At 60.9% G+C, this 113647-nt stretch carries 102 protein-coding genes (1 of these 102 only partly in view); 53 read left to right on the top strand and 49 right to left on the bottom strand.

The genetic code is table 11. The features are described from left to right. Positions 1-27: 27 nt before the first annotated feature. Complete coding sequence (locus AACH39_RS11605; RefSeq protein ID WP_215779501.1) at positions 28-1347, top strand: hemolysin family protein; 1320 nt, start codon at positions 28-30, stop codon at positions 1345-1347. A 163-nt stretch (positions 1348-1510) separates the two neighbouring features. Here the strand turns inward: AACH39_RS11605 and AACH39_RS11600 are convergent, their stop codons facing one another. Both AACH39_RS11600 and AACH39_RS11595 read right to left on the bottom strand, forming a co-directional pair. Next, on the bottom strand, positions 1511-2479 hold the full coding sequence (locus tag AACH39_RS11600; protein WP_338620057.1) for an NAD-dependent epimerase/dehydratase family protein: 969 nt from the start codon (positions 2477-2479) through the stop codon (positions 1511-1513). Continuing rightward, positions 2476-3213: a glycosyltransferase family 2 protein gene (locus tag AACH39_RS11595; protein WP_252346127.1), complete on the bottom strand. Its 738-nt coding sequence runs from the start codon at positions 3211-3213 to the stop codon at positions 2476-2478. Before AACH39_RS11595 ends, AACH39_RS11600 begins: the two co-directional genes overlap by 4 nt. A 524-nt stretch (positions 3214-3737) precedes the next feature. On the opposite strand from AACH39_RS11595, the gene waaC reads away from it, so the two are divergent. After that, complete coding sequence (gene waaC / locus AACH39_RS11590; protein ID WP_338620055.1) at positions 3738-4700, top strand: lipopolysaccharide heptosyltransferase I; 963 nt, start codon at positions 3738-3740, stop codon at positions 4698-4700. Continuing rightward, the gene (waaA, locus tag AACH39_RS11585; protein WP_338620053.1) at positions 4697-5950 is read left to right on the top strand and encodes a lipid IV(A) 3-deoxy-D-manno-octulosonic acid transferase; all 1254 of its coding nucleotides are present in this window, start codon (positions 4697-4699) and stop codon (positions 5948-5950) included. The genes waaC and waaA overlap by 4 nt, the downstream gene beginning before the upstream one ends. Here the strand turns inward: waaA and thiE are convergent. Further along, positions 5920-6636 carry a thiamine phosphate synthase gene (gene thiE / locus AACH39_RS11580; RefSeq protein WP_338620051.1) on the bottom strand — a complete coding sequence of 239 codons (717 nt, stop codon included), beginning with the start codon at positions 6634-6636 and terminating at the stop codon, positions 5920-5922. The genes waaA and thiE overlap by 31 nt on opposite strands. Further along, positions 6551-7399 (bottom strand): hydroxymethylpyrimidine/phosphomethylpyrimidine kinase, encoded by an 849-nt coding sequence (locus AACH39_RS11575; RefSeq protein ID WP_252346129.1) that lies wholly within the window; start codon positions 7397-7399, stop codon positions 6551-6553. The genes thiE and AACH39_RS11575 overlap by 86 nt, the downstream gene beginning before the upstream one ends. A 60-nt stretch (positions 7400-7459) precedes the next feature. Between AACH39_RS11575 and AACH39_RS11570 the strand changes: the two genes are divergently transcribed. From AACH39_RS11570 to hemL, 4 genes are read left to right on the top strand one after another with little or no spacing between them, the layout of a single operon-like run. After that, positions 7460-7624: a rubredoxin gene (locus AACH39_RS11570; RefSeq protein WP_252346130.1), complete on the top strand. Its 165-nt coding sequence runs from the start codon at positions 7460-7462 to the stop codon at positions 7622-7624. Between the two features lie 35 nt (positions 7625-7659). Then, the gene (locus tag AACH39_RS11565; protein ID WP_215779518.1) at positions 7660-8076 is read left to right on the top strand and encodes a CopD family protein; all 417 of its coding nucleotides are present in this window, start codon (positions 7660-7662) and stop codon (positions 8074-8076) included. A 12-nt stretch (positions 8077-8088) separates the two neighbouring features. Further along, positions 8089-8565, top strand: a complete 477-nt coding sequence (locus AACH39_RS11560; protein ID WP_215779520.1) for a CYTH domain-containing protein — start codon at positions 8089-8091, stop codon at positions 8563-8565. A gap of 27 nt (positions 8566-8592) precedes the next feature. Continuing rightward, the gene (hemL, locus tag AACH39_RS11555) at positions 8593-9870 is read left to right on the top strand and encodes a glutamate-1-semialdehyde 2,1-aminomutase (RefSeq protein WP_338620048.1); all 1278 of its coding nucleotides are present in this window, start codon (positions 8593-8595) and stop codon (positions 9868-9870) included. A 40-nt stretch (positions 9871-9910) separates the two neighbouring features. On the opposite strand, the gene AACH39_RS11550 is transcribed toward hemL, so the two are convergent. The 3 genes from AACH39_RS11550 to AACH39_RS11540 are packed head-to-tail and all read right to left on the bottom strand — an operon-like array spanning position 9911 to position 12454. Continuing rightward, positions 9911-11002 (bottom strand): aminotransferase class I/II-fold pyridoxal phosphate-dependent enzyme, encoded by a 1092-nt coding sequence (locus tag AACH39_RS11550; RefSeq protein ID WP_215779525.1) that lies wholly within the window; start codon positions 11000-11002, stop codon positions 9911-9913. A gap of 31 nt (positions 11003-11033) precedes the next feature. Beyond that, on the bottom strand, positions 11034-12293 hold the full coding sequence (lysA, locus tag AACH39_RS11545; RefSeq protein ID WP_215779527.1) for a diaminopimelate decarboxylase: 1260 nt from the start codon (positions 12291-12293) through the stop codon (positions 11034-11036). After that, a complete protein-coding gene (locus tag AACH39_RS11540) occupies positions 12290-12454 on the bottom strand; it encodes a lipoprotein (RefSeq protein WP_338620046.1) in 165 nt (54 codons plus the stop codon). The genes lysA and AACH39_RS11540 overlap by 4 nt, the downstream gene beginning before the upstream one ends. 74 nt (positions 12455-12528) lie before the next feature. Here AACH39_RS11540 and cyaY point away from each other — a divergent pair, with 74 nt between their 5' ends. Together cyaY and rsmA are read left to right on the top strand one after the other, a co-directional pair. Continuing rightward, a complete protein-coding gene (cyaY, locus tag AACH39_RS11535; RefSeq protein ID WP_338620044.1) occupies positions 12529-12852 on the top strand; it encodes an iron donor protein CyaY in 324 nt (107 codons plus the stop codon). Positions 12853-12912: 60 nt separating this feature from the next. After that, complete coding sequence (gene rsmA, locus AACH39_RS11530; protein WP_338620043.1) at positions 12913-13686, top strand: 16S rRNA (adenine(1518)-N(6)/adenine(1519)-N(6))-dimethyltransferase RsmA; 774 nt, start codon at positions 12913-12915, stop codon at positions 13684-13686. Positions 13687-13737: 51 nt separating this feature from the next. Here the strand turns inward: rsmA and AACH39_RS11525 are convergent, their stop codons facing one another. Then, positions 13738-14772 carry a PilT/PilU family type 4a pilus ATPase gene (locus AACH39_RS11525; RefSeq protein WP_338620042.1) on the bottom strand — a complete coding sequence of 345 codons (1035 nt, stop codon included), beginning with the start codon at positions 14770-14772 and terminating at the stop codon, positions 13738-13740. Positions 14773-14838: 66 nt separating this feature from the next. Here AACH39_RS11525 and AACH39_RS11520 point away from each other — a divergent pair, with 66 nt between their 5' ends. From AACH39_RS11520 to aroG, 6 genes are all read left to right on the top strand, one after another. After that, positions 14839-15549, top strand: coding sequence for a YggS family pyridoxal phosphate-dependent enzyme (locus AACH39_RS11520; protein ID WP_338620040.1), 711 nt, complete (start codon positions 14839-14841; stop codon positions 15547-15549). 4 nt (positions 15550-15553) lie between these two features. Further along, a complete protein-coding gene (gene proC / locus AACH39_RS11515; protein WP_338620038.1) occupies positions 15554-16357 on the top strand; it encodes a pyrroline-5-carboxylate reductase in 804 nt (267 codons plus the stop codon). Position 16358: 1 nt separating this feature from the next. Further along, positions 16359-16940, top strand: a complete 582-nt coding sequence (locus AACH39_RS11510) for a YggT family protein (protein WP_215779541.1) — start codon at positions 16359-16361, stop codon at positions 16938-16940. 67 nt (positions 16941-17007) lie between these two features. Then, entirely contained in the window at positions 17008-17319 is a 312-nt protein-coding gene (locus AACH39_RS11505; protein WP_338620037.1) for a c-type cytochrome, read from the top strand. A gap of 204 nt (positions 17320-17523) precedes the next feature. Beyond that, positions 17524-17934: an RNA polymerase-binding protein DksA gene (gene dksA / locus AACH39_RS11500; protein ID WP_215779543.1), complete on the top strand. Its 411-nt coding sequence runs from the start codon at positions 17524-17526 to the stop codon at positions 17932-17934. Between the two features lie 146 nt (positions 17935-18080). Beyond that, positions 18081-19145, top strand: a complete 1065-nt coding sequence (gene aroG / locus AACH39_RS11495) for a 3-deoxy-7-phosphoheptulonate synthase AroG (protein ID WP_305798428.1) — start codon at positions 18081-18083, stop codon at positions 19143-19145. 74 nt (positions 19146-19219) lie between these two features. On the opposite strand, the gene fba is transcribed toward aroG, so the two are convergent. The 6 genes from fba to AACH39_RS11465 form a co-directional block, all read right to left on the bottom strand. Continuing rightward, positions 19220-20284, bottom strand: a complete 1065-nt coding sequence (fba, locus tag AACH39_RS11490) for a class II fructose-bisphosphate aldolase (protein WP_215779547.1) — start codon at positions 20282-20284, stop codon at positions 19220-19222. 60 nt (positions 20285-20344) lie between these two features. After that, positions 20345-20968: a LysE family translocator gene (locus tag AACH39_RS11485; RefSeq protein WP_338620035.1), complete on the bottom strand. Its 624-nt coding sequence runs from the start codon at positions 20966-20968 to the stop codon at positions 20345-20347. A 31-nt stretch (positions 20969-20999) separates the two neighbouring features. Next, positions 21000-22178, bottom strand: a complete 1179-nt coding sequence (locus AACH39_RS11480; protein ID WP_215779551.1) for a phosphoglycerate kinase — start codon at positions 22176-22178, stop codon at positions 21000-21002. A 94-nt stretch (positions 22179-22272) separates the two neighbouring features. Next, positions 22273-23283, bottom strand: a complete 1011-nt coding sequence (gene gap, locus AACH39_RS11475; RefSeq protein WP_215779553.1) for a type I glyceraldehyde-3-phosphate dehydrogenase — start codon at positions 23281-23283, stop codon at positions 22273-22275. Positions 23284-23393: 110 nt separating this feature from the next. Next, a complete protein-coding gene (gene tkt / locus AACH39_RS11470; RefSeq protein ID WP_338620032.1) occupies positions 23394-25382 on the bottom strand; it encodes a transketolase in 1989 nt (662 codons plus the stop codon). Positions 25383-25651: 269 nt separating this feature from the next. Beyond that, positions 25652-26116, bottom strand: coding sequence for a GNAT family N-acetyltransferase (locus AACH39_RS11465; RefSeq protein WP_215779557.1), 465 nt, complete (start codon positions 26114-26116; stop codon positions 25652-25654). A 57-nt stretch (positions 26117-26173) separates the two neighbouring features. On the opposite strand from AACH39_RS11465, the gene parC reads away from it, so the two are divergent. Continuing rightward, on the top strand, positions 26174-28543 hold the full coding sequence (parC, locus tag AACH39_RS11460; RefSeq protein ID WP_215779559.1) for a DNA topoisomerase IV subunit A: 2370 nt from the start codon (positions 26174-26176) through the stop codon (positions 28541-28543). Between the two features lie 61 nt (positions 28544-28604). On the opposite strand, the gene AACH39_RS11455 is transcribed toward parC, so the two are convergent. Then, a complete protein-coding gene (locus tag AACH39_RS11455; protein WP_338620031.1) occupies positions 28605-30068 on the bottom strand; it encodes a M4 family metallopeptidase in 1464 nt (487 codons plus the stop codon). A 192-nt stretch (positions 30069-30260) separates the two neighbouring features. Next, positions 30261-30902 carry a pyridoxamine 5'-phosphate oxidase gene (pdxH, locus tag AACH39_RS11450; RefSeq protein WP_215779563.1) on the bottom strand — a complete coding sequence of 214 codons (642 nt, stop codon included), beginning with the start codon at positions 30900-30902 and terminating at the stop codon, positions 30261-30263. A gap of 250 nt (positions 30903-31152) precedes the next feature. On the opposite strand from pdxH, the gene AACH39_RS11445 reads away from it, so the two are divergent. From AACH39_RS11445 to AACH39_RS11430, 4 genes are all read left to right on the top strand, one after another. Then, entirely contained in the window at positions 31153-32334 is a 1182-nt protein-coding gene (locus AACH39_RS11445) for a nucleoside transporter C-terminal domain-containing protein (protein WP_215779567.1), read from the top strand. Between the two features lie 109 nt (positions 32335-32443). After that, positions 32444-33694 (top strand): glutamyl-tRNA reductase, encoded by a 1251-nt coding sequence (gene hemA / locus AACH39_RS11440; RefSeq protein ID WP_215779569.1) that lies wholly within the window; start codon positions 32444-32446, stop codon positions 33692-33694. Continuing rightward, the gene (gene prfA, locus AACH39_RS11435) at positions 33694-34770 is read left to right on the top strand and encodes a peptide chain release factor 1 (protein WP_215779572.1); all 1077 of its coding nucleotides are present in this window, start codon (positions 33694-33696) and stop codon (positions 34768-34770) included. Before hemA ends, prfA begins: the two co-directional genes overlap by 1 nt. A gap of 38 nt (positions 34771-34808) precedes the next feature. After that, positions 34809-35000, top strand: a complete 192-nt coding sequence (locus tag AACH39_RS11430) for a DUF2892 domain-containing protein (protein WP_215779575.1) — start codon at positions 34809-34811, stop codon at positions 34998-35000. Positions 35001-35027: 27 nt separating this feature from the next. Here the strand turns inward: AACH39_RS11430 and AACH39_RS11425 are convergent, their stop codons facing one another. The 3 genes from AACH39_RS11425 to AACH39_RS11415 form a co-directional block, all read right to left on the bottom strand. Next, positions 35028-36449 carry an MATE family efflux transporter gene (locus AACH39_RS11425; protein WP_215779577.1) on the bottom strand — a complete coding sequence of 474 codons (1422 nt, stop codon included), beginning with the start codon at positions 36447-36449 and terminating at the stop codon, positions 35028-35030. Positions 36450-36598: 149 nt separating this feature from the next. Further along, positions 36599-37135, bottom strand: a complete 537-nt coding sequence (locus AACH39_RS11420) for a DUF4337 domain-containing protein (RefSeq protein ID WP_338620030.1) — start codon at positions 37133-37135, stop codon at positions 36599-36601. Positions 37136-37165: 30 nt separating this feature from the next. Further along, the gene (locus AACH39_RS11415; RefSeq protein WP_215779581.1) at positions 37166-37993 is read right to left on the bottom strand and encodes an undecaprenyl-diphosphate phosphatase; all 828 of its coding nucleotides are present in this window, start codon (positions 37991-37993) and stop codon (positions 37166-37168) included. A gap of 141 nt (positions 37994-38134) precedes the next feature. Between AACH39_RS11415 and AACH39_RS11410 the strand changes: the two genes are divergently transcribed. The 7 genes from AACH39_RS11410 to AACH39_RS11380 all read left to right on the top strand — a co-directional run bounded on the left by AACH39_RS11410 (position 38135) and on the right by AACH39_RS11380 (position 51495). Continuing rightward, on the top strand, positions 38135-39235 hold the full coding sequence (locus tag AACH39_RS11410; RefSeq protein ID WP_215779583.1) for a cation diffusion facilitator family transporter: 1101 nt from the start codon (positions 38135-38137) through the stop codon (positions 39233-39235). Positions 39236-39388: 153 nt separating this feature from the next. Next, entirely contained in the window at positions 39389-40603 is a 1215-nt protein-coding gene (locus tag AACH39_RS11405) for an MdtA/MuxA family multidrug efflux RND transporter periplasmic adaptor subunit (protein WP_338620027.1), read from the top strand. Continuing rightward, positions 40600-43668 carry an MdtB/MuxB family multidrug efflux RND transporter permease subunit gene (locus AACH39_RS11400; RefSeq protein ID WP_215779588.1) on the top strand — a complete coding sequence of 1023 codons (3069 nt, stop codon included), beginning with the start codon at positions 40600-40602 and terminating at the stop codon, positions 43666-43668. The genes AACH39_RS11405 and AACH39_RS11400 overlap by 4 nt, the downstream gene beginning before the upstream one ends. After that, positions 43665-46763, top strand: coding sequence for a multidrug efflux RND transporter permease subunit (locus AACH39_RS11395; RefSeq protein ID WP_338620026.1), 3099 nt, complete (start codon positions 43665-43667; stop codon positions 46761-46763). The genes AACH39_RS11400 and AACH39_RS11395 overlap by 4 nt, the downstream gene beginning before the upstream one ends. 57 nt (positions 46764-46820) lie before the next feature. Then, positions 46821-48236 carry an efflux transporter outer membrane subunit gene (locus AACH39_RS11390; protein WP_215779592.1) on the top strand — a complete coding sequence of 472 codons (1416 nt, stop codon included), beginning with the start codon at positions 46821-46823 and terminating at the stop codon, positions 48234-48236. Positions 48237-48441: 205 nt separating this feature from the next. Beyond that, on the top strand, positions 48442-50172 hold the full coding sequence (locus AACH39_RS11385) for an ABC transporter permease subunit (protein WP_338620024.1): 1731 nt from the start codon (positions 48442-48444) through the stop codon (positions 50170-50172). Between the two features lie 30 nt (positions 50173-50202). After that, entirely contained in the window at positions 50203-51495 is a 1293-nt protein-coding gene (locus AACH39_RS11380; RefSeq protein WP_215779597.1) for a nitrate/sulfonate/bicarbonate ABC transporter ATP-binding protein, read from the top strand. A 6-nt stretch (positions 51496-51501) separates the two neighbouring features. On the opposite strand, the gene AACH39_RS11375 is transcribed toward AACH39_RS11380, so the two are convergent. Continuing rightward, positions 51502-51951 (bottom strand): PliI family lysozyme inhibitor of I-type lysozyme, encoded by a 450-nt coding sequence (locus AACH39_RS11375; RefSeq protein WP_338620022.1) that lies wholly within the window; start codon positions 51949-51951, stop codon positions 51502-51504. Positions 51952-52452: 501 nt separating this feature from the next. Between AACH39_RS11375 and AACH39_RS11370 the strand changes: the two genes are divergently transcribed. Continuing rightward, the gene (locus AACH39_RS11370) at positions 52453-54087 is read left to right on the top strand and encodes an NRAMP family divalent metal transporter (RefSeq protein ID WP_252346131.1); all 1635 of its coding nucleotides are present in this window, start codon (positions 52453-52455) and stop codon (positions 54085-54087) included. 39 nt (positions 54088-54126) lie between these two features. On the opposite strand, the gene AACH39_RS11365 is transcribed toward AACH39_RS11370, so the two are convergent. Next, the gene (locus AACH39_RS11365) at positions 54127-56274 is read right to left on the bottom strand and encodes an EAL domain-containing protein (RefSeq protein ID WP_338620021.1); all 2148 of its coding nucleotides are present in this window, start codon (positions 56272-56274) and stop codon (positions 54127-54129) included. 7 nt (positions 56275-56281) lie between these two features. Further along, on the bottom strand, positions 56282-58042 hold the full coding sequence (locus AACH39_RS11360) for an ATP-binding protein (RefSeq protein WP_338620019.1): 1761 nt from the start codon (positions 58040-58042) through the stop codon (positions 56282-56284). 489 nt (positions 58043-58531) lie between these two features. On the opposite strand from AACH39_RS11360, the gene AACH39_RS11355 reads away from it, so the two are divergent. The 4 genes from AACH39_RS11355 to potE all read left to right on the top strand — a co-directional run bounded on the left by AACH39_RS11355 (position 58532) and on the right by potE (position 65029). Beyond that, entirely contained in the window at positions 58532-59668 is a 1137-nt protein-coding gene (locus AACH39_RS11355) for a histidine decarboxylase (protein WP_338620016.1), read from the top strand. Positions 59669-59732: 64 nt separating this feature from the next. Then, positions 59733-60764 carry an ATP phosphoribosyltransferase regulatory subunit gene (locus tag AACH39_RS11350; protein ID WP_215779610.1) on the top strand — a complete coding sequence of 344 codons (1032 nt, stop codon included), beginning with the start codon at positions 59733-59735 and terminating at the stop codon, positions 60762-60764. Between the two features lie 2 nt (positions 60765-60766). Beyond that, complete coding sequence (locus tag AACH39_RS11345) at positions 60767-62608, top strand: ATP phosphoribosyltransferase regulatory subunit (RefSeq protein ID WP_338620013.1); 1842 nt, start codon at positions 60767-60769, stop codon at positions 62606-62608. Between the two features lie 1080 nt (positions 62609-63688). Then, entirely contained in the window at positions 63689-65029 is a 1341-nt protein-coding gene (gene potE, locus AACH39_RS11340; protein WP_215779614.1) for a putrescine-ornithine antiporter, read from the top strand. A 240-nt stretch (positions 65030-65269) separates the two neighbouring features. On the opposite strand, the gene AACH39_RS11335 is transcribed toward potE, so the two are convergent. Both AACH39_RS11335 and AACH39_RS11330 read right to left on the bottom strand, forming a co-directional pair. Further along, positions 65270-66940: a GNAT family N-acetyltransferase gene (locus AACH39_RS11335; protein ID WP_338620012.1), complete on the bottom strand. Its 1671-nt coding sequence runs from the start codon at positions 66938-66940 to the stop codon at positions 65270-65272. A gap of 367 nt (positions 66941-67307) precedes the next feature. Next, complete coding sequence (locus tag AACH39_RS11330; protein ID WP_338620011.1) at positions 67308-68933, bottom strand: methyl-accepting chemotaxis protein; 1626 nt, start codon at positions 68931-68933, stop codon at positions 67308-67310. Between the two features lie 199 nt (positions 68934-69132). Here AACH39_RS11330 and AACH39_RS11325 point away from each other — a divergent pair, with 199 nt between their 5' ends. Then, positions 69133-69489, top strand: a complete 357-nt coding sequence (locus AACH39_RS11325) for a translation initiation factor Sui1 (protein ID WP_215779619.1) — start codon at positions 69133-69135, stop codon at positions 69487-69489. Positions 69490-69498: 9 nt separating this feature from the next. Here the strand turns inward: AACH39_RS11325 and AACH39_RS11320 are convergent, their stop codons facing one another. The 3 genes from AACH39_RS11320 to copC are packed head-to-tail and all read right to left on the bottom strand — an operon-like array spanning position 69499 to position 71007. Further along, on the bottom strand, positions 69499-69834 hold the full coding sequence (locus tag AACH39_RS11320; RefSeq protein ID WP_215779621.1) for an MGMT family protein: 336 nt from the start codon (positions 69832-69834) through the stop codon (positions 69499-69501). Between the two features lie 4 nt (positions 69835-69838). Next, positions 69839-70648 (bottom strand): CopD family protein, encoded by an 810-nt coding sequence (locus tag AACH39_RS11315; protein ID WP_338620010.1) that lies wholly within the window; start codon positions 70646-70648, stop codon positions 69839-69841. Further along, entirely contained in the window at positions 70645-71007 is a 363-nt protein-coding gene (copC, locus tag AACH39_RS11310) for a copper homeostasis periplasmic binding protein CopC (RefSeq protein ID WP_215779626.1), read from the bottom strand. The genes AACH39_RS11315 and copC overlap by 4 nt, the downstream gene beginning before the upstream one ends. Before the next feature lie 233 nt (positions 71008-71240). Here copC and AACH39_RS11305 point away from each other — a divergent pair, with 233 nt between their 5' ends. The 5 genes from AACH39_RS11305 (at position 71241) to AACH39_RS11285 (ending at position 75616) form a co-directional block, all read left to right on the top strand. After that, positions 71241-72026 carry an ABC transporter substrate-binding protein gene (locus tag AACH39_RS11305; protein ID WP_215779630.1) on the top strand — a complete coding sequence of 262 codons (786 nt, stop codon included), beginning with the start codon at positions 71241-71243 and terminating at the stop codon, positions 72024-72026. A gap of 462 nt (positions 72027-72488) precedes the next feature. After that, on the top strand, positions 72489-73271 hold the full coding sequence (locus AACH39_RS11300; RefSeq protein WP_256444956.1) for an ABC transporter substrate-binding protein: 783 nt from the start codon (positions 72489-72491) through the stop codon (positions 73269-73271). 186 nt (positions 73272-73457) lie between these two features. Beyond that, positions 73458-74123 (top strand): histidine ABC transporter permease HisQ, encoded by a 666-nt coding sequence (hisQ, locus tag AACH39_RS11295; protein WP_338620005.1) that lies wholly within the window; start codon positions 73458-73460, stop codon positions 74121-74123. Further along, positions 74120-74836, top strand: a complete 717-nt coding sequence (locus AACH39_RS11290) for an ABC transporter permease (protein WP_338620003.1) — start codon at positions 74120-74122, stop codon at positions 74834-74836. The genes hisQ and AACH39_RS11290 overlap by 4 nt, the downstream gene beginning before the upstream one ends. Before the next feature lie 12 nt (positions 74837-74848). Then, the gene (locus AACH39_RS11285; RefSeq protein WP_215779638.1) at positions 74849-75616 is read left to right on the top strand and encodes an ATP-binding cassette domain-containing protein; all 768 of its coding nucleotides are present in this window, start codon (positions 74849-74851) and stop codon (positions 75614-75616) included. A gap of 55 nt (positions 75617-75671) precedes the next feature. On the opposite strand, the gene AACH39_RS11280 is transcribed toward AACH39_RS11285, so the two are convergent. Then, a complete protein-coding gene (locus tag AACH39_RS11280; protein ID WP_215779640.1) occupies positions 75672-76799 on the bottom strand; it encodes a succinylglutamate desuccinylase/aspartoacylase family protein in 1128 nt (375 codons plus the stop codon). 144 nt (positions 76800-76943) lie between these two features. On the opposite strand from AACH39_RS11280, the gene AACH39_RS11275 reads away from it, so the two are divergent. Continuing rightward, positions 76944-77597 (top strand): TetR family transcriptional regulator, encoded by a 654-nt coding sequence (locus tag AACH39_RS11275; RefSeq protein WP_215779642.1) that lies wholly within the window; start codon positions 76944-76946, stop codon positions 77595-77597. On the opposite strand, the gene AACH39_RS11270 is transcribed toward AACH39_RS11275, so the two are convergent. The 4 genes from AACH39_RS11270 to AACH39_RS11255 all read right to left on the bottom strand — a co-directional run bounded on the left by AACH39_RS11270 (position 77578) and on the right by AACH39_RS11255 (position 82961). Further along, complete coding sequence (locus AACH39_RS11270) at positions 77578-78897, bottom strand: sigma-54 dependent transcriptional regulator (protein ID WP_215779644.1); 1320 nt, start codon at positions 78895-78897, stop codon at positions 77578-77580. The two genes, AACH39_RS11275 and AACH39_RS11270, sit on opposite strands and share 20 nt — an antisense overlap. Next, positions 78890-80767, bottom strand: a complete 1878-nt coding sequence (locus AACH39_RS11265) for an ATP-binding protein (protein WP_338620000.1) — start codon at positions 80765-80767, stop codon at positions 78890-78892. Before AACH39_RS11265 ends, AACH39_RS11270 begins: the two co-directional genes overlap by 8 nt. A gap of 116 nt (positions 80768-80883) precedes the next feature. Next, a complete protein-coding gene (locus tag AACH39_RS11260; RefSeq protein ID WP_215779650.1) occupies positions 80884-82170 on the bottom strand; it encodes a dicarboxylate/amino acid:cation symporter in 1287 nt (428 codons plus the stop codon). A 335-nt stretch (positions 82171-82505) separates the two neighbouring features. Further along, a complete protein-coding gene (locus AACH39_RS11255) occupies positions 82506-82961 on the bottom strand; it encodes a MaoC family dehydratase (protein ID WP_215779652.1) in 456 nt (151 codons plus the stop codon). Between the two features lie 99 nt (positions 82962-83060). Here AACH39_RS11255 and AACH39_RS11250 point away from each other — a divergent pair, with 99 nt between their 5' ends. Then, positions 83061-83633 (top strand): flavodoxin family protein, encoded by a 573-nt coding sequence (locus tag AACH39_RS11250; RefSeq protein WP_215779654.1) that lies wholly within the window; start codon positions 83061-83063, stop codon positions 83631-83633. A 51-nt stretch (positions 83634-83684) separates the two neighbouring features. Here AACH39_RS11250 and AACH39_RS11245 read toward each other — a convergent pair whose 3' ends face one another. Beyond that, positions 83685-84110, bottom strand: coding sequence for a BLUF domain-containing protein (locus tag AACH39_RS11245; RefSeq protein WP_215779656.1), 426 nt, complete (start codon positions 84108-84110; stop codon positions 83685-83687). 2 nt (positions 84111-84112) lie between these two features. Continuing rightward, positions 84113-84820: a GTP cyclohydrolase I gene (gene folE, locus AACH39_RS11240; RefSeq protein ID WP_215779659.1), complete on the bottom strand. Its 708-nt coding sequence runs from the start codon at positions 84818-84820 to the stop codon at positions 84113-84115. Between the two features lie 151 nt (positions 84821-84971). On the opposite strand from folE, the gene ggt reads away from it, so the two are divergent. Further along, on the top strand, positions 84972-86735 hold the full coding sequence (ggt, locus tag AACH39_RS11235) for a gamma-glutamyltransferase (RefSeq protein ID WP_215779660.1): 1764 nt from the start codon (positions 84972-84974) through the stop codon (positions 86733-86735). A 7-nt stretch (positions 86736-86742) separates the two neighbouring features. Here the strand turns inward: ggt and AACH39_RS11230 are convergent, their stop codons facing one another. Then, on the bottom strand, positions 86743-88044 hold the full coding sequence (locus tag AACH39_RS11230) for an HD domain-containing phosphohydrolase (RefSeq protein ID WP_338619995.1): 1302 nt from the start codon (positions 88042-88044) through the stop codon (positions 86743-86745). A gap of 242 nt (positions 88045-88286) precedes the next feature. On the opposite strand from AACH39_RS11230, the gene AACH39_RS11225 reads away from it, so the two are divergent. Together AACH39_RS11225 and AACH39_RS11220 are read left to right on the top strand one after the other, a co-directional pair. Continuing rightward, positions 88287-89534: an MFS transporter gene (locus AACH39_RS11225; RefSeq protein ID WP_215779662.1), complete on the top strand. Its 1248-nt coding sequence runs from the start codon at positions 88287-88289 to the stop codon at positions 89532-89534. A 13-nt stretch (positions 89535-89547) separates the two neighbouring features. Continuing rightward, positions 89548-90363, top strand: a complete 816-nt coding sequence (locus AACH39_RS11220) for an arylamine N-acetyltransferase (RefSeq protein WP_338619994.1) — start codon at positions 89548-89550, stop codon at positions 90361-90363. Here the strand turns inward: AACH39_RS11220 and AACH39_RS11215 are convergent. Beyond that, positions 90352-91218 (bottom strand): pirin family protein, encoded by an 867-nt coding sequence (locus AACH39_RS11215; RefSeq protein WP_338619993.1) that lies wholly within the window; start codon positions 91216-91218, stop codon positions 90352-90354. The genes AACH39_RS11220 and AACH39_RS11215 overlap by 12 nt on opposite strands. Next, positions 91218-91622 carry an OsmC family protein gene (locus AACH39_RS11210; protein WP_215779671.1) on the bottom strand — a complete coding sequence of 135 codons (405 nt, stop codon included), beginning with the start codon at positions 91620-91622 and terminating at the stop codon, positions 91218-91220. Before AACH39_RS11210 ends, AACH39_RS11215 begins: the two co-directional genes overlap by 1 nt. Before the next feature lie 90 nt (positions 91623-91712). Here AACH39_RS11210 and AACH39_RS11205 point away from each other — a divergent pair, with 90 nt between their 5' ends. From AACH39_RS11205 to hcp, 4 genes are all read left to right on the top strand, one after another. After that, on the top strand, positions 91713-92927 hold the full coding sequence (locus tag AACH39_RS11205; protein ID WP_215779673.1) for an MFS transporter: 1215 nt from the start codon (positions 91713-91715) through the stop codon (positions 92925-92927). A 71-nt stretch (positions 92928-92998) separates the two neighbouring features. Then, positions 92999-93634, top strand: a complete 636-nt coding sequence (locus AACH39_RS11200) for a PadR family transcriptional regulator (protein WP_215779675.1) — start codon at positions 92999-93001, stop codon at positions 93632-93634. After that, a complete protein-coding gene (locus AACH39_RS11195; protein WP_215779678.1) occupies positions 93627-94436 on the top strand; it encodes a siderophore-interacting protein in 810 nt (269 codons plus the stop codon). Before AACH39_RS11200 ends, AACH39_RS11195 begins: the two co-directional genes overlap by 8 nt. A 140-nt stretch (positions 94437-94576) precedes the next feature. Beyond that, positions 94577-96223, top strand: coding sequence for a hydroxylamine reductase (gene hcp / locus AACH39_RS11190; protein ID WP_338619990.1), 1647 nt, complete (start codon positions 94577-94579; stop codon positions 96221-96223). Positions 96224-96274: 51 nt separating this feature from the next. On the opposite strand, the gene mmsB is transcribed toward hcp, so the two are convergent. Beyond that, positions 96275-97156, bottom strand: a complete 882-nt coding sequence (gene mmsB / locus AACH39_RS11185; protein WP_215779697.1) for a 3-hydroxyisobutyrate dehydrogenase — start codon at positions 97154-97156, stop codon at positions 96275-96277. 11 nt (positions 97157-97167) lie between these two features. Further along, positions 97168-98688: a CoA-acylating methylmalonate-semialdehyde dehydrogenase gene (locus tag AACH39_RS11180; protein WP_338619989.1), complete on the bottom strand. Its 1521-nt coding sequence runs from the start codon at positions 98686-98688 to the stop codon at positions 97168-97170. Positions 98689-98771: 83 nt separating this feature from the next. Between AACH39_RS11180 and AACH39_RS11175 the strand changes: the two genes are divergently transcribed. After that, entirely contained in the window at positions 98772-99704 is a 933-nt protein-coding gene (locus tag AACH39_RS11175) for a LysR family transcriptional regulator (protein ID WP_215779701.1), read from the top strand. Here AACH39_RS11175 and AACH39_RS11170 read toward each other — a convergent pair. From AACH39_RS11170 to AACH39_RS11160, 3 genes are all read right to left on the bottom strand, one after another. Beyond that, positions 99671-100732 carry a histidine kinase gene (locus AACH39_RS11170; RefSeq protein ID WP_338619988.1) on the bottom strand — a complete coding sequence of 354 codons (1062 nt, stop codon included), beginning with the start codon at positions 100730-100732 and terminating at the stop codon, positions 99671-99673. The genes AACH39_RS11175 and AACH39_RS11170 overlap by 34 nt on opposite strands. A 126-nt stretch (positions 100733-100858) precedes the next feature. Then, the gene (locus tag AACH39_RS11165; RefSeq protein ID WP_338619987.1) at positions 100859-101590 is read right to left on the bottom strand and encodes a LytTR family DNA-binding domain-containing protein; all 732 of its coding nucleotides are present in this window, start codon (positions 101588-101590) and stop codon (positions 100859-100861) included. Positions 101591-101598: 8 nt separating this feature from the next. Continuing rightward, positions 101599-102237, bottom strand: coding sequence for a heme-binding beta-barrel domain-containing protein (locus AACH39_RS11160; protein ID WP_215779707.1), 639 nt, complete (start codon positions 102235-102237; stop codon positions 101599-101601). A gap of 201 nt (positions 102238-102438) precedes the next feature. On the opposite strand from AACH39_RS11160, the gene AACH39_RS11155 reads away from it, so the two are divergent. Then, the gene (locus AACH39_RS11155; RefSeq protein WP_338619986.1) at positions 102439-103452 is read left to right on the top strand and encodes a zinc-binding alcohol dehydrogenase family protein; all 1014 of its coding nucleotides are present in this window, start codon (positions 102439-102441) and stop codon (positions 103450-103452) included. 23 nt (positions 103453-103475) lie between these two features. Here AACH39_RS11155 and AACH39_RS11150 read toward each other — a convergent pair whose 3' ends face one another. The 4 genes from AACH39_RS11150 to AACH39_RS11135 form a co-directional block, all read right to left on the bottom strand. Beyond that, positions 103476-104378, bottom strand: coding sequence for a LysR family transcriptional regulator (locus tag AACH39_RS11150; RefSeq protein ID WP_338619985.1), 903 nt, complete (start codon positions 104376-104378; stop codon positions 103476-103478). Then, positions 104379-105035, bottom strand: coding sequence for an oxygen-insensitive NAD(P)H nitroreductase (gene nfsB, locus AACH39_RS11145; RefSeq protein WP_338619984.1), 657 nt, complete (start codon positions 105033-105035; stop codon positions 104379-104381). A 174-nt stretch (positions 105036-105209) separates the two neighbouring features. Then, positions 105210-105707, bottom strand: a complete 498-nt coding sequence (locus tag AACH39_RS11140; RefSeq protein ID WP_338619983.1) for a GNAT family N-acetyltransferase — start codon at positions 105705-105707, stop codon at positions 105210-105212. A gap of 82 nt (positions 105708-105789) precedes the next feature. Further along, positions 105790-107055, bottom strand: a complete 1266-nt coding sequence (locus AACH39_RS11135) for an Hsp70 family protein (protein WP_338619982.1) — start codon at positions 107053-107055, stop codon at positions 105790-105792. A gap of 212 nt (positions 107056-107267) precedes the next feature. Here AACH39_RS11135 and AACH39_RS11130 point away from each other — a divergent pair, with 212 nt between their 5' ends. Both AACH39_RS11130 and AACH39_RS11125 read left to right on the top strand, forming a co-directional pair. Next, positions 107268-107969 carry a transglutaminase domain-containing protein gene (locus tag AACH39_RS11130; RefSeq protein ID WP_338619981.1) on the top strand — a complete coding sequence of 234 codons (702 nt, stop codon included), beginning with the start codon at positions 107268-107270 and terminating at the stop codon, positions 107967-107969. 65 nt (positions 107970-108034) lie between these two features. Continuing rightward, positions 108035-108988: a substrate-binding domain-containing protein gene (locus tag AACH39_RS11125; protein WP_338619980.1), complete on the top strand. Its 954-nt coding sequence runs from the start codon at positions 108035-108037 to the stop codon at positions 108986-108988. Positions 108989-108991: 3 nt separating this feature from the next. Here AACH39_RS11125 and AACH39_RS11120 read toward each other — a convergent pair whose 3' ends face one another. The 3 genes from AACH39_RS11120 to AACH39_RS11110 form a co-directional block, all read right to left on the bottom strand. Further along, complete coding sequence (locus AACH39_RS11120; RefSeq protein WP_338619979.1) at positions 108992-109897, bottom strand: carbohydrate kinase; 906 nt, start codon at positions 109895-109897, stop codon at positions 108992-108994. A 62-nt stretch (positions 109898-109959) separates the two neighbouring features. Beyond that, entirely contained in the window at positions 109960-110658 is a 699-nt protein-coding gene (locus tag AACH39_RS11115) for a GntR family transcriptional regulator (RefSeq protein ID WP_215779731.1), read from the bottom strand. 47 nt (positions 110659-110705) lie between these two features. Continuing rightward, positions 110706-111608, bottom strand: a complete 903-nt coding sequence (locus tag AACH39_RS11110; protein ID WP_338619978.1) for a dihydrodipicolinate synthase family protein — start codon at positions 111606-111608, stop codon at positions 110706-110708. Positions 111609-111910: 302 nt separating this feature from the next. Between AACH39_RS11110 and AACH39_RS11105 the strand changes: the two genes are divergently transcribed. Both AACH39_RS11105 and AACH39_RS11100 read left to right on the top strand, forming a co-directional pair. Continuing rightward, positions 111911-112912 carry a 4-hydroxyproline epimerase gene (locus AACH39_RS11105; protein WP_215779735.1) on the top strand — a complete coding sequence of 334 codons (1002 nt, stop codon included), beginning with the start codon at positions 111911-111913 and terminating at the stop codon, positions 112910-112912. After that, a protein-coding gene (locus AACH39_RS11100; protein WP_215779737.1) for an FAD-dependent oxidoreductase crosses the window boundary here: on the top strand, positions 112913-113647 show its 5' portion. The gene runs 534 nt beyond the window's last position; only the first 735 of its 1269 coding nucleotides appear in the window; its start codon is at positions 112913-112915; its stop codon lies beyond the right edge, outside the window.

Below are 113647 nucleotides of genomic sequence, written 5' to 3'. Positions count from 1 at the left end.
GCTTCCTGAACAAAGTACCCAAGGGCCGTGGACATACTGATATTGCTGCTGCTGATTCTCTTCAATGCCGTGTTTGCCATGTCCGAACTGGCATTGGTTTCTTCCCGCAAGGTCCGTTTGCAGCAATGGGCCGAAGAAGGCAACAAGGGAGCGCAAACCGCCCTGAATCTGACCGAAGATCCCACCCGGTTTCTGTCGACCATTCAAATTGGTATCACCTTCATCAGCATCACGTCCGGTGTCTATGCCGAAGCCTCCATTGCCAGCGATGTGCATGCCTGGCTGCAGCCCTACCCGTTGCTGGCGCCCGTCAGCAAAGCACTGGCCGATACCCTGGTGATTGTCTTTGTCACTGCCCTGTCCCTGATCCTCGGCGAGCTGGTGCCCAAGCGTCTGGCCATGCACAACCCTGAACTGGTTGCCTGCAACATGGCACGACCGATGGCCATCCTGTCACAACTGGCTGCGCCACTGGTCAAGGTGCTGAGCGTGCTGACGGATGGCCTGTTGCGCCTGATCGGCGCCAGACAGAGCCGTGAACCCTCGATTACTGAAGAAGAGATCCGCGTGCTGATGGAACAAGGCGCGGACGAAGGCGTGTTCGACCGCGCAGAGCAGGAACTGGTCGAGAACATCTTCCGGCTGGATGACCGCAAAGTCGCCTCGATCATGACCCCGCGCAAAGACATTGTGTCGGTCGACCTGGAAGACAGTGAGGCGGAGAATTCGGCCTTGCTGCAACAAAGTCCCTATTCGCGCTTTCCCGTCGGTCGCGGCGGCATGGAACACATCATCGGCATCCTCGAATCCAAGCGCATGCTGGATCGCCTGCTCAGCGGTCAGGCCGTCGATTTCCTGGCAGATCTGACGCCGCCACTCTACGTCCCGGCCTCAGTCTCGCTGAAACAACTGCTGGAACAGTTCAAGATGGCGCGTACCCATATCGCGCTGGTGGTCGATGAATATGGCGAGCTGGAAGGCCTGGTCACCATGAATGACGTCCTGGAAGCCATTGTGGGCGATCTGCCGGCGACCGATCAGGAAGATGACAGCATTGTCCAGCGTGATGAAAACAGCTGGCTGATGGATGGCACCGTGACGCTGGATGAGTTCAAGGAATTCTTCGACATCGACCATGACGAACTGCTGCCCGGCGAAGAGACCGGCAATATTCACACCCTGGGGGGCATCATCATGTATCGCCTGGGTCGTGTTCCTCAGGTTGCAGATCGCATGGAGTGTCTGGATTTCGGCTTCGAGGTGGTCGACATGGACAAAACCCGGGTCGACAAGATCATGGTCACGCGGCGATCACCACTCACGGATCTGTCTCGCCAGGATTCATAAAAAAAAACCGCCAGTTCACTGGCGGTTTTTTTATGCCCGGGTGAAAAAAACATCGCACAGAAATACGCTGTAAGCGACGATCTCTGTCTCACCTGACTCCTGCTATCAATCTGAAAACAAACACGCTCAAAACGCCTTGCCGTCCCGGCAATCGGGATATGCCTTACAGACCGTGATAGGCCTTGTACCAGTCGACGAATTTTTTCATTCCCTGGGCCAGCGGTGTAGAAGGCGCAAAACCGGTGGCTGCGTGCAGCCGGCGAGTGTCGGCATAGGTGATGGGAACATCTCCATCCTGCATTGGCAGGAATGTCTTGTTGGCTTTCTGACCGCAGGCCTCCTCCACCGTACTGATGAAGTCCATCAGTCGCACCGGATTATTGTTACCGATATTGAAGAGTGCAAACGGCACCTGGGTATCCGGAATCCGAGTCATGACCGCCAACACCCCTTCGACAATATCGTCGATATAGGTGAAATCGCGCTGCAAATCGCCATTATTGAAAACCTTGATGGTTTCACCATTAAGGATAGATTCTGTAAACATCCATGGCGCCATGTCCGGACGTCCCCACGGTCCGTAGACCGTAAAGAAACGCAATGCCGTCACCGGCATCTGGTAGAGATGGGCAAAACTGTGTGCCATCACCTCGCCAGCCTTCTTGGTGGCGGCATAGAAGCTGACCGGTTCGTCAGTGCGATCGTCTTCGGCAAAAGGCACCTTGGCATTTTTTCCATAGACACTGCTCGAGCTGGCAAACACCAGGTGCTTGATACCGTGGCGATGGCAAACATCCAGCAGATTGGTCATCCCCATCAGATTGCTCTGTGCATAAGCATGGGGATTCTTGAGCGAGTAGCGCACGCCGGCCTGTGCAGCCAGATGAATTACATAATCGATCCCCTGACCGTCAAACAGGGCATCCAGTGCCGGTGCATCGGCAATATCCAGCTGATGAAATTCGAAGTCCTGCCGTCCTTGCAAAGTAGCCAGACGGGCATGTTTCAGTTCGACGGAGTAGTAGTCGTTCAGGTTATCCACAGCCAGTACGGTGTGCTGACCACAATCCAGCAGTTTTTCACAGACTGCACGGCCGATAAAACCTGCCGCACCGGTTACCAATACCTTCATGCCACGTGCTCCAGACGGTAAAACTCACGCAGTTTCGCATACTTTATGAAAGAGTTCATGCATCCGATCGAAATATGCACCAGGCCTGGCAAACCATCCCGCCAGCCTTGTCGAACCAGATAGAACTTAATAAAGCGAATCAGCGGGCTGAGCAACATCTTGGCCAGCGAAACGTTTTTTCTGTTCTCAAACATCTGTCTGGCCTGCAGTGAAGTGTATTGGTTTTGCTTGTTCAGATAGTGGGCAATATCTTCCCCCGACTCATGCATCAGATCTCCGGCAATGCGCCCCACAGCCGAATTCGTCACCACATACTCGTGAACCTTGTCGTCAGACCAGTGTGCCTTGCGACGATCAAATAATCTCAGGCTCAGATCCGGATAACCCTCGCCATGACGCAGGAAGCGTCCCATGAACTTGTTGCAGCGTGCAAAGTGGTAGCACTCATGCTGTGGATAACTCAATATTGCCTTGATATTATTAGCTAATTCTTCAGATAACCATTCATCGGCATCCAGACAGAGTACCCAGTCATGACTGGCCTGATCGACAGCAAACTGCTTCTGAGGTCCGAATCCCAGCCAGGCTTGTTCAATGGTCCTGGCTCCGTAGCGTTGTGCAATTTCAAGCGTTGCATCATGACTGCCTGAATCGACCACCACGATTTCGTCGGCAAATTGGCAACTTTGCAGACACTTTTCCAGGTGTGCTGCTGCATTCAGGGTAATAAGCACGACGCTGACTGAGCATTGCATTGTATCTAGTTGACCTTTTTTATATTTGATAAGACTGGTAGAAGGCTGACCCTATCTGTTGATAAGCCTTTTTTTATTCTTAAAATCAATATGTTGAAGACAAAAAAATCCTGTTATCAACTGATGTTTTTCACAGGGTACCGGATGTGGATAACTATCCGCATGGGGATGAGATGTCAGTTACCCACATGTTTACGAGCAGTTGTTGCCAGTCAGGTGTGCATGGTCTGTACACCCGTGGTTTGGCATGGTTCTGTTTACTATTATGCCCTTTTTAAAAACTGATGAATAAGATGAAGGGTCGTTGCAGTTGTGGATAACCATGGATTATTGTTTTTTTACAAGGGATTGCCCTGTTTGCCAAGCAGGGGGGCAAGTGCTTGGCAGCAGCAGGATGATTTGTGGATAAATCCAGTCACCTGGGCAAATGCATGCTTATACACATTTCCACAAGGCGAAAACGACGTAGTTAACCACTGTCAGGCTCGTATACAATGCCGACCATGATGAATGTCTTGATTGTGCGGACGTCGTCGATGGGCGACCTGATCCATACCTGGCCCGCCATCACCGAACTGGTCAAGCACTACCCCAATTTACGTCTTTCATGGTTGGCAGAAGAAAATTTTGCCGATATTGCCCGTTTGCATCCGGCTGTGCAGACGGTGTTTCCGTTTGCCTGGCGTCGTTGGCGCAAGCAGATCTGTTCACCTTCGACCTGGCGGGAGATGCGGCAACTCAAGCAGGCCTTGCAGTCTGTGCAGTGGGATTTGGTGATTGATTCTCAAGGCTTGCTGAAAAGTGCCATTCCTGCGCGTCTGAGTGGTGGTCCGCTGGCAGGTTATGACTGGCAAAGTGTGCGTGAACCGCTGGCCAGCCTGCTCTATAACAAACGCTTCAGGGTGTCTCGACAGCAATCCGCCGTAGAACGCAATCGTGCTTTGTTCTCATCGGCCTTTGGCTATGCGGTACAGGGATCACCGGTCTTTGGCATTTTGCCCGGGGAACGACCGGCATGGCTGCCTGCAGGCCGTTATGCAATGTTGCTTCACGCAACCAGTCGTGCCAGCAAGGAATGGCCGGAATCCTGCTGGCAGGCGCTGGCACAGCGTCTGCAACAGCAATACGGTCTGGCTGTGGTCTACCCCTGGGGGAATGAGACTGAACGGCAGCGTGCCGAGCGACTGGCTTCAGGGGCCGACTATGCCATGGCCGCCCCGCGCATGACTCTGGAACAGGCGGCTGCGGCATTGGGGCATGCGGCTGCCGTGGTGGGGGTCGATACCGGGCTCAGTCATCTGGCCAATGCACTGGATGTGCCACTGGTGGCGCTTTATACCGATACGGATCCGGCGCTGACCGGTGTCTGCGAGACCGACTATGCCATTAACCTGGGAGGGATTGGCCAAATGCCGACGGTAGATGAGGTGATGCAGGCATTGATTTCTCGCAGAGGTTTTCAGTGATCTGGCGTGCGCTTTATTCCCTGCTCTGGTGTCTGCTGACACCGCTGGTGCGTTATTACCTGAAAAAACGTGCGCGCAAGTCGCCTGCCTATCTGGATCACTGGGATGAGCGCTTCGGCAAAGCATTTTATCCCCAGCAGCAAGGCGGAATCTGGGTGCATGCCGTCTCGGTGGGGGAAACCCGCGCGGCCATGCCGTTGATTCGCGCCCTGCGCCAGCGCTGGCCTGATGCTCCCCTGCTGATCACACAGATGACCCCTACCGGACGTGCCTGTGCCGAGGCACTGTATGGCCGGGAGGCGGAAATCCGTTACCTGCCCTACGATTATCCACAGGCGGTTCGCGCCTTCATGGCGGCCTACCGCCCGCGTTTCGGTGTGCTGATGGAAACCGAGCTGTGGCCGAATCTGATTGCTGCCGCCCATGACAGCCAAACGCCGCTGTTTCTGGTCAACGCCCGTCTGTCCGAGAAATCGCGTCGTGGCTATCGCCGTGTGGCGGCCTTGATCCGGCCTGCGATGGCGCAATTGACGGCCATTGCAGCGCAGACGCCTGCGGATGCCGAACGCCTGGCAGATATCGGGGGGAGGGACATCGAGGTATGTGGCAATACCAAATACGATTTTGACCCTCCGGCGGAACAGGCCGTACTGGGCGCAGGCTTCAAGGCCAGAATTGGCCCACGGCCGGTACTCGTCTGTGCCAGCACCCGAGAGGGGGAAGAGAATCTGATCCTGCAGGCCTGGCGCGAAATGACTGACCGGCCATTGCTGGTTCTGGTGCCGCGCCATCCGGAGCGATTTTCCGAAGTGGCGGCGCTGGCACGGTCCTGCGGGCTGGTAGTGCAATGTCGCAGTGATGAGCTGGCGGTGGCGCCTGAGACGGATGTCTGGCTGGGGGATAGCATGGGCGAGATGTTTGCCTACTATCATGCTGCCGATCTGGTCTTTATTGGCGGCAGTCTGATGCCGCTGGGAGGGCAGAATCTGATTGAGCCTGCCAGTATTGGCAGACCAGTGCTGATCGGGCCGTCGAGCTACAACTTTGCCGATGCCTGCAGCAAGGCGCTGGCCGGTGGTGCTGCCCTGCAGGTTGATTCGGGCACTGATTTGGTTGTTAAAGTCAATGAATTGCTGGCAGATTCAGAGCGCATGTCTGCCATGTCAGCTGCGGGGCTGCGTTTCAGCCAGGAGCACCGCGGGGCCAGTCAGCGGATCGTTCAGTTGATTGCCGGCCGACTGGGTAACTGAAACAACGCTGCAAGGGTTTTGGCTGCCTGCCGTGGGTCTGGAGTACCGAATAATCCCTGAATGACCGCGACCGCATCTGCCCCCGCCTGCAGAACCGTGTGTGCGTTATCGGCATGGATGCCGCCAATGGCAACCAGGGGTCTTTCCAGCACGCGTGCCGCCGCAAACAGATCCAGAGGGGCATGCACCGCCCTGGGTTTACTGCCGGAGGGGAAGACGGCGCCGAAGGCCAGGTAATCGGCACCCGCCTGTTGCGCCAGTCGGGCTGTTTCCAGATTGTTGTAGCAGGAGGCACCGATGATGCAGCGCGGACCCAGGGCGACACGAGCCTGCCGGATGGTCATGTCTTCCTGGCCAAGATGCACGCCGTCTGCATTCAGTTTGATAGTCAGGTCCAAGTCGTCATTAATGATGAACAAGGCATCGTGCTCGCGGCAGAGTTGTTGTAACTGTTTGCCCTGACGGTATTTCATGGCGTTATCGCTCGACTTGCTGCGGTACTGCACCATGCCGGCACCACCCAGCAGGACCTGACGGACCTGTTCGACCAGAAGGTTGTCATCAGCAATTTCTGGTGTGATTGCATATAACCCTCTGATTTTATTTTTTTTGTTCATTTTCTTCCGTTTCGCGGGCCCAGAACAGGCGGTCCGGAATATGTTGTCCCATGCCGGGGCGATAGCCATTGATCAAGGTTTGATAGGTGTATTCCTGCGCATCGTCGACGGCTTCCAGCAGTGTGCTGCCACAGGCCAGGATGGCCGCCAGGGCCGAAGACAGTGTGCAGCCGGAGCCGTGATAACTGCCAGGCAGACGTTCCCAATGTTGGGAACGGGCCGTGCCATCGGAGGCATACAAGGTATTGATGACTTCTGGCGTGTTTTCATGGGTACCGGTGACCAGGACATACTCGGCGCCCAGGCCGAGTAGACGGGTCGCACATTCGTCCAGGGTCAGATCGTCTTCCTCGTCCGGATCATTGCTGGCCAGACGGCGCGCTTCGATGCTGTTGGGTGTCAGGATGGTCACCTGGGGCAGCAGCATGTCGCGCATGGCGCCGATCAGGTCTTCGTCAGCGAAGGCGTCCCCACCGCCGGAGGCCAGTACCGGGTCGAGAATCAGGGGAATATCCGGGTAGTCGGCCGCCAGCTGGGCAATCACGGCGACATTTTCCACGCTGCCGATCAGACCAACCTTGAAGGCAGCCACCGGTATATCTTCCATCAGCAGACGGGCCTGTTCGTTGACCCAGTCGGCATCGATGACCATCAGGTCGTGGACCCGGGCGCTATCTTGTACAGTCAGGGCGGTGATCACCGAAAGGGGGTGGCATCCGAGGCTGGCCAGGGTCAGAATGTCTGCCTGGATGCCGGCACCGCCGCTCGGATCAGAACCGGCCAGGGTCAATACGGCTGGCGGCGCTTCCACAGGCTTGTTTTTGGCTTCCAAGGTTAACCTCCGTCCTGTCTGCATATAGAATCGTCATTCTAACTTACAAAGGGGAATCAAATGCGTACTTGGATGTGTCTGATCTGCGGTTTCATTTATGACGAAGCCTCGGGTCTTCCGGATGACGGGATTGCCCCCGGTACGCCCTGGGAAGATGTTCCGCCCAACTGGACCTGCCCGGAATGTGGTGCGCGCAAGGATGATTTCGAAATGGTGGAAATCTGATTTCTGCCGTCTGTCTCCAATAACAGGAGTTGATCTTGGGTTATCTGTATCTCAAGGCATTGCATATTTTCTTCGTTACCTCCTGGTTTGCCGGTCTGTTTTATCTGCCGCGACTCTTCGTGAATCTGGCGATGGTGCAACCGGGAGATGAATACCAGCGTCTGTTGATCATGGCGCGCAAGCTTTACCGCTTCATGATGCCGCTCTCGCTGATGTCGATGATTCTGGGTGTCTGGCTTTGGCTTGGTTTCGGCTTTGCCGGCGGGTGGCTGCACGCCAAATTGACACTGGTTCTGGTTTTGCTGGGGTATCAGCATTATTGCGGGCGCATTTACCGTGATTTTGCTGCCGGCCGCAATCAGCGTTCTCATGTGTGGTTTCGGGTATTTAACGAAATCCCGACGTTTATTTTGTTGGCCATCGTCATTCTGGTGGTCGTCAAACCCTTTTAGCAGGATTGTCTGATGGGCATGGAAATCGAAAGGCGTTTTCTGGTTACCGGGGATGCCTGGCGTGAACTGGGCGAACCGGTGGTCTATCGCCAGGGGTATCTGTCTGTGGACCCTGCCAGAACGGTCAGGGTGCGTGTTGTGGGGAAACAGGCCTGGCTGACGCTAAAGGCCAAAGTGACCGACACTTCCCGCCATGAGTTCGAGTATGAAATTCCTCTGGCCGATGCGCTCACCATGCTGGACACCATGTGCCCGATGCTGATCGACAAGCGACGCACCCGGGTGATGCATGGCGGCATGCTGTGGGAAGTCGATGAGTTTGACGGCGCCAATGCCGGTCTGATTCTGGCGGAAATCGAATTGCCCGATGAACAGACCCCTTTTGAACGGCCGGACTGGCTGGGGGCGGAGGTGACTGCCGATGGCCGGTTCACCAATGCCTGGTTGTCGGATCACCCTTATTGCCAATGGGCCAGTCAATCCGAGTAACTTTGTTGAGAATGAACAGGATGCATCATGTCGCGTAACCAGCAGTTGTTCGAGCGTGCCAAGCAGCACATTCCAGGCGGGGTGAATTCCCCGGTACGGGCTTTCGGTTCGGTGGGCGGGACGCCCCGATTCATCACCCGGGCCAATGGTCCGTATGTGTGGGATGCCGATGGCAACCGTTTCATCGACTATGTCGGTTCCTGGGGACCCGCCATTCTGGGGCATGCACACCCGGAGGTGATCGCCGCCGTGCAGGAAGCCGCACTGGGCGGCCTGTCGTTCGGGGCGCCGACGGAAGGTGAAATTGATCTGGCCGAAGCAATCTGCCGCCTTGTGCCGTCGATCGAGCAGGTGCGTCTGGTGTCATCCGGCACTGAAGCGACGATGAGCGCTATCCGCCTGGCGCGGGGGTTTACCGGCCGCGATACCATCGTCAAGTTCGAAGGCTGCTATCACGGTCACTCGGACAGTCTGCTGGTCAAGGCCGGTTCCGGTCTGCTGACCTTCGGCACGCCTTCTTCAGGCGGGGTGCCGGCCGACTTTACCAAGCACACCCTGGTGCTGGAGTACAACAACGTCGAGCAGTTGCAAAAAACCTTTGCCGAGATCGGTGATTCGATTGCCTGTGTGATCCTGGAACCGTTCGCCGGCAATATGAATCTGGTCAAGCCGAGCCAGGCCTTTGTTCAGGCACTGCGTGCCCTGACCAGCCAGCACGGTTCGGTGCTGATCTACGACGAAGTCATGACCGGTTTCCGCGTGGATCTGCACTGTGCCCAGCACCTGCATGGCATCACACCGGACATGACCACGCTGGGCAAGGTCGTGGGGGGAGGCATGCCGCTGGCGGCCTTTGGTGGCCGCGCCGACATTATGGGCTGTATCGCCCCGCTGGGCAGCGTCTATCAGGCAGGTACCCTCTCGGGGAATCCGCTGGCCGTTGCGGCTGGGCTGACAACCCTGCGGCTGATTCAGCGACCGGGCTTCCATGAAGCGTTGTCTGCCCGGACGGCGCAACTGGCTCAGGGTATTAGCCAGGCGGCCAGGGCGGCCGGTGTGCCGATGTGTGCGGATAGCGTGGGCGGGATGTTCGGTCTGTACATGGCTGAATCGGTACCGTCGTCGTTTGCCGAGGTCTCGGCAGCGGATGTCGCGGCTTTCCGTCGTTTCTTCCACGGTATGCTGGACAAGGGGGTGTATCTGGCACCATCGGCCTTCGAGGCGGGCTTTGTGTCGGACGCCCACAGCGAATCGTTGATTGAGGAAACCATTGCACTGGCCGCGCAGGTACTGAAGGCGCTGTAAGCGATGCGGATGTAAAAAAAGGGGCCTCGGCCCCTTTTTTTCATGCCTGAATCAGCGCATCGAGAATGAAATCCGGTAGCGGCTGGGCCGGCACGGTGACACGGATCAGATGATTAACGGCCGGATGGCTCGGCCGGTGGACAGCCACACCGAGGTCAAACAGACGCTTTTGCACGTTTTCGGCAATCAGGGAATCCGGATAATGAATGCAGATGAAGTTGGTATGACTCGGTAAAACGGTCAGTCCATGCTGTACCAGGGTTGCACTTAGCGCGCTGCGCTGTTCAATGGTTGCATTTAGCAAGGAATGGACAGTGTCCTGCGCCTGCAGGACGATTCGCGCTGCCTGCTGCGCCAGGGAGGACACGGCAAACTGCGGACGGATTTCATCTGCCTTGGCAATCAGATCGGCAGGGCCGATCGCATAACCGATGCGCAGGCCCGCCAGCGCATAGGCTTTCGACAGCGTTCGCAGACGCAGGGTATTGGGCATGACCTTGCTGAGGGCTTCACCCGGCAGGGCAAACTCCAGATAGGCCTCGTCCAGCAGCAGGATGCAATCGGCGGGCAGGCTCTGCCGGAAGCGTTCGATCTCGGCCTGTGAATGATAGTGGCCTGTCGGGTTGTCGGGATTGGCCAGATAGACCAGTTGTGCCTTGTACTGGTGGGCATTGAATGCCAGGGCGCCCAGATCAGCTTCCAGTTGTCCTTGCGAGCCACTTTGCAGGCTGACTTCAACTACTCTTTGGCCGCAACCTTCGGCAAAGTAGCGGAAGGTGGGATAACTGCCGGCACTGGTGATGACGGTGTCGCCCAGATTGCAGCAAAGGCGCAGGGCGAGCAGGATCAGGCTGTCGGCGCCGCTGTCGACGATCACTTCGCTGCCATCGACCTGGTTGAGGCTGGCCGCCAGCTGGCGGATGTCATGAGCGTAAGGGTCCGGGTATTGGCTGGCCAGCAGCATGCCCTGTTCGCCCAGCAGGTCGGTCAGTGCCGGCAGGGGCAAGGGAGCACTTTCGTTGGAGCCAAGTCGGGTTGTGATCTCACGCCCCAGTTTCTGCTGCAGCTTCACCAACCCCGGAAAGGGGTTGTGGATGTTGTGAGCCTGCAAGTGGCGGGCAATGCGCGACATGTAGCCTTCCCCTGTTTTATGGTTGTTTTGTTCAACGATCTGTCTGGAGACAGCCTATTTCATTGGCCAGCAGCGCTTCGATGGTTTCCCGCTGGCGGATGATACGGGCCTGATCTCCATGGACCATGACTTCAACGGCGCGGGTCCGGGTGTTGTAGTTACTGGCCATGGTGGAGCCATAGGCACCGCAGGACATGACTGCCAGCAGGTCGCCCTCGACGATGGCCAGGGAGCGTTCCTTGCCGAGGAAGTCACTGGACTCGCAGATCGGGCCGACGACGTCGACGGTGATCTCGCTCAGACCGGCGTGGCGTTTGGCGGGCAGGATGGTGTGATAGGCCGAATACAGGGAAGGCCGCATCAGGTCATTCATGGCGGCGTCCACGACGGCAAAGTTCTTGTGCTCGCCCAGTTTGAGGTATTCCAGACGAGTCAGCAGGATGCCGGCATTGCCAACCAGAGAGCGTCCGGGCTCCATCACCAGTTGCAGCTGGCGCCCTTGCAGGCGCTGTACCAGCGCATCGGCAAAGGCAGACAGATCCGGCGGCGTTTCCTGGTGGTAGCGAATGCCGAGGCCGCCGCCAATGTCCAGATGATGCAAAGCAATGCCATGAGCCGCCAGTTGATCGATCAGGCCGAGCAGGCGGTCGAGGGCATCGACCAGCGGTGTGGCGTCGGTCAGTTGGGAGCCGATATGGCAATCAATGCCGACAATCTGCAGGTGGGGCAGTTGGCTGGCCTGTTGATAAATCGATAGCGCGGTATCGTAGGCAATGCCGAATTTGTTGTCCTTCAGACCGGTGGAGATATAGGGGTGTGTCTGTGCATCCACATCCGGATTGACGCGCAGGGAAATCGGGGCCTTTTTGCCCAGTTTGCCGGCGACGGCATTCAGCTTCAGCAGCTCATTCAGAGACTCGACATTGAAACACTTGATGCCGGCCAGCAGTGCCTGGGTCATTTCCTGCTCGGTTTTGCCCACACCCGAAAAGACGATTTTGCCGGCTTCGGCCCCCGCGGCCAGGACGCGGGCCAGTTCGCCGCCGGAGACAATGTCGAAACCGGCGCCCAGACGGGCGAAGTGCTGCAGGATCGACAGATTGGAGTTGGCTTTGACGGCATAACACAGCAGGGGATTCAGTCTGGAGAAGGCCGTCTGATAATTCTGATAGGCTTCGCTGAGCGCCTTTTCCGAATACACATAGGCCGGTGTGCCGAATTCAGCGGCAATGGCGCTGAGTGGCAGATCTTCCAGGTAAAGCTCGTCTTCTCGGTAGTGGGTCGGGGTCATGGCTGGCTGGCATCAGAATGAGGTTGGACAGGCACCGGCGCTGGCGCCGCTTGGGTCGGGGCCGGCTTGGCTGCGGGTTTGGCGGGCAGGTACAGCGGACCCTTGAAGCCGCATGCGCTCAGGCAAACTGCAATGATCAGAGAAAGTGTGAGGGTTCGCATACAATAAAATCCGCTGTGGCAAAATATGGATACTAACAAAGCTCTATGTTGCTGAGCATGACCAAGGAAGAAAAATGACTGAAAGCGAATTTCTCGATCTGACCGATTCACTGCTTGATTCGCTCCAGACCGCGCTGGATGAAAGTGCACTTGATCTTGATTATGAACTTAACGGCGGTGTGCTGGAAATCGAATTCGAATCGGGAGAAAAGATGATCGTCAATCGTCATCTGCCGAATCGGGAAATCTGGCTGGCGGCCAAAAGCGGTGGTTTCCATTTCAGCCAGACGGATGACGGTCGATGGATCAATACCCGTGATGGTTCGGAGCTGGGTGAATCGCTGTCGGCTCTGGTGAGCAAGTCGGCTGGCGCAACATTCAGATGGCAGGCGGCGTGAACGGATTCTGCCTGATGGACGGTTAGCAGTTAAAATGGCGGCTCATCTGATCGAGATACCATGAATCAACATATTCCCCGCAAGCGTTTCGGGCAGAACTTCCTGCAGGATTCGCGCATTATTGAAAGCATTGTCGATGCCGTCAATCCGGCAGCTGACGACAGTGTGATTGAAATCGGTCCGGGTCTGGGCGCCATTACCCACCCCCTGCTGAATCGCCTGAACAAATTGCATGTGGTCGAGATCGACCGAGACATCATCAGCCGACTGCAACAGCAATTTCCGGCCGACAAGCTGGTGATTCATGCCGGCGATGCCCTGGCATTCGATTTCGCTTCCATCCCCGGGCAATTGAAAATTGTCGGCAACCTGCCCTACAACATTTCGACCCCGCTGCTGTTCCACCTGGCCTCTTATGGCGACCGGGTGATCGACATGCATTTCATGCTGCAGAAAGAGGTGGTGGACCGCATGGTGGCCGAGCCTTCCTGCGCCGACTACGGCCGACTGAGTGTGATGCTGCAGTATCGTTTCGAAATGGAAAGCCTGATCGACGTCCCGCCGGAATCGTTCTGGCCGCCGCCCAAGGTGGATTCGGCCGTGGTTCGCATGATGCCGGCTCCGGGTCGCTGTGGCCTGGCCAAGGATGAAACCTTGCTGGAGAAGTTGGTCAGTCAAGCATTTGCCCAGCGTCGCAAAACCTTGCGCAACAATCTCAAGGGCCTGCTGAGCGACGAGGATTTTGCCGCTGCGGGTGTGGACCCGACCTTGCGTCCGGAGAACATTCGCGTCGAACAGTATGTGGTGATGGCGAATCTGCTGGCTGCGCGGTAAAGCAGCGAATCGTCCTGAAACCGGCTGTTTCACGTGAAACAGCCGGTTTTTTCATGTGGTTGACCATGCAGACTGCACCTCGCCGACTTCCTGGCGGTCGAGAACATGCTGCGCAATCAATGAGTCAATGCATTGCTGCAGGGTGTGCATGCCCTGATGCCTGCCGGTCTGCAGAATCGATGTCAGCTGATCGAGGCGGTTTTCCCGGATGATGTGTCGAACAGCGGCCGTGGCTTGCAGGACTTCATGCGCCAGAATCCGGCTCTGACCGGCTGAATGGGGGAAAAGATGCTGCGCCAGGATGGCATGCAGGCACTGCGCCAGTTGCAGGCGGATGGCGGGCTGAGCCTCGGCCGGCATGATGCCGCACAGTCTGGCGACGGCATCGGCGCAACTGCGGGTATGCAGGGTCGACAGGACCAGATGACCGGTCTCTGCGGCCTGCAGTACCAGTTGCAGGGTGTCGGCATCACGAATCTCGCCCACCATGATGATATCCGGATCTTCGCGCAGGGCACTGCGCAGCAAGGGAGCGAACCCTCCCTGCCCGTGCAGGACTTCGCGCTGGGTGACCAGGGCCGTGCGACTGGGGTGGTGAAATTCGATCGGGTCTTCCAGGGTGAGGATATGGCAGGCACGCTGCAGATTGATTTCATGCAATATCGCCGCCAGTGTGGTGCTTTTACCGCTGCCGGTGGCACCACACACCAGAATCAACCCGCTGGTCAGCGTCAGCCAGTGCGCCACGGCATCAGGCAGCCCCAGCGTGGCCAGTGCCGGTGGTGACGCTGGCAGCAGCCGGATGGCTGCGGACAGCCCTTGTTGCTGCCAGTACAGATGAACTCTGGCCTGCACGCCGGCCAGCTCCAGCCGCAGATCACAGGCCTGATGTTGATGCAGGGTGTGTCGCTGTGAGCGGCTGAGCAGCCCCTCGAACAGGACTGGCAGGCTGGTGGCAGACAGGGCTTCGCCTGCCAGCCGCTGCAATCGGCCATGGATGCGCAGGATGGGGGGCTCGCCCGGTGAGAGATGCAGATCGGATGCCTGCCGGGCGGAGCAAAGCTTAAGGAGTGCCGCCAATTGCATTTATAATCTCCTGGCCGGCTACCTTCCGGATGGTTTGCCGGCCGTTCAACAACCACAGGAATTGCGATGTCCCAATCTGTCAGCATGGCGCTGGACCACGTCCGCCAGCAAATTCGCACGGCTGAGTCACAGGCGGACCGGCCGGCCGGTTCGGTACGGCTGATCGCGGTAAGCAAGACGTTTCCCGCGGATGCCATTCGTGATGCGGTGGCCGCCGGTCAGCAGGCTTTCGGTGAGAATTACGTGCAGGAGTTTGCGGGCAAGGCCGCCGAACTGACGGCATTGGGGATCGAGTGGCATTTTATTGGCCCGATTCAGTCCAACAAGACCCGTATCGTGGCAGAATATGCTCATTGGGTGCATTCGGTCGACCGGATCAAGATTGCCGAGCGGCTTTCCGCTCAACGCCCTGCCGGGATGCCGCCACTGAACGTGTGTCTGCAGGTGAATGTGTCCGGAGAGGACAGTAAGAGCGGCTGCGCACCGGCAGATTTGCCCGGGCTGGCGCAACAGGTTGCGACCCTGCCGAATCTGCGCCTGCGCGGCCTGATGTGCATTCCCGAACCGACGCCGGACAGCGATCTGCTGGCAGCGCGTTTTCGTACCCTGCGCAGCCTGCGCGACGAACTGAACGGCCGGGGCCTGGCGCTGGAAGAATTATCGATGGGCATGTCGTCGGACATGGTGCTTGCAGTTCAGCAAGGTGCCACCATGGTAAGGGTGGGCACCGCCATTTTCGGCGCACGTGATTACAGCCACAGACAGATCGGAAACTGAATCCATGCAGATTACTTTCATCGGCGGCGGCAATATGGCCGCCGCCATCATCGCCGGTCTCAGCCAACAGCCGGGACATCATATCCGGGTGCTGGATCGCAATCAGGACAAGCTGGATCGCCTGGCTTCCCAGTACGGTACAGAAGGCTTGCGCGACTTGCCGGCCACCTTTGATACGCAGGATGTGGTGGTGCTGGCCGTCAAGCCGCAGCAGCTGAAAGCGCTGTGCCGGGAGCTGGCGCCGCGCCTGGGCGGCGCGCTGGTCATTTCCATTGCCGCCGGTATTCGCAGCGAAGCGCTGGCACGATGGATGTCGAATGCCAGACTGGTTCGCGTCATGCCCAACACGCCTTCCATGGTGGGCAAGGGGGTTTCCGGTCTGTATGCCGCACCCTCGGTGTCGGCTGCCGACCGCGAGGCGGCGGCCACCGTCATGGCTGCTGTGGGTCAGGTGGTCTGGCTGGCGCAGGAAAGCGGTATCGATGACATCACCTGCGTCAGCGGCAGTGGCCCGGCCTATGTGTTCTATTTCATCGAGTCAATGATGCAGGCGGCACGCCAGGCGGGCTTCGATGAAAGCAGTGCCCGCAATCTGGTACTGGCTACGTTCGACGGTGCCATCGAGCTGGCCCGTCAGTCGCCCCTGCCCATCGACCAGTTGCGCAGCAATGTGACGTCTAAGGGGGGTACCACCGAACGGGCCATCGCCCGCTTCGAGCAGGAGGGGGTCAAGGCGGCCATTGTCGCCGGTGCCATGGATTGTCGCGCCCGTTCCATCGAAATGGGCCAACAGCTGAGTCAGGACTAACATGATCTTCGAAACGCTGCAGTTTTTGATCAAAACCCTATCCGACCTGTTTGTGCTGGTGTTGTTGCTGCGCTTCTACCTGCAGGTGGCTCACGCACCTTTCCGGCATCCCCTGTGTCAGTTCTCCATGGCGGTCACCAACTTCCTGGTCTTGCCGATGCGTCGGCTGGTACCCAGCTACCGCAGCTATGACATTGCTACCCTGCTGGCTGCCTGGGTCGTCGGTCTGATTGCCAATGGCCTGCTGCTGGCACTCAACCCCCTGCCCTATAATTTTGCCGCCCCGCAGACCCTGCTGGCGCTGGCACTGCTGACCGTACTGTATCTTTTCAAACAGTCGCTGTTCCTGCTCATGGGCGCCGTGATCGTGCAGGCCGTGATGAGCTGGATCAACCCCTACAACCCGCTGGCGCCGATCCTCGATTCGCTCACCCGCCCCTATCTGCGGCCTTTCCGCCGTGCCGTGGTGGGCGGGGTGGATCTGTCGCCGATCATCTTGTTCCTGATCATCCAGGTGATTCTGATGTTGCCGGTCAGACTGCTGGAGAATGGTTTGTTGATGCAACTCAAGATTCTTGTCTAGCATTTATGGTTATTTGTCATATTCTGCGGATAGATTTGATTGTGCAAACCAAAAAGGGAGAGAACAGATGTTGAAAAAAATTCTGTTGGCAACGGTCGTCAGCGGTGTGATGGCTGCACCGGCGATGGCTGATATCGTTCCGATGGCGCAAAAAGACGGCTGCTTCGCCTGTCATGCGATTGACCACAAACTGGTTGGTCCGGCCTGGAAAGATGTTGCCAAGAAGTACAAGGGCGACAAGGGTGCCGAAGCCAAGCTGGTCGCCAAGGTCAAGGCCGGTGGTGTAGGCGTCTGGGGCCAGGTCCCGATGCCGCCGAACAGCCAGGTCAGCGACGCGGACATCAAGACCCTGGTCAAGGGTATCCTGGCACTGAAATAAGCCAGTTGCTGGGCAAGAAGAAAACGGAAGGCGGCCATGGCCGCCTTTCTTTTGATGAAAAACCTTGTAGCCGAAGCGGAATCACGCTATACAAGTTCTCAGCAGCAGGAATGTTACAGGGCTTTGGCAAGATAGTTGCACAAAGCCGGAGCTGTAGGTAATCTTCTCCGCCTGTCTGCCAACTCTATGCTGGAAGCACCAATTATGGCCAAGCTGACCGAACAGGATATTCTCAACTGGGACGGCGACGATTACATGAACGCCGACCATCTTGAGTTCTTCAAAGACCGTTTGTTGCAGATGCAGCAAGAATTGCTGATCAACGCCAGCGCAACGGCGAACCATCTGCAGGAGCAGGAGGCCACCCCTGACCCGGCAGATCGTGCCACGCTGGAAGAAGAGTACGCGCTGGAGCTGCGCACCCGGGATCGCGAGCGCAAGCTGCTGCAAAAGATCCAGGCGTCGCTGCGTCAAATCGAGGACGGGTCCTACGGCTTCTGTGAAGATACCGGCGAACCGATCGGCCTCAAGCGTCTGATTGCCCGTCCGACCGCAACCTTGTCTGTCGAGGCCCAGGAACGCCGGGAGCGCATGAAGCGCCAATACGCTGACTGATCAGCCCCATGATGCATCCCGAAACGCCACCCTCGCGGTGGCGTTTTTGTTTTTGCACTGCGGCATCGGGCAGGGAAAAGGCTTGTCCTGATTATTCAAAAAAGGGTATCTTGCTGTAAATCGATATAAAAAACAGAGACCAAGGGATTGCCATGCAACACCAGACAGACGATGTACGCATCCGGGAGATTAAAGAGCTGTTGCCACCGATTGCGCATTTGTACGAGCTGCCGATCAGCGACATGGTATCCGAGCTGATCTTCAATACCCGTCGCGAGATTGCCGACATTCTGCGCGGTGAGGACGATCGTCTGCTGGTCGTGGTCGGCCCCTGCTCGATCCACGATATCGAGGCGGCAGAAGACTATGCCCGCCGTCTGCTCACCCTGCGCAAGGCCTATGAGCGCGAGCTGGTGATCGTGATGCGGGTCTACTTCGAGAAGCCGCGCACGACGGTGGGCTGGAAGGGCATGATCAATGATCCGCACCTGGACGAGTCTTACGACATCAACGCCGGCTTGCGCCTGGCGCGCCGCCTGCTGCTCGATCTGAACCAGATGGGCATGCCGGCTGCGACGGAATTCCTCGACATGATCACGCCGCAGTACTTTGCCGATCTGATTTCCTGGGGTGCCATCGGTGCCCGTACGACAGAGTCCCAGGTGCACCGCGAGCTGGCCTCGGGCCTGTCCTGTCCGGTCGGCTTCAAAAACGGCACGGACGGCAATCTGCGCATTGCCATCGATGCCATCCGTGCGGCCAATCAGCCGCACCATTTCCTGTCTGTCACCAAGACTGGCCATTCCGCCATTGTCTCGACCGGTGGCAATCCCGATTGCCACGTGATCCTGCGCGGGGGCAAAGAGCCGAACTACAGCGCCGAGCACGTCAAGGCAGCGGCCTCCGAACTGGGCGCAGTCGGCCTGACGCCCAAGCTGATGGTCGACTTCAGTCACGCCAACAGCCGCAAGGATTACCGTCGCCAGATGGAGGTGGCACAGGATGTGGCGGCCCAGATGGCCGCCGGCGACCAGCACATCTTCGGCGTGATGGTCGAGAGCCATCTGGTCGAGGGGCGTCAGGATCTGAAGCCCGGTTGCGCACTGCAATATGGTCAGAGCATCACCGACGGCTGCATCGGCTGGGAAGATAGTGAAAAGCTGCTGGCCCTGCTGGCCGAGGCCGTGCAGCAGCGTCGCAGCAAGCGCTGAGCCTCTCCCCCGGCAAAAGAAAACGGCAGCGCTCCAGAGAGGCTGCCGTTTTGCATTGACCCGGGACGAAGGGCTTACTTGATGATCTGCGACAGTTCGCCCTTGGCATAGCGAGTGGCCATGCTGTCGAGGCTGATGGCCTTGATCTTGCTGGCCTGGCCGGCGGAGCCGAAGGCCTCGTAGCGCGCGATACAGATGTCGCGCATGGCCTTGATGGTCTCGGCCAGATACTTGCGCGGGTCAAATTCGGCCGGATGCGTCGCCAAGAAACGGCGGATGGCACCGGTACTGGCCAGACGCAGGTCGGTGTCGATATTCACCTTGCGCACGCCATGCTTGATGCCCTCGACGATCTCTTCCACCGGTACGCCATAGGTTTCCGGAATCTCGCCGCCATACTGATTGATGATGGCCAGCCAGTCCTGCGGTACCGAGGAGGAGCCGTGCATCACCAGGTGGGTGTTGGGAATGCGCGCATGGATTTCCTTGATGCGGTCGATACGCAGCACATCGCCGGTCGGCTTGCGGCTGAACTTGTAGGCCCCATGGCTGGTACCGATGGCGATAGCCAGCGCATCGACGCCGGTATCGCGCACGAAGCGGGCGGCTTCTTCTGGATCGGTCAGCAGCTGGCTGTGATCCAGCGTGCCTTCGGCGCCGACACCATCTTCTTCACCGGCCTTGCCGGTTTCCAGCGAACCGAGGCAACCGATCTCGCCTTCTACCGACACGCCGCAGGCGTGGGAGAAGTTGACCACGGTACGGGTCACTTCAACGTTGTAGTCGTAATCGGCCGGGGTCTTGCCATCGCTCTTGAGCGAGCCATCCATCATCACCGAGCTGAAACCCAGCTGGATCGAGCGCTGGCAGATGTCCGGGCTGGTGCCGTGATCCTGGTGCATCACGACCGGGATATGCGGAAACTCTTCCACGGCCGCCAGAATCATGTGACGCAGGAAAGGTGCGCCTGCGTATTTGCGTGCACCGGCCGAGGCCTGCACGATCACCGGTGCGTCGACCTTGTCGGCGGCTTCCATGATGGCGCGCATCTGTTCCAGGTTATTGACGTTGAACGCCGGCAAGCCGTAACCGTATTCGGCCGCATGATCCAGCAGTTGACGCATCGAAACGAGTGCCATGAATTTCTCCCTCAGGGCGCAGATGGTTATCACGCCGGCCGCGTGGCCGGCGAAGCTTCTTCAGTGGTGTGAAACACCGGTCAAAATGATGCCGGCACAAACGAATGCCCCGCCCGACAGGCGGTTGACCAGACGAATGTGCCGCGCCGATTGCAGCCAGCCCGACAGACGGGCACCGCCACTGGCGTAGACAAACTGCCAGCCGGCTTCAATCAGATAAAACGAGGCAGTCAGGATCAGCAACTGCGGCAATTGGGCACGTTGCGGATTCATGAACTGCGGAAACAACGCCGTGAAAAAAATCACCGCCTTCGGATTGCTCAGGGCCACCAGAAAGCCATGGCGGAAGCGCTGCAGGGCATTGAGCGTCTGATTGTCACGTCGTTCGGATGGCGTCACGGGCGCCGCCCGCCAGGTGCGGATGCCCAGATAGACCAGATAGGCTGCCCCCAGCCAGGTGATGGCGGTGAACAGTCTGGGCGAGGTACTGAGCAAGGCCCCCAGCCCGGCTGCCGAGACCAGGATATAGAGCAACAAGCCGGCCATCAGGCCAAGACAGGTGATGAAGGTCGCCCTGACCCCGTAATGAATGCCATGGGTCATGGCCAGCAGCATGTTGGGGCCGGGCGTGGCAGACACGAAAAAGGTGGTGGTGACGAACAGCAGCCAGATGTTGAGCGTCATGATGTCAGCCACCCCTTTTCTTCATACACGATCAACCGCGAGCGCGCTGTTCCAGAATGGCAACAGCCGGCAGTTCCTTGCCTTCAAGGAATTCCAGGAAGGCGCCGCCACCGGTGGAGATATAGCTGATGCGGTCGGTGATGCCGAACTGGGCAATCGCCGCCAGGGTGTCACCACCGCCGGCGATCGAGAACGCGTCAGCATCGGCGATTGCCTGCGCCAGCGTGCGCGTACCATGGCTGAAGGCTTCAAACTCAAACACACCGACCGGGCCATTCCAGACCACGGTGCCGGCCTTGGCAATCAGCTTGCCCAGCTCGGCGGCCGAATCCGGGCCGATATCCAGGATCATGTCGTCAGCGCTGACATCCTTGATGTTCTTCAGCGTGGCCGGTGCCGATGCCGAGAACTCGGTCGCGCACACCACATCGCTCGGCAGCGGCACATTGCCACCGCGGGCGCGGATCTTGGCGATCACGGTACGGGCCTGATCGACCAGATCCGGTTCGCACAGCGACTTGCCGATATTGTGGCCTTCTGCCAGCAGGAAGGTATTGGCAATGCCGCCACCGACGATCAGTTGATCGACCTTGTCGGCCAGCGCTTCGAGGATCGTCAGCTTGGTCGAGACCTTGGAGCCGGCCACGATGGCCACCAGCGGATGGGCCGGGTGTTCCAGGGCCTTGCCCAGGGCATCCAGCTCGGCCGACAGCAGCAGGCCGGCGCAGGCCACCGGCGCCGCCGCGGCAACGGCATGCGTAGAGGCCTCGGCACGGTGAGCGGTACCGAAGGCATCATTGACGAAAATGTCGCACAGGGCGGCATAGGCGCGGCCCAGGTCGGCATTGTTCTTTTTCTCGCCCTTGTTCAGGCGTACGTTCTCCAGCATGACCACTTCGCCAGCCGCGACGCTGACGCCGGTCTGCCAGTCGGCCACCAGTCGTACCGGACGGCCCAGCAGTTCGGACAGACGTACGGCCACCGGTGCCAGGCTGTCTTCCGGCTTGGGCTCGCCTTCCGTCGGCCGGCCGAGGTGGGTCATCAGCAGCACGCCGGCCCCCTGGCCCAATGCATGCTCGATGGAAGGCAGGGAGGCACGGATGCGGGTATCGTCGCCGAGTACGCCATCCTTGACCGGTACGTTCATGTCTACGCGGATCAGCACGCGCTTGCCGTGCAGATCCAGATCAGTCAGTTTCTTGAATTCCATTTTTCAGTCCTGGTTGTTCAGATGAGACAAACGTCTTTGCGCCCCGCCAGATCCGGACCTGCCGAGACAGATCCGGTCATCGAGCTACATAGGCTCAGGCGGCAAACATGGCGCGCGCGGTATTCAGCATTTGACAGCTGAAACCCCACTCATTGTCGTACCAAGCGAGGACTTTCACCATATTTCCGTGAGTGACCTTGGTCAGTGTGGCATCAAAGGTCGACGGCTCGGTGGTGTGGTTGAAGTCCATGGAGACCAGCGGCAGGGTGTTGTAACCCAGAACCCCCTTCATCGAACCTTCCGCAGCGGCTCGCACCACGGCATTGACTTCGTCCTTGCTGGTCTTGCGGGCCGACTCAAAAGTCAGGTCGATCAGCGAGACATTGATGGTTGGTACGCGAACCGAGAAGCCGTCCAGGCGACCTGCCAGTTCCGGCAACACCAGGCCCACGGCCTTGGCGGCGCCGGTCTTGGTCGGGATCATGTTCTGGACTGCCGAGCGGGCGCGACGCAGGTCCTTGTGACGGACGTCGGTCAGTACCTGGTCATTGGTAAAGGCGTGGATGGTGGTCATCAGCCCCTTGACGATGCCGATCTCGTCGTGAAGCGCCTTGGCGACCGGCGCCAGGCAGTTGGTGGTGCAGGAAGCATTCGACACGACCGTCATCTCGGGCCTGAGCACGGCATGGTTGACGCCATACACCACGGTGGCGTCGACATCGTCCCCGCCCGGTGCGGAAATCAGCACTTTTTTGGCACCGGCCTGCAGGTGAGCCTGGCACTTGGCCTTGCTGGTAAATGACCCGGTACATTCCATCACCAGATCGACATTCAGTTCCTTCCAGGGCAGCAGCGACGGATCGCGCGTGCTGAAAAACGGAATCGCCTTGCCATTGATCAGCAGGTGATGTTCGTCATGGCCGATGTCGGCCGGGAAGCGTCCGTGAACCGTATCAAATTTGGTGATGTGCGCGTTGGTGGCAAGGTCTCCGCTGGCATTGACGGCTACAACCTCGAATTCCTTGTCAAGGTCGTATTCGTAGATGGCGCGCAGTACCTGACGGCCGATACGGCCGTAGCCATTGATCGCGATACGGATGGTCATTTCTTTTAATCTCCCGGAAGTGCAGTGAAGGCTCCCTCAACAGAGCCCTCAGGTTTCACGTGAAACCTGGTGTAAAAAAGCCGCCCGGTCAGGGGCGGCTTGCAGACAACTTATTGCTCGATCAACGACAGGGTCTTGGCGACCACGTTGTCGACAGTGAAGCCGAACAGTTTGAACAGCTCGCCGGCCGGCGCCGATTCGCCGAAGCGGTCGATGCCGATCACGTCGCCTTCCAGGCCGACATACTGGCGCCAGAAGCTGCTGACACCGGCTTCGATGGCCAGGCGCGGTACGCCGGCGGGCAGCACCGAGGCGCGGTAGGCCTTGTCCTGCTGGTCGAAGGCATTGGTGCACGGCATGGAGACCACGCGAACCGCCACGCCCTGGCTCGCCAGCTGCTCGGCTGCCTTGAGCGCCAGTTCGACTTCCGAACCGGTCGCCAGCAGAACGGCGCGCGGGTTGGCGGCATCGCGAATCACATAGCCGCCGCGCTTGATGTTGTCGATGGTGGCCTGATCGCGGGCAACGAAAGGCAGGTTCTGACGGCTGAAGATCAGGCAGCTCGGATGATCCTTGGCCGACAGTGCCTCGGCCCACGCCACCATGGACTCGACGGTGTCGCAAGGACGCCATACGGCCATGTTCGGGATCATGCGCAGGGTCGAGATCTGTTCTACCGGCTGGTGGGTCGGGCCGTCTTCGCCCAGACCGATCGAATCGTGGGTAAACACGAATACCGGATTGATCTTCATCAGCGCGGCCATGCGCAGCGCATTGCGCGCATATTCGCTGAACATCAGGAAGGTAGCGCCGAACGGCTTCAGACCACCATGCAGCGTCATGCCGTTCATGATGGCGGCCATGCCGAACTCGCGCACGCCATAGTGGAGATAGTTGGCGGCACCTTCCCCGGTGAACGACTTGGCGGCCGGCCAGTTGGTCAGATTCGACGGCGTCAGGTCAGCCGAACCACCGACCAGCTCCGGCAGCGCTTCGGCCAGGGCGGCGATGGCATTCTGCGAGGCCTTGCGGGTGGCGATGGTCTCTGCCTTGGCATTGGCCTGCTCGATCTTGGCGGCGACATGGTCGGTCCAGCCTGCCGGCAGCTCGCGCTGCATGCGGCGTTCGAATTCGGCGGCTTCCTGCGGGAAGGCGGCGCGATAGGCGGCAAAGCGCTGGTCCCACTCGGCCACACGGGCCTTGCCGGCTTCTTCCGCGTTCCAGGCCGCGCGGATGTCGGCCGGGATCTCGAACGGCGCGTGCGGCCACTTGAGGTACTCGCGGGCGGCGCTGATTTCTGCGGCACCCAGCGGTGCGCCATGCACATCGTGGCCACCCTGCTTGTTCGGTGCGCCAAAGCCGATCTTGGTCTTGCAGCAGATCAGGGTCGGGCGGTCCGATTTCTTGGCGGTATCGATGGCAATGGCGATTTCCTTCGGGTCATGGCCATTGACGTTGGGGATGACCTGCCAGCCGTAGGCAGCGAAGCGCCCCGGGGTGTCGTCGGTGAACCAGCCGTCGACGTCGCCGTCAATCGAGATGCCATTATCGTCGTAGAAGGCGATCAGCTTGTTCAGACCCCAGGTGCCGGCCAGCGAGCAGGCTTCGTGCGAAATGCCTTCCATCAGGCAGCCGTCGCCGAGGAAGACCCAGGTGTGGTGGTCGACAATGGTATGGCCCGGGCGGTTGAACTCGGCGGCCAGCATTTTTTCTGCCAGCGCCATGCCGACTGCATTGCAGATGCCCTGGCCCAGCGGGCCGGTGGTGGTCTCGACGCCTTCGGCATAGCCATACTCCGGGTGACCCGGGGTTTTGGCATGCAGCTGGCGGAAGTTCTTCAGGTCGTCGATCGAGAGGCGGTAACCGGTGAGATGCAGCAGGCTGTACAGCAGCATCGAGCCGTGGCCGTTGGACAGCACGAAACGATCGCGGTTGGCCCACAGCGGTTGGGTCGGGCTGTGTTTCAGGTGGTCGCGCCACAGGACTTCGGCGATATCGGCCATGCCCATCGGCATGCCGGGGTGGCCGGATTTAGCTTTTTCCACCGCGTCCATGGCAAGGAAACGGATGGCATTGGCGAGCTCGGTTCTGGAGACCATGCGGAAGAAACCTCGAGACTGTGAAGAACGTGAACAAAGACCGGCTCCAGGGAGCCAACCATTGAAAAATCATGCAATTATCGCCGATTTTACCCTGATCAGGCAACCGGCAGGCTGGGGAAAGCCGAGAAAACCGCGCTGCCATGCCGGTGTGCTAAAGGGCTTGACGGCGCGGGTGCAGAGGGGAAAATGCGCTACGATATTGTCATGTAGTTGAAAAATTACAGGCTTTTGGATTGTCTTTACGTGAAGATACTGCGGCGGCGAGCTCAGTGTACGGCCCGCGTCATGTCGCAATGCATGATGCCGCCGTCGTCATAAGGCGCGGAAGCCACGACGAACCCAAAGGACTCATAAAACGCCAGCGCCGAAACCTGGGCCGACAGCTTTTGCATCACCGTCGGAAAACGCTGTTCAGCCTGGCGCAGGGATTCGGCCAGCAACTGGCGCCCCACGCCCTGTCCGCGCAGGGACGGGTCGACCACCACCCGGGTGATGGCCACGGCGTGTTCATATTTATCGCCCGGCGCCAGCAGGCGGGCATAGGCCAGCAGCTGTCCCCTGGCATCGTGACCACAGACATGCCAGGCCGGCTGGTCGAGATTATCGAGGTCACCGTAGATCGACTGCTGCTCCAGCACGAATACCTGATCGCGCAGCCGCAACATCGCGTACAGCCCCTCCAGGGAAAAATCGTTGAAGCGGTGACATTGCCAATTCAGTAAGCTTGCCATGTACAATCCTGCTCTTAAGAATGTTTACCGTTGGCCACATGATTGCGACCAAGCCCAATGAATAACCAAGATCATTTGAGCGGCGACCTGTTCGATACTGCCACTGCAGAAGGCACGCCGCCAGCCCCTCCCCCTCCTGCCGAACCGCCAGCCCAGAGCGGGGATGACTGGATTGCCCTCGATCTCTACGCCGAGCGCGCCTATCTGGAATACGCGATGAGCGTGGTCAAGGGCCGAGCCCTGCCCGAAGTGGCCGATGGCCAGAAGCCGGTGCAGCGCCGCATCCTGTACGCCATGCGCGACATGGGGCTGACTGCCGGTGCCAAGCCGGTCAAGTCGGCGCGCGTGGTCGGTGAAATCCTCGGCAAATACCATCCCCATGGTGACAGCTCGGCCTACGAGGCGCTGGTCCGCATGGCGCAGGACTTCACCCTGCGCTATCCGCTGATCGATGGCCAGGGCAACTTCGGCAGCCGCGATGGCGACGGTGCCGCCGCCATGCGTTATACCGAGGCACGCCTGACCCCCTTTGCCGACTTGCTGTTGTCGGAAATCGACATGGGGACGGTGGATTTTGTCCCCAACTACGATGGTGCCTTCGAAGAACCCGCCCTGCTGCCGGCCCGTCTGCCGATGCTGCTGCTCAACGGCGCCTCCGGCATTGCCGTCGGCCTGGCCACCGAAATTCCGCCGCACAACCTGAGCGAAGTTGCCCAGGCGGCCGCTGCCCTGCTGGAAAACCCCGAGCTGAGCACCAGCGAACTGATGCAGTATGTGCCGGGGCCGGACTTTCCGGGCGGCGGTCAGATCATTACCCCCAGCGAGGACATCCTGACCGCCTATGAGAGTGGGCGTGGTTCGGTGCGCGTACGCGCCCGCTGGGAGGTCGAACGACTGGCCCGCGGCCAATGGCGCATCATCGTGTCGGAACTGCCGCCAGGCAGTTCGGCGCAGAAAGTGCTGGCCGAGATCGAAGAGGCCACTAACCCCAAGCCGCGCCCGGGCAAGAAGGCGCTGACGCAGGAGCAGCAAAATCTCAAGAGTCTGATGCTGTCAATGCTCGACCGCGTGCGCGACGAATCGGACAGCAACCAGCCGGTGCGGCTGGTGTTCGAGCCCAAGTCGAGCCGGCAGGATCCGGAAGAATTCGTGCAGATGCTGCTGGCGCAGACCAGCCTGGAAGGCAATGCCTCGCTCAACCTGGTGATGATCGGCCTGGACGGCCGTCCAGGCCAGAAGGGGCTCAAGGCCATCCTGCAGGACTGGCTGGCCTTCCGCAGTGAAACCGTCACCCGCCGGCTGGCTCACCGCCTGGCCCAGGTGGAAAAGCGCATCCATATCCTCGAAGGCCGGATGATCGCCTTCATCCACATCGATGAAGTGATCCGCGTCATTCGCGAGTCGGATGAACCCAAGCCGGACCTGATCAAGGCCTTCGGCCTCTCCGAAGCCCAGGCCGAGGACATCCTGGAAATCCGCCTGCGCCAATTGGCCCGACTGGAAGGCTTCAAGCTGGAAAAGGAACTGTCCGAACTGCGCGAAGAGCGCGAAGGACTGCGTCACCTGCTGGATACGCCGGATGCCAAGCGTCAGCTGATCATCGACGAAATCCGCGCCGATGCGGCCAGGTATGGCGATGCCCGTCGTACCGAGATCAAGGCGGCACAACGCGCCGTGTTGACCCAGACGGTGGCCGACGAGCCGATTACCGTCATCCTGTCGCAGAAGGGCTGGCTGCGCGCCCGCGTCGGCCACAACCTCGATCTGTCGACCCTGGCCTTCAAGGACGGCGATGCCCTGCACACCGTGCTGGAGACAAGGACGGTATGGCCAATTGTTGTTCTGGACAACCTTGGCCGGGCCTATACCGTCAGTGCTGCCGATGTGCCTACCGGTCGTGGCGATGGCGTGCCGGTGGCCTCGCTCATTGATCTGCAGGACAACGGCAAACCCAGCCATATGCTGTCGGCGGCCGAAAATGCCCGTTACGTGGTCGCCAGTTCCTCCGGCTATGGCTTTATCGCCACCCTGGCCGACATGGCGGGTCGGGTGAAGGCCGGCAAGGCCTTCATCACCCTGGAGCAGGGGGATGACGTGCTGGCTCCGGTCCGGGTACCGACGGACATTGCCCAGGTCGATCTGCAACTGGTGGCGGCCGCCGACAATGGCCGCCTGCTGGCCTTCAGCGCCGGTGAATTGCGTGATCTGGCCAAGGGACGCGGCCTGATGCTGATGCAGCTGGATGAAGGCGAACGCTTGACAGCCATCGGTCTGGCACGAGGTGACAGGGTACAGCTCTCGGTGCTGTCCGTGCGGGGCAAGGCCGGCGAGGAAAAGGTGGCGCTGGCCGAATATCTGGGCCGACGCGCCAAGCGCGGCAAGTTGCTGCCCAAGAAGTGGAACATTCTGGCCATCAGCGATGCCTGAGCACGGCGTCCGGCCATGAGCCTGCCATCATCCGGCAAGTCGAAAGGCTTGCCGGATTTTTTTAGCCGCGTGCCTGGGTGCAGCTCACCCCTACTTCGGCAAATGCGGACGTGACGGCCTGCTGATCATAGCCGCGTTCGCCGGCCGCACGAATCACCCCGCAAGACGCCTGGTTGTAGTCACTATTGGGGTTCCAGTAGAGCCGGTTGGCATCGGCGAAGACTTCGAAGCCACGGCGCACCGTCCAGCCCTTGCTTTGCACCAGCAGATAGAACGCCCGGTTGAAGACGCCGCTGCTTTCATGCGGGTCCATGCCTTCACGGAAATCCTCGGCCTTCTCGATCGATTGCCCGTCTGCGGCAGGGTGATCCATGAAGCGCAGCGGTTTCTTGCCCTTGGTGATGTCCATGCCGATCAGCCAGCTGTTGCTGCCCTTGACGAAATACTCGGTAGCCGCCCCGGCGATGTCCGAAAACGCCTCGTTGATGCCGCCGGACTGTCCCTCGTAAACCAGCCCTGAATTCTGTTCGGTAAAGCCATGGCTGATCTCGTGGCCGGTGACATCGGCCGAGACCAGGGGGAACAGCTCGCGGCCACCATCGCCGAAATTCATGCTGCTGCCATCCCAGAAGGCGTTTTCATAGCGTTTGCCGTAATGCACATGCAGATATAGCGGCCCTTTCAGCGGATCCAGTCCCAGCCAGCTCCGGTACATCTTCACCACGGCATTGCCGAAGTAGTAGGCATCATTGATCGGACCGTAACTGCCATTGATCTGGCGATCGGCCGTATTACGCGGGCAGGTGAAGTGAAACGGGGTCTGCAGGCTGGTGTTCTCGGTGTTCTGCAGATCAATGGCCTTGACCGTGCCGTTATCCATATTGCAATCATCGCTGACCGGCAGATAGCCATAGCGCTGGCCGAACTCATACTTGCCGGTCTTGCGATTGCCGCCGGGGCCCGTGGCATCCAGATGGGTCAGGCCATTCCATTGTTTGAGCACGCTGCCACTGTGAGCATCGATGATGAAATACGGACGGCTCGGCTTGCTGGCCGGGATGAAGTACGACACCAGATACACCAACTGGGCGTTCTGGTGCCGGTCCAGCCGGACCAGCAACTGGGCACTTTCATTGATCACCGGCTGTCCAGCCGCCAGCATGGTACGGGCTTGCGCCAGTACCTGACTGGCCGACAGGGTCGGCTTTACCGAGGGCAGCTCTTCGTTCAGACCTGTCACGGCCTGTCCGTCAAATCGGTTGCTGGAACCAACCATTTGCGGCTGGCGCACCCCGATGACCGCCTGACCCCACACCGGAACCCCTTGATAATATTGCTGATAGCGGGTGACGACCTTGCCGCCCGGCAGCGACTGGCTGCGTACCGGCTGAAAATCCGCCGGCAAGTTCTGGGCAGGACGAACCCCCTGGCGCAGCAGCGTCTGGATATCCACCAGCCGGGCAGCCAGCGCCGGCTGCAGCATGCTGGACAAGGACAGGGCAATACAAACCGACATTTTCTTCATTACGGTCTCCGCTAGCGATAGCCCCGGAACCAGCCGCTCGAATCGCGACGGGTCAAATCGGGGTGGACTGGTACACGACCGGCGGTCGTGCAGGCCTACTATCTAGCGGGATGAAGTGACAGCCTGACAGCTGTCCGATGGGCGGGAATGGGGAACTACCCGCCAGCCCGGAAGGACAGGCGGGCGGCAAGATCAGGGCGCCAGGCGTACCTTCTGCCAGTTGCCATCTGCCTGCAGGGTATACAGCACACGATCATGCAGGCGGCTTGGCCGGCCCTGCCAGAACTCGATGCGATCAGGAATGACCGCATAGCCCCCCCAGTGCGGAGGGCGCGGCACCTTGAAGGGATAGCGCACGCCAAACATGGCGGCACGTTTCACCAGCTCGGCCTTGGACGGGATTTCCGTGCTCTGCTCGGATGCCCAGGCGCCGAGACGGCTGGTATACGGGCGACTGGCAAAATACTCGTCCGAAACCTCGCCAGGCAGCGGTCTGGCCTGACCCTCAATACGGACCTGACGTTCCAGCTCCGGCCAGAAAAAGGTCAGCGACACAAAGGGGTTGCCGGCAATCTGCTGACCCTTGCGACTAAGATAGTTGGTATAGAACAGAAACTGTCCGGCTTCCACGCCTTTGAGCAGCACGATGCGGGCACTCGGGCGGCCATCGCCATCCACCGAGGCAACATGCATGGCGGTTGGTTCCGGCACTTCGGCACTGATCGCTTCGTTGAGCCAGACTTCAAACTGAGCCACGGCATCCGGCAGGCATTCCTCCGGCGATAATTCCTTTTTGCTGTAATCCAGGCGGATGTCAGCGAGCTTGAGCGACATGTCAAATCCTCCTGCCCGTATCTTACCGCCGGAACGATGCCGGATGCGACAAACTCGATGGCCGGCGTTGCGCTGGATCATGGCTCGCCAATGCCGTTTGCATGACCAGTAATGATGTGAAAACAGGGGTTTATCTTCGCGTCAAGACAAGGTAGCATAGCCGCTTTTTTTGCGCCGCCCGGACCTACCCCCTCGACCGGGTTCTGCTGTTCGCCTCGTGCCCTGATATCCGAAAGCCGTCACTAGAATCATGCATATTGTCCAGTTTCTCCTGGGTTTGCTGGTCGTCCTCGTCCTGACCCAGCTGGTTGCCCGCGACCGCAAAAACATCAAGATCCGTTATGTAGTGCAATTATTGCTGGCCGAAGTGGCCATTGCTTACGTGCTGTTGCATACCGATTATGGCCTTGCCGCCGTCGGAGGCATGGCCGAAACCTTCGACCAGTTGATGAACTTTGCCGGCGAGGGCACCCGCTTTGTCTTTGGCGGCCTGCTCAATCAGGGCGACTTCAGCTTCTTCCTGATGGTGCTGATGCCCATTGTCTATATCTCGGTACTCATCGGTATCCTGCAGCATCTGCGTGTCCTGCCCTGGGTTATCCGCGGCATTGGCCTGGTGCTGGCCAAGCTCAGCGGCATGGGCAAGATCGAATCCTTCAATGCCGTAGGCGCCATGATCGTCGGCCAGTCGGAAAACTTCATCGCCTACAAAAACATCATCGGCAGCTTCAGCGAAAAACGCATGTACACCCTGGCCGCCACGGCGATGTCCACGGTCTCGATGTCCATCGTCGGCTCCTACATGCAACTGATCGCGCCGCGCTTCGTGGTGACCGCACTGATCCTCAATCTGTTCAGTACCTTCATCATCCTGTCGCTGATCAACCCCTACGATGCCAGCGTAGATGAAGACAAGCTGATCACCAGCCATGTGGCGCGCATGTCGTTTTTCGAGATGCTGGGCGACTATATTCTGGCCGGCTTCAAGGTGGCGGTGATTGTCGGGGCCATGCTGATCGGCTTTATTGCCATCATTGCCACCGTCAACCATGTGTTCACCTGGTGCTTTGGCGTCGATTTCCAGCATGTGCTGGGCTATGTGTTCTATCCCCTGGCCTGGCTGATGGGCATTCCGGGGGGCGAGATTCTCCGTGCCAGCAGCATCATGGCCACCAAACTGGTCACCAACGAATTCGTGGCCATGATGGCGCTCAAGAAGGAGGCCGCCCAGTTGTCGCCCTATACCCTGGGGACACTGTCGGTATTCCTGGTCTCTTTCGCCAACTTCAGCTCGATCGGCATCATCGCCGGAGCCGTCAAAGGCCTGGATGAAGAGCGCGGCAATATGGTGTCGCGATTTGGTCTGAAACTGGTCTATGGCTCGACCCTGGTCAGCATTCTGTCGGCCATGGTCGCCGGGCTGGTGCTGTGAAGTGAACGGCACGCCGGCTAGGCGTGCCGATAGCCGTCGGGCTCTGACAGGACGAGTGATACAAGATCAGTTAAACTAACGCCTTTCATTCGCGGTCCGGCACGTTCGCATGCATCTCCTGGCCTTCGGTCTCAACCATCAAACCGCCCCGCTGGCAATCCGGGAAAAGCTGGCGTTTCCGGCAGATATCCTGCCGGAAGCCCTGCGGCTGCTGACGCAAAGCCAGGCCGCCAGCGAAGCGGCCATCGTCTCGACCTGTAATCGCACCGAAATCTACTGTGCGGCACCGGATCCGGCGGCGGCCATTGCCTGGCTGGCCCAGTTCCATCATCTGTCTCCGGCCGAAATCGAACCGTACCTGTACCGGCTCGATGCGGCCGACGTTGCCCGCCACGCCTTTCGCGTCGCCAGCGGCCTGGATTCGATGGTGCTGGGGGAAACCCAGATCCTGGGGCAGCTTAAGGATGCCGTGCGGGTGGCCCAGCAGGCCGGTACCCTGGGGACCCAGCTCAATGCCCTGTTCCAGCAGGCGTTTTCCGTGGCCAAAGAGGTCCGCAGCAAAACGGCTGTCGGTGCCAGTTCGGTATCGATGGCTGCCGCCGGCGTGCGTCTGGCCGAGCAGATCTTCCCGGCCATCGGCGAGCTCAACCTGCTGTTCATCGGCGCGGGCGAAATGATCGAGCTGGTGGCAACTCACTTTGCTGCCCGCCAGCCTGCCGGCATTACCGTCGCCAACCGCACCCTGGAGCGCGGACGAGCCCTGGCGGCGCAGCTCAATGGCCAGGCCATCACCCTGGCCGAGCTGCATGAGCAGCTCGAACGCTTCGATGTGGTCGTGACCTCCACCGCCAGCCCGGTGCCCATTGTCGGCAAGGGCCTGGTGGAGCGAGCCATCAAGCGCCGGCGTCACCGGCCGATGTTCATGCTGGATCTGGCTGTGCCGCGCGACATCGAGCCCGAAGTGGCCAGTCTGTCCGATGTCTTCCTCTATACCGTCGACGACATCGCCGAGGTGGTCGAGGTCGGTCGTGAGGCGCGACAGGTGGCCGCCGAACAGGCCGAGGGCATTATCGTGTCGCGTGTCGACGAGTTCGGCCAGTGGTTGCGCCAGCGGCAGAGTGTGCCGCTGATCCGCGCCCTGCGCGACGAAGGCGAACGGTTACGCCGCCATGCGCTCGAGGCTGCCCTGAAGCAGCTCGCCCGAGGCGAGTCACCCGAAAAAGTGCTGGAAGCCTTCTCGGTCCAGCTCACCAACAAATTGATGCATCCGCCGACCCAGGCACTGTCGCAGCGTGGCGAAGACCACGAGGCCATGCGCCAGGCTGTCGCGCGGATTTACCGCTTGCACCCGGAGTCCTGATGAAACCGTCGATCGCAGCCAAACTGTCGCAACTGGCCGACCGGCTTGAAGAAGTGACCCAGCTGCTGGGTCAGCCCAGTGTCACCAACGATATGGATCAATATCGCCGGCTGACGCGCGAGCATGCCGAACTGACCCCCGTGGTCGAGGCCTGGCAGGCCTGGCTGCAGTGCCAGACCGACATTGCCACCGCCGAAGACATGTTGTCCGATCCGGACATGAAAGCGTTTGCCCAGGCCGAAATCGACGCCGCGCGCGAGCGCATGGACCAGCTGGACATCGACCTGCAAAAGCTGCTGTTGCCGAAAGACCCGAACGACGAACGCAACATCTATCTGGAAATCCGTGCCGGAACCGGCGGTGACGAAGCGGCGCTGTTCGCCGGCGACCTGCTGCGCATGTATACCCGCTATGCAGAACGCAACCGCTGGCAGGTGGAGATTGTGTCCGCTTCCGAGTCCGATCTGGGGGGGTACAAGGAAGTCATTGCCCGCATCATCGGTGCCGGTGCCTATTCGCGCCTGAAATTCGAGTCGGGCGGACATCGCGTGCAACGCGTTCCCGTCACCGAGACCCAGGGCCGCATCCATACCTCGGCCTGCACCGTGGCGGTGATGCCGGAAGCCGATGAAGTGGCTGAAGTCGAGATCAATCCGGCCGATATCCGGGTCGATACCTTCCGCGCATCCGGCGCCGGTGGTCAGCACATCAACAAGACGGACTCGGCGGTGCGCATTACCCACCTGCCGACCGGCATCGTGGTCGAATGCCAGGATGACCGCTCTCAGCACAAGAACAAGGCCCGTGCCTTGTCGGTGCTGGCCGCCCGCATCATGGATGCGCGCATGCGTGAGGCACAGGCGAAAGAAGCCGCCACGCGCAAGAGCCTGGTCGGCTCCGGGGATCGCAGCGAGCGCATTCGTACCTATAATTTCCCGCAGGGGCGCATCACCGACCACCGCATCAACCTGACCCTGTACAAGCTGGAATATGTCATGGATGGCGATCTGGGCGACCTGACTGACGCCCTGACGGCTGAACATCAGGCCGAACTGCTGGCCGCCATGTCCGAATGAACCGGGCCCCGCCACGGGGCACAAGCGGAGTAAGCAGCATGCAACGCAATGTAGGCAAGGCAGAGCGCATCATCCGGGTCCTGATCGGCGCCGGCATCGTCAGTCTGGCGCTGTTCGGCCCGCAGACGCCCTGGGCCTGGTTCGGACTGGTACCCTTGCTGACCGGTCTTTCCGGCTGGTGTCCTGCCTACTGGGCACTGAAACTCAGCACCCACGAAGAAACCCGCTAAAGGTTGTTCAAGGCAATCGATGGCCGTTCACAGCTTGCGCTGCGAGGATTGCAGCTCATGCGCTACCCGGCGGAAGCGCAGCATCAGCAGCACCGTGACCACGCCCAGGCCACTGGACATGCCTGCCCAGACCCCCATCGCGCCGATCAGATGATGTGACAGCCACCAGGCCAGCGGCATGCCGATGCCCCAGCAGCCAAAGGCAAAGATCACCAGGGTACTGTGAGCGTCCTTGAGTGCGCGCAGCACCCCGCTGGCAATCGTCTGCCAGCCATCGAAGATCAGCAGCAGTGCTACCATCGGCGTCAGCGTCACCGCCACGGCGCGGGCCTCCTGAGCCCCGGGATGACTGAGTGGCAGAAACAGCGCCAGCACCAGTTGCGGGAACAGCAGCAGAATCAGCGACATCAACCCGCCCCACAGCACGGCCAGCATCTGACCGAGACTGCCCAGATGGCGCACCCGGACGAAATCGCCGGCACCGGCCGCCTGCCCCACACACATCGACGTGCCCTGCATCAGCCCCATGGGGATGATGAAACAGGCAATCACCATCTGCATCATGCTCTGATGCGCTGCCAGATCGGCGGTGCCCAGCGCACCCATCAGATAGGCGGCGGCGGAAAACAGCCCACTCTCCATCGCCAGCGTGCCCGAGGTGGGAATGCCGAGCTTCAGCAGCGGCCGGATCGTGGTCAGGTCACATCGCTCCAGACCGGCAAACAGCTGATAGCGGGCAAAAACCGGGTTCTTCACAATGACCAGCATGAAGGTCAGCCCGGTGTAGGCGTAAGTGATGACTGAGGACACGGCGATGCCATTCAGACCCAGACCCGGCCATTGCCCCACGCCCTGGGACAGCACAAAGCCGATCACGGGAGCGACAAACAGCGACGAAACCGTGATGAAGGGGACCGGCCCCGGATTGCTGATGCCGGAGGCAAAGCTGCGCAGGGTCAGAAACAGAATGCTGAACGGCATGCCCCACAACAGGATGCGCAGAAAGCCGGCGGCACGGTGAGCATTATCGGCCTGCTGGCCAAGCAGCAGCATGATGGGCTCGGCATGCCACAACAGCGTGCCGATCAACAGGCAAAGCAGGGTACTGACCAACAGACCCGCCCGCGTGGCAGCCACCACGGCACGCCGATCGCCACGGCCATGCGCCAGGGCCACCAGATTGCCTGCCGCCGAGGTGATTCCCACAATCAATACCAGACAAAAGAAGTAGCTGGAGAGCGCCAGAGCGCCACTGGCCAGCTGCTCCGGGCCAAGCCGTCCCATCAGTACCGAGTCGATGAACATGATGCCGATTTGCGCGGCCTGCGACAGGATCAGTGGCGCTGACATGGTGATAATCGGTCGCAATTCGCCAAACCAGACACGGGTGTGCCCCAGGCCAATCGGACGCAACAACGAGAAAAACAGATTTTTGACCAGCACCAGCATGCTTCACCACCAACGGATTTATTTTGTATATGGATATTCAAACAGGATACAGATTATGCCGGTGACTGGCAAAAACGGGCTGGAAATATCTGAAAGAAAAAAGAAAAGAGCCGGCTGTGCCGGCTCCTTGCCAATGACAACCATCTGATTCACATGAACAGGAAAAAGCCATCAGCGAAATACAGCAGACCCAGCAAGCCGACCGGCAGTGCGGCAAACCAGATCTGGCGCTGCTTGAACAAACCGGCAATCGAGGAAATCAGGATCGCTACCTGCAGGAAAATCACGGCCACGCCAAATGGCCGGCCCTGCTGCTGGGCATGATCTCGTGCCGCTTCCAGCGCCCGTGCCTGCTGCATGATCTGGGCTTTCTCGCTGGTGTATTTGGCGATCTTCTTGTCGTACTCGGCCATTTTGTCCTGATAGACCTTGCGTGCGGCGGCCGGCGCATTGGACGGCAGGGCATCCAGCGTCACTTTCAAGGCATCGCGGTTCACCTGATACAGATCCCCCTTGATGGCCTTGGCCTGATAAAACGCCCACTGATCTGAAGCCTGCGCCTGACTGATGACACTCTTGGTGGAATAGCCGCCCCCCTTGAACGTCGACAATGTGGCGGCTACGGCAAAAATCACCGTGGTCAGCGCCAGATAATTGAGCCAGGGCTCCTTCTTCTCTTCAGCCATAAAACATCACACCTCGGATAAAACGATTGATTACGGAAGTCGCAGCAACAACCCGACCAGCCCCAGGCCGATGCAATACCAGCCGAATGGCCGCAGGGCCTGAATCTCGTGCTTGTTGAAATAGCGCATCAGCGCCCAGGTGCTGAGATAGGCACAGATGCCGGACAGCAGACCACAGCCCAGCGCCAGGCCAATGGCAATCTGGCTGCCCTGATGCAGCAGCTTCGGTACTTCCAGTACGCCGGCCGCCAGAATGATCGGCGTCGCCAGCAGAAAGGAAAACCGTGCGGCGGCGGCATAGCTCAGGCCTTCGTTCAGACCGGCAATCAGCGTCACGCCGGAGCGCGAAATCCCGGGGATCAGCGCCAGCGCCTGAATCAGGCCGATTTTCAGTGAGCCGAAGAAGCTCAGCTCATCCAGCGAACGGCCTCGGCCTCCCCGGCGCAACATGTCACCGGCAATCAGGATGATGCCGTTGATGATCAGTACCACCAGCACTAGCGTGGTCGAACCGAACAGGGCGCGCAGTTTTTTCTCCAGCAACAATCCGATCAGCCCGGCCGGCAACGTCCCCCCTACCAGTAGCCAGACCAGGCGTGATTCCGGCGTCACCGGGCGCCCGCCGGCACGCACAAAACCGCCCAGCAGGTCCAGCCAGTCGCGGCGGAAGTAAACCAGCAAGGCCAGCGCTGTGCCCAGATGCAGCATCACCATAAAGGCCAGAAAGGCGGGATCCTCACGATTCAGCCCCCAGTGCAGCAAGTCGGGCAGTACGACACCGTGACCCAGGCTGCTCACCGGGAACAGCTCACTGATCCCCTGCATGATGGCAAAAAGAATGGCATGGATGGTGGACATGGAATTCCTGACATTAGGCAAAACAAGCAATGGGCGATTATATGTCAGTGTTAAATATTTCCGATAATTTAAGCTAATGAGATATACATCAGCCAACTGCTACAATCAGACGTCTCCTTCCCTTGCAGAGGCCGGTGTGTCATGAGCAGCGACAAGCAACAGGCCGCACGACTGAGTACCCAGGTCAGTGTCGTGGTCAATCTGCTGTTGACTTGCGGTCAGATCCTCACCGGCGTGCTGGCGCACTCCAGTGGCCTGATCGCCGATGGCATTCACTCCCTGTCCGATCTGCTGGCCGATTTTGTCGTGCTGATCGCCAATCGATACAGTCACAAGGCCGCTGACCAGGATCACCCCTACGGCCATTTCCGTTTTGAGACCGCCGCCTCGCTGGTGCTGGGCACCCTGTTGCTGGTGGTCGGGGCCGGCATGTTGTGGAGTGCCGGCCACAAACTGCTCGATCCGGCCCTGATCCCGCGCGTTCATCTGGTGGCCCTCTGGGTGGCACTGGTGGCCTTGCTGGCCAAAGAAGGCCTGTTCCGCTACATGCTGCTGGTAGCGCGCCGGGTGAACTCGGGCATGCTGACGGCCAATGCCTGGCATGCCCGTTCCGATGCGGCGTCTTCGCTGGTGGTGGCGGTTGGGATCATCGGCAACCTCAGTGGCTGGCCATTGCTGGATCCGCTGGCTGCCGGGGTGGTTGGCCTGATGGTGGCACGCATGGGCTGGCATTTCGGCTATGACGCCCTGCAGGATCTGATGGATCGCGGGCTGGCTCCCGAACAGCTGGCGGCGATGCGCCAGACGCTGTTGCAGACCGAGGGGGTGGTAGATGCCCATGACCTGCGCACGCGGAAAATGGGCGACTCGGTCATCGTCGACGCCCATTTGCTGGTGGGGGGGCATATCAGTGTCTCCGAGGGGCACCAGATCAGCCTGCGGGCACAGCAGCGCCTGATGCAGGCGTTTGATCTGACCGATGTCACCATCCATATTGACGCCGATCAGGAGGATGGTGGTGCCAATCTTGCCCTGCCATCCAGGCAGTCGGTGCTGGCGCCCTATGCCGCGGCACTCGGCGCTCAGGCGGGTCTGTTACAGCAGGCGTGGTTGCACTATCTCGACGGCATGATCGAAATCGAATTGCGTCTGCCGGTCGACCAGGCCGGCCTGGTCGATCGACTGCGCGCGGTGCCGCTACCGCCCCATGTTTCGGCCGTGCGGATTTACCTGGCCGTCTGAACGCGGTTTCACGTGAAACCGCATAGTTGGTGCAATTAAAGAATGTTAATCAAGCAGGGTCATTCTCGCGCAATCCGCACATAACACCGTCATGATGCTCAGTTATCATTTCAGCATCTTCAACCTGTCACGCCGCCTTGAGCCGTTATCGATATGTCCGCTACCCCTCAGCAGGGAAATCCCGTCCTGTTCAAGCAAAAGAAATTCTGGATCCTGATGTTGCTGGTATGGCTGGTCGGCGGGCTGATCTGGCATCAGTCCGCCAGCCCGTCCGGTGATCGCCAGCGCAACAAGCCGTCGACGCAAGTGGTGACCGTGGCCAGCGTGGTCAGTCGCGACATGACGATCTATCTGACCGCACTGGGGACGGTGACGCCCAATAATACGGTCACGGTGCGCAGTCGGGTCGACGGGCAACTGATGAAGCTGGGATTCTCCGAGGGGCAGATGGTCAGGCAGGGGCAAATGCTGGCGCAACTCGACCCGAGACCTTTCCAGGTAGCGCTGACTCAGGCGCAAGGACAACTGGCGCGTGATCAGGCGCAGCTGAAAAATGCCCAGATCGATCTGGCCCGCTATCGCACCCTGCTGGCGCAAAACTCGATTTCACAGCAGCAGGTCGCGACGCAGGAGGCGCTGGTAGCGCAATATCAGGGCACAGTGACCAGTGACCGCGGGGCGGTCGATAACGCCAGACTTCAGCTGAGCTACAGCCAGGTGACGGCGCCGGTCTCCGGACGTGTCGGTCTCAAGCAGGTTGACCTGGGCAATATCGTGCATGCTTCGGACAGCAACGGCATCGTGGTCATCACCCAGATGCAGCCAACCAACGTCTTGTTCTCCCTCCCGCAAGACCAGGTTGCCCGCGTGTTGCCCGCGATTCGCGCCAACGCCACGCTGCCGGTGGATGCCTATGACCGCGACAATCGCACCAGGCTGGCCAGCGGGCGCTTGCTGACCGTCGATAATCAGGTTGATACCACGACGGGCACGGTCAAGCTCAAAGCGGTCTTTGCCAATCAGGATAACGCGCTGTTCCCCAACCAGTTTGTCAACGTGCGACTGGGCACCGAAGTGCGCAAGGGCGCGCTGGTGATTCCGCTGGCGGCAATGCAGCGCGGGCAGCCGGGCATCTTTGTCTATCTGCTGCAGCCGGATAATACGGTCACGCTGCGTGTGATCGAGCCCGGGCCGAGTGAGGGCGATCAACTGATCGTGAATCGCGGACTGAAAGCAGGCGACCGGGTGGTGACCGATGGCATGGATCGCTTGCGCGAAGGGAGCAAGGTCAGCGTGGCCACGGCCAGCCCCGAGGCGGCAGGTGCTCAGGGCAAGCCGCACAAGCATGACGGAGCCAGCAACGGATGAACCCGTCCCGCCTGTTCATTCTGCGTCCGGTGGCGACCTCGCTGGCCATGCTGGCGATCCTGCTGGTCGGGCTGATGTGCTACCGCTTCTTGCCGGTTTCCGCCTTGCCGGAAGTCGACTATCCGACCATCCAGGTGGTCACGCTCTACCCCGGTGCCAGCCCGGATGTGATGACCTCTTCGGTGACCGCCCCGCTGGAGCGGCAGTTCGGCCAGATGCCAGGACTGGACCAGATGACCTCGTCCAGCTCCGGCGGCGCCTCGACCATTACGCTGCAGTTTGGCCTGGAAGTCGGCCTGGATGTGGCCGAGCAGGAGGTCCAGGCGGCCATCAATGCTGCCTCCAACCTGTTGCCCTCGGATTTGCCGGCTCCGCCGATCTACAGCAAGGTCAATCCGGCCGACACCCCCATCGTCACACTGGCCATCAGCTCGAAAACCCTGCCCCTGCCGACCCTGACCGATCTGGTGGATACCCGTCTGGCACAGAAATTGTCCCAGGTGCCGGGCGTGGGTCTGGTAAGTATCGGCGGCGGTCAGCGTCCGGCGGTGCGTATCCGCGTCAATGCACCTGCTCTGGCGGCGACGGGTCTGAGTCTGGACGATGTGCGCACTGCCGTCGGCAATGCCAACGTCAATCAGGCAAAGGGCAGTTTTGACGGGGCCCTGACGGCATCGACCATCGATGGCAACGATCAGCTGACTTCGGCCGACGACTATCGCCAGCTGGTGCTCAGTTACAAGAACGGCGCACCGCTGCGTCTGAGCGATGTGGCCTCGGTCGAGAGCGGAGCGGAAAACAATCGTCTGGCGGCCTGGGCCAACGAGACCCCGGCGGTGATCCTGAACATCCAGCGTCAGCCCGGTGCCAACGTCATCGAGGTGGTCGATCGCATCAAGCGGCAACTGCCGCTGCTGCAGGCTACCCTGCCCGGCAGTGTCGATGTTCGTGTGCTGACCGACCGCACGGTCACGGTGCGCGCCTCGGTGGCTGACGTGCAGTTTGAACTCCTGCTGGCCGTGGCGCTGGTGGTGATGGTGATTTTCCTCTTCCTGCGCAGTGTGCCGGCGACCATTATCCCGGGCGTGGCGGTGCCCCTGTCGCTGGTGGGCACCTTCGCTGTGATGTATCTGGCGGGTTTCAGCATCAATAATCTCACCCTGATGGCGCTGACCATTGCCACTGGCTTTGTGGTCGACGACGCCATCGTGATGATCGAGAACATCGCCCGTTACATTGAGGAGGGCGAAGCGCCCTTTGCCGCCGCGCTCAAGGGCTCGCAACAGATTGGTTTCACCATCATCTCGCTGACCTTCTCGTTGATCGCTGTGCTGATTCCACTGTTGTTCATGGGCGATGTGGTCGGACGGCTGTTCCGCGAGTTTGCCGTCACCCTGGCGGTGTCGATCCTGATTTCGGCCTTTGTGTCGCTGACGCTGACGCCAATGATGTGCGCCCGTTTGCTCAAGCATGTGCCGGAAGAGAAGCAGGGCTGGTTCTATCATGCCAGCGGCCAGTTCTTCGAGCGGGTGATTGACCGCTACGGCCGCATGCTTCGCTGGGTGCTCGACCGGCAGCGCCTGACCTTGCTGGTGGCTTTCGGCACTTTGCTGCTGACCGGTTTGCTTTATGTCTGGGTTCCCAAGGGTTTCTTCCCGCAGCAGGATACCGGTGCCATTCAGGTCATCACCGAGGCGCCGCAATCCATCTCGTTCTCGGCCATGGCACAACGCCAGCAGGCCGTGGCCCGTGTGCTGTTGCAGGACCCGGCGGTGGAGAGCCTGTCCTCGTTCATCGGGGTGGATGGCAACAATCCGACACTGAATAACGGTCGCATGCTGGTCAACCTCAAGCCGGAAAACCGGCGCGAGGCGCTGAGCACCATCCTGCCACGCCTGTCCGACCGGCTGGCGCAGGTGCCGGGCATCGACAGCTATCTGCAGCCCGTGCAGGACCTGACCATTGATTCCGGCATCAGCCGCTCGCAGTATCGCTTCATCCTGCAGGCGAATACTCAGGAGGATCTGAGCCTGTGGGTACCGAAGCTGGTCAGCCGGCTGCGCCAGGATGCGCAACTGAAGAACGTGGCCAGCGATCTGCTCGATCGCGGTCTGCAGGCCTATCTGTCGATTGATCGTGATAGCGCAGCCCGACTGGGCATCACGCCGGCGGCCATCGACAATGCCCTGTACAACGCGTTCGGTCAGCGGCAGATTTCCACCATCTTCACCCAGACCAGCCAGTATCGTGTGGTCCTTGAGCAGCGTGCCGGTGAAGTGGGGCTGGCGCAGCTCAATGCCGTCTACCTGCCGACGGCCAGCGGGACACAGGTGCCGTTGTCGACCGTCGTGCACGTCGAGGAGCGCAATACCCCGCTGACGGTCAACCACCTGGGACAGTTTCCTTCCGCAACCATTTCCTTTGATCTGGCCCCCGGTGCCTCCCTTGGTAAAGCGGTGGAAGCCGTGCAGCAGGCCGAGGCCGATCTGGGGTTGCCGCTATCGATCCAGACCCACTTCCAGGGGGCGGCGGCGGCCTTCCAGGCCTCCTTGTCCAATACCCTGTGGCTGATCCTGGCGGCCATCATCACCATGTATATCGTGCTGGGGGTGCTGTACGAGAGCACCATTCACCCGGTGACCATTCTGTCCACCCTGCCCTCGGCCGGTGTCGGTGCGCTATTGTCCTTGCTGGTGTCCGGTAATGACCTGGGGGTGGTGGCGATCATCGGTATCGTGCTGCTGATCGGCATCGTCAAGAAGAATGCCATCATGATGATTGACTTCGCCCTGGAGGCGGAGCGGGTTCAGGGCATGGCACCGCGCGAGGCCATCTACCAGGCCTGCCTGCTGCGTTTCCGCCCGATCCTGATGACCACCATGGCGGCCCTGCTGGGCGCCTTGCCGCTGATGCTCGGTACCGGGGTCGGGTCGGAGTTGCGTCATCCGCTGGGTCTGACCATGGTCGGGGGGCTGCTGGTCAGCCAGGTGCTGACCCTGTTCACCACGCCGGTGATCTACCTGGCGTTTGACCGCTTGTCGTCCCGCTGGCGGAAACCGGCATGAACCTGTCCTCTCCCTTCATCCGGCGTCCGATCGGCACCGCCCTGCTGACCCTGGCGGTGGTGCTGGCCGGGACGCTGGCATTTAAACTGTTGCCGGTCTCGCCGCTGCCACAGGTTGATTACCCGACCATCTCGGTTTCGGCCAAACTGCCCGGCGCCAGCCCGGAGACGATGGCCTCCAGCGTGGCGACCCCACTGGAACGCTCGCTGGGCCGCATTGCCGGTGTCAACCAGATCACCTCCACCAGTGCGCTGGGCTCCACCCGCATCACGCTGCAATTCGACCTCGACCGTGACATCAATGGCGCGGCACGCGATGTGCAGGCAGCCATCAATGGTGCGCGTGCCTTGCTGCCCAGCGGGATGCCGAGTAATCCGAGTTATCGCAAGGTCAACCCGTCCGAAGCGCCGGTGATGATTATCGCGCTGACCTCCAGGGCTTTCAGCAAGGGGCAGATGTATGACATCGCCTCCACCATGCTGGCGCAGAAGCTGGCCCAGGTGCCTGGCGTGGGCGACGTCACGGTCGGCGGCAGCTCCCTGCCGGCCGTACGGGTCGAGTTGCAGCCCCAGGCCCTCAATCAATATGGCATCAGCCTGGAGCAGGTGCGCACGGTGCTGACGGCCAACAATGCCAATCGCCCCAAAGGGGCGCTGGAGGATGGCGACAAGCACTGGCAGATTCTGGCCAACGACCAGTCGGTACAGGCCAGCGATTACCAGCCCTTGATCATCCACTATGGCAATGGTGCTGCCGTACGGCTGAGCGATGTGGCTCAGGTGGTCGATTCCGTGCAGGATCTGCGCAACGCCGGCTCAGTCGACGGCAAGCAGTCGGTCCTGCTGGTGGTGACCCGCCAACCGGGTGCCAACATCATTGACACCGTCGACCGGGTCCGTGCTTTGTTGCCACAGCTGCAGGCCTCGATCCCCCAGGGGATTCAGCTGGACGTGCCGCTTGATCGTACGCCGACCATCCGTGCTTCGCTGGCCGATGTCGAACGCACCCTGCTGATCTCGGTCGCCCTGGTGATCATGGTGGTGTTCCTGTTTCTGCGGAACGGCCGTGCGACGCTGATTCCCGCCATTACCGTGCCGGTGTCGCTCATCGGCACCTTCGGCGTGATGTATCTGGCCGGCTTCAGTCTCAACAACCTGTCGCTGATGGCGCTGACCATTGCCACCGGCTTTGTGGTCGATGACACCATCGTGGTACTGGAGAACATCGCCCGGCATATCGAGGAGGGCATGAGCCCGATGGCGGCGGCCTTCAGGGGGGCTCGAGAGGTAGGTTTTACCGTGTTGTCGATGAGTTTGTCGCTGATCGCGGTATTTATCCCTATCCTGCTGATGGGGGGCATCATCGGGCGCCTGTTCCGCGAGTTTGCCATCAGTCTGTCGGTAGCGATCCTGATTTCGCTGCTGGTGTCGCTGACCACCACGCCCATGCTGTGTGCCCGCTGGCTCAAGCCGCATGATGCCCAGGCCCGGCACGGCTGGCTGATTGACTGGGCTCAGCGCGCCTTGCTGTGGATGCAGCAGGGCTATCGCCATACGCTGACCTGGGCACTGGCGCACGGTCGCAGCATGATGCTGTTGCTTTTGGCAACCATATGCCTGAATGTCTACTTGTATCAGGCTGTCCCAAAAGGGTTTTTTCCCCAGCAGGATACCGGCAGACTGATGGGTATGCTGCGTGCCGACCAGCAGACGTCCTTCCAGGCCATGAAGGTCAAACTGGACCGATTCATGACGATCGTGCGGCGCGACCCGGCCGTGGCCTCGGTGGTCGGCTTTACCGGAGGGGCACAACTCAATACTGCCAATATGTTCATCGTGCTCAAGCCGTTGTCTGAGCGGCATGACAACGCCGAGCTGGTGATTGCCCGACTGCGCAAGTCACTGGCCCATGAGCCGGGAGCCACCCTGTTCCTGCAGTCGGTGCAGGATATCCGCATTGGTGGTCGTGCCAGCAATGCCCAGTATCAGTACACCCTGCAGGGGGACGATCTGGCGACATTGCGCGAATGGGAGCCGAAGGTGCGGCGCGCCATGATGCGCTTGCCAATGCTTGCCGATGTCAACTCTGACCAGCAGGACAAGGGGCTGCAGACCACCCTGGTGTTTGACCGCGATACCATGGCGCGACTGGGCGTCACGCAGAAGGCGGTCGACAGCACCCTCAATGACGCCTTCGGCCAGCGGCAGGTTTCAACCATCTATCGGCCGCTCAACCAGTATCACGTGGTGATGGAGCTGGCGCCGCCATACTGGCAGAACCCGGACGCCCTGCAGTGGATCTATGTGCCCTCGACCAGCGGCAAGATGGTGCCGCTCTCGGCCTTCAGCCGCTATCAGCCCGGCAACACCGCGCTGGCGGTCAACCATCAGGGCCAGTTTGCCGCCGTGACCATCTCCTTCAACCTGCCGGTCGGGGTGTCGCTCAGCGATGCGACCGAGGCGATCGACAGCACCATGCACCAGATCGGCCTGCCATCGTCCATTATCGGCAGCTTCCAGGGCTCGGCCGCTGCCTTCCAGAGTTCCCTGTCCACTCAGCCCTTGCTGATTCTGGCGGCCATCGTGGCGGTGTATATCGTGCTGGGCATGCTCTACGAGAGTGTCATCCACCCGCTGACCATTCTGTCCACCCTGCCATCGGCGGGTGTCGGCGCTTTGCTGGCGCTGCTGGTGTGCCAGACCGAATTTAGCGTGATTGCCATGATTGGCGTGCTGTTGCTGATCGGTATCGTCAAGAAGAATGCCATCATGATGATCGACTTTGCCCTTGAGGCAGAGCGCCAGCAGGGGCTGTCGACGCGTGATGCCATCTTCCAGGCCTGCATGCTGCGTTTCCGGCCGATCATGATGACCACCATGGCGGCACTGTTCGGCGCCATACCGCTGGCGCTCGGCCACGGTGATGGTGCCGAGATGCGCCAGCCGCTGGGGATTGCCATCGTGGGTGGCCTGGTGGTCAGCCAGGCGCTGACCTTGTACACCACGCCGGTGATTTATCTGTATCTGGATCGTTTCCGACTGTGGTGTCAGGCCTGGCGCCGCCGGGTGCCGGCACCTGCAGCAGCGGACAATTGACATGAACTTAGTGATTGAGCGAAGCAATATGATGGACCGGACAACGAGGACGCAGGCATGAACAGGCGCTGGCTGTGTGGTTTGAGTGCATTGGCGCTGGCCGGTTGTGCCGTGGGGCCGGACTATGTGCGCCCCCAGGTGGTCATGACCAGTCAATACAAGGAAAGCCAGGGCTGGCAGCCCGCTGCGCCGGCAGATCATCTGGCCCGGGGGGCCTGGTGGGAGGTGTTCAATGACCCGGACCTCAACCGGCTGGAGACCGAGCTCAATGCCGCCAATTTGAGTATTGCGCAGGCCGAGGCTCAGTATCGGCAGTCGACGGCCCTGCTGCGCGAAGCCCAGGCCGGTTTTTTCCCTACCATCGGCGCCTCGGCGGCTGAATCGACCGGTCGCAGCGTCGGCAGCGGTAATGCGGCCAGTACCATCAGCACCTCTTACAACGCGGCACTGAGTGCCAGTTGGGAGGTCGATTTGTGGGGACAGGTGCGGCGTAATGCCGAGGCCGGGCAGGCCAAGGCCGAATCCAGTCTGGCCAGTCTGGAAAATGTAAGGCTCAGCGCCCAGGCTCAGCTGGCGATTGCCTATTTTCAGCTGTATGTCGCAGATGCCCAGAAACGCTCGCTCGATGACAGCGTCGCCGCCTACCAGCAGCAACTGACCATTACCCGCAATCGCTACGCGGCCGGCGTCGCCGGACAGGCGGACGTGGCTCAGGCTCAGAGCCAGTTGCAGACTCTCCAGGTCCAGGCGATCGACAAGGGCCTGCAGCGCGACAAGCTGCAACATGCCATTGCCGTCCTGATCGGTCGCTCGCCGTCGGATTTCGACCTCAGCCAGCGTCAGACCCGGCCGCATGTGCCAACCATTCCACCGGGCGTGCCCTCGGATCTGCTGCAGCGTCGTCCGGACATTGCCGCCGCCGAACGCCTGGTGGCGCAGGCCAATGCCCAGATCGGCGTGGCCAAGGCCGCCTGGTTCCCATCGCTGACCCTGGGGGCCAGTGGTGGGTATCGCAGCAGTAATCTGGCCGACTGGTTTACCTTGCCCAGCCGTGTCTGGTCGGTCGGGCCGACCCTGGCGGCCACGCTGTTTGATGGCGGCTTGCGCAGCGCACAAAGCGATGCTGCCCAGGCCAACTATGACCAGACCGTGGCGGCTTACCGCCAGACCGTGCTGAGTGCCTTCCAGGATGTCGAAGATAACCTGGCCGCCTTGCGCATTCTCAGTCAGGAGGCCGAGTTGCAGCACCAGGCGGTGCTGGCGGCGCGCCAGTCCGCGCAGATCACCTTCAATCAATACCAGGCCGGTATTGCCAGCATGCTCAACGTCGCGCAGGCGAATGCCACGCAACAGGCCAGCGAGCGCAGTGAGTTCGACATCCTCAACAGTCAGCTGACCGCAGCGGTCGGTCTGATCAAGGCGCTGGGCGGTGGCTATCAGGTCGGACACAGCAGCGATTCTGCCGCTCGCTGACGGGGTTCCCTGCCGGCGACAGATCGGCGAAAATAGCGGGCCAGCATCAAGCTGGCCCGTTTTTCATGCCAAAGCGTCGAAATGTCATCGAAGCAGGCTAGACTGTCAGATCGAGCCCGGCTCGAGTCCGGGTCCCGTCGCTTTGGCCGTTGAACCTTGTTTATCCAGAGGCTGATATGAATAACAACATGCTGGGAGTCGGTCGATGCGTCTGATCTTGCCGCCGCTCTTCAACGCCTCCGCGCGGCGTTTGCTGCCCAATCGCTGGGATGTCATCGCCTTTCCGCTGATCCTGAGTCTGATCGTACTGGGCAGTACCGGCTTCCACGAGACGCTGGCCCCGATGTCGACGCTCAAGACGCAGGCGATTTCGCTTGATCCGACCAGTCTGCCGGAGTACTCACTGCGCACCATCCTGCGCATGCTGGCCGCCATGGTGGCTTCGCTGCTGTTTACCCTGGTGTACGGCACCCTGGCCGCCAAGAGCCGGCGCGCGGAAAAAGTGCTGATCCCGATCCTCGATATCCTGCAGTCGGTGCCGGTGCTGGGTTACATCTCCTTCACCGTCACCTTCTTCATCGCCCTGTTTCCAGGACGGGTGATCGGTGCCGAATGTGCGGCGATCTTTGCCATTTTCACCAGCCAGGCCTGGAACATGACCTTCAGCTTCTACCAGTCGCTGCGCACGGTGCCGCGCGATCTGGTCGAAGTGTCGCAAGGCTTCCAGCTGACCGGCTGGCAGCGTTTCTGGAAGCTGGAAGTCCCGTATGCCATGCCCGGCCTGATCTGGAACATGATGATGAGCATGTCCGGCGGCTGGTTCTTCGTGGTGGCGTCCGAGGCGATAACCGTCGGCAACAACACCGTCACGCTGCCCGGGGTCGGCTCCTATCTGGCGCAGGCCATCGCTGAAGGCAATCTGACGGCGGTCGGCTGGGTGATTCTTACCATGACGGTCGTTATCCTGGCCTACGACCAGCTGCTGTTCCGTCCGCTGGTGGCCTGGGCGGACAAGTTCCGCATGGAAGATACCGCTTCGCAGAACGAGCCGGAGTCCTGGCTGCTGGACATGATCCGTCGTACCCGCCTGATTCAGGCCCTGCTCAAGCCCTTTGGTCTGCTGATCACCGGTGTGGCCCGCATGCCCCTGCGCCTGCCGCGACCGACCGGCGGCAGCGCGGCCCCCTCGCGTGGCAACCGCTACGGCGACTGGCTGTGGAATGCGCTGGTACTACTGGGGACCGCCTATCTCAGCTGGCGCGTGCTCAGCTACGTCGCCAGCGAAGTCAGGCTGGGGGATGTCTGGCATGTCATCACCCTGGGTCTCATCACCTTGCTGCGCGTGACCATCCTGATCCTGCTGGCTTCGCTGGTGTGGGTACCGCTGGGCGTGCTGATCGGCCTGCGTCCGCGTCTGGCGGAGAAATTTCAGCCGCTGGCACAGTTCCTGGCTGCCTTTCCGGCCAACTTGCTGTTTCCGGTCTTCGTCATTCCCATCGCCTACTTCGGCGCCAATCCCGATATCTGGCTGTCTCCGCTGATCGTGCTGGGCACGCAGTGGTACATCCTGTTTAACGTGATTGCCGGCGCGACGGCCTTCCCGAATGATTTCCGCGAAGCGGCCGCCAATTTCCGCATCCGCGGCTGGCAGTGGTGGCGCAAGGTGATCCTGCCGGGGATCTTTCCCTATTACGTCACCGGCGCGATTACCGCCTCCGGTGGCGCCTGGAACGCCAGCATCGTGTCGGAAATGGTGCAATGGGGACATATCAAGCTCAAGGCGCATGGCCTGGGGTCCTATATTGCCGAAATGACGGCTGCGGGCGATTTCCCGCGCATCATCCTGGGGATCGCCGTGATGTCGCTGTTCGTCGTGCTGTTCAACCGCTTGCTGTGGCGCCCGATGTACGCCTATGCCGAAAACCATCTGCGTTGATCGACAGCTTACTCTGGAAGAATGCAATTTATGGAAAACACCAATTCAACCATTCTCGAAGCGCGCGAAGTCTGCTGCGGATTTGAAAAGGCACAGGGTGAGCTCAAGGTTCTCGACGGCGTCAACCTGACCCTCAAGGAGGGCGAGATCGTCGGCCTGCTGGGTCGTTCCGGCTCGGGCAAGTCTACCCTGCTGCGCATCATCGCCGGCCTCATCAAGGCGACGGAGGGCGAGGTCAGCTATTGCGGCAAACCGGTAGACGGCCCCGTTGAAGGCGTCTCGATGGTGTTTCAGACCTTTGCCCTGTTTCCCTGGCTGACGGTGCTGGAGAACGTCGAGGCCGGACTGGAGGCGCTCGGCGTGCCGGCCAAGGAGCGGCGCGAGCGGGCGCTGAAGGCGATCGACCTGATTGGTCTGGACGGCTTTGAAAGCGCCTACCCGCGCGAGCTGTCCGGCGGCATGCGCCAGCGTGTCGGCTTTGCCCGTGCCCTGGTGGTCAACCCTACCCTGATGCTGATGGACGAGCCGTTCTCCGCACTGGACGTGCTGACCGCCGAAACGCTGCGTACCGATCTGCTCGACCTGTGGAACGATGGCGGCCTGCCGATCAAGTCCATCCTGATCGTGACCCACAATATTGAAGAGGCGGCGTTCATGTGCGATCGCATCATGATCCTGTCCTCGAATCCGGGACGGCTGATTGCCGAGGTGAAGGTGCCGTTTGCCCATCCGCGCAATCGCCTGGATCCGGCCTTCCGACAGTTCGTCGACGATATCTATGCCAAGATGACGCGCCGCCCGCAGACCGATGCCCAGCGCAAGGTCGGTCTGGAACTGCGCAGCTGGCTGCCGCAGGTATCGACCAACCTGATTGCCGGTCTGATCGAGACGCTGGCTGCCGCACCCTACAATGGCCGTGCGGACATGCCGGAAATCGCCCAGCAATTGCACATGGAGGTCGACGATCTGTTCCCGGTGGCGGAATTCCTGCAACACCTGGGCTTTGCCGAGATTTCCGAAGGTGACATCACGCTGACTTACTATGGTCGCCAGTATTCCGATTTCGGCACGCAGGAGCGCAAGCAGCTGTTCGCTGACTGCCTGTTGCGCGGCGTGCCGCTGGCCGCCCATATCAAGCAGGTGCTGAACGAACGTCCGAAGCAGCGCGCGCCGCGCGATCGCTTCAAGCAGGAGCTGGAAGACTATCTGAGCGACGAGGCCGCAGAAGAGACACTGGACTCCGTCATCAACTGGGGCCGTTACGCAGAAATCTTCTCCTACGATGACCAGGCCGAAATGTTCGGTCTGGAAGATGTCGCCTGAACGCCCTTACTGACCGCAGGCGGCGGGCGCATACAGCGCCTGCCGCAACGCGGTGCCCAGATTGCGGCGCGGCCTGAGGCCGCGCACACAAGTCCGCAACGTCAGATGCGTTTCACCAACGCTGTAGGCATCAGCCGCCAGATAACCGCCACTGCCGGCGCTTTGCATGGTGACCACCACCATGGGCGCGTTGTGCGGGTCGAGCCGCATCACACTGACCCTGGACAGGGTGCCATCCCGCGGGCGGATCAGCCCACTGAGAAAGTCGTCGAGCGCGAAGGCCGGGGTGCTGGCTGGGGCATACAGGCGGATGCTGTAACTGCCGATGGATTGCGGCTCGCCTTGACCGCTCGCCACGACCACGGTTTGGCCCGACGCCAGCCTCACGGTGTGCGGGGCCGCCACGGACGTTGTCATGGTCAGGAGGGCCATCAGGCCGGACTGCCAGTGTTTCACGTGGAACGCCTTTCTGTCATCGCTGGTCAAGTATTGCGATGAATCAATAGATGTGAGGTGAATATTTAAGACTTTTCTTAATTCATGGCTATAATTCGCCCGTTATCAATGACATAAGGGCTCCGACGTGGGCAGTAGTTCCCAGAGTTGCATGCTGGCTTGGGCCAGCGAAGTACTGGTGAGTTAGCCACGCACGGCCTTTCCCTGCCGCTGACTCGCTGCAACGGGTTAGCGCGCTTCGAGTACCGGTCAGCATGACCGGCTGCATCACCCCCAGCGCTCTACACATATCGGATCACTGAAATCAATCCGTCGGGATGGATGGGGGCCGCTGTGCCCGACCTCTCATCCTGACAATGCCTGGTATGAGCCAAGGATCGACGATGGGTCGCCGGGCTTCCATTCGCCACATCCGTACGCCGGGAGTGGCGAATGGAAGCGTGTTCGGCCATTTGCCATCAGGATTCTGCCACCAGGCGCCATACCGGTCTGGAGAGAACGATGGACATGAGCAAAAACGACGCCAATGCAGCCGTGCTGGACAGCGCACACCTGGGCGATATTCAGGGGGCGCTGGGTACCATCCGGCATGATGATCTGGCGGCTCGTCGTGGTTGGCTGGCCAAATTGAAAACCTTGCTGGCGATTCTGGGGCCTGGACTGATTGTGATGGTCGGTGACAACGATGCCGGTGCCTTCAGTACCTATACCCAGGCTGGCCAGAATCATGGTACTGCCCTGCTGTGGACCCTGGCGCTGCTGATCCCGGTGATTTACGTGAATCAGGAGATGGTGCTGCGCCTGGGGGCGGTGACGCGTGTCGGCCATGCCCGCCTGATTCTCGAACGTTTCGGCAAGTTCTGGGGCGCTTTCAGCGCCATCGATCTGTTCCTGCTCAATGCCCTGACCATCGTCACCGAGTTCATCGGTATCAGCCTGGGCATGGACTATCTCGGTGTGCCCAAGGTGCTGGGCGTGGTACTGGCCGCCTTGCTGATCATGGGCTCGGCGGCCACGGGTGATTTCCGTCGCTTTGAGCGCTTTTCGCTGTTGCTGGTGGCGGGCAGTCTGATTCTGGTGCCCATCCTGGTCATGATTCATCCGCCAGTCGGCCAGATCGCTCATGATTTTCTGGTGCCGCAAATGCCTGCCGGAGGCAAGACCGCCGATGTCATGCTGCTGGTAATTGCCATTGTCGGCACCACCGTGGCGCCCTGGCAGTTGTTCTTCCAGCAGAGCTATATCATCGACAAACGCATTACCCCGCGTTTCATCAAATATGAGCGGGCCGATCTGTGGCTGGGGATCGTGCTGGTGATCGTCGGGGCCGTCGCCATGATCGCCTTTACCGCCCAGGTGTTCACGGGGCATGCCGAATTCGGCCACTTTCAGGATGCCGGTGCCGTGGCGCAGGGGCTGGGCAAGTATTATGGCCGCCTGCCCGGCGTGCTGTTTGCCATCGCCCTGATCGATGCTTCCCTGATCGGTGCCATGGCGGTGTCGCTGTCGACCGCCTATGCCCTGGGCGACGTCCTGAGTCTCAAGCATTCGCTGCATCGCAAGCCCACCGAAGCGATCGGGTTTTATGCCATGTATTGCGGGCTGATCGTGCTGGCCGCCGTGCTGGTGCTGTTGCCGGGGGTGCCACTGGGTCTGCTGGTCAATGCCGTTCAATCGCTGGCCGGGGTGCTGCTGCCCAGTGCCACGGTGTTCCTGCTGTTGATGTGCAATGACCGGGCAGTGCTGGGGCCCTGGGTCAATTCCCGCCGCACCAATGTCTTCACGTCTTTGATCGTGGCCTTGCTGGTGCTGATGTCGGTCATTTTGACCGCCGCCGTGCTGTTTCCCGATCTGTCCGAGCACACGATCCTGACCATCCTCATCACGGGGGGCGGCGCCAGTGTACTGATTGTGCTGCTGGGGCAGCTCATCGGCCTGCGCCAGGAAGCCAGGCAAGGTTCGATGCCCATCGCCCGGCCGGATTCGGCCGAATTGTATGGTTGGCGCATGCCGGCGCTGGCCAATCTGCCACCCATGGTGATGTCCGGACGCAGCAAGCTGTGGATGGCCTTGTTGCGTGGCTACCTGCTGCTGGCCATGGGCATGGTGATTTACAAGGTGGTGGTGTCGATCTAGGCACCTGACCGCAGGGCGAATCACTTGTTCTGCGGGTCGCTAAGGTCTCTGAGACCCGGTGTCGCCGATCCGGCGTGCCAGCTCGGCCAGTTGCTCCGGGGTCATTGGTCTGGCACAGAGAAAGCCTTGTACATAGTCACAGCCCAACTGGCGCAACAGGTTTAGCTGGGCGATGGTCTCCACCCCCTCGGCAACCACCTTGAGTCGCAGGTTATGCGCCAGCTGAATGATGGAGGCGGTAATGGCCGCATCCTTTTCGCTGGTGTCGATGTGGTCGATGAACGATTTGTCGATTTTCAGCGCATCGATGTCAAAATCCATCAGATAGGCCAGCGAAGAATAGCCGGTACCGAAGTCATCGATCGAAAGCCGCACCCCCAGTTCGCGCAATTGCTCCAGCACCTGATGATTGTCGCTGGTGTTTTCCATCAGGATCCCTTCGGTGACTTCCAGCTCCAGCAAGCAGGGGGGAAGTGCATTGTCCTTCAGGATGCGCGCCACCGTGGATACCAGTTGCGGATTGCCAAATTGCCGTGGCGAAAGATTAATGGCGACCGGACAATCGTCGGGCAGGACGGCCGCCTGTTGCCAGAGGCGACGTTGCCGGATGGCCGTTTCCAGCACCCATTCCCCCACACGGTTGATCAGTCCGGTCTGCTCCATCAGGGGAATGAAGACATCCGGCTGTACGGTGGTATTGGCTCTGCGCCAGCGCATCAGGGCTTCCAGGCCGATCAGCCGCTGGCCATCGACATCGAACTGCGGCTGATAATCCAGATAAAACTCATGCTGATCCAGACCGCGGCGAATGCCCTGCTCCAGCAGCATGCTGGCCTGCGCACGCGCATTCAGTTCCGGGGTAAAGAATTCGAAGGTATTGCGCCCCAGGCTTTTGGCGCGATACATGGCCAGATCGGCGGCCAGCATCAGATTGTCGGTATCGCTGCAGTTGTCGGGGAACAGGGCAATCCCGATGCAGGCACCCAATGAGAGGGTGTGATTGCCGAGCTCAAAGGGCGCCTCCAGGCTTTGCAGCAGTTTGCGTGCCACCAGTGCGCCATGTTCGCCCTCTTCCAGATCATCGACAATCACCGTGAATTCGTCCCCGCCCAGACGCGCTACCACATCCTTGGCGCGCAGGGCGAGCTGCAGTCTTTGTGCCACCGCCTGCAGGACACGGTCACCCAGCTCATGGCCCAGCGTGTCGTTGATATCCTTGAAATGATCCAGATCGATGAAGAACAGGGCCAGGTGCTGGCCGGAGCGTGCCGCCCGCAAGACCGCTCCGGCCAGCGTCTGTTTGAGGCCGTGACGGTTGAGCAGGCCGGTCAGCGCGTCGGTGACGGCCTGTCGGCGCAGTTGCTCTTCCAGCTTCTTGTGATGGCTGATGTCCTGGAAAACAATGACCGAGCCACTATGTTCACCGGGCAGCGGCGCACAGCTCAGTGCCACCGGCAAGGTATCGCCGTCCAGCCGGCGCAGCATGGTGTCGGTGAGTCGCAGAGCACGACGCGATTTCCAGTAGCTATAGAAAACCGTGTTCTCCCAGGCCGGCTCTTGCGCACCATGAACATGGCCGATTTCGGTGAAGTGCAGGCCAAGCAGCCGTTCTGGCTCGGCTGCCAGCAGTCGCAGTGCTGTCGGATTGGCGAAGTCCACTCGGCCATCCGGGGTCAGCCCCAGCACGCCCTCGTCGGCGGCGTTGAGCATCGACTCGTAATATTGTTTTTGTGCCCCCAGCAGCTGATTGACCCGATGCAGGTCGCGCTTGTATTGATCCAGGGCCAGAAACTGTTTGACCTTGCCGCGCAGGATGGCGGCACTGATGGGTTTGAGAATGAAGTCGATGGCACCATCGCGATAGCCATCAATGATCAGTTTTTCATCCCGGGCATAGGCGGTGACAAAAATGGCCGGGACATCACTGGTGCGACGATTCGAGCGCATGGCACGCAGGACTTCGAAACCATCCATGCCCGGCATGCTGACGTCCAGCAGGACCAGCGCCACGTCTTCGCTGTAAAGAATTTCCAGGGCGGTTTCACCCGACTCGGCCAGCAGGAGGTTGGCGCCGCACTCCTGCAGGATTGCCTGCAGGACCACCAGATTATCCTGACGGTCATCGACCAGCAGGATCTGTGGGGGGGACGGGGCGGCCAGATGACCCCAGTCAATCGCATCGTTCATGGTGTTCTCATGTCGCAGAGGGTTGCAGCAGCTTGCTGAGCAGCGTCAGCAATGCCTGCCTTTGCACCGGTTTAGCCAGATAGTCATCGGCACCGGCCGCCAGACATTTTTCCCGGTCGCCTTTCATCGCCAGGCCGGTCAGGGCCAGTATCGGTTTGTGAAAACTCAACTCCTGCCGCAATGCTGTTGTGGCCTGATAACCATCCAGCACCGGCATCATCATGTCCATCATCACCAGTTCGATATCCGGTTGCTGACGGACGATATCCAGCGCCTCCTGGCCATTGCGGGCCACGCAGACGTTCATCCCGGCCTCTTCCAGCAGGCTGCTCATGGCAAATACATTGCGGATCTCGTCATCGACCAGCAGCACTTTGCGTCCTGAGAGTTCGGGAGGAAGCGCCAGGGGCATATCGGCAGACGATTTTGTCTCGTCAAGCCGGCGCAGGGGCGTGTCAGCCAGTTCGTCGGGCAGCAGTGGCAGTCGCAGGGTGAAGGTACTGCCAAGCTGTGGTTCACTGCGCACCTGCAGGTCGCCACCCAGCAGCGTGGCGAGCTGTCGGGCGATGGCCAGTCCCAGACCCGTGCCGCTGAACTTGCGGCTGGCACTGCCATCCAGCTGGACAAAGGCTTGAAAGATTTCTTCCTGCTTGTCCGGCGGGATGCCGCAACCCGTGTCGGCGACAGAAAAGCTCAGCCAGGGCTCGGCGAATGCCAGGCGTATGTGGATTTGCCCGCCCGCGGGGGTAAATTTGCAGGCATTGGAAAACAGGTTTTTCAGAATCTGATAGGTGCGCTTGAAGTCCAGTACGATGCTATCGGGCAGATCGGGCGCCATCTCACATTGCAGCGACAGCTGGCGTGACTCTGCCATCGGGGCGAAGGCGCGCTGCAGGTAGCTGCACAGCTCCGACGTGAGCATCTGCTCCTTGTGCACCTCCAGTTTTCCCGCCTCGATGCGCGACAGATCGAGAATGTCTTCGATCAGTGCCAGCAGATCACAACCCGACTGATGGATGATTTCTGCATAGTTGATCTGGCGTGGCAGCAAATTGTGTTGCGGGTTGGCACACAATTGTTCGCTGAGGATCAGGATACTGTTCAGCGGTGTGCGCAGTTCGTGCGACATATTGGCCAGAAACTCGGATTTGTAGCGGCTGGCTCGCTCTACCTCGGCCGCCTGGGCGTGAAAACGCCCTTCCACGGCCCGGCGCTCCGAGATGTCGATGATGGAGCTCAATACCATCGTGCCCTTGCTGGTTGCCAGCGGGTTAAGACCGATCTCGACCGGAAAGACGCTGCCATCGCGGCGGCAGGCGAACAGCTCCCGGCCCTGGCCCATGGCACGGCTGGTCATCGCCTGCATGAAGCCCTGGCGCAGCATGACATGCTTGCCTCGCAACGCGGGGGGCAGCAAGGTTTCGACCGGTGCGCCGATCAGTTCCTGCTGGCTATAGCCGAACCACGCTTCAGTGCGGGCATTGAGTGCGGCGATGCGGCCATCGCGGTCGATCACGACGACGGCGTTGGGGATGGCCTCAATGAAAGGGGCCAGACGGGCACGGAAGTGAGCCCAGGATTGCAGACGAAACGACAGCCACTGCAGTGGCGCGGGAAAAATGAGTACCGTCAGCCCGATGAGCAGCTGCAGCCATAACCAGTCATGACGATGACCGACCATCAGCAGGCCGGCGACTGATAGCAGACACAGGATGACCCAGGCGGCAGACAAACGCCCCAGTATGGTGGGTGGTGCTGGACCCGGCATGACGATTCCCTCCCTCCAGGGACCCTCTGAACAAGGGATCTCCCTCGCATTCCTGCCCGGCAGGGCGAGGCCCGCCGGGGAAATCACTTGTTCAGAAGGTGCCGGTCAGGATACGCAGCGACACGAATCAAATTCACCGGAAAGATGCGTTCAGGAGCCTGCGGCGACGGTCATCCAATATGGATAGATATACAGATGAAATATTGACTTAGCCTAATGATATTGCAAGTCATTTTTCCGTCGGCCTGCCCTCTCGGACAGGCGGAGGTGCCCAGTTAGTGTTTCTTGAAAAAGGGGACGGGGTAAAGTTTCGCCCGTCAGGGAAAAAAGTGTGCCTTGAAGGGGAAAAAAGCTCGCTATATCGGGGCATATTTGCCTTGCGTGTCTTTTCAGCGCCGATGAGGGGATTACATTACCCCCTTTCTTGAAAATGCACGTCAGGACCACCTGGAGGAATTCAGGGACGGCTGGCTCCGAAAGGAAAACAAAATGCCTCTGTCCATCGAAAACCAGAACAAGCTGGATGCTTTCTGGGCTCATTGTGTCAAGAACCAGTACTTCAATATTGGTTACCCTGAGTCGGCCGACTTCGATTACGGCAGTCTGGAGCGCTTCATGCGCTTTTCCCTGAACAATTGCGGCGATTGGGGGGAGTACTGCAACTACCTGCTGAATTCTTTCGAGTTCGAAAAAGACGTCATTCGCCATTTTGCCCAGCTGTATCGCATTGCGTTCGATCAAAGCTGGGGTTATGTCACCAATGGCGGCACCGAAGGCAATATGTTCGGCTGCTATCTGGCACGCGAGCTGTATCCGGACAGCACCCTGTTCTATTCGCGTGAAACCCATTACTCGGTAGCCAAGATCGTCAAAATGCTGCGCATCAAATCCCAGGTGGTGGATGCCTTGCCCAATGGCGAAATTGACTATCAGGATCTGATGCGCAAGATCAGCCAGAGTGGTGATCGTCATCCCATTCTGTTTGCCAATCTGGGAACCACGGTCAAGGGAGCGATCGACGACATCGGCCGGATTCAGCGCCTGATGCAACAGGCCGGCTTTGCCCGCGAGGATTACTATATTCATGGCGATGCCGCACTGAGCGGCATGATCCTGCCCTATGTCGACGAGCCGCAGCCCTTCAATTTTGCCGACGGCATCGATTCGATCAGTGTGTCCGGCCATAAAATGATTGGCACCCCCATGCCTTGTGGCGTGGTGCTGGCGCGCAAGGCCAATGTGGACCAGATCTCGGTTGAAATCGACTATATCGCCGCGCACGACAAGACCATCACCGGCTCGCGTAATGGTCATACGCCGCTGATGTTGTGGTACGCCATTCATGCGACCCGGTTTGACGAGCAGAAACGCCGTATCGGACATTGCCTGCAAATGGCCCAGTATGCCGTGGATCGTTTCCAGGCCTGCGGCATTGATGCCTGGCGCCACCGCAACTCGATCACCGTGGTCTTCCCTTGCCCGTCCGAGGCCGTGTGGAAGAAGCATTGCCTGGCGACCTCGGGTGAGTATGCCCACCTGATCACCACGGCCCATCATCTGGATACGCAGGCCATTGATGCGCTGATTGATGATGTCGTGGCCGATCTGGCTGCAGTGGCTGCCTGATCACGGTGGTAAATCTGTCACAATGACGCCAGGAACATGAGTTTGGCGCCAGGAGACGGAGAACATGATAGCCAGCGATGCAGCATATGGCCGTACGCCAGAGGTGAGTCATCTGCGTTACCGGGTCGAAAGCCAGATCCGTACGGTCATGCATCGCTATGGCTATCAGGAGTTGCGCCTGCAGGCGCTGGAGGAGGATGTCCTGCGCGGCGATGTCTCGCCCAGTCTGCGCCCGGATGGCCTGCCCTCTTGCGTGCGCGCGGTGCTCGCCATGCATCAGCCCCCGCGGCGTACTCCCGAACGACTCTGGTTCATCGGCCCGGTGCTCTGGCACAGTCCGCAAGGACCGCGTCAGACCGTGCAGTTTGGCATTGTGACCTTCAATATGCCCACCCCGGCCATCGAGGCCGAATTGGTGCTGCTGGTGCGGGATGTGTTCCGCATGACCGGCCTGGCCCACCTGCTGTCGCTGTCGGTGCACAATCTCGGCTCCTGGCAGGAGCAGGCCCGGTCCGGTGCTCAGCGGCTGGGCGTTGCCAGCCGGCAGCATTTTGCCGAATGGACCCGGCTGCTCGATCAGCTGGGGGTCCGTTGGCAGCCTGCCGCTGATCCTTCGGTCGGCAAGCATTACTTCAATCATTCGGTCTTCGACTGGCGCTGGCGGGATGCCACGCAGGAAGACAGTCTGTGTATCGGCGGTCGCTGCGATGACCTGGCCACTCAACTGAGCGGACGGCCATTGTCTGTGGCCGGTCTGGCCATTGATGTCGAACAACTGATGCAGGTGCTGTGCGAACACCATTTGTCGGATAGCCGTGCGGTGCCCCGGGTGTCGCTGAGGGCAGAAAGCCGTGAGCAGGCGACCGATCTGGTGTTGCTGGGGCATGCCCTGCGCGACCAGCTGCCCGGTTTTCGTATTCGTACCCTGCTGTCCGGCATGGCGCTGGATGAGATCCCTGATCCGGTGGACTGGCGGCTGACCCTGTTGCCGGATGGCCGTTTGTCGGTCTGGTCGCTGGCGCAGGGCCCGCTGGGCATCCTGTCGCAGCCGGCGCTGCTGCAGCGCATGCAGTCCCTGTCCGCTGCGGGAGACTGAGCATGCCGCGCAAGGAAAGACTGCTGGTCACCGAACTGCCCCAACTGATCGCGCTGCGCGGCAACAACAGTGAGCTGTTGTTTCACGACGAAACGGATCATCGGACCTTTGTCGGCCATCTGCGCCAGGCCTGTGAGCGATCGGGCATCCGATTGCATGCTTTCGGGCTGTTGCCCTCCCAGGTCTATCTGTTGCTGAGCACCGATGACAAAACCACGCTGGCGCGGTTTTCCCAATATCTCGGCCGGGTCTACGTGCCCTACTTCAATCGTCGTCACGGGCGTAGCGGCGTGTTGTGGGAGGGCCGATATCGCAGTGCAGGCATCGAACCTGCGGGGTATTTTCTGCTGTGTCAGAAGTACATTGAGTTGCGGGCGCAGGAAGCCGGCAGCGAGGTTGATCCTGTCTGGCTGAGCAGTGCGCCGGCACATCTCGGCATGCACCGGCTGGATTTCCTGACGCCTCATCCTGCCTGGCTGGCGCTGGCGCCGGATGATTCCGGCCGTCAGGCCCGCTACCGACAGTTTCTTTCGGTGGCACTCGGTGCCACCTTTATCCACCGGGTGGAAACCTGTCTGAGACAGAATAGTGTCCTGGCCAATCTGAATGATTGCCTGGCACTGGAGAGTCGTCTGCAGGTGCCGGTGCGGCCGCGTCCTGCCGGACGACCGCGCAAACACTACCCCGACCGGCTCGAATACTGGACCAGGCTGGAAGGCGTGGCACGTCAGGTGATGCAGGGTGAGGACTACCGGGAAATTCGCCTGCCTCTGCTGGATGAGAGCAATGAAGCCGATGACTGGGCCGCGAGACTGCTGAGCGATGGCACCATGGGCTGTCTGCAGGCGATTGCCGAACAGCATCTGACCGAACTGCCGGCACGGCTGTGGTATCAGGGGCCGATGTTCCGCACGCATCATCTGGACGGCCGTCAGCTGGAGCAGTTCCATCAGATCGGCGCCGAAGCCCTGGGTTACGATGATGTCGATATCGAGCTGGAGCAATTGCTGCTGGAGCATGCGCTGCTGCAGCGGCTGAAGCTGCTGCCCTGGGTCGAGCTGCAGATCAATAGTCTGGGTACGCCGCGCGAGCTGGCTCGATATCGGGCCTTGCTGCGGCAGCATTTTGCCCCGGTGCTGGCCGGACTCGACCCGCTGGCGCAAGGTAGTCTGGCCTCTGCCCCCGAGGTGCTGCTGGGCGGCCGCCTGGCCGGCGTGCCGCGCGAGCTGATCGAGACTGCTCCCGGCATCATGAATTGTCTTTCCAGTGCCAGTCTGGTCCGGCTGGAGCGCCTGACGTCCGCCCTGACCCAGGCGGGCTTGCCGCATAGTGTCCGCACCGATCTGTTCCCACACCGACCCTTCTATCAGCAGAGCTTTCATGAATGGCAGACGGCTGCGCTGGAGGAACATTCGGTGGTCTGTCGTGGTGGCCGATATGACGAGATGGCGGCGCGCATCATTGGCCGACCTGTGCCGGCCTGCGGATTTGCCTTCATGGTCGAGCCATTGTTGCAATTGGCTGAGAAGGCCCGCAGCCAGCCACTGGTGACCCACGTCCGCCGCGACATTGTCATCTTGCCGGCAGAAAGCCATGACATCGCCTTTGCCCTGCAGGTGGGCAGTATGCTGCGTGAAACCTTTGCTTTCCTGGCGGTAGAGAACGACTTGTCCACCGGGGGACTGGCTGCCCGGCAGCGCCGCGCGAGCGGGCATGGCACCCGCCTGCTGTTGACCGTCTCGGCGCTCGATGACCGGATCGAAATCCTGGAGGTCGCCGAACAAATCCGCTCGGGCTGTCGTCGCGAGTCCCTGATCAGCAAACTCAGATTGCTGCTGGCCTGAGTGCACGGAAATTGTTAAAGCAATAATCGTGCCAATCTCTTGTTATTTGCCCATGTGGTGATCAGGGTTGTTTGCGCGCCAAAAACAATAAGTCGTTGAATTTGTGAATACTTAAGTAAACTCTGATGTTGTTTGCGTGGCTGAGTTATGCTCATTTACGACGTTTTTCTGATGTTCGGCTGTTTTCCCCTTGTCGCCCGTTCGTGCCGACAAATCATGCCCCTTGCGCTGAACGCAAATCGACTTCTCTGTAGTGTTTTTCGCTGACTGATCGCGGTGAATCATTCTGTTTTATCAGGAAAAACAGCATTTTACGGCCAAAATCAGGAAGATTTCCCCATGTGAGCTAAGTCAAAAGTGCTGTCAGACAGGCTGGTGTTGTCTTGCGCCTGTGCTATAACGCAAAAAATTCTCTGCGACTGTTAATGATTTTGGGCCCAGTGCTGGTTTCTGCGCGATATTGAACGGTCGTTCTGCTGTCATGTCCCGTATTTACTATGGCGGGATCGTCCCTGACGCGGTCGGATAGTGGTCACAGTTGGCGCGCATGATTAGAAAATTGCCTTATCTATCCGGCATGTGCAGCGCTTGTTTTATTTTTGCCAGTAATTTGAGCGTCAGAATGCCAGGTGCGTGACTGGGCAAAATTAATTCGAACTGCATGTCTCGATTATTCTTTCGTCATTGCATTTATGCTGCAGCGCAATGTGCGGAATTGAATTGGAACTTGATGTGCATCAAGTAGTGAAGTTGTCATCGGAAGCACATTATATACAATTCTGAATATTACCAATTTCTCATATTTGTGACGTGAAGCAGTGGGCTTCAGCTTGTAGCGATTCTGGTTGGGCAAACGCATGGTGTGCCTGACCGATGGCGTAACCCGGTAGTTTCGGGGGTTGTACAGAATCCCGGTCTTATCGTAACGAGAGTCCGGGCGCATGCCGGATCAAGGAGGTTGTCGGGCAACTGGCGATCACCAGGGATGCGAAAGCCAATTGGTCGGCGTCAACGGGTGTGGATTTATCCACATGACGCCATACCGATTAATGTTCGTTGCAGTACATTGGGAGCAATAATATGTCTTCTAAGTCGTCGAAAATGGGGTTGTCCGCGCTGACAATCTTCGTTGCGCTGAACATGATGGGGTCCGGGATTTTCCTGCTGCCCGCCAGTTTGGCCAAAGTCGGTTCGATCAGTATCTTTGGTTGGATCTTGTCCACCGGTGGGGCGATTGCCCTGGCTGTTTCCTTCTCCAAGCTGAGTTTCCTGTGCCCGAAAGAGGGCGGTATGTACGCTTACGCCCGTGACGGCGTTGGCGAATATGCGGCATTCACCGAAACCTGGTGCTACTGGCTGTCGCTGTGGGTCGGTAACGTGGCCATTGCCATTGCCGGTATCGGTTACATGTCCTACTTCTTCCCGGCACTGAAGGACCCGATGACGGGTGCGATTGCCTCCATCGTCGCGATCTGGTTCTTCACCTTCCTGAACTATCCGGGTGCCGGCTTCATCGGCAAGATCCAGAAGTTCACTTCGCTGGGGATGCTGATTCCTGTGGCTGGTATGGCTGTTCTGGGCTGGTTCTTCTTCCATCCGGAATACATCAGCGCCAACTGGAACGTGTCCGGCAAGAACAGCTGGGATGCCATCATGTCGGCTTCTTCCCTGACCCTGTGGGCATTCCTGGGTCTGGAGTCCGCTTGCGTCGTGAGTGGCGTGGTGGAAAACCCGAAGAAGAACGTGCCGATCGCTACCATGCTCGGTACCCTGTTCGCTGCCGTGGTGTACATCCTGTCGACCTTCGCCATCATGGGCGTGGTACCGGCCAAGGAATTGGCTGCTTCTGCCGCACCGTTCAGTACCGCCGCTCAATACATGTTCGGCAGCTGGGCCGGCTCGTTCGTCAGCTTCTGCGCCGTAGTGGCCTGCCTGGGTTCGCTGAACGGCTGGGTACTGACCACTGGCCAAGTGTCCAAGGCTGCTGCTGATGACGGCATGTTCCCGAAGATCTTCTCGGAAACCAACAAGTATGGCACGCCGTTCAAGGGCATGATCCTGACCGGCCTGCTGATGACTTTCCTGGGCTATATGACGGTTTCGCCTGACCTGGCTTCGCAGTTCCAGATCATCACCCTGCTGTGCGTGTTCACCAACGTGGTACCGTACATCCTGGCTGTGGCCGGTATCTATCCGATCATGAAGGAAAACAATGTCAGCAAGGCAGAGTTCTCCAAGTATGGTCTGATCGCCCTGCTGGCAATCGTTTACTGCTTCTACGTACTGGCTGGCTCCGGCAAGGACATCGTGTTCTACGGCGCACTGACCATGCTGCTGTCCGTGCCGATGTATGGCTGGATCGCTCATTCGGTCAAGCAAAAGCGCAAGGCTCAGGCTGCTGAAGCCCAGGCCAACGCTTAAGTAAAGATCAAGTACCTCAGCTTCTATCAAGCTGACTTTGGCCGGTCGCAAGACCGGCCATTTTTTAAGCCCCTGCCGAGCCAAGTGCACGCCAGGGGTTTTTGCTGTGTGTGCCTGCCGCATGAGCCGGCGTGCGCCGACAGGATGGGCTGCGGGTGAAGACCACTGGCGAAGGAAGGGATGAAAAACCCCCTGGCGACGACGTGTCGGCAGGGGGTGTGGGATGACCGTGGTGTCTGCTCAGAGGATCAGGCGCAACGCCGTGGTGGAGCTGGAGCTGGCACCTTGCAGTTCGGAGGACACATACAGCTTGGTCGGCATGTCTGCCCGGGCCATCTTGTCGAAGCCATGGGCGAAGAACAGACCGTCGGTTGGACCGGACAACAGGTACAGCGCACCGATCTGCTTGGCGCGGGCTCGTTCAATCAGCGCTCGCAGCAGCCGCTTGGCCACCGACTTGCCGCGCATGTGCGATGACACGACCAGCGAGCGGATCAGGCCGATATCGCCATACACTTCCATGCCGATGGCGCCGATGACGCGACCATTCTCGGTGGCTACGACAAAATTCATCAGGTGATTCAGCGCACCCTGCACCGGCAGACGATTGGCGGTCAGCAGATTGCGAATCTCGTTCCAGTCGGTGGGGGAGGCGGCCTGAAACAGAATGCCGTCCTCCGGTTCGACTTCAGCGGGGGCCGGTTGCTCTTCGACCTCCGCTTCCTGCATCTGCTCGCGCTGCAGCAGCTTGTTGAACAGCGAGCCCTGAGACAGCAGTTTCTGGAACAGCGATCCGGTGCGTTGCGGTTCGCCGGCCATGCTTTGCGGCATGGCTGGCGTGACGGGCGCGGCGGGTCGGCTGGCCGTGGCACGCTGTGCCGGCTGAATGCTGACCGGTGTCACTGGCGTACGGGGATTGGTTGTCGCTGCCGGCGGGACCGCCCGGGTGCTGCTGATGGTCGGACGAACCACCGGTTCGCTCGGCGGGGTGACCGGGGCGCGGGACTGGGCATCGAGCGCTTCCTGCTGGCGGTCTTCTCCTTTTTGCGCCGCACGCGACAAGGGCGTGCGCGGCGTGGTGCGGGATAACAGCGGACGTGTCGGCAGGGTCTTGGAGCCAACAATCCGGGTATGCGCAACCGGCACCGGAGGACGGACCTTGTCCGCCAGGGGGGAGTGTGGCCGTGTCGCTGCAGGGGTTTCTGCCTTGGCAACCGGCGCCTCGACGGCAGACGCCGCCGTGACCGTTTCCACTTCCACGGCGACCGTCTCGGCGACGGCTTCCGTGACAACTTCAGGCTGTTCGTCGGCGATGGTCGCTGCGGTGGCCTCGACAGCTTTCACCGGCTCGGCCATGGCTTCTTCGCCGACGGGAGCGGCCGCCTCTTGCGCTGTCTCGGTGGTCCCGGCAGGCATGGGCTCTTCGCTTGCGGCTGACGTGGCGGACACCGGTGCGGCGGCCAATGCTGCCGCGGCAGCTTCCGGCTGCTCGTTGCCCTGCATGCCGGCGATCAGCATGGCAAGCGCCTTGCGGATCTGCTCGCGCTGCGCGGCATCCAGCGTTTGCATCCATTGTTCTGCGTGGCTGTCGAGCGACACATTCAAGGCCTGGTAGCGTTTGCGGCCTTTGGCCGTCAACTCCAGCCAGCGGCTGCGCCGGTCGTTGTCATGGCGGGATTTGGCCACCAGCTCTGCCTGCACCAGGCTTTCGACGGCCCGACTGACCCAGCCCTTGTCCAGGCTGAGGCGGCGACCGAGTTCCTGCTGAGTCAGCAGGCCGGCCTGACCAAGCTCCATCAGCACATGGCTTTGGGTTGATGAGGTGTCATGGCCACTGGTTACATGCTCGCGCTGTGCCTGGTTGTAGAGGCGGGTCAGCTCGCGCAGCAAGTTTCCGATTGAGGGCTGCATTACAGATTCCTGAAGATAATTTACTGCTCCAGAAAGCAAGATATAATTCGAGTATGCGGTTGTCAACAACAACCAACAAAAATTAATCACTTTTGATACAGCAACAATCAGATTGACGTAAAAAAGCCATCAGTCGATTCTGATGATTGTTGTAAATCAACTATATTTCATGCGCAGGGAGAGTGAAAGCAAAGAAGAGAAAATTAATTGTCTGGCGAAGGAAAGTGTCGCTAATTTCTCGAAAATCCCTGTGACATAAGATGTCCAGGTGTTCGAGGAAAAATGTTGCCTTGTGCAACTAAATGAAATTTATTTCCAGATAAATCAAAGGCATGCCCGTTGCGGGCGTGCCTTTTGCCGGATGTTGTCAGGTGTGGAATCGTGAAACCAGCGCATGTAACCGTTCAGCCAGCCGTTCCAGCTCTTCGGCCGCTTCGACGGTATGGCGAATTGAGGCGTCATTCTCCAGTGCATGCTCGGCAATACTGTCGATGTTGCGTGCAACGGCATTGCTGACCTGCTGTTGTTGTTCGGTGACAGACACAATCTGCGCCAGACCATCACACACTTCGGCCGCTGAGGCATTGGCGCTGTCCAGCACGCCGGCGACCCGGTCGGCCGACTGATGGCTGGACGCCAGGTAGTCGAGGCTGGTCATGACCGTCTGGCGGACCATCTCGGAGCGCTGGCCCAGGGCACGGGTGACCTCGTCAATTTCCCGGGCGGACAGTGCCGACTTCTCGGCCAGCTTGCGCACCTCATCGGCGACCACGGCAAAGCCGCGTCCGGCCTCCCCCGCGCGCGCAGCTTCAATCGCGGCATTCAGGGCCAGCAGATTGGTCTGATCGGCAATTTCCCGCACTTGCTGCGTCATGCCGGTAATGGCGCTGGTCGATGCCATCAATTCGCTTTCGGCTTCTGCCATGACCTTGACGGCGGTTTCCACCTGGCCGAGATCCTTTTGCAGCGTCGCCAGACTCTTCACACCCTCTTCCGCACGGGACAGGCTTTCCTTGGCCCGGTCATTGACCTGATTGGCACTGGCGGCGATATCGCTGATGTGCCCGGCCAACTCCACCACCGAGTCGGCCGCCACATGCGACTGACTGCTCTGCTGGCGTGAGCTCTCGCTCAGGCTGGCGGTCTGAGCCGACAGTGTATGCACCGCCTCGTTCACCTCATTGGCCGAGTTGCCCACCTGGCGTACCAGATCCGCAATGGTGCCGAGCATTTGATTGAAACGTCGCGCGGTACGACCGATTTCGTCCATATGCTGGTCATGCAGGCGCTGGGTCAGGTCACCTTCCCCCTTGGCGATGGTGGCCAGTCGGTGCTCCATGGACTGCAGGGGACGGGTGACGAAACGACGGACAAACAGGAACACGATCAGCACCAGCGGCAGCGACAGCAACATGGCAAACACGATGCACTGATTGCGGAAACTGGCGACCGAGTCGTAGGTCTTTTTCAGCGAGATCCGCATGCTGACCAGACCAAGCGGCGTTTTCTCCGCCACCATATGACAGCTGATGCAGTTCTTGCCGAGATATTGCGTCGAGGCCAGTGCCGGATAAATGATGCGCAGGTGTTCGCCAATTTCGGGAGAAGACTCGATACGAATGACCGGCTTGCCGTCTATCAGCGCCTGGCGCTCGGCTTCGTCCCGCGGCTGGGCCTCAGACCCGGCGCCGGGACCGAACTGCTTGACCACCGCACTGCCCCGGACCACCCGCAGATCGCGCACGGCAGAGAGTTCTTTGATCTGATCCAGAAACACATTGCGCTGATTGACCGTGCCGGTGATCATCATGCCGGTCAAACCCGCCAGCGTCATTTCGTTGATCGAGTGGGCCATGTCGGTTGCCTGGTCGATGGCAATCTCGCGGCTGACCTTGGTCTCCCAGCCGATCATGGCGCCCCATGCCAGCACCAGACATAGCCAGATCGCCCCTGTCAGGCGCAACCAGATCGGCCAATCGGAAAATCTGCGCATGTTGTCTCCGGCCCCCTTGGGTAGCCGCTCCCTGATGTATTTATATGTTGAGCGATGACATCCGCATTATTGTGTCCAGCATATCCCAGATAGTTAACAGCTTCCATTAATTGAGATCAAGGTTTTGGCCGCGTGGGAAGGATTGCCGTGGCGGACAGCAAGTTCTATGCTTCGCAGCGGTTCAAATCAGGAAGGCAAAATGAAAACCTCAGCTGGTGGTCTGGTGTACTCGACCGAACACGGGCGCATGTGTCCGCAATGCCGCTTGCCGCAGGCGCAATGCCAATGTGGCAAGGTTCCCGCTGTGCCTGCCGGTGACGGCGTGGTACGCCTGCGTTGTGAAACCAAGGGGCGCAAGGGCAAGGGTGTGACGGTGATCAGTGGTATTCCGCTGGCGGGGGAGGCACTGGCCAGCTTTGCCAAAGGGATGCGCCAGCGCTGCAGTAGTGGTGGCACGGTCAAGGATGGGGTGGTAGAGATCCAGGGAGATCATGTGGCGGCGTTGCTGCCCTGGTTGCAGCAACAGGGGTGGGTGGTGAAGAAAAGCGGCGGCTGAGGCCGTCTCTTAGTCGCCATGCGGCTGCTCGTCCGGTGCCCAGGCCAGCGCGCGCATATCCAGTCGGCCGTTCTGGTCGAAGGCGATTCCCTCTTCCTCCAGCAGCAGCCGCTGCAGCGCTTCATCGCCCGTCAGGCCGCGTACCGGAATGCTGCCCCGGGCGTTCAGCACACGAAACCAGGGTAATGGCGACGGCGCGCACGCCAGCGCCCTGGCGACCAGACGGACATGGCGTGGAAAGCCCGCTGCGCGGGCCACGGCGCCATAGCTCATGACCCGCCCGGCGGGGATTTCAGCCACGACGCGCTGCATGGCCTGCAGGATAAGGGTGGTTGATGCTTGCATGCGCTCAGTTTGGCATGGTCGTGGACAGGCGGGTAGCACAAAGCAGCAACAGGACCAGCACCGCAGACTCCAGTCGCAGAATGGTCCAGAAGCGCGTGACGGCATGGGTCACATGCTGCTCAATGGCTGGCAGATACTGCCAGCGATTCATGGCGCCGAGCAGGATGGCAACCGTGGCCAGCGCGAGCTTGATGCCCAGCCAGGTCAGGTATTCCGGGTTCGCATGCGCCGGTATGCCGTCGGTGACGCGCAGCAGATTCATCACACCGCTGACGGCCAGTATTCCCAGTGCCCAGCTGGCCAGGACGGACAGGCGTCGTGCCTGTCGTGCCGCCTGAACGCCCTGTGGTGCTGCGCAGTGCGCCGCCAGCAACACGGGTCCCAGCCAGAGCGCCATGCCCAGCAGATGCCCCATGTGGATGGTGACAGGCAGCGACAGCATGCCGGCAGAAGCGGCATGGCCAGTCGCCGCACGTGACCACAACAGCAGTCCCAGACCCGGCCAGGCGAGGCGGGGCAGCTTGTCGGACAGCATGAGGCAGGCCATGCCGGCCAGCGCCAGCCACTGCATATGACCGAAGTGACTGTGTTGCATGACCAGACTGAGTGCCGCGGGCAAACCGGCCAGTCCGCACGCCGTCATGACCAGGGTGGCACTGACGATGTATCCGCCGAGCCCGAGTGCCATCAGTCGCCGGCTGCCACGCAGCCTGGTGGTCAGGCCCGGCAGGCGAAGGGCCAGTTGCAGCGCCAGCATGGCGTCCAGCAGCGTGGCAGACAGTACCCCGATCCAGTCAATCCAGTCGCTGCTCATTGGACCTGGAAGCGGAATTTGCCCTGTGTGCGATGACCATCGGTGGCCACGGCAGTCCATTTGACGACATAGCGACCGTGTGCGAGGACAGGCAGGCTGACATGCATGGTATCCGGGGTGGCGGGGTCGACCGTGGTCGCTGCCTGATTGACCTTTTTGCCTTGTTCATCCGTGACTTCCAGCGTGCTCAGCGAGGGCTCCAGTGTTTCGGTAAAGCGCATGCTGACTTGCTTGGGGGCCGTGACCGAGGCCTCGGCAGCCGGCGACTGGGAGACGGGATGGGCATGGGCCCAGGCGGCTTGCTGGGTGCACAGCAACAGGGCGCAGATGGACAGCAGGCGTAACGGCAGACGTGACATGAGAACTCCGCAATGAGGGTTGAGCAGCATCGCAGCCCGAATGGCTGAATGCGAACAGGTGTCATTATCAATGATAATTAGGTGTATAGTCCCCGCCCTGTGGCGATATGTCGCACGCATGGCTGTCGCGGGCTGTGCATGGTGCATGAACTTGCATAGTGTGTGCATGTCGCACAAGCAATGACCAATCAGTCGTCAGAAGATTGGCAGGGTTTATTCAGGAGAATGGAAGAATGAAAAAAAACATCGTGGTTTCGCTGGCGGCACTGGGCTTGCTGGCTGTTTCGTCGTTTGCCTCGGCCAGTCAGTGGAAGGATATCCGCTTTGGCGTCGAAGCCAGCTATCCCCCGTTCGAGTCGAAGACTGCCGACGGCAAGCTGGTGGGGTTTGACATTGATCTGGGCAACGAGATCTGCAAGCGCCTGCAGGCACGATGTGTCTGGGTGGAAAACGATTTCGACGGTCTGATCCCGGCCCTCAAGGCGCGCAAGTTCGACGGCATCCTGTCGTCGATGTCGGTCACCGAAGCGCGCCAGAAGCAGATTGCCTTCTCCAGCCGGCTGTTCAATACCCCGACGCGCATGCTGGCCAAGGCGGGCTCGGGTCTGCAGCCGACGGCCGCCTCGCTCAAGGGCAAGCGCGTGGGCGTGCAGCAGGGGACCATCCAGGAGGCTTACGCCAAGGTGCACTGGGCGGTTGCCGGGGTGGAGGTGGTGCCCTACCAGAGCCAGAACCAGGTACTGGCCGACCTGAAGAGTGGTCGTCTGGATGCCTCGCTGCAAGATGCGGTGCAGGCTGACCAGGGTTTCCTGCAGAAGCCGGACGGCAAGGGCTTTGCCTTCGCTGGCGCCGCACTGAATGACCCGCAAACGCTGGGTATCGGCTCGGCCGTGGGGCTGCGCAAGGAAGATACCGCGCTCAAGGCGGCCATCGACCAGGCGATTGCCGCCATGTTGAAGGACGGGACATACAAGAAAATCGAGGCACGCTACTTCCGCTTTGATGTTTACGGGCACTGAGCCCTGCTGAAAAAGCCGCCGGCGCATGCGCTGGCGGCTTTTTCATTGTAAAACTGCAACAGTACGCCGATTTTTTTCCCGCTAAATGTTAATGATCGATTGTCTGACTGATCGATTGTTGTCTGTATCGCTAACAGCATGAGCGATAACTGATATTTCCCGTATATCGAACGATCAGGCCAAGTGTCATCTGCCTGCCAGGGCCATGGCAGGCAAACTCACGCTGAAAAACAAGATGTGAATAGGAATGCCACTACCTTATCCGCAAAATAAATTCTATAGACATAGCGTCACATTTATATAACATTCAAACCCATAAGCTTCCGCACACAGGGAAGCAAGATTCAGCACAGAGGGGCGCCAGACCCCGGAGATAGCGAGCAGTCCATCCCGATACCCGGCCAGATGATGGTGCGGGTTTTTTCATCGTTGCAGTGAATGTGGTCTCTTGAGGAGAAACAAGTGAAAAAAGCATTTGCAACTGTTGCAGCCTTTGGCCTGATGGCCGCTTCCATGGGGGCATGGGCAGGTCAATGGCAAGAAGTCCGTTTTGGTGTCGATGCCAGCTATGCACCGTTCGAGTCGAAGGCGGCCGATGGCAAGCTGGTGGGCTTTGACATCGATCTGGGCAACGAGATCTGTAAGCGTCTGCAAGCCAAGTGTGTGTGGGTGGAGAATGACTTTGACGGCATGATTCCGGCGCTCAAGGCCAAGAAGTTTGACGGTATTCTGTCTTCGATGTCGGTGACGGATGCACGCCTGAAGCAAATCAACTTCTCCACCAAGCTGTTCAATACGCCGACCCGCATGGTGGCCAAGAGCGGTGCCGGTCTGCAGCCCACTGCCGCCTCGCTTAAGGGCAAGCGTGTCGGGGTGGAACAGGGCACCATCCAGGAGGCCTATGCCAAGGCACACTGGGCGCCGTCCGGTGTAGAAGTGGTGCCGTACAAGGATCAGAACCAGGTGCTGTCCGACTTGCAGGCCGGTCGTATCGATGCCTCGCTGCAAGATGCCGTGCAGGCTGACCAGGGCTTCCTGCAAAAGCCGGAAGGCAAGGGTTTCGCTTTTGCCGGTCCGGAAGTCGTGGATCCGAAGACCCTGGGCACTGGTGCCGCCATTGGCCTGCGCAAGGAAGATACCGCGCTGAAAGCGGCGATCGACAAGGCGATTGCCGCCATGCTGAAGGACGGGACTTACAAGAAAATCGAGAAGAAATATTTCTCCTTTGACGTTTACGGCAAATAAGTGTGCCGGGGCGAAGCCTGCCTGTCGCAGGCTTCGCCCGGTATTGCCTGACGCCCTGCAGGCCGGAAGCGATCCGGCTTTCGGGTAGTCAGTCACTGGAGAGAAGCATCAGGATGCGGCAAGGCGGGACGTCGCGGTGCAGGTCCTGAGAAGGAGAACAATATGTTTTTGTACGGATTCGGTCCCATGATCTGGGACGGAACCATGGTGACACTCGAGCTGGCCGTGTTGTCACTGCTGCTGGCCTTTGCCATCGGGCTGGTCGGTGCGGCTGCCAAGTTGTCCAGCAATCCCTTGCTGAGCATGGTGTCGACGGTCTACACGACCCTGATTCGCGGTGTGCCCGACCTGGTGTTGATGCTGCTGATCTTCTACAGCCTGCAAATCGGACTGAATCATCTGACCGACTGGCAGCACATGGATCAGATCGACCTCAACCCGTTTGCTTCCGGCGTGATCACGCTGGGATTCATCTATGGCGCCTACTTTACCGAGACCCTGCGCGGGGCCTTCATGGCCGTGCCGCCGGGGCAGATCGAAGCTGGCCGTGCCTATGGCATGAGTCACTGGCAGGTTTTCCACCGCATCCAGTTTCCCCAAATGATGCGCTTTGCCCTGCCCGGCATTTCCAATAACTGGCAGGTGATGCTCAAGGCCACCGCGCTGGTGTCCATCATCGGTCTGGCCGATGTGGTCAAGCTGTCGATCGATGCCGGCAAGAGTACCTACAAAGTGTTTTTCTTCACGGTGGTGGCCGGCGTGGTGTACCTGTTGTTGACCACAGTCTCCAATCTGGTCCTGATGTGGCTGGAGCGTCGTTATTCGATGGGTGTGCGGGAGGCCGAACTGTGATTGAGATCATTCAGCAATACTGGCGCCAATTCCTGTGGACTGACGGCTATCATCTGTCCGGCCTGGCCGTGACCATGTGGCTGCTGTCCCTGTCGATTGCCATGGGCTTCATCGCTTCGATTCCGCTGGCGGTGCTGCGTGTTTCCAAGGTCAAGTGGGCGGCTCGCCTGGTCGGCCTGTATACCTATGTGTTCCGTGGCACCCCGCTCTATGTGCAGCTGCTGTTTTTCTACACCGGGGTGTACAGCCTGGATGTCGTGCGCGAAACCGACCTGCTCAACGCCTTTTTCCGCGATGGCTACCATTGCACGATTCTGGCCTTTGCCCTGAACACCTGTGCCTATACGACGGAAATTTTCGCCGGCGCCATCAAGGCTACGCCGTATGGCGAGATCGAGGCCGGTCGTGCCTACGGCATGAGCAAGTTCACCCTTTATCGTCGCGTCATCATCCCTTCCGCCCTGCGCCGGGCCTTGCCGGCCTACAGCAACGAAGTGATTCTGATGCTGCACTCGACGACCGTGGCGTTTACCGCCACGGTGCCGGACATCCTCAAGGTGGCGCGTGATGCTAATTCCGCTACCTATGACTCGTTCAATGCCTTCGGCCTGGCTGCACTGATTTATCTGTGCGTGACCTTTGTTCTGGTCGCCCTGTTCCGCAAGGCCGAAAAGAAGTGGCTCGCGCACCTGCGCCCGGCCAGCTCACACTAACTGGATTGCACAATGGAAAAGTTGATTATTCAGAACATTCACAAGCGTTTTGGCGACCACGAAGTGCTCAAGGGCATTTCTTTGACCGCCAAGGCAGGCGACGTGATCAGCATCATTGGTTCGTCCGGTTCCGGCAAGAGTACCTTCCTGCGCTGCATCAATTGCCTGGAAAAGCCGCATGAGGGCAGTATCCGCCTCAATGGTGAAGAGCTGCGCATGCAGCGCGTCAAGAGTGGCGAGCTGATTCCGGCCGACCATGACCAGCTGCAGAAAATGCGCACCAAGCTGGCCATGGTGTTCCAGCATTTCAATCTGTGGGGCCACATGACCGTACTGGAAAACGTCATTGAGGCGCCGGTGCATGTTCTGGGCATGAGCAAGGCCGAAGCAACCGAGCGTGCCATCAAGTATCTGCGCAAGGTCGGACTGGATGAGCGGGCACAGAACAAATATCCGGCCCACCTGTCCGGTGGCCAGCAGCAGCGTGTGGCCATTGCCCGTGCCCTGGCCATGGAGCCGGAAGTCATGTTGTTCGACGAACCTACTTCGGCTCTCGATCCGGAACTGGTGGGCGAAGTGCTCAAGGTCATGCAGGCACTGGCGGAAGAAGGCCGTACCATGATCGTGGTGACGCACGAGATGGGCTTTGCCCGCAACGTCTCCAACCACGTGATGTTCCTGCACCAGGGGCTGGTGGAAGAAGAAGGTTCGCCGCAGGAAGTCTTTGGCAACACCCGCAGCGAACGCCTGAAGGCCTTCCTCTCCGGCAGCCTGAAATAAGCCGCTGCCGGACAAAAAAAGGCCACCCTTGCGGTGGCCTTTTTGATTGTCCGTCTCAGGCAGTCAGCAGCTTGCCCTGCTTGAAGGCATCCTGGCTGGCCACCTTGGCGATTTCCATGCCTGCCGTGGCATAGGTGCGGTGACTGGTGGCATAGAGCATGCCGGGGCGCTGGGCGCGCACCTCGCTGCAGCGGTCGCTGATCGGATCAAAGATTTCGGCGATCAGGTCGCCACTTTTCACCGGCCTGCCGACCGGGGCGTGATAGACGATCACCCCGGCCTGGGGCGCGTACAGATCCTCCGAGCCAGCCAGCGGCGTGGCGGGGAAGGGCAGTTCCGGCAGCGGCGGGACCACATCGTCGATCACCCCGCGCAGACGCAGAAAGTTGAGTATTCCCTCGGCATCCTGCTCGGCCAGGGCGTGCTGCACCTCGCTCTGACCCCGCAACTCGACGGTGACCGCCAGGCAGGCCATGTCGATGTTGACCTCCAGCCCCTCTGCCTGCGCCATGTCGCGCAACTGCCACCACGGCTGGCTGCAGGCTTCGTCAAAGGGATGGTCCCCCGAGTCGGTCGCCAGCAGGCTGGCACAGGCGCCAAGGTAGTGTGCCAGCGGCTTGCACTGCGGCCAGAGCGGTGTGCCGGTGTAGAGATGCAGGCCGGCGCGGAAGTCACAATGCAGATCCAGCACCACATCGGCATCCACGGCCAGCTTCATCAGCGTCAGGCGCAGAGACTGCAGTTCGCTCTGGGCATCCAGCCGGGCCAGATGCTGACGCATCTGGCGGCGGATCAGACTGGTGTTGGCCGCGGCATCCTTGCCCAGCTGCGTGCGGATTTCGGGATAGATCACCTGGGCCAGTGCCGGGTAATGGCGGTTGAAATTCTGTCCGCTTTGCAGATCAAAACGACCGAGCAGGTTCAGGCTCTGGTTCTGGTTCAGACCGATCGGATTGGCCACCGGCACCAGGACGATTTCTCCCCGGATCTGACCGGAGGACTCCAGCGCCAGCAGCTGTTGCTTCAAATGCCAGGCCACCAGCATGCCCGGCAATTCATCAGCGTGCAGACTGGCCTGGATGTAGATTTTTTCTCCCTGACCAGGCTGACCGAAGTGGAAGCTGGTGACGGATCGCTGGCTGCCCAGGCTGGGGGACAGCAACGGATGGTGATGGGTGTACATGATTTCTCCTCTTGCCCGCTCTTTTCGCTTTTGTGCTGTACATGGTATGTCAATTGCACGGTCTTGTGGTGGCGCAAGATGCTGTCATGTGGTGTGCAGCGCGGTGGTAAACTCTGAGTGTCTTTTGTTCCCCTGATGGTTGCCATGGCCAGAAAAGCCCTGACAGATGAACAGCGCCGGGCACGACGCACCACGCTGTTGCAAGCCGCACAGCGGCTGTACCGCCAGACCGGCCAGTTGCCGACGGTATCGCAGATTGCCGAGACCGCCGGTGTCGCCAAGGGCAGTGTCTATCTGTCGTTCCGGACCAAGGAAGCCATCTTCATTGCCTTGCTGGAGGCCGGTTTCGATCGCCTGCTGGACGGCTTTACTCCCCTGCTGCAAGCCATGCCCACCGAGCCGGTGGCGGCGGCCCGGCATATTGCCCCGGCCTTGTCGGCCTATCTGGAGCAACAGCGCGAGCTGCTGTCGCTGGCCGGCATGGCCAATGCCGTGCTGGAGCAGAACCTGCCTCTGGATGAAATGCTCGATTTCAAGCGACGCCTGGCACAGGGGCTGGCCGAGAAAGGGGCGCTGCTGGAGCAAAAAGCACCGATCCTGCAAGGCCGTGGTGCGGCCTTCCTGCTGCAGGTATGGGGGTTGTGTGTCGGACTGTGGCAGGCGCTGGACGCCCATCCGGGGCTGCACGCCCTGCGTGACGAACCGGATCTGGCCATTCTGCGCCATGACTTCGGCACCGAGCTGCGCCATGCCCTGCACGCCCTCTGGCTCGGTGCGCTTACAGGCCGTATTTCCTGACCTTGTCGAACAGGGTGGTCTTGGGCATTTTCAATGATTCGCTGGCACGGCTCAGATTGCCGTCGTGACGGCGCAGTGCCTCGGCAATCAAGACCCGCTCGAAATCCTCCACACTCTGCGCCAGCGATGGCGTGTCGGCGCCGCGGGCCTCCGGTAACAGCGGCGTGCGGATCCCCAGGGCAAAACGCTCGGCGACATTGCGCAGTTCGCGCACATTCCCCGGCCAGTCATGGCCCAGCAGCAGCGCCTGTTCATCCGGCTCCAGCACCGGCGTGGGGCGGTCGAAGCGGGCACAGGCCTGCACCAGAAAATGCTCGAACAGCAGCGGGATATCCTCGCGCCGCTCGCGCAGGGGGGGCAATGTCAGCGAGACCACATTGAGACGGTAGTAGAGATCGGAACGGAACTGACCGGCATCGCTCATGGCCTTGAGATCGAACTTGGTGGCGGCAATGATGCGGCAGTCCAGCGGCACCGGGGTATTCGATCCCAGTCGTTCGAAGCTGCGCTCCTGCAACACCCGCAGCAATTTGATCTGCTGGGCAATCGGCATGCTTTCGATTTCATCAAACAGCAGAGTGCCGCCATTGGCGTACTCGAACTTGCCGATGCGCTTCTTCTTGGCATCGGTAAAGGCGTGTGCCTCATGGCCGAACAATTCGCTCTCGAACAGCGTGTCGCTCAGGCCGCCGCAATTGAGCGCGACAAAGGGACGTTCACTGCGCTTGCTCGCCTGATGCAGGCAGCGTGCCACCAGCTCCTTGCCACAGCCGGTCTCACCATGGATCAGCACATTGGCCGCGGTGTCGGCCAGATCGGCAATCATGGCCCGAATACGTGCCATGGCCGGTGAGCGACCGATCAGCTGTGCTTCCAGGGTGAACTTGCTTTGCAGCTGCTGCTCGAGATTGCGTACCGCCAGACCGAGCCGGCGCTGTTCCAGGGCCCGGCGCGTGACGTCCAGCAGCCGTTCCGGCGAGAACGGCTTTTCAATGAAATCGTAGGCGCCATCCTTCATGGCCTGTACCGCCAGACTGATATCACCGTGACCGGTGATCAGGATCACCGGCAGCTCGGCATCCCGCTGACGCAGCTTTTTCAGCAGCGCCATGCCATCGGTACCCGGCAGGCGAATATCACTCACCACCACCCCGGCAAAGCCCGAGCCGATCTGTTGCAGCGCTTCCTCCGCGCTGGCCGCCCCCTGTACCGGGATGCCCTCCAGCTCGAAAGCCTGCATGCATCCCAGCAGCACGCTGGGATCGTCTTCGACGATGAATACCGACAAGCTGTCAGTCATGGTGTGATTCTCCGGTCAATGCTGGCAGCAGCAGCGTAAAGATCGCCCCGCCCTGCGGATGATTGGCGGCCGACAGACTGCCGCCGGCTTCGGCCAGGATGCTGGCCGACAGGGTCAGACCCAGCCCCAGGCCGACCCCGGCTGGTTTGGTGGTATAGAACGGCTCGAACAGGTGTTGCAGGCTCTTGGCCGAAAAACCGTGGCCGTTGTCGTGCAGCGTCAGTTCGACGCGCTGATCCAGCCGTCGGCTGCGGATGATGATGCGGGCACCCGGCATGTCTTGCAGTGCATCGAGCGAGTTGGTCAGCAGATTCACCAGTACCTGCTCCAGCCGGTTGGGGTCACAATCCGCGACCAGATCGGGCGTTTCCTCGCGGATCACCTCGACGGCCCCGTGGCGCAGGCGCTGGTCGATCAGGAACAGCGCATTATCGAGCGTACGCGTCAATGCCGCCTGGCCGCCGCTGGCCTGGGATTTGTGGGCGAAAGAGCGCAGTGCGCCGGTAATCTTGCCCATGCGTTCAACCAGCTGGCCGATGGTTTCCAGATTGCCGCTGGCGGTCGGCAAGTTGCCGCGCGCCAGATACTTGATGGTGTTGGCCGACAGGGTCGACAGGGCTGCCAGAGGCTGATTGAGTTCATGGGCGATTTGCGCCGACAGCTGGCCGACCACGGCCATCTTGCCGGCCTGAATCAGCTCGGCCTGGGTTTGGCGCAAGTGAGTCTCGGCACGCGCCCGCTCGGTGACCTCGGCCTGCAGCTGCTGATTGGCCGACAGCAGATCGGCGGTGCGCTCCTCGACCTTCTGCTCCAGCTGCCGGTAGGCACGCTGCAGGGCCTCGCGTGCTGCCAGTTTGTCGCGCAGGCGCCGGCGGCGCTCGTTGAGCAGCACCAGCCCGGTCAACAGCAGGATGGACAGCACGGCCGCCAGGCTGGCGCGGCTGTAAGCCAGGCTGTAGGCGGGGGCGAGGCTTTCCAGCACCGACAGTTGCCAGTTGCTGCCTGCCAGTGGGCGCGTTTGTTCCAGATAGCGGTGCAAGGGCGAATCGGCCACCCCGGATGGTGCCATCCAGCGTACGACGCGGGCGTCGCTGGATTGCTGATGCAGTAAGTCGATCTTCAGCGGTCGCAACTTCAGACGGTTGTATTGGCGCGTTTCGTCCAGCCGTTGCTGGTCTTGTGGCGGCAAGGTGCCGAGGGTGGCGAATTTCCACTCCGGCCGCGAGGCCAGAATCACCACGCGGTTGGCGTCGGCCACCCATACCAGCGCCTTGTTCTGGCTCCATGTGTGCTCCAGCCGGGACAGACTGATTTTGACGACCGCCACGCCGATGGCCTGTCCGTTATCATCCAGCGCCTGCGACAAGTAATAGCCCGGCTCGCTGCGCGTGGTGCCGATGCCGAAGAAGCGGCTGCTCTTGCCGATGATGGCTTCTTTGAAATACGGGCGGAAAGCGTCGTTTTCGCCGAGGAAGCTGTCAGGTTGCTGCCAGTTGCTGGTGGCGATGACCTGACCCTGATTGTCCATGATGTAGATGGCGGTGGCGCTGGTGCGCTCGGTCAGGTGTTCCAGATAACGATTGACCTGCTTCTGCAGGATCAGGTCCCGGGGGGCATGCAGCAGGCCGACGACCGCCGGCGACAAGCCCAATACCCCGGGCAGCCGGGCAAAACGCTCCACCTCACTGTCCAGCGTCGCGCTGTACAGATCCAGCCGCTGGTTGGCGCTGTTTTCCAGTTCCGCCAGCGAGGACGACAGACTGGCATTGAAGGCCCAGCAGGCAAAGCCGGCCACGATCAGGGCAATCAGCGCCAGATAGAGCAGGGTGCCTGACAGTGAGCGGTGTTTGGCCATAAGGTGTAATAGCAAGAGAGGGTTACCATCCCGGCGAGAATAGTCAGAATGCCCTGTGCTGGCAAACCGCCTGATCAAGCTTTGCCATGAAAAAAGGCCGCCAGCTGGCGGCCTCATTTTCGGTTTCAAGCTCAGGCTTCCTGGCTGACCAGTTGCACCACCGGTTCGGCGATGAGGCCATCCTGCTGCTCGGCCTGGGGCGCGCCCAGCATGTTCTCCATCTTGGCGACCGTGGCGGTGGCAATCGAGTTGGCCATCACATTGGTCGCGGTACGGAACATGTCGAGGAACTGGTCAATGCCAAGGATCAGCAGAATCCCGGCTTCCGGCAGATGGAACATCGGCAGCACAGCGGCGACCACCACCAGCGAGGCCCGCGGCACACCGGCGATCCCCTTGCTGGTAACCATCAGCACCAGCAGCATGGTCAGCTGGCTGCCCAGCGACATTGGCACGTTATAGACCTGGGAGATGAACAGGGCGGCGAAGGAGGCATACATCACCGAGGCGGCCAGGTTGAAGGAGTAGCCCAGCGGCAGTACAAAGCCGGAAATGCGGCTGTCGACCCCGAAGGCATCCAGTTGTTCCAGCACCTTGGGGAAGGCGGCTTCCGAGCTGGCCGTGGCGAAGCCCAGCATCATCGGGGCGCGAATCTTCTTCATCAGCACCATGACATCACGGCCGAGGTACAGATAGCCAATGGCCAGCAGGAAGGCCCACAGCGTGGCGATGGCGACCAGGAAAGCGCCGAGGAAACGGGCATAGATCATCAGGATGCCCAGACCCTGGGTGGTGATGGTGGCAGCAACGGCACCGAACACGCCCAGCGGGGCAAAGGCCATCACAATGCCGGTCAGCTTGAGCATGGTGTGTGCCACATCATCCAGCATATTGCGCAGCGTGGTCGGGAAGCGGTTTTTCAACTGCGCCATCGAAATACCGAAGAACAGCGAGAACACCACAATCTGCAGCATCTCGTTATTGGTCATGGCTTCAAAGAAGCTCTTCGGGAACATGTGCGAAATGAAGTCATGCAGATTCAGCGCGCTGGTTTTCAGGCCGGCACTGCCGGTCGGCATCGGCAGGTTATAGCCGACACCCGGTTGCAGTACGTTGGCGTAGAACATGCCGATCAGCAGCGAGACCAGCGAAGCCAGGATGAACCAGACCATCGCCTTGCCGCCAACGCGGCCGACCGATTTGGTGTCGGAGCTGGCAATCCCGACCACCAGCGTCGAGAACACCAGCGGCCCGATGATCATCTTGATCATGCGCAGGAAAACGTCGGTGAGGATGGACAAGTTGCTGGCCACATTCTTGGCCGCCTCAGCCGTCAGCGAGTTGTGACACAGGAAGCCGACAACGATACCAAGGATCAGCGCGATGCCGACCCAAAGGGTGATTTTGTTCGATTTCATACAATCTCCGGTTCAAAAAGCCGGCACGCGCTAACGGTGTCGATCCCTGATCCGTCATGGCGTAGCCCTGTCCTCCGGTCAGCCTCCCGCGAGAGGCGCCATCAGGTTGTGTGTGTGTGCACGATGCGGCGGCGTCTTGTCTGCCGCGAACGGCTCGTGGCCGTTTGTTGTCATCGCCCGGCTACTGATTAGCACATCGCGTGCCAGCATCATGGCGGAGGAAGTGGTTTTTAACTTGTTGATTTGTATGAATATAAAACCAGGCGGCTGGCGCGGCGTTTGGATTTCCGTACCAGCCAGGGGGAATGACGTTCGGAAATCCGAACGTCATTGGGTCAAGACGGACGAATCGGCACGGACAAGCGAGAGGTCATGCTCTGTACCAGCGCGCCATCCTGGTTGCGGGTTTCGCTTTTCAGGGTAACCAGACCGCGCTCGGGGCGCGAAGGGGAAGTCTTGATGTCGATCACCTCGCTGGTGACCTGCAGACGGTCGCCGGGCCGGGTCGGGCGCGGCCAGCGCAGTTCGGCGCCCGCCCCCACCAGCCCGCCGGCAACCGGCAGGCCGCTGCCCACCAGCAAACGCATGGTGACCGCCGCGGTATGCCAGCCACTGGCCGCTAGTCCGGCGAACAGGGTGTTGCGCGCGGCGTCCTCATCCAGATGGAAGGGCTGCGGGTCGAATTGGGCGGCAAAGGCCTTGATGTCGGCCATCGTCATCTCGTGGGAGGCACTGACAAAGGTCTGGCCCAGCGTGAAATCCTGCAGATACATCGTTTCAGTCTTCGCCATGGCGGAATTCCGGGGCATGTCAACGGATGGTCTATAAACAGACAACCGGTGCCGGAAGGCATCCTGATCGTCTTCCACAACAACAGGGAGTTTGCAGCCATGACAACCATCGCCATTGTCTACTTCAGCGGTTACGGCCACACCGCCAAACAAGCCGAGGCCGTCCGCGACGGCGCGGCAGGCGTTGCCGGCACCCAGGTGGTGATGTATCGCATTGATGCTGACGGCAATTTGCCGGATGGTACCTTCGACGCCCTGGCAGGGGCCGATGCCATCCTCTATGGGTCGCCGACCTATATGGGCGGTCCGGCCTGGCAATTCAAGAAATTTGCCGATGCCTCATCCAAGGCGTGGTTTGTGCAGGCCTGGAAAGACAAGCTGGCTGCCGGCTTTACCACCTCGGCCTCCGTCAACGGCGACAAGGGTGCCACCATTCAATACCTGTTTACCCTGTCACAGCAGCATTCGCAGATCTGGGTCGGCACCGGCCTGATGCCGTCCAATACCAAGGCGCATGGTCCGGCAGACGTCAACTGGACCGCCGGCTTTGCCGGTGCGCTGGCCATTGCGCCATCCGATGCCTCGCCGGACGAGGCGCCGCGTGCCGGCGATCTGGAAACAGCCCGCCTGCTGGGCAAGCGGGTCGCCGAGCTGGCTGCCCGTCTGGCCTGATGCATTGTGCGGCTGACCGGTCCGGCGGTTTCTTGTCGGACCGGCGCTGTATCAGCCCCGCGTGCCGAGTGCGCCGGCCTCGGCCAGGGCTTCCAGCAACCGGGCCGTGCTTTCGCCGCTGACCGAGTACGGGTCGAGTTGCGGGCTGTCGGAGAAGCGCAGCAGCAGCGACATGTTCAGCTTGTCCAGCGCCACCCGGGCCATGGCCCAGTTGGCGTAACGCCGTTCGGCAATCTCTTCGTACTGCAGCAGCGTGACGTTCTGGTGGCGGGGATCCTTGGCCAGCAGCTGGAACAGACGGTTGACCTCGGTACGGCCACCCTCCAGCACCTGCACGAAAGTCTTCTGGCTGTAGCACAGCAGTCCGGTGATGCCGTTGGCCGGATTGTGTACCTGAGCCTGCGACAGAATGGCCTCGATCAGCTTGGCCGAAATGGTTTCTGCGGTCTGACTGGCGTAGATCAAACGAACCAACATGATTATCCCCTGTGGATCAAAGACAGGAATTCACGACGCAAATTGGCATCGCGCAGGAAAGAGCCGCGCATCACGCTATTGGTCATCTTGGACTGATCGTCCTTGACCCCGCGCCAGTGCATGCAGAAGTGGTCGGCTTCCATGACGATGGCCAGGCCATCCGGCTGCAGTTTGTTCATCAGCAAGTCTGCCATGTGGGAAACGGCTTCTTCCTGAATCTGCGGCCGGGTCATGACCCAGTCGATCAGCCGGGCGTATTTCGACAGCCCGATCAGGTTGGAGTGCTCGTTTGGCATCACGCCGACCCATACCTTGCCCATGATCGGGCACAGGTGGTGCGAGCAGGCGCTGCGCACCATGATCGGCCCGACGATCATCAGTTCGTTGAGCTGTTCGACATTGGGAAATTCGGTCGAGGGCGGCATCGGCACATAGCGCCCCCTGAAGACTTCGCGTACGAACATCTTGGCCACCCGCTTGGCGGTTTCCTGCGTGTTGTGATCGTTCTCGGTGTCGATCACCAGGCTTTGCAGAACCTGCTGCATGTGCTGCTGCACTTCGGCCTGCAGTTGATCGAGTTCGCCTTCCTCAATGAAGTCGGCGATGTTGTCGTTGGCATGGAAACGCTTGCCGGCGGCGACCAGGCGGCTGCGGATGCGCACCGATGCCGGATGGCTGGCAAGGCTGTTTTCTTGATCAGATTTGCTCATGAATGGAAGACCTGTTCTGAATCACGATGAGGCTGGCGGGAGTTGTCATCAGGCCGTCGGAGGGCACCGTCGGCACTGAACCAGCCTGTCGTGCTAATAATGAAAACATGTTTACTGCATATTGCATAAAAGTTGAGGGGAAGTATACGCGATGAAAGCGTTGATTGGTGGCATTGCCAGAAAATTCAAACACTTGCTGGCAGTAGGGTTTTGGGCGCTCAGCAGCCTGCAGGGCGCCATGGCCGGCCCCGCCGCCCCCGAAGCAGCGACCGGGTATACCGAGCGGTCCGCCGTCACCCGGCCGCACCAGATGATCGTCACGGCCACGCCGCTGTCGAGTGCGGCGGGCATGGCCATGCTGCGGCGTGGCGGCAGTGCGCTGGATGCCGCTATTGCCGCCCAGGCCATGCTCGGCCTGACCGAGCCGCAATCCTCCGGCATCGGCGGCGGCGCCTTCCTGGTCTATTTCGACGGCGGCCGGGTCACGACCTTTGATGGTCGCGAGACCGCACCCGCAGCGGCGCGGCCGGACCGTTTCCTGGGCACCGATGGCAAGAGCATGGACTTTTATCGTGCGGTTGTCGGCGGCCGCTCGGTCGGCGTCCCCGGTGTGCTGGCCATGCTGGCGCAAGCCCATCGGCGTTACGGGCGATTGCCCTGGGCGACGCTGTTCCAGCCTGCCATCCGGCAGGCCGAACAGGGATTCCCGATCTCTCCGCGCCTGTATGGGCTGTTGAGCCGTGAGCGCTTCCTGGCGCAGGACCCGGTTGCCCGGCAGTACTTTTACCGGCCTGACGGCAGTCCAAAGCCCATCGGCACCCGGCTGAAAAACCCCGACTATGCGGCTACCCTGCGACTGATCGCCCGGCGGGGGCCGCAGGCGTTCTACCAGGGCAAGCTGGCGGCCGATATCGTCAAGGCCGTGAACCAGGCGCCCGGCAGTCCCGGTGACATGACCGCGGACGACCTGGAAAACTACCGGGCGATCGAGCGCGCGCCAGTATGTGGCAGCTATCGCGGTTATCGGCTGTGTGGCATGGGCCCGCCCAGTTCCGGCGGCATTGCAGTGCTGCAAATGCTGAAAACCCTGGAACGCTTTCCGCTGACAGATATGGCGCCGACTTCGGTACAGGCGGTGCACTTGTTCAGCGAAGCCGGCCGTCTGGCCTTTGCCGATCGGGCGCGCTATCTGGCTGATCCGGCTTTTGTCCCGGTACCGACCAGCGGTCTGCTGGATCCGGCCTATCTGGCGACACGCAGCCAGTTGATCCAGCCCGGGCAAAGCATGGGGCAGGCCAGTCCGGGACTGCCGCCGGGACAGGTGGCAGCCTGGGGCCGGGACCAGGCGGTGGAGCTGCCCTGCACCACCCAGATCGCCGTGGTCGACCGCTTCGGTCAGGCTCTCAGCATGACGACGACCATCGAGGATCAATTTGGCAGCCGCATCATGGTGCCGGGCCGAGGTTTCCTGCTCAACAATCAACTCACCGACTTTTCTTTCAGTCCGCAGGATCAGGGCAAACCAGTGGCCAACCGGATCGAAGGAGGCAAACGACCGCGCAGCGCCATGGCGCCGATGCTGGTGTTTGACCCATCTGGCAAGTTGTATGCCGTTACCGGCTCGCCGGGTGGCAGCGCGATCATCAATTACGTGGCACAGACCCTGATCGGCCTGCTCGACTGGCACCTGGATCCGCAGCAGGCGGTGTCGCTGCCGCATTACGGCAGCCGCAATGGCCCGACCGAACTGGAGTCCGGACGTGGGCTGGGGACGCTGGTGCCGACATTGCAAGCGCTGGGTCACAAGGTGGTCATGACCGACATGACCAGCGGTCTGGCGGCCATCCTGCGCACACCGGGCGGCTGGACCGGCGGCGCCGACCCTCGGCGCGAGGGACGGGTGGAAGGGGATTGAGGCGGACTCAGGCCGCTGCGCTGGCCATGCGCCAGAACTCGTTCAGCTCCTCACCCTCCTGACGCTGGACTTCACGACACAACTGGCCGATGCGGTCGTGGTGGCGCTGCAGTGTCGCCACCACGGTCGGCTCCAGTTGCCCGGCTTCCACCAGCGACGCCAGATGGGCGAAGACTTCGGTTTCCGCCATGCCGGCCCGATAGGGGCGATCCTCGATCAGCGCCGTGTAAATATCGGCCACGGCCATGATGCGTGCCCCCAGGCTCAGATGCTCGGCACTTTTGTGGAAGGGATAGCCGCTGCCATCCAGGCGCTCGTGATGGTGGGAGGCCCATTCGGCGATATCTGCCATGCCATTGATCTTGCTCAGAATGTCATGGGTGATATAGCTGTGCGCCCGCATGCGCGCCATTTCTTCCCGGGCCAGCGGCCCATTGCGGTTGATGTACTCATTCGGGATGGCGAGTTTGCCGGTGTCGTGCAGATAGCCGGCAATGCGCATCCTGGTGGCCTCGATGTCACTCATGCCCATGTGGCGTGCAATGGTTTCGGCGCAGATCGCCACCCCGGCGGAGTGGGTGGCGGTGAAATGACTGCGCGAGTCGATGATCAGGGCGAAAAATCGGGCAAACATCATCAGCTGGTTCAAATCCAGCTCGATATCCTCAAACGGGGCCAGGGCCTTGAGGATCTGATCCAGATTGACGGAAAACAGATCCAGCCAGAAACGCTCCGTGCGCGAGACCTGAAGAAAGGCATCAACGTGTTCGGGATCAAACACCACACCGGACTTCTCGCGGATGCGCTGCCGGATCTCTTCGCTGTCCGCCAGGATATTGGCGCGGGTCTGGGCCAGCACTTCGATACGATCGGCCAGGTGAATCAGATGACTCAGGCGAGGCACGGGCTGACCGTCAAAGTGGCTACCCTTGCCGTGGTCCCAGGGGACATGATGATAGGCCACCAGCGGCGCATGAGGCCGGAACGCTTCGAAGCGTATCAGTAACTGCGCCCCCATTTGCGCATGCAGGTGCGGGGCCGTCTCCTCGAACGCCAGCATGCTTAGCCGGTCATGCAGGGCCAGTGCTCCGATATCATGGAAAATTGAGGCAATGAACAGGCTGCGATAATCCGCCTGACTCAGTTGCAGGGCCAGGCCAATCTGCGCGGCGATCAGACAGGTGCGTTTCTGATGCGACCCTAACTGAGGGTCGAGAAGATCCAGCGTGGTGGAAAGCGCCGCGACCATATCGAACAACCGTACCGACTGTGTGGCATGGTGGGAGGAATCAGCGTGCACGACGGCCATGGGGAGCTCGCAGTCTGTAAGAGATGGATATGCGAAGAGAATAGCTCTGCTTCCATTGTAGACAGTGGTGCAAAAAGCCGCCCGAGCCTTGAAAATGTATCTAAAGATATATATCTTACGATATATTAAGAGTCCGCCAGAGGGGCGGACTATAGTGAACAAAACCAGTGATGTCGTCTGTCATGCCCTGCCGGTCCACGGCGTGGCGGGCGGGTCGCTCAAGAACCGGGAGCAGAACCTTCATGGCAGACCTGTCCGCGGCGCATGAACGGCGCCTGTTGTGGCTGCTGGCGCTGACACAATTTACCGTGATCATGGATTTCATGGTCATGATGCCTCTGGGGCCGCAGATCATGCATGCCTTCCAGATTTCCCCGGCGCGCTTTGCCACGGCGGTTTCGGTCTACTCCTGGTGTTCCGGTCTGTCCGGCCTGCTGGCGGCGACCTATATCGACCGTTTCGACCGGCGCAGCCTGTTGCTGTGGGTCTATGCCTGGTTTGCCCTGTCCAACCTGGCCTGTGCCCTGGCGCCCGGCTATGGCTGGCTGCTGATGGCGCGTGCCTTTGCCGGCTTCTCCGGCGGCGTGATGGGCGCCATCGTCATGGCCATCGTCAGCGACGTGATCCCGCTGACCCGGCGCGGCACGGCCACCGGCATCGTCATGACCTCGTTTTCTCTGGCGGCGGTGCTGGGCGTGCCGGTCGGCGTACTGCTGGGGGCGCATTTCAGCTGGGCGGCACCCTTCCTGCTGCTGGTCCTGCTGTCGTCACTGATCTGGGCCGGCGGGCTGGCGCTGGTGCCTTCGCTGGCCGAACACCTGCGGGCCGGCCCCGCTCCCCTGTCCCGGGTACTGCCACAGCTGTGGCTGCTGCTGACCCGCAAGCCGCATCTCAAGGCCTTTTTGCTGACTTTCTGGATGCTGGTAGCGCATATGCTGGTGATTCCCTTCATTTCACCCACCCTGGTCGCCAATCACGGTGTCACTGCGCCCCAGCTATCCTTGATGTACATGCTGGGCGGCGGCGCCACCTTCTTTACTGCCCGCCGCTTCGGCAAGCTGACCGACCGGCTGGGGGCCAAACGCACGTTCCGGCTGCTGTGGCTGGTCTCCCTGTTGCCGGTACTCATGATCACCCATTTGCCCGACGTGTCGTTCTACCTGTTTTTGCCGGTGTTCCCGTTCTTCATGGTGATGGTGTCCGGACGCATGATCCCGATGCAGACCCTGATGACCACGGTGACCGATAAAACAGATCGCGGTGCGTTTCTGAGTGCCAACAGTGCCATCCAGTCACTGGGCTCGGGCTGTGGCGCCTGGATTGGCGGTCTGATGCTGAGCAGCGGCGCGCAAGGGCAGATTCTCGGCTACGGGCAGGTGGGCTGGCTGGCGGTGGCGCTGGCGCTGTTTGGCATGTGGTGGGTGGGGCGGGTGCCGTCGCAGCCACCGGTTCGATCGACTCAGCCGGAGGCCCTGCCTGCCGAGGCTTAAACAGGAGAAGTCCATGGATGCACAACAGCGCGCTGCCTACCTGGCCCGGCTGGAGATCAGCGAGGTCGGGCCCGCCTGCCCGGAAAGTCTGGCGCACCTGCACCTGCAGCACCTGCGGCACATTCCGTTTGAGAACCTCAGCCTGTTTCTCGATGAACCGCTGCGCCTGGATGAGGCCAGCCTGCTCGACAAGCTGCTGACGCGTCATCGCGGCGGCTTCTGCTACGAGCTGAACCAGGCTTTTTCCCTGCTGCTGACCAGTCTGGGCTTTCAGGTATCCCGGCTGTCTGCCCGGGTATTTGATGGCGAGGTGTTTGGCCCGCCCTTTGACCACCTGCTGCTCTGGGTGCATTTCCCCGAGGGCGACATGTTGGCCGATGTTGGTTTCGGCGATTGCTTCCTGCTGCCCCTGCCACTGGATGGCGAGGTACAGCGCCAGCCCAGCGGGCAGTTCCGCCTGCAGTCCGTGCATGGGCAGTGCGTCCTGCAGCGTCATGACGACGAACGCGGCTGGCAGCCGTTGTATCAGTTTGCCCTGGAGGCGCATCCACTCGATGAATTCGTGCACATGTGCGATTTCCACCAGCACTCGCCCGCCTCGCACTTCACCGGCAAGCCCTTGTGTACCATAGCGCGCCCGGACGGGCGGCTGACCCTGTCCGGACAACGCCTGCTCATCACCCTCGGCGCCGACCGGCTGGAGCAGCCGGTCAGTGATATCGCCATGTTGCGTCAATGCCTGCAGAAGCATTTTCAGATCGAACTGGAGGGCGAACTGGCCGCCCGCCTGTTCATGGCCGGTGCCACGGCCGCCGTTTCAGGGAGGTAAGGGAATCCACTCGTGCTCGCCGGCAATCTGGCCCATGCGCTGCGCCTGCCAGTCGGCCTTGGCCTGCTCGATGCGCTCGCGGCGTGACGAGATAAAGTTCCACCACATGGTGCGCGGACCATCCAGCGGCGCACCGCCGATCAGTACCGCCCTGGCCGCCGTGTGCGCCGTCAGCACCAGGGGCTGCGCATCCTCGATCACGGCCATGGTCCGGGCATTGACCGCCTGGCCATCCAGTGCCACCTCGCCCTCTACGGCATACACGGCGCGCTCCGCCACATGGTGCGGCAGGGTCAGCGTCTGCCCGGCCTGCAAGGTGATGTCCAGATAAAGGGTCTCGCTGAAGGTACGGACCGGCGAGCGGACGCCGTAAGCCTCGCCGATCAACACCCGCACGCTGACGCCATTGACGTCCACTTGCGGCAAGGCGCTGGCCGGGGTGTGGATGAAGGCCGGTTCGCACTCCTCATCGGCCTGTGGCAAGGCACACCATAATTGCAGACCGTGCAGGTCGTAGGTCTGATCCAGCAGGTCTTCCGGCTTGCGCTCGGAGTGCACGATGCCGCGACCAGCCGTCATCCAGTTGATGGCACCCGGTTCGATGCGCTGCACCGAACCCAGGCTGTCGCGGTGCATCATCGCGCCGGCAAACAGGTAGGTCACCGTCGCCAGACCGATATGCGGATGCGGGCGAACATCATGCTGACTGCCCGGTGTTTCCCGTACCGGCCCCATGTGGTCGAAAAACACGAACGGACCGACCGCACGCCGTGCGGCGGCCGGCAGGCTGCGCCGGACCACGAAGCCACCCCCCAGGTCTTTCTCGTGGGTTTTCAACAAGGTGAGTGCGCTCATCAGGGCTTCCCCGCCAGGGTTTCGATTTCGGTCGTGACCTGAGTCATCAGCTTGTGAATCGGACAACGATCGGCAATGGCCAGCAACTTCTGCTGCGTGTCGGCGTCGAGCGCATCATCCAGCGTGATACTGGCCTGCAGTCGGTAAGTCCCCTGCGCCTCGGCACTGCTGTCTCGCGCCACCTCCACCCGGATATCGCCCATCTCGATCCCCTTGCGCTGGGCGTACCACAGCATGGTGAGCGCCTTGCAGGCACCCAGGGCCGCATCATAGAGATCGTGCGGATCCGGCCCGCTGTCACTGCCACCTGCCGTGGCCGGCATGTCCACCACCAGCTGATGCTGGCCAATCTGCACCGTATGGCGCATCGGCGCCGAACGGTCACGCTGGATCACAATCGTCATCGCGAGCTCCCAAATTTGTCTTCGAACCTCCGCACATTAGTGAAAGTTCGGCCATATTGAAAGTGAATAAAACATTTACTGGAGCACACCATGAGCGAACAGGCCGAGCAGCCGGCAGCGGGCGCGACAGCGAGCCTGATGCACAGTGTCGCCAGCCTGTTGCTGGGCTATGCCCTGCTGATGATCGGCAATTCGCTGGCCAATACCCAGACCTCGCTGGGTCTGCTGGCCGATGGCGTGCCGGTGGCGATGGCCGGGGTGATCCAGTCTGCTTATTACGCCGGCTTCTTTATTGGCGGCTTTGCCTTCAATGGCATGGTACGGGTCTATGGCCACCACCGTGCCTTTGCCGTGCTGGCGGCGGTGGTCTGTCTGGTCGCGCTGGCGCAATCGCTGCTGCATGGTCAGTGGATCTGGCTGCTGAGCCGCTTCTGTAACGGTCTGTCGATCTGTGGCGTGTTCATGGTGGTGGAAAGCTGGCTCAATGCCCGGGTCAGCAATGCCCAGCGCGGCCAGCTGTTTGCCCTGTACATGATCATTACCTACCTTGGTGCCAGCGCCGGGCAGTGGATGCTGCGCCTGCCGTTCAGCCAGCCCGGCTGGCAATTCATCGTGGTGGCGATGCTGTTTACCCTGGCCATCGTGCCGGTCACCCTGACCCGTGAGCAGCCGCCGGATCAGCAGGAAGCTGTTGCCGACAGTGCCTGGCGTCAGACGCTGCGCGCCCTGTTGCAACTGAACCGGCGCGCACCGCTCGGCTGGGCTGGCGCCCTGGTGGCGGGCTGCTTCAACAGTAGTTTCTACGCCATGATGCCGGTGCTGCTGGCACAGCTGCATCACACCCCGGAGCGTGTCGGCGACATCATGGGGCTGGCCCTGCTGTCGGCACCCCTGTTGCAGTGGCCGATGGGCAAGTGGGCGGATCAGGGTAACCGGGCCGAACTGTTGTCACGCAGTGCGCTGGCCGTACTGGTGGTGGCCTTGCTGCTGAGCCAGTTGCTGTCGACCTGGCTGCTGGTGCCGCTGAACATGCTGCTGGTGTGCATCGCCTTCACGTTCTACAGCACCCTCAGCGGCATCGTGAACGATGCCATGCCGCCACACCGGCGCGTCGAAGCCAATGCCGTGCTGCTGATGCTGTATGCGCTGGGCGGCACCCTTGGCCCGCTGCTGTGTTCCCTGTTCATGAGTTGGCTCGGGCCGTCCGGCTACTTTGTCCTGGATGCCCTGCTGGCTGCCGGCATGCTGGCGGCGGCGCGCATCTTCGCGGCGGTCAAGCCCTTGCCCCACCCCCTGTCCCCCTGAAAATAACTTGCAAATATATCGCAAGATATATATCTTACGACATATCGTAAGATGTTTTTTCAGGAGGCAACATGCCGCATCGTACTTGTCATCATGGCCACCGCGCTGGTCTGCGCCGCTTGCTCAGTCATGCCATGGGTCGCCATGGCCATCATCGCCATCATGGCGGTGAGCCACACGACAGCGAGGCACTGACGCGCGGACGCAAATTCAGCGCCAGGGACCTGCAACTGATGTTCCTGTCCTTGCTGGCCGAACAGCCGCGCCATGGCTACGAGCTGATCAAGGAAGTCGAGCAGCGCTCGAAAGGCTATTACACCCCCAGCCCCGGCGTGGTATACCCGGCGCTGACCTATCTGGAAGAAACCGGTCTGGTTGAAGTGGAGGCCGCCGGCAACCGCAAGCTGTACCGCGTCTCGGCAGCCGGCCAGTCACAGCTGGCCGCGGAAAAACACCAGGCGGAACTGATGCTGGCCAGCCTGGCGTACATGGGCAAGAAAATGGAAACCATGCGGCGTGCCATGGCGGGCGAAAGCGCCGAGGGCGACGAGTCCGGCTGGTTGCCCGAGTATCTGGCGGCGCGGCATGGTCTCAAGCGCTTGCTGGTTCTCAAGGCCGAGGCTGATGCGGATGAGCAGCGTCGAATTGCCGCCATTCTGCAGCGGGCCATCCGCGAAATCGAACAACCGGGAGTCAGCGATGCGTGAGGATCTGCAAATCCATCGTGTACGTCACCCCCTGCGTCTGCGTCTGGCCCAGGTGGTGGCAATTCATCCGCGTGGCGAGCATCGCGTACGGGTGACCTTTCGCGGGCCGGAACTGATCGGTTTTGACTCGCCCGGGTTCGACGACCACGTAAAAGTCTTCTTTCCGGCACCTGGCGAAACCCTGCCGCGCCTGCCGTCGCTCGATGCGGATGGTCAGCCGCTGCGTGTGGCCGGCGCGGAACGACCGATCGCCCGCGACTATACCCCGCGTCGCTTCAATGCCGAGCGCGGCGAGCTGGAGATCGAGTTCGTGCTGCACGGCGCCGGACCGGCGACCCGCTGGGCGGCTCAGGCCCGCATCGGCCAGACACTCGGCTTCGGCGGCCCGCGTGGCTCGATGCTGATTCCCCCGCATTTCGACTGGCACTGGCTGATCGGTGACAGCAGCGCCATGCCGGCCATCAGCCGACGGCTGGAAGACCTGCCGGCACAGGCGCGTGTCGATGTCGTGCTGATGGTCGAACCACCGGTCAAGCCGCTGGTCTTGCCCAGTGTCGCCCAGGTGACGCAGCACTGGCTGGCCGGCGTGGATCACGCCACGGACGACAGCCCGCTGCAGCAATTGCTGCGCCGCTTGCCCCTGCCGCCGGGCGAGGGTTTCATCTGGGTGGCGGGTGAACTGGCCACGGTCCGTGCCACGCGCCAGACCCTGCTGGCCAGAGGCATCGACAAGCAGCGCATCCGTGCGTCGAGCTACTGGCAGCATGGCACCGAGGCCAGCCACGAGACGCTGTCTGACTGAAAAAACACAGCCTTCAGCCAGGACGTTGCCATCGGCTTGATTGCCGTCAAGCATTTCAAAAAGTTGTCGAGCCGGTGCCCTTTGGCCCCGGCGCGCTGGCTAGACTGTGGCCCATTCCGATCCCAAACAAGGAGTGAGTCATGTTCTGTATTCAGTGCGAACAAACCATGCAGTCGCCGGGCGGCAAAGGGTGCAGTTTTTCTCAGGGGATGTGCGGCAAGAGCGCCGAAACCTCGGATCAGCAGGACTTGCTGGTTGCCGTTTTGCAAGGCTTGTCGGCCTGGGCACTGCAGGCCCGGACTCTGGACATCGTTGATCCTGCCGTGGATGCCTTCGTGCCGCGCACCTTGTTCGCCACGCTGACCAATGTCAACTTCGACAGCGAACGCATCATTGCCTATACCCGCGAGGCCGTGACATTGCGTGAGGCGCTGGCCGCACGCTGCCGCGCCCAGCAAGCGCAGATCAGCCTGAGCTTGCCACAGGCGGCCATCCAGCCGGCGGATACCCTGGCCGGCCTGCAGGACCAGGCCACTGAATGGGCACTGGATCGCGATCTGTTCGATGTCAGCGAAGAAGTGCACGGCCTGCGGCTGCTCTGCCTGTATGGTCTGAAGGGGGCTGCCGCCTATATGGAGCATGCCCGCGTGCTGGCGCGGCAGGACGCCGCGATTGCCGCTGATTTTCATCAGATGCTGGCGGCGCTGGCCGAGCCTTCTGACCAGGTGGAAAGCCTGCTGGCGCTGGCCATGTCGATCGGACAACTGAATTTCCGCATCATGGCCATGCTGGATGACGGCGAAACTGCCATGTTCGGTCATCCGGTGCCGACCCAGGTCAACGTCAAGCCGGTGGCCGGCAAGGCCATCCTGATTTCCGGTCATGATCTGAAGGACCTGCGCGCCCTGCTGCAGCAGACCGAGGGTACCGGCATCCAGGTCTATACCAATGGTGAAATGCTGCCGGCACACGCCTATCCGGAACTCAAGCGCTTCAAGCATCTGGCCGGCAATTACGGCAGCGCCTGGCAAAATCAGCAGCGTGAGTTCGCCGCCTTTCCGGGCCCGATCATCATGACCTCCAACTGCATCATTGATCCGAATGTCGGTCGCTATGCCGACCGGATTTATACCCGCAGCATTGTCGGCTGGCCGGGGGTGAAGCATCTGGATGGCGAAGATTTTTCCGCGGTGATTGCTCAGGCACAGGCCATGCCGGGCTTTGCCGCCAGCGAAACGCCAGAAATGATCACGGTCGGTTTCGGACGTCAGACCCTGTTGTCGGCTGCCGATACCGTGATCGACATGGTGGCGGCCAAGCAGCTGCGTCATGTCTTCCTGGTCGGAGGTTGCGATGGCAGCCGTCAGGAGCGCAGCTATTTTGCCGACTTCGCCCGTGCTGTCCCGCAGGACTGCCTGGTGATGACGCTGGCCTGTGGCAAGTACCGCTTCAACCGGCATGATTTCGGCACCATCAACGGTCTGCCGCGCCTGCTGGATGTCGGTCAGTGCAATGATGCCTACTCGGCCGTGATGCTGGCGGTGACGCTGGCGGAAAAACTCGGCTGTGGTGTCAACGACCTGCCGCTGAGCCTGGTGCTGTCCTGGTTCGAACAGAAGGCCATCGTGATCCTGCTGACCTTGCTGTCGCTGGGGGTACGCAACATCACTGTCGGTCCGACCGCGCCGGCCTTCCTCAACGATACGCTGCTGGGTGTGCTCAATGAGCGCTTCGGCCTGCGTCAGATCGGGACGGTGGACGCCGACATGGCGGCCATGCTGGCCTGATGAGGTGTGGCGGCCAGGGGGCGGCATGACAGGCGCACCCTGGCCTTTTTCCTAGCCCTGATACAGTTTGATGATGGCCGAGAAGTCCAGACGGCCATCTCCCCGCTGGCTGAGTGCCTGATAAAGCTGCTGAGCCAGTGCGCCCATATAGGCTGGCTGATGCACCGAGCGGGCGGCCTCCGTGGCCAGTCCCAGATCCTTCAGCATCAGATCGGTGCCAAATCCTCCGCTGTAGCCTCTCCCTGCCGGTGCGGTCTCGACGACCCCCGGAAACGGGTTGTAAGTCTCCGAGCTCCAGCAGCGTCCGCTGGAAGTATTGATCACCCCGGCCAGCACCTTGCTGTCGATGCCCAGGGCATCGCCCAGTGCCATGGCCTCCGCCACGGCGGCCATGGAAATCCCCAGTACCAGGTTGTTGCAGATCTTGGCGGTCTGTCCCATGCCCACGGCCCCGCAGTGCACGATGTGCTTGCCCATGGCGCCAAGCAGCGGCCGGATCTGTTCGAACAGTGCGGCGCCGGCGCCGACCATGAAGGTGAGCGTCCCGGCGGCTGCGCCCCCGGTGCCGCCGGAAACCGGGGCATCGGCAAACGGGTTGCCCTGATGACCGGCCATGTCGGCAAAGGCCTGAGCACTCGCCGGGTCGATCGTACTGCAATCGATCAGCGGAATGCCGGGTGCCACCGCCGACAACACCCCCTCTTCGCCACACAATACGCTGCGCACGTGCGCCGCCGCCGGCAGCATGGTGATGACGCATTCCACCCCGGCTACGGCCGCCCGCGGTGACGCGACCACCTGTGCGCCGGCCGCCTGCAGCGCCCGCAGGGCAGCGGGATTCAGATCGAACACCTGCAGGGCATGGCCGGCCTTGAGCAGGTTGTGTGCCATCGGGGCGCCCATATTACCCAGGCCGATAAAGGCGATCTTCATGCTGAGGCTCCTTAGCGCAGACGGATGGTGGTGTTGACGCCATCGTTGACGGTCTCGTCATCGAACCAGCGCGCGGTCACGGTCTTGGTCTGGGTGTAAAACTGCACCACCTGCTTGCCATAGGGACCGAGGTCGCCCAGCTTCGAGCCGCGTGAACCGGTGAAGCTGAAGAAGGGCAGCGGTACCGGAATCGGCACATTGATGCCCACCTGGCCCACATCGATTTCGGACTGGAACTTGCGTGCGGCAGCGCCGCTTTGCGTGAATAGCCCGACGCCATTGCCGAACGGATTGCGGTTGACCAGCTCAATCGCCTGGTCAAGCGTGTCCACCGTCATGACCAGCAGCACCGGGCCAAAGATCTCCTCGCGGTAGAGGGCCATCTCGCTGCTGACGTTGTCAAACAGGGTCGGGGCGATGAAGTTACCCTGCTCATAGCCCGGCACCTGCACATCACGACCATCCAGCAACAAACGGGCGCCTTCTTTCACACCGCTGTCGATCAGGCCGAGAATGCGTTCTTTGGCCGCACGCGACACCACCGGACCGATATCGGTACCCGGCTCATGGCCGGCATTGACCTTGAGCGTTTTGGTCTTGGCGATGATGTCCGGCAGCCATTCGGCGGCCCGACCGACCAATACCGCCACCGAGGTGGCCATGCAGCGCTGGCCGGCGGCACCAAACCCTGCGCCGACCAGGGCGTTCACCGTCTGTTCGCGGTGGGCGTCCGGCAGCACCACGGCGTGGTTCTTCGCGCCCATCATGCACTGCACCCGCTTGCCGTGTTCGCTGGCCAGTTGGTGGACATGGGTGCCGACCGCGGTCGAGCCCACGAAGGACACCGCCTTGATGGCCTCATGCGTACACAGGGCATCGACCACCTCTTTACCGCCATGCACCACATTGAGCACCCCCCTGGGGATGCCGGCCTCCAGCGCCAGTTCGACCAGCAGCATGGTGGACAGCGGGTCCTGTTCCGACGGCTTGAGCACGAAGGTGTTGCCGCAGACGATGGCCATGGGAAACATCCACAGCGGAATCATGGCGGGGAAGTTGAACGGGGTGATGCCGGCGCAGACCCCGATGGGCTGACGCAGGGTATAGGTATCGACACCCCCGGCGACATTTTCTGCAAATTCGCCCAATTGCAGGGTACCGACCGAGCAGGCATGTTCCACCACTTCCAGGCCGCGGAAGATATCTCCTTCCGCATCGGCCAGCGTCTTGCCCTGCTCTGCCGTCAGCGTGCGCGCGATCCGCGGCAAATGACAGCGGATCAGCTCCTGAAACTTCAGCATAATGCGCATGCGTGCGCTGATCGGCGTACTGCGCCATGCGGCAAATGCAGCCTGGGCAGCGGCGATGGCCGCCGCAACTTCGTCACGGGTGGCAAAGGGCACCAGGGCCAGCACCTGCTGAGTCGCCGGATTGACCACTTCGCGCCATGTCTGGCTTTGCGACTCGACAAACTCGCCATTGATCAACAACTTGACTCGGGAAGGTCCGGCTTGCAGCGGATAGGGGTTCATGCAACGGGTCTCCGGATGGGGCTTGTGATCGCAGTATATTTACTCTAATTTCAAGCTCATATAGATAAATAACCCCATCTGATATGCAAAAATCCACAAGCCACACGGCCATGCTGGACTGGGACAATCTGCGCTTCTTCCTGGCGGTAGCGCGCAGTCAGACTGCCAGCGGGGCGGCACGCCGTCTGGGGGTCGATCACACCACCGTGGCTCGCCGCATTCGTGAGCTGGAGCTGGCCCTGGGCACGGTGTTATTCGAGAAGTCGCGCAGCAGCGGGTTTCTGCTCACGGCGGAAGGGCGTGAGCTGCTGGCCAGTGCCGATGCCATGGAGAGTCTGGTGCAGGCAGCGCATGAGCAGTTCCACGGCGCCGCGGATTCGCTGGCCGGCAATGTGCGCATCGGCGCTACCGAAGGCTTTGGCAGCTATGTGCTGGCACCGCTGCTGGCCGCGTTCAGTGCGCGTCACCCGGCCATCAGCATCGACCTGCTGCCAGTGCCGCACTTTGTCAGCCTGTCCAAGCGCGAAGCCGATCTGGCGGTGCAGCTGGAACGTCCCGAGCGCGGTCAGTATGTGTCGGTCAGGCTGTGTGATTACCGACTGCGTCTGTATGCCACCCGCGAATACCTGCAAGACCATCCTCCTGTCGTGGTGCCAGCGGATGTCAGGCTGCACGACACCATTGGCTATGTGGATGATCTGGCCTTCAGCAATGAGCTGCTGTATCTGGAGCGCACCTTGCCCGGCGCTCAGCCGCGCTTTTGCAGTACCAGCGTGATTGCCCAGTATCAGGCCGTGCTGCAGGGGCGGGCGCTGGCGATTCTGCCCTGCTTCATGGCCGAGCAGGACCCGCGGCTGGTGGCGGTATTGCCGAACCAGATCGAGGTGACACGGCATTTCTGGTTGTGTTGCCGCGAGGAGTTGCGCCAGCTGCGCCGCATCGCGGCGCTATGGGATTATCTGCGCACCGAGATGGCGGCGCGTCAGGCCTGGCTGATGGGCGAGTCGCCGGCTTGATCGCCCTGCCAGGGCAGGTGAAGTGCGGCACAGACACCGCCATCCGGATTGGGCTGCAGCCGCAGGCGGCCAGCGGCACCATACAGGCTGTCCAGACGCTGCCGGACATTGGCCAGTCCGACACCGTGGCCGTGCCCGGACGGCGGCATGCCGACGCCGTTGTCGCTGACCGTCAGCACCAGTTCGTCACCGAGGTGACCGGCACGGATGTGCAGACGGCCGCCCAGCAGGGCGGGTTCGATGCCATGCTTCAGGGCATTTTCCACCAGCGGTTGCAGCAATAGCGGCGGCAGCGGGTGGGTCAGCAGGCCCGGATCGACTTCCATCTGCCACTGCAGACGCTCACCGAGCCGGATGCCGGCGATGAACAGCAGATGGCGGATTACCGTCAGCTCGTCGCCCAGCGTGCCCTGCGGCAGGCGTGTGCGCGTCAGCGTGGCGCGCAGGTAATCGTTGAGATGCGCCAGCATCTGCTTGGCGGTTGCGGCATCCTGGTCGATCAGGCTTTGCACATTGGCCAGCGTGTTGAACAGAAAGTGCGGTTCAATCTGTGCCTGCAGCATGGCCAGCTGGGATGCGATTTCCGCCTGGCGTGCCGTTGCCGCTTTCTGCTGCATGACCGCCAGATTGGCGCGATCCGCTGCGGCGCGGTGGGCAAAGATCAGAAAGCCGGAGATCGCCAGCGACAGGATCAGTGTCAGCAGCAGGATCGGCCAGCGACGGCCGGGCTGGCTCAGCAGCAGGGCCAGCAGATCGGTCGCACCCAGCCAGCCGGCCAGCTTCATGCCGAGTACGATGCCGAACGGCAGCGCCAGCAGCGAGCTGAGCCAGTGCGCATGTCCGGGCCGCAGCCGGTGCAGCAACTCATAGCTTCCCCAACAACAGAAACCGATGGCATTGGAGATCAGCAAATTGCTGCCGAGGTCACCTGGTGTGCCGGCCAGCGTCAGCACCAGGCCGATGCCGCAAAACAGCAGGGTGTGGGCCAGCAGCTCGCGCAGGCCGGACTTCAGTGTGGTGTGTCGCATGGGACGCCCCCTTGATTCGGATCGAGTCTGCAGTCTGCCGTCCGTGCCGCCCGTCGGCAGGGCGATGGGATGAAGCGACCGCCAGGGGGGATGAGCGGTGGCCGGCGCCGATGAATGGCGGCAGGCCTACATCTGGCGGAACTGTGCCACATAGGCGCGGCTGACCGGCAGGGTCTCGGGGCGCTGCTTCAAGTGCAGCAGCACCCGGCCGAAGACATCGCGCTCCAGACGCTCGACCGCTGCCAGACAGACGATCACTGAACGATGGATCTGGCTGAATCGTCCGGACGGCAAGTGCGCCAGCAACGCCTTCAGCGGCGTGCGGATCAGGTGACACTCATGCGCGGTGACCACTTCGGTGTATTTGTCGCTGGCGCGGAAGTACAGCACTTCGTCCACCGCCACCAGCCGGGTGGTCTGGCCCTGGCCGACGGTCAGCCAGCGCAGGGCCTGATCATTCGCCGTGGGCAAGGCCGACGCCAGCTGCGACCAGTCAGGGCGCGGGCGGTCATGTTGTTGCAGCCGGCTGACACATTGCGCCAGCCGCAGCTCGCTGACCGGCTTGAGCAGGTAGTCGACGGCGGCCGCCTCGAAGGCGGCCAGCGCGTACTGGTCGTAGGCGGTGACGAACACCACCCGGCAATCGCGCGCCGTGGCCGCCACCTGCAGTCCGGTCAGACCGGGCATGTGGATATCGAGAAAGGCAATGTCCGGCTGGTGTTGCGCCATGGCGGCCAGCGCTTCCACGCCATTGGCGGCCATGGCCACGATGTGCAGATCCGGCCACAGCGCCGCGAGCCGGCGCTGCAGGTCTTCCGCCAGCCGTGGCTCGTCGTCGGCAATCAGCGCGGTGGGCATGACGGTTCTCAGCGCTCGGCCAGTGCCAGCGGGTTGGGGGTCGGCTCGCCGATTTTCTGCAGATGGTTGCGGTCGGTGTGATGGAACAGCTCGTCGCGGCCCATGATCTTCATCACCGTATCCTCGTCATAGGTCCAGCTGCCGTCGTCGTGCAGCGTCACCTGAATGCGGAACTCGACAGTATCGAAGGCATATTCCAGAAAGGCACTGGAACTGATGCCACAGCCGGCGCCACCCTTGGTGGCCACCAGTTCGAACTGGCGCGCATCGGCACTGGCCTTGCCGACCGCCAGCACGCTCATGCCGCGCGGGATGGTCAGCGTGTGCATCACCGTGCCGGTCGCCGGTTCCCACAGCCAGTAGCCTACCTGGTCGTGATAGGTCTCCACTTCCCCCGGTTTGACGATATGGGTGTGATAACGCAGGCCATACAGCAGTTGCGGGCCGTTTGGCTGCGGGTCGATTGGCTGCAGTTCCATGCGCTCTACATAGGCCTGCTTCTCCCCGCCTTCCGCCACCGGTTTGACATCCAGGCCACGCTGGCTTTGCCAGATACCGGCCATCTGGGTCAGCGGACCCAGATTATTCAGCGTGTTGACGTCACGGTCTTCGTCTTCGGTATAGATGTCGCGGGCAAATTGCTGCATGGCAAACCTTTCTCTACAGGAATGTCATGAATTCTACCCATCCGCCCAGTGAATGGGGATTTTCCTTTTGAGAGAGAAACTGTCTTGCCCGCCAGCCACTGGTTCACCCGTCCTCCGGCGCGCAAGCTGTGGCAACAGACCCCTCTGCCGTGACCTTGATCCGCTCACGCGCAGCCTCCTGACCCTCTCGAGAGAAACGCCATGAAAGCCGTTGCCTATTACCAGAATTTGCCCATTGAGGCCGAGCAGTCTCTGCTGGACATCACCCTGCCTGAGCCGGTGCCGGGAGCACATGATCTGTTGGTCGAAGTCCATGCCGTCTCGGTCAATCCGGTGGATGTCAAAATGCGCGCCGGCAGCACGCCGCCGACCGGTCAGCCCCGTGTGCTGGGCTGGGATGCCGCCGGTGTGGTGCGCTCGGTCGGTGCTGACGTGACCCTGTTCCGCCCCGGTGAACGGGTGTGGTATGCCGGTGATCTGCTGCGCCCGGGCAGCAATGCCGAGTTGCAGCTGGTCGATGAACGGCTGGTCGGCCCCATGCCGCAAACACTGGATTTTGCCGCCGCGGCCGCTCTGCCCCTGACCACCATTACCGCCTGGGAGCTGTTGTTTGACCGATTGCAGATTGCCGAGGGGACGGCCGCGACCGGTCAGGTGCTGCTGATTATCGGAGCGGCCGGCGGGGTCGGTTCGATCCTGGTCCAACTGGCACGCCAACTGACCGGGCTGACCGTCATCGGTACCGCCTCGCGTGCGGAAACCGCCGAGTGGGTGCGGGATCGTGGCGCGCACCATGTCATTGATCATCATCGCCCCTGGCTGCCGCAGTTGCAGGCGCTCGGTATCGGGCAGGTGGATTGCATTGCCGGTCTGAACCAGTCAGACCAGCATTTTGACCAGATGGTCGAGGTGATCCGGCCGCAGGGACGCCTGGCCCTGATTGATGATCCCGAGTCGCTGGATGTGCGCAAGCTCAAGCGCAAGAGTGTGTCGCTGCACTGGGAACTGATGTTTACCCGCTCGATGTACCAGACCGACGACATGATTCGGCAGCATGCACTGCTGGAGCGGGTGGCTACCCTGGTGGACGACGGTATCCTGAAAACCACGCTGGCCAGCCATTTCGGCACCATCAATGCCAGCAATCTCAAGCGTGCCCATGCGCAGATTGAGCGCAATGCCACGCGCGGCAAGATCGTGCTGGCCGGGTTCTGAATACTGAACGGACAAGGGGCGGGTCAGCCCGCCTGCAGGTAATCGGCGATGTGCTGCTGAAGAAAACGGCGCAGGCTGTCGATGGCCGGTGACAGCATCATGCGGTGTGCGCATAGCAGGTATAGCGGTGCCGCCTCGCCCTGCCAGTCATCCATGACGGTATGCAGGCGGCCGCTGCGCAGATCATCCAGCACGTCGAGCCGTGACTTGTAGGCCAGGCCATGGCCTTGCAGCGCCCAGCGCCGCACCTGTTCGCCGTCATCGGCAGTGCGGTCGCCACGGACGCGCACGCTGCTGGCATGCCCGTCGCGCCAGAAGGTCCATTGCTGGTGGGTGACATCATCCAGTGCAAAGCGCAGACAGTTGTAGCGGGGCAGCTCGGCGGGCTCTCCCGGCTGACCATGCTGGCGCAAAAATTCGGCCGAAGCACACAGCACGCGACGGTTGTCCGCGGCCAGCGGCACGGCTACCAGTGTTGAGTCGGCCGGCTGCCCGTAACGAATGGCCAGATCGACCGGCTGTTTGAACAGGTCGCTCAGGCGGTCGCCGAGCCGGATCTGCAGACGCAGCCCCGGGTGCTGCTGCAGGAAGGAATTCAACAGATCGCTCAGCAGATGGCGCCCCAGATCCGAGGGCACGGACAAGGTCAACTTGCCGCCGATCGCCTGTTGCTCGCGGGCCAGACCGTCGCGTCCGGCCTGCAGGGCATCCAGTGCCGTACGGGCATGAGGCAGGTACTGCTCACCCTGGCGTGTCAGCCGCAGGCTGCGGGTGGAGCGCGCCAGCAGACGGACCCCCAGATCCTGCTCCAGACGCTTGATGGCCGCGCTGGCGACCGCCGGGGTAATGTCCAGCGCACGCGCCGCAGCCGACAAACTGCCGTTGTCGGCTGCCAGTACGAAGATATTCAGGTCCTCGGCACGCATTTACAGGCGGGTGATGATGCGCTCTGCCGGCAGACGCGACTTCGGCAGCGCGGCGTTGAAGTCGTCGTCGCTGCGGTAGCCGAGCGCAATCATCAGGCTGCTGGTCAGGCCCTGGGCGCGCAGGCCCAGCTCGGCATCCATGGCCGCCTGGTCGAAGCCCTCGATCGGGCAGGCATCGATTTGCAGCATGCCGGCGCCGAGCAACAGCGTGCCGGCTGCCAGATAAACCTGCTTTTCCATCCAGTGCTGGGCATCGCGCCGCTCAAAACGGTGCATGTCGACATAGAAGGCTCGGGCACGCTGTGCATTGGCGCGCGATTCGTCACTGCGTACGCGGCCGTCGACGGTTTCCTGATCCAGCAGCTCGGCCAGATAGTCGTCCTGAATGCTGGCCCGGGTGCAGAACAGCACCACATGCGACGCGTGACGGATTTTCGGCACATTGGCGCTATAGGGGCCTTCGGCGGCCTTGGCCAGCCGCGCCTTGCCCTCCTCGCTCGAGGCAATCACGTAATGCCAGGGCTGCGAGTTGATCGAGGACGGGCTGAAGCGCAGCAGGGTTTCGATCTGCGCGACCTGCTCGTCGGATAATTTGCGCGCCGGGTCGAAGGCCTTGGTGGCGTGGCGGGTCTGAACAATGTCGGCGATGGTATTCATGGTTTTCCTCATTCTGGATGACATCGGGTCAGCGGACATCATTGCCGGACAATCCGGCATGGCATAGGCCCGATATCAAGAATCAGTTTCGCATTTTTTTTGAAAATGTCAGCAAATTTTCAATTTGCTTGCTAGTCGTGTAGCACCAGACCGGCCGATCTGCCGCGTGGGCATTTAGCGTCCCTTGAGGCGTGCCATGAAGTAGCTGTTGACCAGCTCGCCGTTGCGGAAGGCATGCCCGACTGCCTCGCCCTCAATCACGAAGCCGCACTTGCGATAGAGCGCGATGGCCGCCTGGTTGTCGGTGTACACCTCCAGCTCCAGCCGTGACAGATTGAGCCAGTTGTCGGCCATATCGACGGCGGCAGCGAGCAACTGACTGCCGATGCCTTGTCCCTGAAAACGGTCGTGCACGCCCATGCCGATGGTACCGACATGCTTGCGACGGACTTGCGGACATTGTTGCAGTGAGAGCTGGCCGACCACCTGGCCATCGAGTTCGGCGACCAGGCTGGTCATGCCGGCCGGGATCTCGGTCAGGCGTTTTTGCCACAGGGCGAGTGAGGGATAGGGCAGCTGCAGGGTCCCGGCCATGGCTTTGGGACTGCTGTAGATCGCGTGGATGGCATCGAGGTCACGCGGCTCGGCGTGGCGGATGGTGACGTGGCGCATGATCTGCCCTTTCTGTTTTTTGTCGTGGGCAGATCATCCTAACGCGCCGAATTTGTCTATGCAAATAAAATATTGCGCTGCATCATCCGTAGCGGCGTGCCGCTTCCAGCGCCAGCCCGCAGCCAATACTGCCGAAACGGTTGCCTTCGACATGGCGTGCCGACGGGAACAACTGGGCGATGCGCTGGCGCAACCAGGGGATGGCACTGGCGCCACCGGTGAAGTACAGGGTGTCGATCTGGTCGTCACGCAGACCGGCATCCTGCAATACCACGTGGGCGGTACGGCCGATGCTGTCGATCAGCGGCGTCAGGGCCTGTTCCATCAGACTCTGTTCAAAGCGGGCAATCAGGCCCGTTTCAAGATGGGTCAGATCCAGTGTCGCGCTCGGCGCGGCGCATAGGTCGATCTTGGCCTGCTCGACCTGCATCGCCAGGCGGTGCCCGGCGCGCTGGTTGATCAGGTTGAACAGGCGATCGATCAGCGGCAGCGCCACGGCATCGCGATAGACATCCTGCAGCTCCATCCACACCTTGCGGGTATACAGGGTGTTGATGCTGTGCCAGGTCGCCAGGTTGAAGTAATAGCCGGAGGGCATCTCGGCGCCATTCTTCAGTTGCGTGCGGTAACCGAACAGCGGCATGGCCTGCGACAGACTCAGCACGCGGTCGAAGTCGGTGCCGCCGATATGCACCCCGCCGGTGGCGAGGATATCGGACTGGCGGTCGCTCAATGCACGGCGTTCCGGTGCCAGGCGGATCAGGGTGAAGTCCGAGGTACCGCCACCGATATCCACCACCAGCACGCGCTCTTCGCGCTCAATCACCGATTCGTAATCCATGGCCGCGGCAATCGGTTCCAGCTGGAAACTGACTTCCTGGAAGCCGATGGCACGGGCGATCTCGGCCAGCGTGTCTTCGGCCAGCTTGTCTGCCCTGGGGTTGTCGTCGACAAAGAACACCGGGCGGCCCAGTACGGCGTGCTCGAAACGTCGCCCGGCATGCGCTTCGGCACGGCGCTTGAGTTCGGCGACGAACACCGTCAGCAGCTGGCGAAATGGCAGGGCGCGTCCCTGCACCTCGGTCTGGCCATCCAGCAGGCTGGAACCGAGCAGGCTCTTGAGCGAGCGCATCAGCCGGCCTTCGTCACCCTGCATGTAGATTTCCAGCGCATGGCGGCCGAAATGCACGCAGTCCTCTTCGTAGTCGAAGAACACGACCGAAGGCAGGGTGTCCTCGCCGTTTTCCAGCGGAATCAGCGGAGCGTGGCCAGCATGGTGCCAGCCGACGGTCGAATTGGAAGTGCCAAAGTCGATGCCACAAGCCTTGGCGGCGGTCGGGAGCGTCATGATATGAGCAGGCGAGGGAAAAGGTCGGCGATGATACGCCTTATGTCTCTGATCGACAAGGAAATGATGTGTATGGAACGCCGGAAACGGCTTTCCCCTGCCGGCATGGTCAGGCACGCGGTTTCGCGGTATATTCATTCCAAAGTCATATTTATCGCTCAATAACCATGCCATTTTGGGCATCAGATCACGTCCAACCGGAGGGAGAGTGCATGGCGCTCATGGAAACCCTGCAGCATCTGCAACGCACCGTGCCGTTTGACAGTCAGCGCGAGCGCGCCGTGGCGATCCACGACTATGTGCGCGATCACATCGCCTTCGGCTTCACCACCTGGTTTGAGAGCGTCACCCCGGCACAAACCCTGCTCAGAGGCCGTGGCCACTGCAATGCTCAGGCCGACCTGATGTGTGCCTTGTTGCAGGCGGCCGGCCTGGCTGCCCGGTTACGCTTTGTCCAGCTCGACAAGCGGGTGTTGCGTCATGCCGTGCCGGCGCTGGTCTATCAGTGCCTGCCTCCGGATCTGTTTCATGCGGTGATTCAGGTCGAGATCGATGGTGTCTGGCGGCATTGCGACAGTTACATCTTCGAGCCCGCGGTGTTTGCCGCTCAGCAGAAAAAGCGTCTGGCTGCCGGTCTGCCGCTGGGTTATGGCGTGACCAGCGAAGGGACCTGCCATTGGTCGGGCGACGCCGATGCCTTCAGTCAGGCGCGTCCGACCGATCTGCACGCGCAGGACCCCCTGTTTGCCTCGCTGGCTGAGGCCATGGCAGCACGGGCCGGCAATAACCATCTGATGGGGCTGCACTTCAATCAGTGGCTGGGCGCGGTGCCAGCGCCGCTGCAGCACGCGGCGGAGCATTATCTCAACAGTCGTCTGCCACATCCTTCCGCGCCGGCAGAAAAGGAGCACTGAGCGGCAGTACGACGGCGTTGTCATGACACGGTGTTTGGGCTACCAATGAAGGACAGCCATTCATCGTGAGAACTGCCATGCGCTTCGGTTGCCTGCTGCCCCTGCTGCTGTTCGTCCCTGTCTGGGGAGCGGATTGCATCGAGGTGGTCTCGGCCGGCGGCAGCCCCAGTTTCTGGGGGGCCGTTGGCGAGGGCGCCATGGCGGCCGGTCGCGAGCTGGGCGTCGCCATCCATTACCTCAATCCGAGCGAAGAAACCGATAAACAGGGGCAGGATCAGCTGATTCGCCAGTTGGCGAGCCTCAAGTGTCGAGCCCTGGTGCTGGCGCCCAATGCGCCGGAGCGCGCGCGCCAGAGTGCGCTCTTGATGCAGCAGGGGACGCCGGTGGTCTTCATCGATCGTACCGAGGCCGATGCCCGTCCGCTGGCCTTGGTCGGTACCGACAATGATGCCGCCGGCCGATTGGCCGGGGAGCAGATGGTGCGCCGCCTGCGCGGAACCGGTCTGCACCGGGTGGTGCTGATGCGCTTCAAAAAGGGCGTGCAATCGACCGATGAGCGTGAGCAGGGGTTTCTTGACGTGGTGCGCAAGGCAGGACTGACCGTGGTGGCCGACCCCTATCTCGGGCCGGCCGAGAGCGATGCCCGGCTCCGGTCCGAGCAGGTACTGCGTCGCTTGGGCAAGGGCTTCGACGCGATTTTCACCCCGAACGAAACCACCACTTCGGGGACCTTGCAGACCGTGCAGAAACTGGGTCTGGCCGGCAAGGTCATGTTGATCGGATTCGACATCAATCCCCTGCTCTACGAGGCCATCCGCCAGCGCACCATCTCGGTGCTGGTGCTGCAGCGGCCATTCCAGATGGGCTATGTCGGCGTGACGCGGGCCTGGCGGGCCGCGCATGGCGCCAGACCGAGTGCTGCCAGAGTCGACAGCGGCGTCACGCTGCTGACCCACGACAACATGAACCAGAAAGACATCCTGTTCTTTTCCAACTATCGCGGCGTCAAGCCGCAATGACGCTCAGTCGTTGAGGCGAGCCGCCACCTGCGCCAGGGTCGGGGCGTGAAAACCGTGTTGTTCGGCACAGCAGGCGGCGCAGGCCCGCGCCAGTTGCATCTGATCGGTGGCGGAGGCTTCGGGCTGCATCAGACGGCTGGCCAGCCAGCCGCCGAAAGCCGCGTCACCGCAACCGACCGTATCCCTGACGCTGACCGGCAGGGCATTGGCATGGCTGACCTGACCCTGGCTGATCAGGCTCAGGCCGCTGGCGCCGCGGGTCAGCAGGATCTGCGCCTTCGGCGCCAGGGCCTGCAGGCGATCCAGCGCCCGTGCTTCGTCGGCATCGGGAAACAGCCCGGCCAGATCTTCTTCCGAGACTTTGACAAAATCACTCAGTGCGGCCATGGCGGCGAAGCGGGCGGGATAGTCTGCCGCGCGCATCGGCAGGCGGAAATTCGGGTCAAAGGCAATCAGGGTGCCACGGGCCGCCAGTTGTCCGGCGATGGCCAGCAGGCGGTCGGCCAGCGGCGGACGGGCCAGGCTGATGCCGCCGAAGCAGGCGATCCTGGCGGCCTCCATCCAGCCGTCCGGCAGGGCCGCCGGGTCGAAATGCAGGTCAGCGCTGTTGTCGCCGACGAAGAAATATTGTGGAGGCTCGGTTGCCGGCACCATGGCCAGCAAGGGCGTGTGCGGCAGGCGCTGCAGGAAGCGTGTGTCGAGACCGGCGGTCGTGGCCTCATGGGCCAGCTGCAGGCCAAAGTAATCGTCGCTGATGGCACCGGCAAAAGCGGCGGAAAGACCCAGGCCGGCGGCGATGCGTGCCAGATTCAGCCCGGCACCGCCGGGGCAGGCTTGCCAGCGATCATCAGGCTGGCGGATGAAGTCGGTCAGGGCGTCACCGAAGACAACAAAACGGGGCAGGGACATGGTGGTATCCGGCAATCAAGAAAGACGGTGCAGGATAAGGCCGGCTGCACCCGGCTGAACAGTCAGCGGCGCTGGCGGGTTCGCCTGGCCGGTTTGGCCTGGGCCTGGCTGCGATACCAGGCTTCGAGCGCTGCTTCGGCATGCAGGATGTGCTGGCGCAGAAAGGCGGCGGCACTGATGGCATCCTTGGCCTTGCACAGTGCCAGCAGCTGGCTGTGCTCCTGATGGGCACGCTCGTTGAAGCCGGTCAGCAGAATCTGCATGCGGGTATAGCGGTCGGTGCGGTTATGCAGCTGCTCGATCAGGGCCAGGGTCTGCGGCCGTTCGGCGGCGCGATAGAGCGCCAGATGAAAGCGGGCGTTGAGCACGCCCCAGGAGGCGATGTCACGGTCGTTCAGCGCCCGCTCGAAGTCGGCCAGCAGCGCCTCGGCGGCGGCAATGTCTGCGGCACACTGACGCGGTATCGCTTCCAGCAGCACATCGCATTCCAGCAGCACCCTGACCCGCAGCAGCTCGACGATTTCCGGCAGGGACAGCTCGGACACCACCGCGCCGCGATTCTCGATGATGGTGACCAGCCCTTCGGCCTCCAGCTGACGCAGCGCCTCGCGAATCGGCACCCGGCTCATGCCCAGTTCGCGCGACAGGGCTTCCTGGCGCAACTGGCCGCCATCGGCCCATTCCCCGGCCAGAATACGCTGGCGCAGGGTTTCGGTGGCGATGGCGGTCAGGCTTTGTGGGGTGTCGTTGCTGGTGGTCATGATGGCGGCTCGCTCTGGGGCATCCATCTTACCATTGCCGCACAGGCTCAGTGCGGCGACAGGGTCGGCCGAGTCGCCAGTCCGCTGCGGATGATGGCTTCCACCTGTTCGCGCTCGCGGCCGCTCAGCGGCAGGCGTGGGGCCCGCACATGCTCGCTGCCCTGTCCGACCATGGTCTGCGCCAGCTTCAGGTTCTGCACCAGCTTCATCGACACATCCAGATGCAACAACGGTGCAAACCAGCGATACAGTGCGCGCGCCTCCTGCCAGCGCCCTGCCTGGGCCAGGCGCCAGATCGCCACCGTTTCCGCCGGGAAGGCCACCACCAGACCGGCCACCCAGCCATCCGCGCCCATCATCAGGCTTTCCAGCGCCAGGTCATCCACGCCGCTGAACAGGGCAAAGCGCTGGCCGACGGTATTGATGATGTTGGTCAGGGTGCGGATATCGCCGCTGGATTCCTTGATGGCGACGAATTTTGGTTCATGAGCCATTTCGGCATACATCTCGGGCGTGATGTTGACGCCATAGGCCACGGGGTTGTTGTAAATCATGATCGGCAGGGGGCTGGCATCCGCCACGCGCTGATAGTGATGGAGCGTTTCACGCGCGTCCGACACATAGCGCATGGCCGGTAGCAGCATGATGCCGTCGGCCCCCGCTGCATGCGCTGCCTGGGCCAGGGCACGGGCGGCACGCGTGCTGTCTTCCGCCACGGTCAGCAGCACCGGCTTGTCGCCGGCCACTTCTTTGGCGGTTCGGAGGATGGCCAGCTTTTCCTCTGCCGTCAGGGTCGAAGCCTCGCCCAGCGAGCCACAGACGATGATGCCATCGACGCCGTTGTCGAGCTGCCAGGCGATATGCCGGGCGGTCGCCGCCAGATCAAGCGATTCATCGGCATGGAATTGGGTGGTCACGGCGGGAAAGACCCCGCGCCAAAGGTGGGTCATGGTCAACGCTCCTGAGTCTGGATCGGGCAGCCCGGTGCTGCCTCCTGTTTTCCATGCTAGGAATTTTTGTATACAAAAAGCAAAGATTTTGCATGCAATTCATGCCGTGAAAGCAGGCGGCACTGCATGAGTGATTTTTTGCAACATCGCCAATTATTCAATAAATAAAAGGCTTTTGATTAGTTTTTACCTGGGTTTTGTCATGTTGCAGATTGTCGTATTTTGACAAATATCAATGGTTGTATTGTATTCAAAAATGCGCAGTTCTAGAGTGAAAGCATTCAGGGTAAGGAGAAGGCCAGATGGCAGTCAGCGAATTTGAATGCATTGACGGACACACTTGCGGCAATCCGGTGCGACTGGTGACCCGGGGCGCACCGGCGTTGAATGGCCGGACCCAGGCCGAGCGCCGGCTGGATTTTCTGGCGCGCTATGACTGGATCCGTACTGGTCTGATGTATGAGCCGCGCGGGCATGCCCAAATGTCCGGGGCATTTCTCTATCCGCCAACCCGCGACGATTGCGATGTGGCGGTGCTGTACATCGAGACCAGCGGTTGTCTGCCAATGTGTGGCCACGGCACCATCGGTGTGGTGACCATGGCCATCGAACATCAACTGGTACAGCCGAAAACCCCCGGGGTGCTGAATCTCGACACGCCGGCCGGCAAGGTGGTGGCCAGCTACCGACAGGAGGGCGGCAAGGTCAAGTCGGTCAAGCTGAGCAATGTGCCCTCCTTCCTGCTGCTGCGCGATGTCGAGGTCGAAGTGCAGGCCCTGGGCCGACTCAAGGTGGATATCGCCTATGGCGGCAACTTCTATCCGATTGTCGAGACGCAGGCCAACTATCGCGACATGGCCGATTACACCCCGGCCCAACTGGTCAGCATGGGCAACGAGCTGCGTGACTTCATCAATGCCCACTACGACATCGTGCATCCGCTGGACCCCAATATTCGCGGCGTTCGCCATGTGCAGTGGACCGGCGCGCCGAAAACGCCCGGCTCGCATGCCGCCAACGCGGTGCTCTATGGCGCCGCCGCGCTGGATCGCTCCCCCTGTGGTACCGGCACCTCGGCCCGTCTGGCGCAGCGCTATGGGCGCGGTTTGATGAAAAAGGGCGATGTGCTGGTGCATGAGAGTCTGATCGGCAGCCAGTTCACCGGCACCATCGAGGAAGAAACCGAGGTTGCCGGCCTGCCGGCCATCGTGCCCGGCATTGCCGGCTGGGCCATCGTCACCGGCTATAACCGCATCCTGCTGGACGATGCCGATCCCTATGTACACGGCTTCGTGGTGGGCTGAATGAACGCTCGCAGCGCTATCGGGCTCAAGCCCTCGGTCATCGTGGTCGGTGCCGGTATTGTCGGTATCGCCTGTGCCCTGCAACTGCGTCTGGCCGGCTGTGCCGTCACCCTGATCGACCGCGGCGAGCCGGCGCGCGAGACCAGCTTCGGCAATGCCGGGGCACTGGCGGTCAGCGATGTCATCCCCCTGGCCGAGCCCGGCGTGCTGGCCAAGGTGCCGCGCTGGCTGCTTGATCCGCTTGGCCCGCTGGCGGTGCGCTGGCGCTATCTGCCGAGCCTGGCGCCCTGGCTGCTGCGTTTTGTGGCCGCCAGTCGCCCCGCCCGGGTGGCGACCCTGACCACTGCGCTGTCTGCGCTGCTGGAACGTGTCAACGATGACTATGCCGCACTGGTCGACGCCGCTGGCATCGGTCATCTGTGGCGCCGCCACGGTGCGCTGACACTCTATCGCAGCGAAGCCGAATTCCGTGCGGCCGAACCGGCCTGGCAAAGCAAGCAGCGGCATGGCGTGCAGTGGCGCAAGCTCAGCGGACCGGCGCTGGCGGCGCTGGCGCCACCGCTGGACCCGCGCTGGCAAGTGGCGGTCGAAGTGCCGGCCTGGTCGCATGTCGACGATCCCTATCTGTTCAGCCTGGGGTTGTTCGATGCCTTTGTGCGCGCCGGCGGACAATTTATCCAGGACGAGGTTCTGGCCACGACCGGAGACGGACAGGTGGTCCGCGGCGTTGACACC

The organism is Paludibacterium flexuosum, from assembly GCF_037076605.1.
GTDB lineage: Bacteria > Pseudomonadota > Gammaproteobacteria > Burkholderiales > Chromobacteriaceae > Paludibacterium.
Note: the sequence above shows the minus strand (reverse complement) of the source record. Positions and strands in the feature narration are given on the sequence as shown.

What these genes read in the sequence shown, in the direction of transcription:
- AACH39_RS11600 (WP_338620057.1), bottom strand. Translation starts at nt 2,479, where the DNA reads ATGAAGGTATTGGTAACCGGTGCGGCAGGTTTTATCGGCCGTGCAGTC.
- waaC (WP_338620055.1), top strand. Translation starts at nt 3,738, where the DNA reads ATGATGAATGTCTTGATTGTGCGGACGTCGTCGATGGGCGACCTGATC.
- thiE (WP_338620051.1), bottom strand. Translation starts at nt 6,636, where the DNA reads ATGGCTATCGCCCCGGCATGGGACAACATATTCCGGACCGCCTGTTCT.
- AACH39_RS11570 (WP_252346130.1), top strand. Translation starts at nt 7,460, where the DNA reads ATGCGTACTTGGATGTGTCTGATCTGCGGTTTCATTTATGACGAAGCC.
- AACH39_RS11560 (WP_215779520.1), top strand. Translation starts at nt 8,089, where the DNA reads ATGGGCATGGAAATCGAAAGGCGTTTTCTGGTTACCGGGGATGCCTGG.
- hemL (WP_338620048.1), top strand. Translation starts at nt 8,593, where the DNA reads ATGTCGCGTAACCAGCAGTTGTTCGAGCGTGCCAAGCAGCACATTCCA.
- AACH39_RS11550 (WP_215779525.1), bottom strand. Translation starts at nt 11,002, where the DNA reads ATGTCGCGCATTGCCCGCCACTTGCAGGCTCACAACATCCACAACCCC.
- lysA (WP_215779527.1), bottom strand. Translation starts at nt 12,293, where the DNA reads ATGACCCCGACCCACTACCGAGAAGACGAGCTTTACCTGGAAGATCTG.
- AACH39_RS11540 (WP_338620046.1), bottom strand. Translation starts at nt 12,454, where the DNA reads ATGCGAACCCTCACACTTTCTCTGATCATTGCAGTTTGCCTGAGCGCA.
- cyaY (WP_338620044.1), top strand. Translation starts at nt 12,529, where the DNA reads ATGACTGAAAGCGAATTTCTCGATCTGACCGATTCACTGCTTGATTCG.
- rsmA (WP_338620043.1), top strand. Translation starts at nt 12,913, where the DNA reads ATGAATCAACATATTCCCCGCAAGCGTTTCGGGCAGAACTTCCTGCAG.
- AACH39_RS11525 (WP_338620042.1), bottom strand. Translation starts at nt 14,772, where the DNA reads ATGCAATTGGCGGCACTCCTTAAGCTTTGCTCCGCCCGGCAGGCATCC.
- AACH39_RS11520 (WP_338620040.1), top strand. Translation starts at nt 14,839, where the DNA reads ATGTCCCAATCTGTCAGCATGGCGCTGGACCACGTCCGCCAGCAAATT.
- proC (WP_338620038.1), top strand. Translation starts at nt 15,554, where the DNA reads ATGCAGATTACTTTCATCGGCGGCGGCAATATGGCCGCCGCCATCATC.
- AACH39_RS11510 (WP_215779541.1), top strand. Translation starts at nt 16,359, where the DNA reads ATGATCTTCGAAACGCTGCAGTTTTTGATCAAAACCCTATCCGACCTG.
- AACH39_RS11505 (WP_338620037.1), top strand. Translation starts at nt 17,008, where the DNA reads ATGTTGAAAAAAATTCTGTTGGCAACGGTCGTCAGCGGTGTGATGGCT.
- dksA (WP_215779543.1), top strand. Translation starts at nt 17,524, where the DNA reads ATGGCCAAGCTGACCGAACAGGATATTCTCAACTGGGACGGCGACGAT.
- fba (WP_215779547.1), bottom strand. Translation starts at nt 20,284, where the DNA reads ATGGCACTCGTTTCGATGCGTCAACTGCTGGATCATGCGGCCGAATAC.
- AACH39_RS11485 (WP_338620035.1), bottom strand. Translation starts at nt 20,968, where the DNA reads ATGACGCTCAACATCTGGCTGCTGTTCGTCACCACCACCTTTTTCGTG.
- AACH39_RS11480 (WP_215779551.1), bottom strand. Translation starts at nt 22,178, where the DNA reads ATGGAATTCAAGAAACTGACTGATCTGGATCTGCACGGCAAGCGCGTG.
- gap (WP_215779553.1), bottom strand. Translation starts at nt 23,283, where the DNA reads ATGACCATCCGTATCGCGATCAATGGCTACGGCCGTATCGGCCGTCAG.
- tkt (WP_338620032.1), bottom strand. Translation starts at nt 25,382, where the DNA reads ATGGTCTCCAGAACCGAGCTCGCCAATGCCATCCGTTTCCTTGCCATG.
- AACH39_RS11465 (WP_215779557.1), bottom strand. Translation starts at nt 26,116, where the DNA reads ATGGCAAGCTTACTGAATTGGCAATGTCACCGCTTCAACGATTTTTCC.
- parC (WP_215779559.1), top strand. Translation starts at nt 26,174, where the DNA reads ATGAATAACCAAGATCATTTGAGCGGCGACCTGTTCGATACTGCCACT.
- AACH39_RS11455 (WP_338620031.1), bottom strand. Translation starts at nt 30,068, where the DNA reads ATGAAGAAAATGTCGGTTTGTATTGCCCTGTCCTTGTCCAGCATGCTG.
- pdxH (WP_215779563.1), bottom strand. Translation starts at nt 30,902, where the DNA reads ATGTCGCTCAAGCTCGCTGACATCCGCCTGGATTACAGCAAAAAGGAA.
- AACH39_RS11445 (WP_215779567.1), top strand. Translation starts at nt 31,153, where the DNA reads ATGCATATTGTCCAGTTTCTCCTGGGTTTGCTGGTCGTCCTCGTCCTG.
- hemA (WP_215779569.1), top strand. Translation starts at nt 32,444, where the DNA reads ATGCATCTCCTGGCCTTCGGTCTCAACCATCAAACCGCCCCGCTGGCA.
- prfA (WP_215779572.1), top strand. Translation starts at nt 33,694, where the DNA reads ATGAAACCGTCGATCGCAGCCAAACTGTCGCAACTGGCCGACCGGCTT.
- AACH39_RS11430 (WP_215779575.1), top strand. Translation starts at nt 34,809, where the DNA reads ATGCAACGCAATGTAGGCAAGGCAGAGCGCATCATCCGGGTCCTGATC.
- AACH39_RS11425 (WP_215779577.1), bottom strand. Translation starts at nt 36,449, where the DNA reads ATGCTGGTGCTGGTCAAAAATCTGTTTTTCTCGTTGTTGCGTCCGATT.
- AACH39_RS11420 (WP_338620030.1), bottom strand. Translation starts at nt 37,135, where the DNA reads ATGGCTGAAGAGAAGAAGGAGCCCTGGCTCAATTATCTGGCGCTGACC.
- AACH39_RS11415 (WP_215779581.1), bottom strand. Translation starts at nt 37,993, where the DNA reads ATGTCCACCATCCATGCCATTCTTTTTGCCATCATGCAGGGGATCAGT.
- AACH39_RS11410 (WP_215779583.1), top strand. Translation starts at nt 38,135, where the DNA reads ATGAGCAGCGACAAGCAACAGGCCGCACGACTGAGTACCCAGGTCAGT.
- AACH39_RS11405 (WP_338620027.1), top strand. Translation starts at nt 39,389, where the DNA reads ATGTCCGCTACCCCTCAGCAGGGAAATCCCGTCCTGTTCAAGCAAAAG.
- AACH39_RS11400 (WP_215779588.1), top strand. Translation starts at nt 40,600, where the DNA reads ATGAACCCGTCCCGCCTGTTCATTCTGCGTCCGGTGGCGACCTCGCTG.
- AACH39_RS11395 (WP_338620026.1), top strand. Translation starts at nt 43,665, where the DNA reads ATGAACCTGTCCTCTCCCTTCATCCGGCGTCCGATCGGCACCGCCCTG.
- AACH39_RS11390 (WP_215779592.1), top strand. Translation starts at nt 46,821, where the DNA reads ATGAACAGGCGCTGGCTGTGTGGTTTGAGTGCATTGGCGCTGGCCGGT.
- AACH39_RS11385 (WP_338620024.1), top strand. Translation starts at nt 48,442, where the DNA reads ATGCGTCTGATCTTGCCGCCGCTCTTCAACGCCTCCGCGCGGCGTTTG.
- AACH39_RS11380 (WP_215779597.1), top strand. Translation starts at nt 50,203, where the DNA reads ATGGAAAACACCAATTCAACCATTCTCGAAGCGCGCGAAGTCTGCTGC.
- AACH39_RS11370 (WP_252346131.1), top strand. Translation starts at nt 52,453, where the DNA reads ATGGACATGAGCAAAAACGACGCCAATGCAGCCGTGCTGGACAGCGCA.
- AACH39_RS11365 (WP_338620021.1), bottom strand. Translation starts at nt 56,274, where the DNA reads ATGAACGATGCGATTGACTGGGGTCATCTGGCCGCCCCGTCCCCCCCA.
- AACH39_RS11360 (WP_338620019.1), bottom strand. Translation starts at nt 58,042, where the DNA reads ATGCCGGGTCCAGCACCACCCACCATACTGGGGCGTTTGTCTGCCGCC.
- AACH39_RS11355 (WP_338620016.1), top strand. Translation starts at nt 58,532, where the DNA reads ATGCCTCTGTCCATCGAAAACCAGAACAAGCTGGATGCTTTCTGGGCT.
- AACH39_RS11350 (WP_215779610.1), top strand. Translation starts at nt 59,733, where the DNA reads ATGATAGCCAGCGATGCAGCATATGGCCGTACGCCAGAGGTGAGTCAT.
- AACH39_RS11345 (WP_338620013.1), top strand. Translation starts at nt 60,767, where the DNA reads ATGCCGCGCAAGGAAAGACTGCTGGTCACCGAACTGCCCCAACTGATC.
- potE (WP_215779614.1), top strand. Translation starts at nt 63,689, where the DNA reads ATGTCTTCTAAGTCGTCGAAAATGGGGTTGTCCGCGCTGACAATCTTC.
- AACH39_RS11335 (WP_338620012.1), bottom strand. Translation starts at nt 66,940, where the DNA reads ATGCAGCCCTCAATCGGAAACTTGCTGCGCGAGCTGACCCGCCTCTAC.
- AACH39_RS11330 (WP_338620011.1), bottom strand. Translation starts at nt 68,933, where the DNA reads ATGCGCAGATTTTCCGATTGGCCGATCTGGTTGCGCCTGACAGGGGCG.
- AACH39_RS11325 (WP_215779619.1), top strand. Translation starts at nt 69,133, where the DNA reads ATGAAAACCTCAGCTGGTGGTCTGGTGTACTCGACCGAACACGGGCGC.
- AACH39_RS11320 (WP_215779621.1), bottom strand. Translation starts at nt 69,834, where the DNA reads ATGCAAGCATCAACCACCCTTATCCTGCAGGCCATGCAGCGCGTCGTG.
- AACH39_RS11315 (WP_338620010.1), bottom strand. Translation starts at nt 70,648, where the DNA reads ATGAGCAGCGACTGGATTGACTGGATCGGGGTACTGTCTGCCACGCTG.
- copC (WP_215779626.1), bottom strand. Translation starts at nt 71,007, where the DNA reads ATGTCACGTCTGCCGTTACGCCTGCTGTCCATCTGCGCCCTGTTGCTG.
- AACH39_RS11305 (WP_215779630.1), top strand. Translation starts at nt 71,241, where the DNA reads ATGAAAAAAAACATCGTGGTTTCGCTGGCGGCACTGGGCTTGCTGGCT.
- hisQ (WP_338620005.1), top strand. Translation starts at nt 73,458, where the DNA reads ATGATCTGGGACGGAACCATGGTGACACTCGAGCTGGCCGTGTTGTCA.
- AACH39_RS11285 (WP_215779638.1), top strand. Translation starts at nt 74,849, where the DNA reads ATGGAAAAGTTGATTATTCAGAACATTCACAAGCGTTTTGGCGACCAC.
- AACH39_RS11280 (WP_215779640.1), bottom strand. Translation starts at nt 76,799, where the DNA reads ATGTACACCCATCACCATCCGTTGCTGTCCCCCAGCCTGGGCAGCCAG.
- AACH39_RS11275 (WP_215779642.1), top strand. Translation starts at nt 76,944, where the DNA reads ATGGCCAGAAAAGCCCTGACAGATGAACAGCGCCGGGCACGACGCACC.
- AACH39_RS11270 (WP_215779644.1), bottom strand. Translation starts at nt 78,897, where the DNA reads ATGACTGACAGCTTGTCGGTATTCATCGTCGAAGACGATCCCAGCGTG.
- AACH39_RS11260 (WP_215779650.1), bottom strand. Translation starts at nt 82,170, where the DNA reads ATGAAATCGAACAAAATCACCCTTTGGGTCGGCATCGCGCTGATCCTT.
- AACH39_RS11255 (WP_215779652.1), bottom strand. Translation starts at nt 82,961, where the DNA reads ATGGCGAAGACTGAAACGATGTATCTGCAGGATTTCACGCTGGGCCAG.
- AACH39_RS11250 (WP_215779654.1), top strand. Translation starts at nt 83,061, where the DNA reads ATGACAACCATCGCCATTGTCTACTTCAGCGGTTACGGCCACACCGCC.
- AACH39_RS11245 (WP_215779656.1), bottom strand. Translation starts at nt 84,110, where the DNA reads ATGTTGGTTCGTTTGATCTACGCCAGTCAGACCGCAGAAACCATTTCG.
- folE (WP_215779659.1), bottom strand. Translation starts at nt 84,820, where the DNA reads ATGAGCAAATCTGATCAAGAAAACAGCCTTGCCAGCCATCCGGCATCG.
- ggt (WP_215779660.1), top strand. Translation starts at nt 84,972, where the DNA reads ATGAAAGCGTTGATTGGTGGCATTGCCAGAAAATTCAAACACTTGCTG.
- AACH39_RS11230 (WP_338619995.1), bottom strand. Translation starts at nt 88,044, where the DNA reads ATGGCCGTCGTGCACGCTGATTCCTCCCACCATGCCACACAGTCGGTA.
- AACH39_RS11225 (WP_215779662.1), top strand. Translation starts at nt 88,287, where the DNA reads ATGGCAGACCTGTCCGCGGCGCATGAACGGCGCCTGTTGTGGCTGCTG.
- AACH39_RS11220 (WP_338619994.1), top strand. Translation starts at nt 89,548, where the DNA reads ATGGATGCACAACAGCGCGCTGCCTACCTGGCCCGGCTGGAGATCAGC.
- AACH39_RS11215 (WP_338619993.1), bottom strand. Translation starts at nt 91,218, where the DNA reads ATGAGCGCACTCACCTTGTTGAAAACCCACGAGAAAGACCTGGGGGGT.
- AACH39_RS11210 (WP_215779671.1), bottom strand. Translation starts at nt 91,622, where the DNA reads ATGACGATTGTGATCCAGCGTGACCGTTCGGCGCCGATGCGCCATACG.
- AACH39_RS11205 (WP_215779673.1), top strand. Translation starts at nt 91,713, where the DNA reads ATGAGCGAACAGGCCGAGCAGCCGGCAGCGGGCGCGACAGCGAGCCTG.
- AACH39_RS11200 (WP_215779675.1), top strand. Translation starts at nt 92,999, where the DNA reads ATGCCGCATCGTACTTGTCATCATGGCCACCGCGCTGGTCTGCGCCGC.
- AACH39_RS11195 (WP_215779678.1), top strand. Translation starts at nt 93,627, where the DNA reads ATGCGTGAGGATCTGCAAATCCATCGTGTACGTCACCCCCTGCGTCTG.
- hcp (WP_338619990.1), top strand. Translation starts at nt 94,577, where the DNA reads ATGTTCTGTATTCAGTGCGAACAAACCATGCAGTCGCCGGGCGGCAAA.
- mmsB (WP_215779697.1), bottom strand. Translation starts at nt 97,156, where the DNA reads ATGAAGATCGCCTTTATCGGCCTGGGTAATATGGGCGCCCCGATGGCA.
- AACH39_RS11180 (WP_338619989.1), bottom strand. Translation starts at nt 98,688, where the DNA reads ATGAACCCCTATCCGCTGCAAGCCGGACCTTCCCGAGTCAAGTTGTTG.
- AACH39_RS11175 (WP_215779701.1), top strand. Translation starts at nt 98,772, where the DNA reads ATGCAAAAATCCACAAGCCACACGGCCATGCTGGACTGGGACAATCTG.
- AACH39_RS11170 (WP_338619988.1), bottom strand. Translation starts at nt 100,732, where the DNA reads ATGCGACACACCACACTGAAGTCCGGCCTGCGCGAGCTGCTGGCCCAC.
- AACH39_RS11165 (WP_338619987.1), bottom strand. Translation starts at nt 101,590, where the DNA reads ATGCCCACCGCGCTGATTGCCGACGACGAGCCACGGCTGGCGGAAGAC.
- AACH39_RS11160 (WP_215779707.1), bottom strand. Translation starts at nt 102,237, where the DNA reads ATGCAGCAATTTGCCCGCGACATCTATACCGAAGACGAAGACCGTGAC.
- AACH39_RS11155 (WP_338619986.1), top strand. Translation starts at nt 102,439, where the DNA reads ATGAAAGCCGTTGCCTATTACCAGAATTTGCCCATTGAGGCCGAGCAG.
- AACH39_RS11150 (WP_338619985.1), bottom strand. Translation starts at nt 104,378, where the DNA reads ATGCGTGCCGAGGACCTGAATATCTTCGTACTGGCAGCCGACAACGGC.
- nfsB (WP_338619984.1), bottom strand. Translation starts at nt 105,035, where the DNA reads ATGAATACCATCGCCGACATTGTTCAGACCCGCCACGCCACCAAGGCC.
- AACH39_RS11140 (WP_338619983.1), bottom strand. Translation starts at nt 105,707, where the DNA reads ATGCGCCACGTCACCATCCGCCACGCCGAGCCGCGTGACCTCGATGCC.
- AACH39_RS11135 (WP_338619982.1), bottom strand. Translation starts at nt 107,055, where the DNA reads ATGACGCTCCCGACCGCCGCCAAGGCTTGTGGCATCGACTTTGGCACT.
- AACH39_RS11130 (WP_338619981.1), top strand. Translation starts at nt 107,268, where the DNA reads ATGGCGCTCATGGAAACCCTGCAGCATCTGCAACGCACCGTGCCGTTT.
- AACH39_RS11120 (WP_338619979.1), bottom strand. Translation starts at nt 109,897, where the DNA reads ATGTCCCTGCCCCGTTTTGTTGTCTTCGGTGACGCCCTGACCGACTTC.
- AACH39_RS11115 (WP_215779731.1), bottom strand. Translation starts at nt 110,658, where the DNA reads ATGACCACCAGCAACGACACCCCACAAAGCCTGACCGCCATCGCCACC.
- AACH39_RS11110 (WP_338619978.1), bottom strand. Translation starts at nt 111,608, where the DNA reads ATGACCCACCTTTGGCGCGGGGTCTTTCCCGCCGTGACCACCCAATTC.
- AACH39_RS11105 (WP_215779735.1), top strand. Translation starts at nt 111,911, where the DNA reads ATGGCAGTCAGCGAATTTGAATGCATTGACGGACACACTTGCGGCAAT.